Source organism: Niveispirillum sp. KHB5.9, assembly GCF_048066115.1.
Classification (GTDB): Bacteria; Pseudomonadota; Alphaproteobacteria; order Azospirillales; family Azospirillaceae; genus Niveispirillum.
Genome location: NZ_JBLTYX010000007.1, coordinates 112,005 through 225,060 on the forward strand (window position 1 = coordinate 112,005; position 113,056 = coordinate 225,060).

Genomic DNA, 113,056 nt, shown 5'->3' on the forward strand with positions numbered 1-113,056 from the left:
CAGAAGGTGCCGGCGGAGATGTCGGGGATGCGGCCGGCGGCCACCTCCTCCTCCGTCACCACGGGGATGGCGGGGGTCAGGGCGCGGAGCGCTGCCAGGATGATAGCATCGGCATCATTGTCGGCGGCAGTCACGGGGCTGCCATCGGCCTTCTCCACCGCTTCGGCCCCGGCCTCGTAATGGCGCAGGATAGCGGCGGATGCCTTTTCAGCAGCAGCGCGGACGGCGGGCAACAGGCCCGCCAGTTCTTCCGGGGACAGTACTTCCAGGGACATGGGCGAAGGCTCTCCTGGCCAAAATTCGCCCGATCATAGGGAATGGATCACGGGGGGCCAAGCCTCCCGGTCACTCCCCATCGTCATGGTCGGCCATATAGGCACGCAGGGCCGCGTTGATCCGGGCCTGCATGGCGCGGTCGCCGCCACCATGACGGCGGAACCAATCCACCAGATCGCCATCCAATTGCAGCTTCATGGTACGGCGATCCATGCCGCGCGGCCGGCGCGGCGGCCAGATATGGGCGGATTGCACCTCTTCGGGTTCATCCAGCCGCAACAGGGCGGCGCGTTCGGCCGCGGTAATGACAACACCAGAAATATACGACATGCGCGTTCTCCCGCCGGCCCTGACGGCCAGCCAGCTTTCATGCCCCTGTCGCCCCAACGGAGAAGTTAAACGAAGGTTCCGGTCCCGGCCTGTGACTTCACGGTGACTTTTCCTTCACGGATCATATTGGAAACACCTGTCGCCCTGACAAGGGGTCCTGTTCAACCCGCTTTCACCCCGGTACTCTGGCCGGCAGCGCAACGGGGGACGATGCAGGCATGTGCGGGCGGTTTGTGCAGAAAAGCCTGGAAGACATGGCCGCGGGCTTCGGCGCCACGCTGCGCGCCGACATGGCCCCCCGGCATCTGGTCGCCCGCTACAACATCGCGCCCACGGCGGAAATCGGGGTGATCGGGCTGGACCGGGCCGGCGCGCGGTCGATGATTGCGATGCGCTGGGGCCTGGTGCCGTCCTGGGCCAATGATGCCTCGGGGGCGGCCCGCATGATCAATGCCCGCAGCGAGAGTGCCGCGGACAAGCCGTCTTTCCGCGAATCCTGGCAGAAGCGCCGTGCCATCATTCCCGCCGACGGATTCTATGAATGGCCGCAGACCGGCGACCGCAAGCAGCCCTGGTATGTGGCCCGCGCCGATGGCGGTCCCATGGCGTTTGCCGCCCTGTGGGATGTCTGGCGCGGCGGGGGGGACGGGCCCCTGTTCACCTGCTGCATCCTGACCGCGCCCGCCAATGACGAACTGGCCCGTATCCATGAGCGCACGCCGGTGATGCTGATGGACGAGGGGGCGATCGAACGCTGGCTGTCGCCCGCCACACCGGAAATCGCGCGCCACGGCCTGATGCGGGCACCGGCGACGGGCGCGCTGACCCTGCGGCCGGTCACCCCCCTGGTCAATGCCGTGCGCCATGACGGGCCGGAGCTGCTGGATGACTACCAGCCGGAAACGGCCATACCCGCCAAGGCCGTGGGGAGCCTGCTGTGAGGGCGGGAATGGCCCTCCTGGGGCTGGCCGCCCTGCTGGGGTTTGTACCCGCCGCATTGGGCCAGGCCGGCGGGGATGCGCCCGTGAAAGGCATCGGCACCGCCAAGGAAGGCGATCTGGTCACCGTTAAGGGCCAGGAATTCCGCCTGTTCGGCATCGACGCACCCGACAAGGACCAGAAATGCCTGAATGTGCGGGGGCGCGAATATGATTGCTTCGCCATGTCCAAGCGCATCCTGGAACTGCTGATCAACAACCGGGATATCGAATGCACGCCACGTGGCAAGTCCCCCGTCACGGGACCGAAGCAGGCCATATGCCGGGCGGAAAATGGCGACGACCTGGCCTATGCCATGGTGGAACGCGGCATGGCGCTGGCTTATCGCCCGCTCAGCTTCGATTATGTGTCGATCGAGGCGCGGGCCATCTCCTTCCGCCGCGGCCTTTGGGCCGGCCGGGTGGAACCGCCCTGGCTGTGGCGGTCGCGCCAGACGGAAGAAAAGCTGAACGAGATGCGCAAGCCGAAGACGGCCGGGGCACAGTAGCAGATAATTCTCCAGGCCGGCGACCGCCGGCCCGCCGCACGTGCGGCGTGAGCCAAGGGCGCGTCCGCGCCCGCCCGGCACCTGAGGGAATAATAAAACAAAAAAGCCGCCGACATTGCTGTCGGCGGCTTTTTGGAACCGGAGGATGGTGGGCGCGGCAGGGATTGAACCTGCGACCCCCGCCGTGTGAAGGCGATGCTCTCCCGCTGAGCTACGCGCCCATCCGTCGTCGGTGGAGCGGGGTTCTAAGGGGTTGGCGGCGACCTGTCAAAGGGAAAAAGTCGGGGACCTGCGATTTTTTCCGCCAACACCGGCGAAAGCCTTGCGGGGTGCGGGGTTGAGACCCACATTGCCGTTACGTCCGATGCCATAATGATTGGGAGGCCGAACCGACATGCGTGCCCTGAGCTGCCTGCCGATCGCGTTTCTGGCCCTCGCGCCATCCCTGCCAGCCATGGCACAGGACAAGGCGGGCGATCTGGCCCTGACCTATTCGGTGCATATTGGCGGCATGCATGTGCTAGACGCCGATGCCGACATGGCACTGGGGCCCGATGGTTACCGCGCCGGCCTGCGCATGCAGACGGACGGGTTCCTGGGCCGGGTGGCGCAGTGGAAGACGGATGTGCGGGCCCAGGGCAGCCTGGCCGCCCCCCTGCCCCGCCCGCGCCGGTTCACCGCCCATGGCAGCTGGCGCGACCAGCCGCGCCTGACCACGGTGGATTATACGCCCGACGGCACCCCGACCCTGACCCTGGCCGATCCGGAACCGGAGAAGGACCGGGAACCGGTGCCCGCCGACCTGCGATTGGGCACGGTGGACCCGGTATCGGCCATCGTCGCCGTACTGGACAAGGTGGCCAAGGCCGGCGATTGCGACATCACCGTCCCCGTCTATGACGGGCGCCAGCGTTACGACCTGATCTTCGCCACCCAGGGCGAAACGGTGCTGGAGGCCAGCAGCCTGTCGGTCTATGCCGGCCCGGCCACGGCCTGCACCGTGCGCTACAAGCCGCTGGCCGGCCGCTGGAAGGAAAACCGGCAGCGCGACCGCGACCGGGAGGGGGTGAAGCCCAAGGACGTGCCCGTCACCCTCTATATCGCCCCCGCCATCGCCGGCGGCCCGCCGGTGCCGGTGCGGCTGGAGATGGACAGCGCCCTGGGGGCCGTGAAGATGCACCTGTCGGCGGTAAAGGCCGGGTAGGTCAGGCCAGCCGGGCCAGCCCGGCCGGCAGATCGGCGAACCTGTCGATGATGATGTCGGCGCCCAGATCGGCCAACGGCATGCGCGGATAGCCATAGGCGACGGCCACCGCCGGCACGCCGGCTCCACGCGCCGCCGCCACGTCATTGGCATTGTCACCGACCATGACAGCTCCGCCCGCATCCACGCCCAACCGGTCCATCACCCAGAGCAGCGGCGCCGGGTGCGGTTTCTTCTCTGCCACCGTGTCACCGCCGGCCACGGCATCGAAGAAGGCGGCCAGACCCAGTTCGCCCAGCAGGTCACGGCTGATGCCCGCCGGCTTGTTGGTGCACAGGCCCAACCGGTGACCACCCGCCTTCAGCGCCGCCAGCGTCTCCACCACGCCGGGGTAAATACAGGCGGGATCGACCGGCAGGGCACCGTAAAGGTCGAGATAGCGGGCGGTCATCGGGGCCAGCGCACCGGGCGCCAGCGCCTCGCCGGTAGCGGCGAAGGCGCGCTCCACCAGACGGGCGGCCCCATCGCCGATCATGGCATGCACATCGGTCAGTGGCAGCTCCGCCCGCCCCTCCTGCGCCAGCAGCCGGTTCAGGCCGAGCGCGATGTCGGGAGCGCTGTCGATCAGGGTGCCATCGAAATCGAAGATGATCGCGGGGAACCGTTCAAGGATGCTCATATCGTCTGCCGCTTCCGCTTGGCGTGGCCGGGGGTGTCCTGTTACATGGGCGGCTTGGATCACCAGCCGCCCGGCCCGCCACCATGACTGATCGTCCGCTCGCCTGCATCATCCTTGCCGCCGGCAAGGGTACGCGCATGAAATCCTCGCTGCCCAAGGTGCTGCACCCGCTGGGTGGGCTGCCCATGGTCAAACATGTGGTGATGGCGGCGGAAAGCCTGTCACCGCAGCGTATCGTCGTCGTGGTCGGCCCCGGCATGGACAATGTCGCCGCCGCCGTGGCCCCGCATGTCACCGTTGTGCAGGAGCGCCAGCAGGGCACGGGTGACGCGGTGAAATCGGCGATGGGTGAACTGTCGGGCTTCACCGGTGACGTGCTGGTGCTTTACGGCGATTCGCCGCTGATCACGCCGGCCACGCTGGCGGCCATGGTGGTGGCGCGGCGCGGGGCCGGTGATCCCGCCGTGGTGGTGCTGGGCATGCGGCCCGCCGATCCCGGCGCCTATGGCCGCCTGGTCCTGGGCGCCGATGGCAGCCTGGAAAAGATCGTCGAATACCTGGACGCGACGCCCGAGGAACGCGCCATCACCCTGTGCAATGCCGGCTTCATGGCGTTCGACGGGGCGCGGATGGGCGATCTGCTGGCCGGGATCGGCAATGACAACGCCAAGGGCGAATATTACCTGACCGATGCAGTTTCCGTGGCGCGGGCCAGGGGTTTCACCTGCGCCGTCGTCGAGGGGCCGAACGACGATACGGCCGGCGTAAACAGCCGGGTGGAACTGGCTTGGATCGAGAAGATCTTCCAGGACCGGCTGCGCCATGCCGCCATGATCAACGGCGCCACCCTGCTGGACCCGCGAACCGTCTATTTCGCGGCCGACACCAAACTGGGCCGTGACGTCACCGTGGGCCAGAATGTGGTGTTCGGGCCGGGCGTGACGGTGGAGGACGGGGTGGAGATCAAGCCCTTCAGCCATCTGGAAGGCGTGGTGGTCCGCAAGAATGCGATCATCGGCCCCTATGCCCGCCTGCGGCCCGGCACGGATGTCGGTGAAGGCGCGCATATCGGCAATTTCGTGGAACTGAAGAACACGCATTTCGGCGCCGGGGCCAAGGCCAACCACCTGACCTATCTGGGCGATGCCGATGTCGGCGGCGGCAGCAATATCGGTGCGGGCACCATCACCTGCAATTATGACGGCGTGCTGAAGCACCGTACCCGCATCGGGGAGAAGGTGTTCATCGGCACCCATTCCACCCTGGTGGCACCGGTCGCGGTGGGTGACGGCGCCTATACGGCGGCCGGCACGGTGGTGACGCGCGATGTGGGCGCCGACGCGCTGGCCATTTCCCGCGCCCCGCAGGAGGAAAAGCCCGGCTGGGCATCGCGCTATCGCGCGGCCAAACTGGCGCTGAAGGCGAAGCTGGGGAAGAAGTAGGTGTTTGGGCTGTACCCAACCACCCACCGTCACCCCGGCGAAAGCCGGGGCCCAGTTCAGCGGCGATAGCCGCGGCATGACTCATATCGGCGCTGACCGCGCCTTGACACTGGGCCCCGGCTTTCGCCGAGATGACGGTAGAGAGTCGGAAACGTTAGTCGCGGAAATTCACGTACTGCAGCGGTTGCTCGATCTTCAGCCCCTTCACCAAGGCGATGGCGGCCTGCAGATCATCCAGCTTCTTGCCGACCACACGCAGTTCGTCACCCTGGATGGAGGCCTGGACCTTCATCTTGCTGTCCTTGATGGCCTTGTTGATCTGCTTGGACAGGGTCTGGTCCAGGCCCTGCTTGACCTTGATGGTCTGGCGCAGGGTCCCGCCGGCGGCATTCTCCTCCTTGCCCCAGTCCAGGCAACCGGGGTCCAGCTTGCGGCGCACGAAATAGCCTTTCAGCATTTCCTGCAGCTGCGCCAGCTTCAGCGCATCCTCGGTATGGATGTGGATCTCGTTCTCCTTCTCCTTCACCTCCAGAGTCGATTTGGAACCCTTGAAGTCGAAGCGCGTCTGCACCTCGCGCACAACGCCCTGCACGGCGTTGTTGACCTCGGCGATGTCGGTCTTGGAGACGATGTCGAAGGAAGGCATCGGGGAAATTTTCCTGGTAACGGATTGAAAGGCTGATGCCAGTTTAGCACCAGCCGTCCAGCCCCGTCACCTTCCCCGCCGGAGGGTCAGCCCTTCGGCGCCGCGGCCACCTGGTTGTGCGCCATGGTTCCGCCCTCGGCATGGGCCGCCTGCTCGCCAGCGGACATCGCCGCCACCACGAACAGACCGGCCAGGACCAGGGCTTGCAGGACCATGGCGGCACGCTGCTTAAAATTCGTCGCTTCACGCATTACGGCCTCCCGAAGGCTTGATGTTGATCCTGGGCATCGCCCCGATACCCGATAGGAAGACTATATAAGCGACTTTTTAACATGCAAACGTTTAATATTGTCTCTGACAGGTTTCGGCTTGGTAACGCCTTGTTCCTGTTGCACGGATGGCACAGGGGGCCGCCATCGCCCGTCACGCTTTGACCCTTTGCGGGCCGGGATGCCGGTGCTAGATGTCAGTGACGGGCCCGATGAAGGGTCAGCGCATACGGGAATCGTAATGAGCAAGCCGTCCTTCGACCAGAACGCCGCCAACCTGCTGGACGACCTGATCGGCCGCGCCCGCCGCGCCGGGGCCGATGCGGCCGACGCGCTGCTGGTGGATGCGGCGTCGCTGTCGCTGTCCACCCGGCTGGGCCAGCCGGAGGGGCTGGAACGGGCGGAAGCCGGCGACCTGGGCCTGCGTGTCTTCGTGGGCAAGCGCATGGCCGTGGTGTCCAGCACCGACCGCAGCCCGCGCATGCTGGCGGAACTGGCCGAACGCGCCGTTTCCATGGCACGAGCCGTGCCGGAGGACCCGTTCTGCGGCATCGCCGATCCGGACCAGATCACAAGCGGCTGGACCGACCTGGACCTGCTGGACCCGGCCGAGCCGACGGCGGAAGAATTGATCGCGGGCGCCAAGGCCACGGAGGACGCGGCCCGCGCCGTGGCCGGCGTCACCAATTCCGACGGGGCGGATGCCAGCTGGAGCCGCAGTGCCGTGACGCTGGTGGCCAGCAACGGGTTTGCCGGCGGCTATGGCGTGTCGCGCCGCAGCCTGTCCGTCTCCGTCCTGGCCGGTGAAGGCACCGGCATGGAGCGGGATTACGACTATCACTCCACCGTCTATGGCAGCGACCTGGAAAGCCCGGCGGAGATCGGGGCACGGGCCGGGCACAAGGTGGTGGCCAAGCTCAACCCGCGCAAGGTGAAGAGCCAGTCCGTACCCGTGGTGTTCGACCCGCGTCTGACCGGCGGATTCGTCGGCACCCTGTGCGGCGCCATTTCCGGGGCCGCCATCGCGCGCGGTACCAGCTTCCTGAAGGACCGGCTGGGCAAGGAGGTGTTCGCGCCTGGCATCCGGATCGTGGAGGACCCGCATGTCCGCCGTGGCCTGCGGTCCAAGCCGTTCGATGCCGAAGGCCTGGCCAACCATCGCCGCAACCTGATCGAGGACGGGGTGCTGACCACCTGGCTGATGGATCTGCGCTCCTCACGTCAGCTGGGCCTGGCCCCCACCGGCCATGCCACGCGCGGCACCAGCGGGCCGCCGGCCCCCAATGCCACCAATGTCTATCTGGTTCCCGGTCCGCTGTCGCCCAAGGAACTGATGGCCGATATCCAGCAGGGCCTGTATGTGACGGAGATGATGGGCCAGGGCGTGAATGGGGTGACCGGCGATTATTCGCGTGGCGCCGCCGGCTTCTGGATCGAGAATGGCGAGATCGCCTATCCGGTCAGCGAGATCACCATCGCCGGCAACCTGAAGGACATGTTCCGCCGCCTGGTACCGGCCAGCGACCTGCACCTGCGTTACGGCATCGACGCGCCGACCATCCGCATCGACGGGATGACCGTGGCCGGGATGTAAAGAAGCTTTCGTGTGCCATCAAGCGTCGGGCGCCGCCATCCGGCGGCTTGGCTTGACAGCGACCACGCGGCCGCGGGCCGGCAGTCGCCGGCCACTAAAAAGGCCCGGCCGAATGGATCGGCCGGGCCTTTTTAAATCTCCGAGCCCGAATAGGATCAGTCCGCGCGGAAACCCGTGCGGGCCGCCAGGATGGCGATCTGGGTGCGGTTGCGCGCGCCCAACTTCTGCATCATGGCGCGGACATGCACCTTCACCGTGCCTTCCAGCACACCCAACTGCCGCGCGATCTCCTTGTTGGAGCAACCGGACAGCAGCAGGCGGAAGATATCGCGCTGACGGTTGGTCAGGCGGGCGACGGAGGCGAAATCGGCCTGATCCTCCGCCACCGGCGCCGCCACGGACGGGGTCAGCATGGCATAGGGCATCTGCACATATCCCTCACGGGTCAGCGCCAGCGATACCGCCTCCGCCAGCACGGCGCTGGGATCGCTTTTCAGCAGGCAGGCCACGGCACCGGCCGTCAGCAGGGTTCGCGTTTCCGCGGGGGTGAAGGCAGACGACATCACGATGGCCGGCACACCCTGCAACCGCGCCAGGAAATCGGCGATGGCGGTCATCCGTTCCGTACCCAGGCCGTCGGCATCCAGCAGCACCACGTCGGGCACGCTGGTCGCCTGGGCCAGCAGGGTCAGGGCCTCCGCCGGGGTTCCCGCCTGCCAGGTCTGGGACCCGTCATGCAGCGACGCCAGCGTCAGGGCCAGACCATGGCGGACCAGCGCCTGGGGGTCGATGATCAGGAAACAGCGGCGACGCACGCCGGAAAGCGCATCACCCCCGGAAGGGCGCGCATAATTTTCCGTGGTCACGACACGCAGCGGATTGCCGCCCCGGCGTACAGCGATGGTCATCACGACCTCCAACAAACGGGCATCCAGACCCCGTGTTAACCTCTCGTACATATTCATACGGATTAAGTCTTCTCGCAACCTCCTTCTGGTCATTTCGTTGAGAATCTGTTTATATTCTTCACAGGAACCGAGTTGTTATGAAATTAGATCGAATTTCGAAGCTTTTATCCTTTGTGGTTACTTCGGAATGTCGATCTATCGATTGTATTTTAACTAAACTTTCAGCGTCAGGCCCAAGGGGCTTGGAATCATGGGAAAAATTCCCGTCGGATGCGACATGCGCCTGGTTCAGCGGCGATGGGAATGGGCTGGATCGAAGGGGGTATGCGGGGATGACATCCGGGGCTGTGATGCTGGTCGACCATGATCAACTGTTCAGCGCGGCCTTGGCCGCCTTGCTGGAGGAAGAGGGGATGGCGGTGGAATCACCCCTGCCGTCGCTTCCCACCGCCGAACAGGCCCTTTCCGACGGAACGCCCCCCGCCCTGATCATCACCGACCCTTCCGGTCTGGACCGGAGCGAGGATGGCGACCCGCTGCAAAGGCTGCGCCTCCTGGCACCGGAAAGCCGGATCCTGGTACTGAGCGCCGACCTGTCGCAGACGGCGTTGAACCGCAGCCTGTCGGCCGGTGCCCACGGCCATGTCTCCAAGGGTGCCTCCTTCAACGCCGTATTGCGTGCCGTGCGGCTGATCCTGATGGGCCAGGCCGTCTATCCGGCCGCGGCCACCCAGGGGATGGGCCAGGCCCCCGCCCCCGCCGCCATGGCCGCGGAGACGGCGGGAGAGGCTGGTGGCGCCGACCTGTCGCCGCGTGAAACACAGATTCTGGCCTGCGTCATCAGCGGCCATTCCAACAAGGCCATCGCAAGGCGCCTATCGATCACGGAAAGCACCGTGAAGATGCATTTCAAGAACGCGATGCGCAAGATCAACGCCGGCAACCGTACCCAGGCCGCCATCTGGGCCATGGAACATGGCATCGCGCCAATGGCGTGAAACACCTGAACGAAATACACGGCATTAAGATAAAACTTTATCCATCCAAGTAATAGCACCGGTACCCACATCCGTGGGGCCGGCCGCGTGGCGTCAATCGCCACCCGAAACCTGGACAAAGAAAAGGGCCGCTGCATGCAGCGGCCCTTTTCCGTACCGGTCCGCCGGCCCCTGACAAGGGCCGGCGGAAATCAGGTGTTTCCGATTACGGGAACACGATGACAGCGCGGCGGTTCGACGGCTCGCGGATACCGTCGGCGGTCGGGACCAGCAGGTCCGTCTCACCCTTGGCTTCCACGGCGATCTGGTTGGACGGCAGACCCTGGCTGGCCAGATATTCGCGCACGGCTTCGGCCCGGCGCTGGGACAGCTTCTGGTTATAGTCGGTCGGACCCGACGTGTCGGCATGGCCGGCCACGTTGATCTGCACAACCTTGCCAGCCTTGGCGTCGCGGGCGACGTTCTGCAGGACCTGCTGGGCGTCGGCCGACAGGGTCGAACGATCCCAGTCGAAGAAGACGGTGAAGTTGCGGGTGATGGTCGGGGCCGGAGCGGCGACCGGGGCGGGCGCCGGAGCCGGGGGCGGCGGCGGCGGGGACACGACGGTCGTGGCCGGCACGGCCTTTTCCGGAGCGGCACCGAACACGGTACGGACGCCGATCAGCACGCTGTGCGAGCTGTAGTTCGACTTGTAGGTCGGGGTCTCGTTCTTGAACTTCAGATCATCGATACCCTGATAGCGGTAGCCGATGGTCAGGTCCAGGTCCGACGCCAGGGCATAGGCGACACCGACGCCCAGCTGATAGGCGAAATTGTCCTGCGCGGCGTTGGAATAGTACGGGGCGGTGAAGACGGGGCCGACATTGTCGGTGTCCACCCAGCCCCAGCCCAGGCCGGCGCTGACATAGGGACGGAACGCGGAGCCCGTGTCGAATTCCTTCTGCACCACGCCCATCAGGGTGAAGGTGGTGACGTCGCCGATCGGGTTGCCCAGGTTCGGGCTGATCGTGTCGACCTGATGGATGGAGAAACCACCCTCGACACCCAGGCGCAGGCCGTCACCGAACTGGTAACCGGTCTCCAGGACGGAGGCGATGGTTTCCTTGGGGTTGACCTTGGCCGTCGTGGTGGCGGTCTTCAGGTCCAGATCCTGCAGCCAGCTCACGCCGATCTGGGCACCGATATACGGCCCTTCCGGCAGGCTTTGCGCCGTGGCGGCCACGGGAAGCACGAGAGCCAGTGCGGTTCCCATCAGCAAATGGTGCAGTTTCATCTTTCATTCTCCTTATGGGCCCTTGGGGCGATCACCTTACGTCGGAACCGGTTATAGGCGATGATCCCGGCGGCGACCTGTTCTGTCACGGACGGCCGAACGAATCCCGGCGCGACCAATGTCACACCAGACTTACAGAAATTGTGCTGCCGACTCAAGGTAGCAACTTGATGGCCAAACATACTAGCCCATATGGCTAAACAATCATCTCGGAGAATTTGCGTTTGTTCTACGCCGCGCTGCGAAAGGCTTTCATGGCCTCGCGGCGTGCGGCGACACCATCGGCGAAGCGTTTGCCATGCAGGCGCTGCACGGCTGGATGGACCGCGTGAAACACGAAATCCTCCTCCCCTGACACCAGCACACCCAGCGCTTCCTCTTCAATTTCAATGATCACGCCGTTGTGCCGTTCCATTTGTCCGGACTCCAGAAGGGGGTTTCCCGGACGGGCCTCTACCCCCAATATCGTGACGGTTGCCATCACGCTTGTGTGACGTTGCCGCCGCCATGGCCAAATCCGGTCACTTATCCTATGACTTCCGAACGAACCCCGTCCGGGGCCGTTCCGGCCCACCGCCCCCGAAGGCCCCGCATGACCGTGTTAGCACCAGCAGAATCAGCACCGCAGATCAGCCAGGCCGCCCCCGGCATCTGGGGCATGCGCCTGCCCCTTCCCTTCCAGTTGAATCACATCAATGTCTGGCTGCTGGCCGACCGCATGCCGGACGGGCGCCCGGCATGGACCCTGATCGACACGGGCGTTGCCAGCAACCTGACACGAGGATTGTGGGAGAGCGTGGCGGCGGAGTTCCTGGCCGACGCGCCCATACGGCGCGTCATCGTCACCCATTTCCATCCCGACCATATCGGGCTGGCCGACTGGCTGTGCCGGCGCTTCGACGCGCCCTTGCACATGACCCGCACCGAATGGCTGCTGGCCCGCATGCTGTGCCTGGATGCATCCGACGGGATCGCCGATGCGGGACGCCGCTTCTATGGCGCCATGGGGCTGGACGCACCGGCCCTGGCGGCTCTGGCGACGCGTGGCAACGCCTATTCGCGCGGGGTACCGGTGGTCCCGGCGATATTCGAGCGGATGACCGACGGCGACATGCTGCGCATCGGTGATCGCGACTGGCGGATCATCACGTCGGGCGGGCATTCGCCCGAACATGCCTGCTTCTATAGTGCCGATGGCGGCAATGTGCTGATCGCCGGCGACATGGTGCTGCCGCGCATCAGCCCCAATGTCAGCGTCTGGCCCGCCGAACCCTTCGCCGACCCGCTGGCGGAATTCCTGAACGGCCTGGCCCGGCTGCGCGAACTGCCGGCGGACACGACCGTCCTGCCTTCCCACGGCCCCGTCTTCCACGACCTGCGCGGCCGCATCGACGAATTGCTGCACCACCACGCGGAACGGCTGGACGAGGCGGAGGCGGACTGCGCCGATGGCGGATGCACCGTGGCGGAGATCACCCGCAGCATGTTCAAGCGCCCGCTGGACACCCACCAGTTGACCTTCGCAGCCGGGGAGGCGCTGGCCCACCTGAACCATCTGGTCGCAACGGGCCGGCTGGTACGCCGGCACCGTCCGGAAGACGGTGCCTGGCTGTTCACAAAACCTTGAAATTACTGCGCCGCACTCTTCGTCTTGGTCTTGGCGCCGGCGGCGGCACCGGAGATGACCGGGGTCGGTGCGCGTGGTGGAGCGGCATTGGCCGCGGCCGCGGCGGCATCGGCCAGCAGGACGGTCGGCGCCGGCTTGTCGCAGCGCGGCGCATTGGCCATGTGGACGCCGGCGGCGTCGGGCGACAATCCCTGCTCGATCTCCGCCAGGCTGGCCGCCATGGCCTGAGCCACCAGCGGCGCGTGCGTGCCGCAGAAGACCGGCGTGGTCAGGGCGATGGCGCGCTGCGACGTCTCATTGGCCAGACGGGTGCGGAAACTGTCGAAATTACGGGTCGGGTTGCCCTTGGCCGTGCGCTTGTAATAGGCGACCAGCGCCTTTTCCCACTCCTGGATGCGGGCCTGGTGCTTCAACGTGAACTGCTTGTACTGGTTGAACAGGCTCAGTTGGCCCTTCACATCCATGTGCTGGCAGGTCAGGCCCACCACCATCAGTTCCGTATGCAGGCGGATGCCTTGTTCGGCCGCGAATTCCGGCACCGAATAGCAGGGCCCCTTGGGCGGGGCGGCCAGGGCCGGCGAAGCGGCAAGGGTGGCAGCGACGGTGAAGGCGCCGACGGCGCGGGCGACCTGACGGAAGGACGGCATGCGGACAGATCCGTTGCGACGGGAATAAGATGGTGCGGAATGTGCCGCAACCGGCTCCGCCCCGCAAGAGAAGCCACCCCTTTGACCGGAGATTTCGTTGCCTAGCCGGACCGGTCCCGGCGGCCGGCCATCGCGACATGAGCGCCATGCCCGGATTTTTTGCCGCGGCGGCGCAGTTTCTCTTTCATTTCGAAAATATTTCCCCCATATCTGAAACCACAAATCCTGGCAGACCCCTTCCGATGGCAAGCCGAGACCCACGGGTCCCTGCAAAAGCCTGCTCACGCGGCGGGATCGCCTGAGACTGTGAATCCGCTGCATGACGCATGAGCCTCTCTGGCAACCGAGTGATATCTTGAACGCCGAAACTGATGGTGATGCGGAGTCCCCGAAGCGCCGGGGTCGTATTCCGCAATCCGCTTGGCCGCGAATTCTGGAACGCTACAAGGCGGGGGCCACGCTTTCCGCCATTGCCCGGGAATTCGACTGCACGCCCAGCGCCATTTCCTACATCGTCCGCAAGGCGGAGGCCGCCGGACTGACCGGCGAGGGTGAGGAAGGCACGGAGACCGTTGCCGCCGCCCCGGCACCGGCCCCCGCCCCCGCACCGGTGGAAGCCCCTGCGCCCGTGGCCGCGGCAGCCGAGGCGCCGCGCCCACGCCGCGCGCCGCGCGCCGCGGAACCCCGGCCGGCGGAACTGCCGCTGGCCGAAGCCGCCCTGGCACCGCCCCCCGCGGCCCCGGCGCCCGTCCTGGCCGCCCCGGCACCTGCGGTGGAACCGCCGGCCGCCCCGGTGGTGACGGAAGCCCCCGGCGTGGATGCGACGCGCGAAAGCCCGTTCCAGCATGACAGTGGCCGCCATGGCGAGGTTCCCCGCCGTTTCGAGGGGCGCGACAACCGGGCTCCGCGTGACGGACGTGAGAATCGTGAAGCCCGTCCCGACCGGGGCGAGCGTTTCGGCCAGGAGGGTCGCGAGCCCCGCCCCGACCGTGAGCGCAACGAGTTCCGGGGCGAGCCGCGCCAGGATCGTGGGCAGCAGCAGGGCGACCGCCGTCCGCAGGGGGGCAATGTGCGCTTCCCGCAGGGCGGCCAGCCCGGCCCGCAGCGTGACCGGTTCGGTGACCGGCCGCAGCGCGACCGGCTGGAGGTTCGCCCGCCGCGTGACTTCGACCGTGACCGCAATATCGGCAACGAAGGCCGGGGTGGCGAGCGCGCCATGTCCGATTACCAGCCCTCGCCGTCCGAAGGTCCGGCCGACGTCGTCTATCCCTATCGCCAGCAGCAGCGCAACCCGGCCCGGCTGGAAGCGGCGGAGACGCCGACCACGCCGCCCGATGAGCGCATGGATGCGGCCGCCAAGGCCTGTGCCGAAGCCTATAAGGCCTGGAAGGGCCAGACGGGTGGTGGCGTGCAGGGGTTGACGGACGCGCTGCATGAGCTGCGCAAGGTGATCGCACGCATGGAGATCGAAATCTCCGCCAGCCGCAAGGAAGAGCAGCGCCCGATCCCCTTCCCCAGCTACCGCACCAACCTGCCCCCGCCGCAGCAGCCGCGCGGCTGAGGCTGCCGGTTGCCGCAGACGCAAAAGAGGGCCCCGTCCTGAGGACGGGGCCCTTTTTGTTTTCTGTTCCCTCAGGCGCCGGGCGCCCACATCCGTAGGCTTGGCTTACGCGACCACGTGGTCGCGGGCTGGCAGTCGCCAGCCTGCAGCGGCAAAAGCCCTTTATGAACCCGTGAACCACGTGGCGCGTCAGCCAAGGGCCCGGATGTGGGCGCCCGGCACCTGAGGGAACAGCAAAAAGAAAAAGGCCGCCCCCGGTGGGGCGGCCTTCAACTGACGGCATCGTCGGGGAAGGATCAGGCCTTCTTGACCGTGAGCTTGGACAGGATGCCCTGCAGCTCTTCGATGCTTTCCTTGACGCGCTTGGACAGCACTTCAGCGGCCTCGGTGTTGGACTTGGCAACCAGCTCCGACAGTTCCTTCAGGTTGGCCGAGGCCTTCTCAAAGGAATTCTTCACCAGGGCAGCCTGCTTGGCAACCTTGTCTTCCGGGGTGCCGGGGGTCAGCAACTCGGTCACGATGGAGGAAGTTTCTTCCAGCGACTGGCGAATGATCTCGGCCTGGCGGCGGGCGACAGCCTGGTAGCCTTCGACGGCCAGCTGGTTGGCGGCAACAATGGCCTCCACATTGCGGCGCTGAGCAGTGACCACGCCTTCGAAATCGGCGCTGGGCAGCTTGAACTCACCGAACGCCTTTTGGAAGTCGGTCAGGCGGTTCAGGTCGAAGAACTTGGACGGGTCGAAGTCCAGAAACGGATTCTTGTAGGTGGCCATATCATTCCCCAATGCTGTCTGTCGTCAGTGACGCCGGATGGCGGCAGGCGACAGGAGGCCCCTGCTGCGCCGCAACATATCCAGGTGAGATAATGCACTTTGCCGCTTTTTTCGTCAACTTCTTTGTTGCACCGCACAAAATCCCTGGCGGATCAAGCCGCTGCATGTTTCGATCCGATAGGTTCGCGTGCAAGCATGGCTGCCATCCCTGACCATGGGTGGTGCCGCTCCGGGACGGCGAAGGCGGCGAATGGGAGTCTTTATTCCCATGCCTGGGCACGATACGGTCGCGGCCATGACCCCGTCCCTCGCCCAAGGGCATCAGTCACAGATACACGGCGGACATTCCGGCCGCCCCCTGCGTAAACGAAGTCTTAACGGTCCGGGGCGGGCGGCGGTTCCCATAAACGAACGAATTAGGTCCTGAGGCTTGCGTCCATGGTCCTAGGTTTTTGCACAGGCCGACAATGTGCCGCGCTACGCGGGTGTGATCGGCGATGTCAAGCCCCCGTGTGGGCTTCATGACAATTGGATGTCTGCTTGACTTCAAAAAATATCAATAAAATCAATGGTCTGATTTTTTATGCCTAAATTTTGGGCAATTGGGTGGAACCCGCGGAGTCCCTGGCTCCAAACCATCCGCCCCGATACTTGTCCGCAGACTTATCCACAGGTTTCGTGGAAATCCGTGTCAAAGGCTTACATCCTTCATCATGCCGCCCGAAGGACAGGGTGGTATGGTAACCGGTATCCCTTCCGGGGGAAGCCTATGTCTTCCGGTGGAGACCAAGAACTATTCCAGCAGGCGATTGACCGGCGCACGGGGATGCGCCACATCCAGGGCCATGACCGACGCCACCGACCATAATCCGCCCCCTCCCCCCCGCCCCGAGGCCCAGCCGGAGGCGACGCCGGGCAAGCGCAAGCGCGCCGTGGCCGACCTGTCGCGCGGGGTGGATATCATCAAGGGCTATCTGCGCACCCTGCCCGACCGGCCGGGCGTGTACCGGATGCTGAATGACGAGGGCGATGCGCTGTATGTCGGCAAGGCCCGCAGCCTGAAGAAGCGCGTCACCAACTATACGATGCCGGTGAAGCTGCCCATCCGCCTGCAGCGGATGATCGCCGAGACCACGCAGATGGAGTTCGTCACCACCCATACCGAGGTGGAGGCGCTGCTGCTGGAATCGAACCTGATCAAGAAGCTGATGCCGCGCTATAATGTGCTGCTGCGCGACGACAAGACCTTCCCTCATATCCTGATCACCGGTGGGCAGGATTATCCGCAGCTGACCAAGCATCGCGGCACCCGCACCGAGGCCGGAAGCTATTACGGCCCCTTCGCGTCGGCCGGTGCCGTCAACCGCGTGCTGACGGCTTTGCAGCGCGCCTTCCAGCTGCGCACCTGCGCCGACACGGTGTTCAACACCCGCACCCGCCCCTGCCTGCAATACCAGATCAAGCGCTGCACGGCGCCCTGCGTGGAGAAGGTGACGGGCGCGGAATATGCCGAGCAGGTGCGGGAGGCCAAACAGTTCCTGGAAGGCCGCAGCCGCGACATCCAGGCCGATCTGGCCACCCATATGCAGGCGGCAGCCGAGGCGCTGGAGTTCGAGCGCGCGGCCAAGCTGCGCGACCGTATCCGGGCGCTGACCGCCATCCAGGCCCACCAGGACATCAATGTCGAAGGCGTGGATGATGCCGATATCATCGCCGCCTATCAGGATGGGGGCAGCACCTGCATCCAGGTGTTCTTCTTCCGCGGCGGGCGCAATTACGGCAACCGCGCCTATTTCCCCAGTCATGACAAGGTGCTGGAGGTGGAGGAGGTCCTGTCCTCCTTCATCGCACAGTTCTATGACAACAAGACCGCCCCGCGCCTGATCCTGATCAGCCACGACCTGCCCGAAGAAGCGCTGCTGCAGGAGGCGCTGAGCCTGCGCGCCGGGGTGAAGGTGGAGTTGCACGCGCCCAAGCGCGGCGACAAGAAGCGGCTACTCGATCACGCCATCAACAATGCCCGCGACGCCCATGGCAGACGGCTGGCCGAGACGGGCAGCCAAGCCAAGCTGCTGGCCGGCGTGGCGGAGGCGTTCGGGCTGGCCGAGCCGCCGGTGCGCATCGAGATCTACGATAACAGCCATATCCAGGGGGCGCATTCCATCGGCGCCATGGTGGTGGCCGGCCCCGATGGTTTCATCAAGAACGCCTATCGCAAATTCAACATCAAGGCCAAGGACGCCGCCGGCGACGATTTTGCCATGATGCGCGAGGTGTTCACCCGCCGATTCGAGCGCGCCTTGAAGGAGGACCCGGAACGGTCGGGCGAAAGCTGGCCCGATCTGGTGCTGATCGACGGTGGCGAGGGACAGCTGGGCGTGGTGATGGAGGTGATGGCCGAGTTGGGGATCGAGGATGTGCCCCTGGTCTCCATCGCCAAGGGACCGGACCGCGATGCGGGGCGGGAGCGGTTCTTCATGCCGGGCCGCCCGCCCTTCGGCATGGAGCATAAGAGCCCGGTTCTCTATTACCTCCAGCGGCTGCGCGACGAGGCGCACCGGTTTGCCATCGGCACCCACCGGGCCAAACGCGAGAAGGCGATCAGCGCCTCGCCCCTGGACGAGATCCAGGGAATCGGGCCGCGCCGTAAGAAGGCGCTGCTGCTGCATTTCGGGTCGGCCCGTGCCGTATCGCGCGCCGGCCTCACCGATCTCCAGGCTGTGGAGGGCATCAGCGATGCGGTCGCCAGAATCATCTATGATCACTTCCATGGGGAAGGATAGGATGCGCGCCGTCGACCCAAGCCCCGTTCCCAATCTGCCTTGGCGCCCATGCTGACCAGCCTGCCCAACATCCTGACCCTGTCGCGCATCGCCGTGATCCCGGTGGTCGTGGCCCTGTTCTTCTTTCCCGGCAAATGGAGCGCCTGGGCGGCGCTGGGGCTTTATTCGGCAGCCTGCATCACCGACTGGTTCGACGGCTATCTGGCCCGCATCTGGCGGGAGGAGAGCCTGATCGGCAAGTTCCTGGACCCGATCGCCGACAAGCTGCTGGTGGCGGCCGTGCTGATGATGCTGGCCGGCGTCGGCAAGATCGCCGGGCTGGCCATCATCCCCGCCATCATCATCCTGCTGCGCGAGGTGATGGTGTCGGGCCTGCGCGAGTTCCTGGCGGGATTGCGCATCTCCGTCCCGGTCAGCCGCCTTGCCAAATGGAAGACCGGTATCCAGATGGGAGCCATCGGCTGGCTGATCGTCGGCGCCGACGGGCCGGAAGGCTGGCCCGTCACCCTGATCGGTGAGATCGGGCTGTGGCTGGCCGCCGCCCTGACGCTGCTGACCGGCTGGGATTATCTGCGTGCCGGCCTGCGCCACATGCTGAACCCGGAGGGCTGATCGATGCTGAAGCTGCTCTATTTCGCCTGGCTGCGCACCAAGATCGGCATCGCGGAGGAGCGTGTGGCCCTGCCCGAGGGCGTGATGGATGTGGCCGGCCTGATCGGCTGGCTGCAAGGGCGCGGGGCCGGCTATGCCGACGCGCTGGCCAACCTGGACGTGGTCAAGGTGGCCGTGAACCAGGAATATGTGCCCTTCACCCACCCGGTCGCGGCGGGGGATGAGGTGGCGCTGTTCCCGCCGGTGACGGGCGGCTGATGACCGTCAAGGTCCAGCGCGAGGATTTCGACATCGGGGCCGAACTGGCGGCGCTGACCGATGGCGATACCGGGATCGGCGGTGTGTGCTGCTTCACCGGCCTGGTCCGCGACCTGCACCCGCAGGCAGGAGAGGCCGCCGGCACGGTGCGCGCCCTGACCCTGGAACATTATCCGGGCATGACAGAAAGACAGCTGGAAGCCATCGAGGCGGAGGCGCATGCGCGCTGGCCCCTGTCGGCCAGCCTGATCATCCATCGTTATGGAAGGTTGGAACCAGGGGAACGGATCGTGATGGTGGCCTGCGCATCGGCCCATCGCGAGGCTTCGTTCGAAGCCTGCCGCTTTCTGATGGACTGGCTGAAGACCAAGGCACCCTTCTGGAAATTGGAGGATACCGGTGCCGGCGACCGCTGGGTGGCGGCACGGGAGCAGGATGCGCAAGCCGCCGCAGGATGGGTAGCCCGGTCGGAGTAACACCTACCGCCAATTCGCATCCCCTATGCGGCAGGAGCGGCAAGGTTGCAGGCGACAAGCAAAGGGCGCTGTGCCACATATAGGTATAAGCACAACCTTATCCGCACCAACATGCATCTCAAGGACGATCCCGCCACGATCCTGGTCGTGGGCGGCGACAAATCCCGTTATCCGGCGGCCGCCACGTTGAAACGGCTGACGCAAGCCGTCGATCTGCGCTTCCTTCGTTCCGAGGATGAATTATTGGCCACCTGCCGCGCAAGGCGGCCGGGACTGCTGGTGTTCGATCTGGCCGGCGTGGGTGCCCCCTTGGGGCTGGTGGCCAATGTCCGGGCGACGGAACTGCCGGTGGAACCCACCATCATCCTGATCGGCGACGACATCCTGCCCCAGCAGCGGACCCAAGCAACGGAGCTGGGCGTATTGGAGGTGATGGAGCGGCCGGACACACTTGCCGAATTGCAGGTCCGCCTGCTGGCCCATCTGCGCCTGCGCGACCGGCTGGCGAAGGCCGAGCAGGCGGCGGAAGAACGCGGCCAGCGCCTAGCCGACGCGCTGAACCTGCTGAAGGCGGCGGAACGCAAGCTGCTGGATCAGGTGCCTCACGCGGAACGCGAAGGAAAGCGCGGCACGGAAGTGGTGACCAGTGCCGCACATGAACTGCGCACGCCCCTGCATGCCATCATCGGCTTTTCCGAACTGATCCGCGACGCCATCCACGGCCCGCACAGCGATGCGCGCTACGGTGAATATGCCGTCGATATCCACCAGGCCGCGACGCATATGCTGACGCTGGTCGATGGCACGCTGGACTTAGCGCGGGCGGAATCCGGGGCGGACCAGCTGGATATCCGCGACATCGATATCGGCCGCACCGTTCAGGACAGCGCGCGCATGCTGCGCCAGCTGGCGGAGGGCACAGGCATCACCCTGGACATCAAGATACCGGACGCGCCGCTGCGCATCCGCACCGATCCGGAGAAGGTGCGCCAGATCGTGCTGAATCTGGCATCCAACGCCATCAAGTTCACCCCGCATGGCGGGCGCGTGACAGTGGAGGTGGCGGGACTGGATGATGGTGGTGCCGTCATCCTGGTCATCCGCGATACCGGCATCGGCATCGCCAGCCAGGACCTGGCCACGGCCATGAAGCCCTTTGGCCAGGTGCGCCAGCCCGACAAGCCACATCCCAAGGGCACGGGCCTGGGCCTCCCCCTGACCCGGCGTTTCGTGGAGATGCTGGGCGGAGCGCTAGAGATTTCCTCCGTCCCCGGCCAGGGCACGGTGGTCAGCGTCCGGCTGCCGCCCAATGCGCCGGGCGCGGCGTGAAAAGGCCCACCAACATGCCCTGAAGGGGCAATACGCGCGAGACCGGGAATTATTCCATGCCACATCCTTCCGGATAGGTTGAAACCGCTCCAAGAAAGGCGAACCCTCCCGCCGTCGGCACCCCGCAGGGGGAATCTGCGCATCGGCAGGCAGGAGCGGAAAATGTTCGAGAACATATCCATCAGGACGCGCGTGATCGGCGCTTTCGGCGTTGTGTTGGCGTTGACCCTGCTGCTGGGGCTCATATCCGTGTCCCGCATCAATTCGGTTTCCGACGATGGCCTGGTCATCGGCACCAATGCCCTGCCGTCGGTGAAGGAAGTGGGAGATATCTACTCATCCGCCCTGGAAATCCGCGTCAACAGCTACCAGCACATCATCTCACCGGAAAAATCGGAGATGGATGCCCTGGAAGCGCGGATGCAGAGCGCCATCAAGGATCTCGGTGATTCCAAAAAGAATTACGAAGCCCTGATACGCTCCGATGAAGAGAGGGCGATGTACAATTCCATGATCTCCCGATGGAACGAATATCTTTCCCTGTGGGAGAAAGTGCGTGAATTGTCGCGCCAGCAGAAATCCGATGAAGCGGCAGTGATGATGCGCCAGGAACTGAGCCCGCTGTTCCTGAAGATCCAGGAAGACACCGATAAGATCATCAAGTTCAATCAGGACAATGCGGATGGCCTGGTGGCGCAGCTGCAATCGTCCGCGCATTCCTCGATGATCATCGCCTGGAGCGTCCTGGCGTTGGCCGCCATCCTGTCGGCCGCCGCCGGTTGGATGATGATCACCAGCGTTGTAAGGCCTGTTCGCGGCATGACGGACACGATGAACCGTCTGGCGCGTCATGAGCTGACCGTCGCCGTTGAGGGCGGCAACCGGGGTGACGAGATCGGCGACATGGCCCGCGCGGTGCAGGTATTCAAGGACGGTCTGATCCAGGCCGACCGCCTGGCCGAGGCGCAGAAGCAGGAGCAGGCCGCCAAGGAGGCCCGCGCCGCCCGCATCAACGACCTGATCCAGGGCTTCGACACCCAGTCTTCGGCCGTGCTGCGCACCGTCAGTTCCGCCGCCACCGAACTGGACGCCACCGCCCAGAGCATGAGCGCCATCGCCGAGGAGACCAACCGCCAGGCCGCCGCCGCCGCGGCCGCCGCCGAGCAGACCACGGCCAACGTCCAGACCGTGGCCGCCGCCGCGGAGGAGATGACCGCCAGCATCACCGAGATCAACGCCCAGGTCACACGTTCCAAGACCATATCCGACCGCGCCTATGCCGAGGTCCGCCAGACCGACGGCACCGTCGCCGGCCTGGCCGAGGCAGCCGGCCGCATCGGTGCCGTCGTCCAGCTGATCCAGGACATTGCCGGACAGACCAACCTGCTGGCGCTCAACGCCACCATCGAGGCCGCCCGCGCCGGCGAGGCCGGCAAGGGCTTCGCCGTCGTCGCCAGCGAGGTCAAGGCCCTGGCAAACCAGACCGCCAAGGCCACAGAGGAGATCGCCGCACAGGTCACCGCCGTGCAGCAGGCCACCGACAGCTCCGTCGGCGCCATCCGCTCCATCGGCACCACCATCCAGTCCGTGTCGGAGATCGGCACCTCCATCGCCGCCGCCATGGAGGAACAGGGTGCATCCACCTCCGAGATCAGCCGAAACGTCTCCCAGGCCGCCATGGGCACACAGGAGGTCAGCGCCAACGTCAACCAGGTCACCGAGGCCGCCGCACAGACCGGCGCATCCGCAACACAGGTCCTCGGCGCCGCAAGGGAACTCTCCCAGCAATCCGAACTCCTCAGGACACAGGTCGAACGCTTCCTCGCAGATATAAGGGCCGCGTAACCAGCATCCAAGTTATTGTAAAGACTGATTTACCATCCCCGCACCCCATTTGCCCAAAATTTGGGCAAATGGGGTGCGGCCGTGTATGGGCAAGGCTCGCAGGCGTTTGCCCGCATGTTGGTCACAAGCTTATCCACAGATCCTGGGGAGATCACCCGGGCGCCTGTGAGCAGCCTCACTTTCGCCACAGTGCCTTTGCCGATAGGGTTGGCCCCATCTTCGCCAACCCATCGTTGCAAGGATCACCGACGATGACCATCCAGTTCCATGCCTGGCCCACGCCGAACGGCTTCAAGGTTTCTATAGCGCTTGAGGAGATGGGCCTGCCCTATGATGTGCATGCCGTGAATATCGGCGCCGGCGACCAGTTCAAACCCGAGTTCCTGCAGATCGCCCCCAACAACCGCATGCCGGCCATCGTCGATCCCGACGGGCCGGAGGGCAAGCCGCTGAGCCTGTTCGAAAGCGGTGCCATCCTGATCTATCTGGCGGAAAAGACCGGCCAGTTCCGGCCCAAGGACCCGGCAGTCTGGTACACCCATATCCAGTGGCTGATGTGGCAGATGGGCGGCGTCGGCCCGATGTTCGGCCAAGCCGGGCATTTCATCGTCTTCGCGCCGGAAAAGATCCCCTACGGGATCGATCGGTACCGCAACGAGTCCAAGCGCCTGCTGAAGGTGGCCAATACCCGCCTGGGCGAGGCCGCCTATCTGGGCGGCGATGATTACGGCATCGCCGACATGGCGACATTCCCCTGGATCCGTAACGCGCCCAAGTACGATATCGACCTGAACGAGTATCCCAACGTCCAGCGCTGGTTCAACGCCATCGCCGCCCGCCCCGCCGTGCAGCGTGGCCTGGCCTTGCTGGCCGACAAGGTCAAGCCCGCCGGCACCCCGCTGTCCGACAAGGAACGCGAGAACCTGTACGGCAAGAAGTAAACCTGTACCCGATCCCATCGGGTGCAAGTCCGGCGGCGACTGCTGCCGCGCCGCACGTGCGGCGTAGCCAAGCTGCCGGATGGCAGCGCCGGCGACTGAGGAACAGGTATAAGCGACGTCAGGGCGATGGGGTTCCGACCGCATCGCCCGTCCGCAGGATGTCGGCCAGGACGGTTGCATTGTTCCGCATCTCGTCCTTGGCGGCATAGAGCAGCGTAACAGGCCCTTTCAGCGCCAGTTCCCGTAGCCGCTCCAGCGCTTCCCGCCCCACCCCATCGGCCAGTTCGGCCGCATAGTCCGGCGGGAACAGGTGCCAGTTGGCCGGATCGCCATGCGTGCGCTTGCGCAAGCCATGGCTGGGCGCCACCTCCTTCAGCCACAGGTCGATCATCGCCTTTTCCCGCGCGATGCCACGCGGCCACAGCGCATCGACCAGCACGCGCAGACCGTCCGCATCGTCCGGTGCCGCATAGACCCGTTTCACCCTGATATCCGCGATCATTTCGGCCCCAGCACGATCAGGGTGGAGGTGCCGTGGGCCAACACCTTGCCATCGGCCGACAGCACCCGCGCCTCCGTGGTGATGATCTGCCGTCCCTGCGACACCACCCAGGCCTCCGCCCGCACGGGTCCCGCCATCACCGGAATGGGGCGGGTGAAGTTGCCCTTGGTTTCCACCGTCGCATAGCCCAGGCCGGCGGGCAGGACGCTCTGCGCCGCACAGCCGGCGGCACTGTCGATCAGGGTCAGGGCCCAGCCGCCATGCACCATGCCGAATGGATTGGCCATATGCATGCCCGGCTCGCCCACAAAGGCGGCCCGCCCCTCCCCCACCTCCGCCAGCCAGAAATGCATGGTGCGGGCGATCGGCGGCTGCGGCAGACGCCCGTCGATGATGCGTTCCAGCACCTCCCGCCCCGTCAGGCCCACCACCTGTTCCGGCGTGGCCAGCCCATATTGCCAATTCTCAAGCGCGCCCATGGTTCCGCATTTCCTTGTATCTACAATTATTGTATATACAAGGAATGAGCCGACCTGACAAGACCACCCGCTTCACGCTGCGCACCGACGCGGCGGAAGCCTTCACCACCGACATCGCCGCCCAGGCCCGCCTGGCGGCGCGCCGGCTGACCCGGCATCTGGACCGGGCACTGGAACCACTGGGCATGGGGGCGGCGCAGTTCGGGCTGCTGTGCCTGGTGGCATCGGCCGATGACGACCATCTGTCCGCCCTGGCGCTGCGGGCCGGACTGGACCCATCCACCCTGACCCGCAACCTGGAGGGGCTGGCGCGCCGGGGCTGGGTGGAGGTCACCGACCAGGGGGCCGACCGCCGCCGCCGCGCCGCCTGGCTGACGGAAACGGGGGCGCGGGTACTGGCCACCGCCATTCCGCTCTGGCGGCAGGCACAGGGGGATTTGCCGCCGGAACTGGCGGGGCTGACGGCGGGACTGATGACGGGCACGGAGCGGCTGGCGGATTGAAAATCATCCCCAGGGTCGGGCACCGGCCGCCACCCGTACCGTCTCCAACCCGATCCCCTCCTTGCGCAGATACAGCGCGTGGGCGCCCTTGTCCGCCAGTTGCCCGGCATCGATGACCAGCGGCACGGCGCAGTCCGCCACCAGCCAGCGGGTGACCAGCGCATCGGCACCCGAAGCACAGGCTTGCGGCACGGATGTCTTGGCCAGGGCAATGGCGACACGGCTTCCGTTCAGGCTGTAAAGACAGATATCCGGGCTGGCGCAGGTCAGCCTTCCATCCCTGGTCCCCGTCTTGGGCCAACGTTGCGGCGGATCGGGCAGCCCGTCACGCTGGGCCCATTCATCACTGTCGAAGCGACCGGCCACACGGGTGGAAACGGCAAGGCCACCATCAGCCAGGCGCACGCCCACCACCTTGCCCTCCGCATTGATGCGAAGGTCGGGCCGGAATGAAAGCGGCAGGAACAGCAGTCCCGTCAGCATCCCCACCACACCCAGCAGCCGCACCCGCCCCCGCCAGAGACACAGCCAAAGGCCGGACAGGGTGAAGACCACCAGGCCCGCCGCCGGCAGCAGCGGCAGGGTGATGGCGGCCCCCGGCATGTCGGCCACCCAGTGCGCCGTCCACAGGATCGCCTCCGCCCCCCAGCCCATGGCCGTCAGCGCCCAGCCGTCCCAGCCCAGCGGCATCAGCAGATAGACGACCAGCCCCCAGGGCATGACCCAGAAGCTGGTGACCGGCACGGCGATCATGTTGGCCAGCAGGCCGTAATTCGACATCTGCTGGAAATGGTGCAGGCCGAACGGGATGCTGGCCAGCCCCGCCACCAGGGAGGTCAGCGACAGGCTGCCCACATAGGTCAGGCCACGGCCGACCAATCCCTGCCCGCCTTCCCGCCGCCGCGCCGCCATCCAGGGCGTCACCAGTTCGAACGCCGCGATCAGGGCGATGACGGCGGCGAACGACATCTGGAAGCTGGGGCCCACCATGCTTTCCGGCTGCACCAGGATCACCGCCAGGGCGGCCAGCGCCACGACACGCATGGAAAACGGATTGCGATCCACCAGCACCGCCAGCAGCATCACCCCCGTCATCAGCACCGACCGCTGCGTCGGCACGGGCGATCCCACCATCAGCATGTAGAAGACCGACACGGCCAGCGCCGCCACCGCCGCATATTTCTTGATCGGGTGGCGCAGCGCGAAAGCGGGCCACAGCGCCATGCCACCGCGCAGCAGGAAGAACACCAGCCCGGCCACCAGCGCGATATGCAGGCCGGAAATGGAGAGCAGGTGTTGCAGCCCCGATTGCCGCATCGCCACCATATCCTCTTCCGGAATGGCGCCGGGCTGGCCGTTCAGCAGGGCCGCCACCATGCTGGCCACAGCGGGGTCGGGCAGCCGTGCCGCCGCGCGCTCCGCGATCACCTGCCGCCAATGTTCCAGGGAGAGATCATCCTCCGGCGCCAGGGCCAGACGCTTTGCCGGCCCCAGCACGAAGCCGGTGCCGCCGATCCCTTGGAAATAAAGATGACGGCGCAGGTCGAAGGCACCGGGTTCGGCCGGCTCACCCGCCGGCCCCACACGGGCGAACAGTCGCACCCGCTCGCCGATGGCGGGCGCCACCTGCACGTTACGTAGCGAAGCGCGTATCCGTTCCGGCGTGTCGGCAGGGGGCAATCCACGGATCGACAGGTCGATCAGGATGAGGCGCAACCCGCTTTCCAGCCGGTCGATCCGCTCCACCCGACCCGTCACCACCGTCGGCCCCAGGTCCGCCCGCATCACGGGTGCGGCCACCAGGGTGGTGCGCCCTTGTGCGGCAGTGAAGCCCAACGGCAGGGCCAGCAACAATATCCAGGCCGCCAGCCCCCATTCCGGGCGCCGCACCTGCACCAGGACAGCCATCAGCAGGGCAATGCCCAACGCCACCGGCCCGACCCAGATCGCCGGTTCCCGATCCAATCCGAAATAAAGGCCGATGCCGACCCCGGCCAGCACGGGAAACCACAGGATCCAGCGGCCGCTTTCCGCCAGCAGGCCGTCGGCCAGCCAGGACAATCCCGTCCAACGCGTCAGCCCCGCCCGCATGCCGCCGTTACCCCCACACCCACCACCTACAAGTAGATGAAAACCGACATGGTTTCACGCAATTGTTTCTGTCGGCCCGACACACCCCCTCGCAACATGTCGCGCCGCCCCCGGCACCCACGACTTTTCGCGGGGGGAGCCACCCCGGCCCCGCGCTGTTCAGGGCTGGCGGCGCTGTGCTACACCACCCCGCAAACAATCATTCTGCCCTTATGGGGCTATTAAGAGTTCTGCGATGACCGTTACCCGCTTCGCCCCCTCGCCCACCGGTTTCCTGCATATCGGCGGCGGCCGCACGGCCCTGTTCAACTGGCTGTTCGCCAAGCATCACCAGGGCAAGTTCCTGCTGCGCATCGAGGATACGGACCGTGCCCGGTCCACCGATGCCGCCGTGGACGCCATCCTGGAAGGGTTGAAGTGGCTGGGTCTGGAATGGGATGGCGAGGCGGTGAGCCAGTTCGCCCGCAAGGACCGCCATACCGAAGTGGTATCCCAGATGCTGGCCAACGGCACCGCCTATCGCTGCTACTGCACCCCGGAAGAGCTGGATGCGATGCGCGAGGCGCAGAAGGCCGCCGGCCAGCAGCCGCGCTATGACGGCCGCTGGCGCGACCGCGACCCGTCCGAGGCTCCCGCCGGCGTGGCCCCCGCCATCCGCCTGAAGGCCCCGCGTGAGGGGGAGACGGTGGTGAAGGACCATGTGCAGGGCGAGGTGCGGGTGCAGAACAGCCAGTTGGACGACCTGATCCTGCTGCGTTCCGACGGCACGCCCACCTACCTGCTGGCCGTGGTGGTCGACGATCATGACATGGACGTGACCCATGTCGTGCGCGGTGATGACCACCTGACCAACACGTTCCGTCAGCTGCAGATCTATAACGCCATGGGCTGGGCAGCGCCGGAATTCGCCCATATCCCGCTGATCCATGGGCCGGACGGGGCCAAGCTGTCCAAGCGCCATGGCGCCTTGGGCATCGAGGCCTATCGCGACATGGGCTTCCTGCCGGAGACCATGCGCAATTACCTGCTGCGCCTGGGCTGGGGCCATGGCGATGCGGAGATCATCTCCACCGCGCAGGCCATCGAATGGTTCACGCTGGAAGGCATCGGCCGGTCGCCCTCGCGCCTGGATTTCGCCAAGATGGAGAACCTGAACGCGCATTATATCCGCGAGGCGGACGATGCGCGGCTGGTCACGCTCACCGCCCCGTTCATCGAGGCCAAGATCGGCCGGCCCTTGAGCGATGTGGAGAAGGACCGGTTCCAGCGTTCCATCCCCGGCTTCAAGCCGCGGGTGAAGACGCTGATCGAACTGGCCGACGGCGCCATGTACCTGTTCGCCACCCGCCCGCTGGTGCCGGACGAGAAGGCGGCCGCCTTGCTGACGCCGGACGTGCGCGGTCAGGTCGCGGCCCTGGCCGGGCTGTTCGCGGGTGCGGCAGAATGGAACGCCGCCACCCTGGAAGGTATCGTTCGCGACTTCGCCGAAACCAACGGCCTGAAGCTGGGCAAGGTGGCGCAGCCGCTGCGCGCCGCCCTGACCGGAACCACGGTTTCCCCGCCGATTTTCGAGGTCGCCGAAATTCTCGGACGTGATGAGAGTTTGTCGCGTTTAGAAGATGTCAAAAACAATGGTTAAACAGATGCTGTTGCGTTGCACTCGCTGCGGCGCGGCACTAAACTCCGCCCCGCATTCAAAGACGGGGCGGTAACCCCTAACGAAAACCCTTGAGGACGTGCCGACATGAGCCAGACAACCCAGACGGCGGGCGATGGAACCGCCGAGACGGTGACCCTGATCGACAACCGGACCGGTAAGAAGATCGACTTGCCTATCCTTAAGGGCTCGACGGGGCCGGATGTCATCGACATCCGAAAGCTCTACGGCGCCACCGGGTGCTTCACCTACGATCCCGGCTTCACCTCGACGGCATCGTGCGACTCGGCCATCACCTATATCGATGGCGACGAGGGTATCCTGCTGCATCGCGGCTACCCGATCGACCAGCTGGCCGAGAGCTCCGATTTCATGGAGACCTGCTATCTGCTGCTGCATGGCGAGCTGCCCACCGCCGCGCAGAAGACGGAGTTCGAGGCCACCATCACCCGTCACACGATGGTACATGAGCAGCTGACGCAGTTCTTCCGCGGCTTCCGCCGCGATGCGCACCCGATGGCCGTGATGTGCGGCGTCGTGGGTGCCCTGTCGGCCTTCTATCATGACAGCACCGACATCAACGATCCCAAGCAGCGTATGATCGCCTCGCATCGTCTGATCGCGAAGATGCCGACCATCGCCGCCATGGCTTACAAGTATTCCGTCGGCCAGCCCTTCATGTATCCGCGCAACGACCTGGGCTATGCGGAGAACTTCCTGTACATGACGTTCGGCGTGCCGTGCGAGCCGTACAAGGTGAACCCGGTCATCGCCAAGGCGATGGACAAGATCTTCATCCTGCACGCCGATCACGAGCAGAACGCGTCGACCTCCACCGTGCGTCTGGCCGGCTCCTCGGGTGCCAACCCGTTCGCCTGTATCGCCGCCGGTATCGCCAGCCTGTGGGGCCCCGCCCATGGCGGTGCGAACGAGGCCGTGCTGAAGATGCTGGAAGAGATCAAGACCGTTGATCGCATTCCGGAATTCATCGCGCGGGCCAAGGACAAGAACAGCGGCTTCCGCCTGATGGGCTTCGGCCACCGGGTCTACAAGAACTACGACCCGCGCGCCAAGGTCATGCAGCAGACCTGCAAGGAAGTGCTGGCCGACCTGGGCATCAAGGACGATCCGCTGCTGGACATCGCGGTGGAGCTGGAGCGGATCGCCCTGTCCGACCCGTACTTCATCGAGAAGAAGCTGTACCCGAATGTCGACTTCTATTCGGGCATCATCCTGAAGGCCATCGGCTTCCCGACCAGCATGTTCACCGTGCTGTTCGCCCTGGCCCGCACCGTCGGCTGGATCAGCCAGTGGAAGGAAATGATCGAGGATCCCGGTCAGAAGATCGGCCGTCCGCGTCAGCTCTACAAGGGCGACGTGGCCCGCGACTATGTCCCGGTCGAGAAGCGTGGCTGAGCGCAAGCATAGCCAGCAGCGTAAAGCGGGCGGTCCCCTTGGGGCCGCCCGTGACGCTTCCGGCTTTTCCAGCTTTACACCGTTCCTGTGGCGGCGCCCCTCGCCCGCCAACGACAATCCCGCCCCGCTGGCCAAGCGCCTGCGCCGGACGTTCAACCTGCTGCTGCTGGGCAGTGTGGTCGGCGGCCTCGTCTGGTCCGCCATTGTGTTTCGGTAAGACTTACCCGCCCACGGGCGGATCGGCGGCCAGCCTTGCCAGTGGGACCAGATCGGTCCAGCCATAGGCCACTTCCGTCAGCTTGGCACCGGCGAAGCTGATTGGCTGTTCGGCCAGCAGATCGCCGCCCAGTCTTTCATAGAAATAGCGCGACGGGTTGTCCCGCAGCACCCAGACCACGGCCGACTGTGTGTCCCCGGCCAGAAGATGCTGTGCCATGGCGGCCAGGAAGCGCCGGCCCAGCCCCTGGCCCTGCGCCTGATCCAGCAGATAGAGCGCATAGAATTCCCCGCCGAAGCCGGGCAGTCCCGTGCGCTGCGGCCCGCAGGACGCGAAACCCAGGATGCGCCCGCCGGGCCCCTGCGCAACGAAGGTGCGCCGGCCGCGCGGCGGGGCGGAACCGGACAGCAACCCGCGCCAGCGCCGTTCATGCGTGGCCGTGGACAGGCCCACCAGATAGCGGTCGGGCAACATGCCGGGGTAGGTTGACCGCCAGCTTTCCACATGCACATTGGCAATGCCCGCCGCATCGGCGGCGGTCGCGGGACGGATCAGGCTGGCAGCAAGCATGGCCCCCTCCGGATGGACGGCATCCATCCCCATGCTGCCCCAGAAAAGCGCCATTGGCGAGCGACATTGACAAGTGCCGCCACCTTGGGCTGGATAGCGGCAATGAAAGCGAGACATTCATGACAAATCCGATGGATGACCGGCGCGCCGTCAGCGTCACCGTCACCGGGCGGGTACAAGGCGTCTGGTACCGCGGCTGGACCGTGGAACAGGCACGCGCACGCCAGCTGGATGGCTGGGTCCGCAACCGCGAGGATGGCAGCGTCGAAGCCCTGTTCGCCGGCCATGGATCGGACGTGGACGCCATGCTGGACGCCTGCTGGCAGGGCCCGGCCAACGCCATCGTCATCAATGTGAAAGTGTCCGAGGCCGCCGATCCGGGCCTCAGCGGATTCGATCAGCGGCCGACGGTTTAAGCTCTTTGTTCCCTCAGGCGCCGGGCGCCCGCATCCGCGGGCTTGGCTTACGGCGCACGTGCGCCGGGCCGGCGGTCGCCGGCCTTCAACGGTCATGGACAATGACCGTTGTTATCTCACCTTCGGGAAAGCCGGCAGCGCCGACGGCTCCGTCTGCTTATAGGCGAAGCTGTGGCCCGGCGCCCATTTACCCTCACTGAGATATTCGGCGTTCGATGACATGGCGTCGCCGATGACCACCATGGTGGAGCGCACACGGCTGATCTTGGGGTGGCCCTTCACCTCCTCTTCCGCGATCAGGCGGCCGGGACCATCGGCCCGCATCACCCCCTGGGTGTGGAAGCCGGCGGTGGTGAAATAGTGATAGATCAGGGTCTTGGACGGCGCGTCCCAGAAGATCATCGTCTCACCGCCATAGGATGCGTCGGCCATGGAATGGGTGACGCGGATGGCCTTACCGCCCAGCGCCCATTCCCAGCGGGCAATGTCGGTCACCGGCTTGCCGTCAGGCCCCTTGCCCTCCCCCTTCCAGGTCTTGCCCACGAAGCCGGACAGGTCGGCGAACGGATCGGTCTCCGCAGCCCGGAGCGGGGCGAAGGACAGCAGCAACAGGCCCGCCAGGGCCAGCATGGTTCCCACCAGACGACGCATGACTCACCCTCCCGCTCATGGATTGTTGATCAAAGCCTAACACGGAATACGTTGCCCCACGTCACCGTTTCCCCTACATTCAAACAAACGTTTGATAAGCGGCATACGTGACCGCAGCCTATGTTCGGGAGGGAATGATCATGGTGGGACGCCTGCAGGACAAGATCGTCCTGATCACCGGGGGTGCGTCGGGTATCGGCTTGGCCACGGCGCGCGCGGCGCAACGTGAAGGCGCCAAGGTGGTCATCACCGACCGTAACGTGAAGGGCGGTGAGGAAGCCGTGGCCGAATTGGGCGGCAGCGTCGAATTCCTGGCCCAGGACGTGACCAGGGAAGAGCGCTGGGTCGAGGTCATCGCCCATATCGTGGGCAAGCATGGCCGCCTGGACGGGCTGGTCAACAATGCCGGCTGCGGGTCCTTGCACAATATCGAGGATGAGACGCTGGAAGGCTGGCGCTTCGTCCATGCTGTCAATGTCGAGTCCACCTTCCTGGGCTGCAAATACGCCATCAAGGCAATGAAGCAGACGGGCGGCGGGTCCATCGTCAATGTCTCCTCCGTCGCCGGTCTGTCCGGCGCTGCCGATTTGGCCGCCTATTGCTCCGCCAAGGGGGCCGTGCGCCTGCTGACAAAGTCGGTGGCCATGTGGTGCGCGCAGCAGAAATACGAGATCCGCTGCAATTCCATCCATCCCTCCTTCCTCTACACGCCCATGGTCCAGCAGATGATCGATGTGGCACCGGATGCGGAGAAGATGCGCCGCCGGCTGGAGCGCACCGCACCCCTGGGTCGCATGGGCACGCCGGAGGATGCCGCCAACATGGTGCTGTTCCTGCTGTCGGACGAAAGCCCGTTCGTGACGGGTGCGGAATTCGCCGTCGATGGCGGGACTACAGCGCAGTAATTTCTTTGTCCCTAAGGCGCCGGGCGCCGCCATCCGACGGCTCGGGCTTACGGCGCATGTGCGCCGGGCCGGCAGTCGCCGGCCTCCAGCGGTCCAACGACCGCTGGTCAGGCCCCTAAACCATAAGGAAGAATGCACATGACCACGCATCCCCTGTTCGACCTGTCCGGCAAGGTGGCGCTGATCACCGGTTCCTCGCGCGGGATCGGCCGGTCCATTGCCCATGAATATGCCCGGGCCGGGGCCAAGGTCGTCATCTCCTCGCGCAAGATCGACGCCTGCCTGACCGTGCGGGACGAGATCATCGCCGCCGGCGGGCAGGCCATCGCGGTCGCCTGCAATATCGGCCGCAAGGAGGAATTGCAGGCCCTGGTCGATGCCACCGTGGCCGAATGGGGCCGCATCGACATCCTGGTGGCCAATGCCGCGATCAACCCGGTCTATGGCCCGCTGTCCAGCGTCAGCGAGGAGGCCTGGGACAAGATCATGGGCACCAACCTGCGCAGCACCTGGCAGCTGTGCAACATGGTGGTGCCCGGCATGACCAAGCGCAAGGACGGGGTGATCATCATCCTGTCCTCCATCGCGGGCCTGCGCGGCAACCCGGTCATCGGCGCCTATGGCGTGTCGAAGGCGGCGGAAGCCGCCCTGGTGCGCAACCTGGCCGTCGAACATGGCCGCGCCAATATCCGCGTCAACGGCATCGCGCCCGGGATCGTGGAGACGGATTTCGCCAAGGCCCTCACCGACAATCCCGACATCGCCAAGGCCGTGATGCGCCGCGCGCCCCTGGGCCGTTTCGGCAAGCCGGAGGAGATCGCGGGCGTGGCCATGATGCTGGCGGCTCCCGCCGGCGCGTTCGTCACCGGCCAGCTGCTGGTGGCCGATGGCGGCGCCACCATCGCCGATCCCACGATCCTGTAAGGAATATCAGCATGAGCGAGGGCAAGGGTGCCGCCGTCCTGATCGACGTGCTGGCGCAGCACCGGTTCGATGAGGCGGCGCTGGGAACCTATCTGTCGGCCAATCTGGACGGGTTCCAGGGGCCGGCGACGGTGCAGCAATTCCAGGGTGGGCAGTCCAACCCGACCTTCCTGGTCACCGACAATGCCGGTGCCCGCTTCGTGCTGCGCAAGAAGCCGCCCGGCAAGCTGCTGCCCAGCGCCCATATGATCGAACGGGAATTCCGCGCCATGCAGGCCCTGGCCGGCACGGCGGCCCCGGTGCCCAATGCTCGCCTGCTGTGCGAGGATGCGGGCATCATCGGCACGCCCTTCTATGTCATGGACCATATCGATGGGCGCATCCTGTCGGATGTGGCGCTGGACGGGTTCAGCAATGAAGACCGTACCGCCATCTATGACAGCATGAATGAAACCCTGGCCGCCTTGCACAAGGTGGATTGGAAGGAAGGCCTGGCCGATTTCGGCCGGCCGGAGCAGTATATCCTGCGCCAGGTGGAACGCTGGTCGAAGCAGTTCGTGGCCACCAAGGGCGAGAGCGACATCCCGGCCATGGACAGGCTGATGGAATGGCTGCCCCGTGCCGTGCCGGTCGGCGACGAGACCACCATCGCCCACGGAGATTTCCGCCTGGGCAACCTGATGCTGCACAAAACGGAACCGCGCGTCGTCGCGATCCTGGATTGGGAACTGGCCACACTGGGTCATCCGCTCTCCGACCTGGCCTATAATTGCATGGCCTACCACCTGCCGGCCGGGATCAAGCAGTTCCCCGGCCTGAAGGGCGTGGAACTGGCGGGCCTGGGCATCCCGTCGGAAGCGGATTATGTCGCCGCCTATTGCCGGCGCACGGGCCGGGCGGGCATTCCCGACTGGCCCTATTATCTGGCCTTCGCCTTCTTCCGCATCGCCGCCATCTGCCAGGGCGTCTATGCCCGGGCGCTTGCCGGCAACGCCGCCGACCGCAAGGCCCTGGCCTATGGCGATGTGGCTCGCGCCGCGGCAGAGACGGGCTGGCGGTTCGTGTCGGATCGCGCATAGCCATATGGGGCGGATTACCATGGCGTAATCCGCCCCATCCCCTCCCCCTTCTCCACCTTCGCGGACCCGAACGGATTCCGCTTGTTTGCTACGGCCCACAATGCTACAGACTGTAGCACTATGGATGATAGCACTACACAAGATCACAATCCGTCGGACCTGGGCGATCTTGAGAGAGAGATCATGGACCTGGTCTGGCGGCGTGGACCCGTCAATGCCGATGCGGTGCGAGAGATGCTCAGCCGCCCATTGAAGGAGTCCACGGTCCGCACCGTCCTGAAGCGCCTGGAGGAGAAGGGATATCTCACCCATGACGTGGAGGGGCGGACCTTCATCTACCGGGCGGCGGAGGGGCGTGATCGTGTCGCGGCCCGCGCCGTGAAGCGCATCGTCGATTGGTTCTGTGGCGGATCGGTGGAGGATGTCGTGGTCGGCATGGTCGAAACCGACATGCTGTCGCCCGAACAGCTGCAGGCTTTGGCCGAGAAGATCGAGAAGGCTCGCAAGAAAGGGACATGATGCTGACGCTGCTGCTGGAGGCGGCCCTGCGCTCGGCCGCCCTGATGGGACTTGCCTGGCTGGCGCTGCGCCTGCTGCGGGTCACCAATCCCTTCACCCAGATGGCCGTCTGGGTCGGGGTACTGGGTTTCTCGCTGATCATGCCGCTGCTGATGCGCCTGGCCCCGACCGATACCATGGCCGTGCCGCTGGACGGTATCCGCCTCTGGCTGCGGCCCGCCGCGGAACTGGTGGCGGCCGCACCGACCACCGCGGGGGAAGCGGCACCGGGGACGGTCTCCGCCTGGGCCTGGGTGGACTGGCGGATCGCGGCAATGACGCTCTATCTGCTAGTGGCGGGTGTGATGCTGCTGCGTCTGGCGGCGGGCATGCTGGCCAGCCTGCGGCTGCGGTCATCCGCCCTGCCCCAGTCAGCCCCCTGGACGGGAACGCACGATGTGCGGGTCTCCACCCGCATCAATGTTCCCCTGACCATTGCCGGCAGCATCCTGCTGCCCCCCGATCATGTCCGCTGGACGGATGTGAAGCGCCGGGCCGTCCTGGCGCACGAAGCCTCGCATATCCAGCGGGGCGACTATTACACGCTGCTTCTGGCCGCCATCCACCGGGCCCTGTTCTGGTTCAGCCCGGTCGCATGGTGGCTCAACAATCATCTCGCTGAGCTTGCCGAGGCCAACAGCGATACCGACGCTCTTGAACAGATGGAGGATCGCTTGAATTACGCTGAAATCCTGGTGGAGATGGCCCACAAGGCAAGCCGCCTGCCCGCCGGTCTGGCCATGGCACGTCCCGCCACCGTTGCCGCCCGTGTCGACCGTATCCTGGCCGGCGGCACCCTGCCGCTCCGGATGAACGCCGCCCGCTGGGTGCTGGTGCTGGCGTTGCTGGCCCCGGCCGCCATCGCCACCGCCGGTACCAATGGGGTGGACAAGACCGACCCGGTTGTCGCCGCCCGCATGGTGGAGCAGCAGAAGCCGCGTACCGCCGTTGCTATGGACCCGGCCACCTATGACAAGTTCGCCGGCTATTACGAGATGCCCTTCACCGCGTCCCGGCCGCTGAAGGTCTATCGTGACGGCACCCGTCTGATGGCGCATGTCATCGGGCAGACGCCGATGGAATTCTTCCCCGAAAGCCAGACCAAGTTCTTCTCCAAGGAAGCACCCGTCCAGGGCACGTTCCAGTTGGACACCACCGGCAAGGTGACGAGCGTGGTGCTGCACCAGAATGGCCACGAACTGCCCACACCGCGTATCGACGACGCCAAGGGCAAGGCGCTGGAACAGGCACTGGCCGCCCGCGTCGCCTCCAACAAGCCCCTGCCCGGCAGCGAGGCGGCCCTGCGTGCCCATATCGCCCAGATCAAGGCGGGCAAGATCGACCGCGACGGCCTGCTGCCCGATCGGGCCGACGGCGTGATCGCGGTGCTGCCCAAGATCCAGGCGGAGATGCTGCCGCTGGGTGAGTTGAAGAAACTGGAGTTCCGGCGCGTGGATGAGGGCGGCATGGACGTCTATCGCGCCACCTACGACAAGGGCGTACGCGACTGGTGGGTGCTGGTCACCCCCGACGGCAAGCTTGACAGCATGTGGTTCGGCCCAGCCGCTTGACCTTCGATCCCCATCGACGCGAAACGGCTGCACCTGGGGCGCCCCAAAACGGGCGCCCCTTTTTTCTTGGCGCGACAAGCCGACGCTGGATGGTTGCCCCCCGCCCCCCATTCCTGGCACCCTGGCCGGCAAAGCCCAGGGGGAAAGCCAAATGGAAAGAACAGCCGCAGCCAAGCGTATCGGCATCCTGACCAGCGGCGGCGACTGTGCCGGCCTGAACGCCGTCATCCGTGCCGCCGTGCACCGCGCCGCCCATTATGGCTGGGAGGTGGTGGGGATCGAGGACGGGACCCAGGGCCTGCTGGCCCGGCCCGTGCGCTATGTGAACCTGGATGTGAACCGCGTCGACGGCGCCGTGATGCGCCAGGGCGGCACCATCCTGGGCACCACCAACAAGGGCGATCCGTTTGCCTATCCCATGGCCGACGGGTCGAAGAAGGACCGCAGCCAGGAGATCATCGGGGGCCTGCGCGAACTGGGCGTGGACAGCCTGATCGGCATCGGCGGCGACGGGTCCATGGCCATCCTGCGCCAGCTGGCCCATATCGGCGGCATCAAGCTGATCGGCATTCCCAAGACCATCGACAATGACCTGGGCATCACCGAAATGTCGGTGGGCTTCGACACCGCCGTGGCGGTGGCGACGGAGGCGCTGGACCGGTTGCAGCCCACCGCCGCCAGCCATGAACGCGTCATGGTGCTGGAGGTGATGGGCCGCGATGCCGGCCATATCGCCCTGTCGGCCGGCATCGCCGGCGGAGCCGATGTCATCCTGCTGCCGGAACTGGTCTGGTCGGTGGCCGGCGTGGCGGCAAAAATCCATCGCGTACGCGATGGCGGCCGCAACTTCGCCCTGGTCGTCGTGTCCGAAGCGGTGAAGACCATGGAAGGCAATGCCGCCAAGCAGGAATTCACCGACGGGCAGAGGCGCTATGGCGGCATCGGCAATTATATCGGCCACCTGATCGCCGAGGCGACGGGGGCGGAGACGCGGGTCACCGTGCTCGGCCATGTACAGCGCGGTTGCCCGCCGGGCCATAATGACCGTGTCCTGGCCTCGGCCTTCGGGGTGGCGGCGGTGGATTTGCTGGCGGAGGGCAAGTCCGACCGGCTGGTCGCCTGGTCCAACCGCCGGGTGATCGACATCCCCATCACCGACGCCATCGCCACCTACGCCGCCGTGGATACCGACGGCACGCTGGTGACGACGGCGCGGGGCCTTGGGATTTATGTGGGGGATGTGTGAGGCCGCTTAAAAGCGTGTTCACGCAAAAGTCTGGGCCGTAAGGTTTCAGTCAACATCTACCGTCACCCCGGCCTTCGCCAGGGCGACGCTAGAAAGGGTGGCAACGAAAGTGCCCATCAGATGCCCCAAGATTTCTGGTCCTTCTCCCTCTCCCTCTATGCCACCCCCGGCGTCGCCCATGCCTGCCTGCTGGCCCAGGACAGCCACGGCGCCGACGTCAACCTGCTGCTCTGGGCCGTCTGGTTGGCAGCCCAGGGCCATGATCTGACACCGGCGGAACTGGCCGACGCGCAGGCCGCCACCACGCCCTGGCGGGACGAGATCGTCCGCCCGCTGCGCGCCATCCGCCGCCAGCTGAAATCCGGCCCTGCCCCCGCCCCGGATACGGCCACGGAGTCGCTGCGCACCCAGGTCAAGGCGGCGGAGCTGGAGGCCGAGCGCATCCAGCAATCGGTCCTGCAAACCCTGCCCAAGGCCCGCCGGACGGGGGGCACTGTTGCCGATCTGCTGCGGGCCAACCTGTCGCTGTTGCCCGGCGGCGACGTTCTTGTGCCTGTAACAATGCCGTTACATGCCGACCTTCGCGGCGGCCCGGACGCGGTGCTAGGGTCCCCCGCATAACAGACCGCCTTCAAGCGCGGCACCTTACACATCAATCGTCCATATGACGGGGGAACCACATGGCAAGCAAAGGCTTGTGGCTGACGGTATCGCTGGTGGCCGTGGCGGCCATCGGTGCGGGCAGCTATCAGATACTGAAGACCCAGCAGCAGGAAAAGGCAGCGGCGGAAGCCGCGAAGATGAAGCTCGTCCTCGATCAGGAGGTCAATCCCTGCGACGACTTCTTCCTTCATGCCTGCGGACCGTGGATCAAGGCCAATCCCATACCGGCCGACCGGTCGCGCTGGGGCACCTTCGACGAGCTTCAGCAGCGCAACCAGGACCTGCTGCATACGATCCTGGAAAAGGCCGCCAAGGGCGACGAGCCGGGCACGGCCAAGATCGGTGCCTTCTATGCCGCCTGCATGGATGAGGCCGCCGCCGATGCCGCCGGTGTGGCGCCGGTGAAGCCACTGCTGGATCAGATCGCCGCCGTGACGGACAAGCGCGCGCTGGGCACGTTGCTGGCCACGCTGCACAATGCCGGCGTCAATGCCCTGTTCGGCTTCGGCGCACAGCAGAGCTTCGCCAAGGCCGAGGACACGATCGCCGCCTTCGACCAGGGTGGTTTGGGCCTGCCCGACCGCGACTATTACTTCAAGGATGACGAGCGCTCCACCAAGCTGCGCGACGCCTATGTGAAGCATGTCGCCGCCATCTTCGTGCTGGCCGGCGACAGCGTCGATCTGGCGGACAAGAAGGCCGCCGCGGTGATGGCACTGGAGACCAGGCTGGCCACCGGCACCATGAGCAAGGTGGACCGTCGCGATACCGAAAAGCTGAACAATCCCGGTACCTTCGCCGCCTTCAGCGACAACGTGAAGGGCGTGGATTTCGCCACATATGTGAAGGATGTCGGCGCCCCCGCCTTCACCGACATGAATGTCAATGATCCGGGTTTCTTCGCCAACCTGGACAAGGTGCTGGCCGAGACCAGCCTGGACGACATCAAGATTTACCTGTCCTGGCAGACGCTACGCGCCACGGCCCCCTGGCTGTCCAAGGGCTTCGTGGATGAGAATTTCGGCTTCTACGGCAAGACCCTGTCCGGTGCCGCCGAAATCCGCCCGCGCTGGAAGCGCTGCACGACGGCCGCCGATACCGCGCTGGGCGAGGATCTGGGCAAGCATTTCATCGAGGCCGCCTTCGGGCCGGAACATAAGAAGCGCATGCTGGTCATGCTGGACGACCTGCGCGCGGCTTACGCCGAGGACATCAAGGGTCTCGACTGGATGAGCGACGAGACCAAGGTCAAGGCGCAGGAAAAGCTGGCCGCCATGGCCCAGAAGATCGGCTATCCGGAAAAGTGGCGCGAGTATGCGGCGCTGGACGTGGAGAAGGGCGATCTGATCGGCAACCAGCTGCGTTCGGCCAAGTTCGAGAATGCCTATCAGCTGGCCAAGATCGGCAAGAAGGTGGACAAGAACGAATGGTTCATGACCCCGCCGACCGTGAACGCCTATTACGATCCCAGCCAGAACAACATCAACTTCCCGGCCGGCATCCTCCAGCCGCCCTTCTTCGACTTCCAGGCCGATGACGGCCTGAACTATGGCGCCATCGGTGCCGTCATCGGCCATGAGATGACCCATGGCTTCGATGACGAAGGCCGGGCCTTCGACGCCGTCGGCAATCTGAAGGACTGGTGGACCGAAGAGGATGGCCACAAGTTCGAGGCCAAGGCTCAGTGCCTTGTCGACCAGTACGGCTCCTATCAGGTTGCCGGCGACACCAACCAGAATGGCAAGCTGACCCTGGGTGAGAACACGGCCGACAATGGCGGCCTGCGTCTGGCCCTGATGGGTCTGAAGGCCCGCCTGGGTGGCGATGCGGCGCTGACCAAAAAGGATGCCAATGGCGTGACCGCGGAACAGAAGCTGTTCTATGGCTGGGCCAGCGTCTGGTGCTCCTCCTCCAAGCCGGAGAACGAGCGGCTGCGCGCCCAGACCGATCCGCATTCGGCCCCGCGCCACCGCGTGAACGGCACGGTCGCCAACATGCCGGAATTCGCCAAGGCCTTTAACTGCAAGCCGACGGACAAGATGGTCCGCGGCGACAAGGCCTGCAAGGTCTGGTAACCCACCGGCATCAAGCCATGTAGGCATGGAAGGGGCGGCCCCGCGGGACCGCCCCTTTTTTCATGGCGCAACGAAGCGGCAACAGGCTTTTACCGAACGGTTACAAAGCCGGGTCGCCGCCTGCCCATCCTGCATGGTAATTTTCCGCCACAATCAAAAGGCCGGGAACGGCCTGATCCTGCACATGAACCATAAGAAACAGAGGCGTTGAGATGAAACGGATCGGGATGGGTGCCAGCAGCCTGCTGGCGCTGGGACTTTCTGTTATGCTGGCCAATAGTGCACTGGCCGAGACCAAGGCCGGCAAGCCGCCGGCACCGGGCCTGCCCGTGCTGGACGAAGCGGTGTCGCCTTGCGAGAATTTCTTCCTGCATGCCTGTGGCACCTGGCAGAAGGAAAACCCCATCCCCAACGATCAGGCGCGCTGGGGCAATTTCAACGCGCTGGCCGACCGCAATCTGGACCTGCTGCACAATATCCTGGACGAGGCGGTGGCCAAGCCGCAGGCCAAGACCGCGCGTATCGCCAATTTCTATGCCTCCTGCATGGACGAGTCCGGCGTGAATGCCGCCGGTCTGGCCCCGCTGGCCCCAGCCCTGGACCGCATCAAGGCGCTGTCGGACAAGAAGCAGCTGGGCGGGCTGGTCGGCTATCTGCATGACCAGGGGGTGAACACCCTGTTCGGCTTCGGCCGCATGCAGAAATTCAGCGACGCGGTGCAGACCATCGCGGCGGCCGGCCAGGGTGGCCTGGGCCTGCCCGACCGCGACTTCTATTTCAAGGATGACGCGAAGTCCAAGGAACAGCGCGCCGCCTATGTCGCGCACATCGCGAAGATATTCGAACTGGCCGGCACCCCGGGCGAGGCCGCCAAGGCCAAGGCCGACAGCGTCATGGCGTTCGAAACGGCGCTGGCCGAAGCGTCGATGACCCGCCTGGAACGCCGCGATCCGCAGAAGCAGAACAACCCCACGACCCTGGCCGATTTCGCCAAAGCCTATCCGGCAATCGACTGGAACGCCTATCTGGCCGTCGTCGGCGCCCCGTCCTTCAGCGAAATGAATGTCGGCCAGCCGAAATTCTTCGAAGCACTGAACGCCAGGCTGAACCAGGCCTCGCTGGACGAGATCAAGACCTACCTGACCTGGCACACGCTGCGCGCCAATGCCCAATGGCTGCCCACCGCCTTCAGCGAGGAGGCGTTCAATTTCTATGGCCGCACCCTGAACGGCACCAAGGAACAGCGCCCGCGCTGGAAGCGCTGCGTCGCCGCCACCGACGATGCGCTGGGCGAGGATCTGGGCCAGTATTTCGTGGAGAAGGCTTTCGGGCCTGAGCACAAACAGCGCATGCTGACCATGGTCGGTGACGTACAGGCGGCACTGAAGGACCGGATCAGCAACCTGCCCTGGATGAGTGATGAGACCAAGACCAAGGCCCATGACAAGCTGGCCAACATGCCCAACAAGATCGGCTATCCCGACAAGTGGCGCGACTATGGCAAGCTGACCGTGGTGAAGGGTGAGTTGCTGGGCAATGTCATGCGTGCCAATGCGTTCGAACAGCGCCGCGTGCTGTCGCGCATCGGCCAGCCGCGTGACAGCACCGAATGGGGCATGACGCCACCGACGGTGAACGCCTATTACTCGCCGCAGCAGAACAATATCAACTTCCCGGCCGGCATCCTGCGCCCGCCCTTCTTCGATTTCACCGCCGACGACGCCTATAATTACGGCGCCATCGGCGGCGTGATCGGGCATGAGATCATCCACGGCTTCGACGATCAGGGCCGCAAGTTCGCCGGCGACGGCAACCTGAAGGACTGGTGGACCGAAGCCGATGCCAAGGGTTTCACCGAACGCGCGCAATGCCTGATCGATCAGTATAGCGGCTTCCAGGCGGTGGAAGGCGTCAACCTGAACGGCAAGCAGACGCTGGGCGAGAACACGGCCGACAATGGCGGCCTGCCCGTCGCCTTGGATGCGCTGAAACGCCGGCTGGGTGAGGCCGGGATGGCCAAGAAGATCGGCGGCCTGTCGGCCGAACAGCGTTTCTTCTATGGCTGGGCCAATGTCTGGTGTGCGCATGAACGCCCGGAATTCCGCCGCCTGCAGGCCCAGACGGGCGTGCATTCCCTGCCCGAATACCGCGTGAACGGCACCCTGTCGAACATGCCGGAATTCGCCAAGGCCTTTAACTGCCAGCCGACGGACAAAATGGTCCGGGGTGAAAAGGCCTGCAAGGTCTGGTAAGCGCAGGATTTTTTCGTCACCATGGGGGCCGGTTCCATTCGGGACCGGCCCTTTTTCTTGGCTCCCACACGGACCTTCCCGATGCTGCCCGCCGATATCCGCCTGTCCAGTCCGGATGAGATCGCCGCCATCCACCACGTCTGGCGCGCATCGGTGGATGCCACGCATGGCTTCGTGGCCCCGGAGGACATCGCGCTTTATGAAAAGCTGCTGCTGACACTGTATCTACCGCAGAAGCCGCAATGGCTGGCCCTGACGCCGGACGGCGCCACCGTGCAGGGCTTCATCGGCCTGTCGGGCCCCAAGATCGACGCGCTGTTCGTGCATCCGGACTGGCATCGCAAGGGTGTGGGAAGGCGGCTGATCGACAAGGCCGTCAGCCTGAACCCGCATCTGCTGGTCGATGTGAACAGCCAGAATCCGGGGGCCGTGGAATTCTATGCGGCGCTGGGCTTCATCGAAGTGGGCCGTTCGCCCGTCGATCACGCTGGAAAACCCTATCCGCTGATCCATATGGCACGGGTGTAAAGCTTGCCAAGGTCGGCGATCGTCATTATTCCCATTAAGATATAACGATGCCGGGAAGCCCACCATGAACCGTCGCAAACGCACGGCCATCGCGCTACGTCATGTCGCCTTCGAGGATCTGGGGCTGCTGGCCCCCATCCTGGACCGCGAGGGCTGGCACGTCGCCTATGCCGACGCGGCGATTGAGGATCTAGGCGACAATGCTATCCGCAAAGCCGACCTGCTGATCGTGCTGGGCGGGCCCATCGGGGTTTACCAGACCGATGCCTATCCGTTCCTGCGCCGCGAGATCAACCTGATCGAACGGCGGCTGTCGGCCGGACTGCCCACCTTGGGCATCTGCCTGGGCAGCCAGTTGATGGCCCGCGCCCTGGGGGCGAATGTCTATCCGGGGCCGGTGAAGGAGATCGGCTGGGGCCCCGTCACCCTGACGCCGGAGGGGACCGCGTCCAGCCTGGCACCACTGGGCGAGGAAGGGGCGGCCGTCCTGCACTGGCATGGTGATACGTTCGACCTGCCGGCCGGTGCCGTGCGGCTGGCCGGCAATCGCAATTACGAAAACCAGGCCTTTGCCCTTGGCGACAAGGGTCTGGCACTCCAATTCCATCTGGAAGCCGGGGCACGGCAGCTGGAGGAATGGTATATCGGACATGCCGCTGAGTTGTCCGCTGCCGACCTGTCGGTCCCGGCCCTGCGCCGGGAGACCAAGGCCCATGCCGACGCGGCCGCCGGCCGTGCCGAACAGGTGTTCGGCACCTGGCTGCAACGGATCGGGCAAGAAGGATCGTGACGAAATGACAGAGACTTTCCCCATCACCCGCAGCGACGATGAATGGCGCGCCCTGTTGAGCCCGGAACAGTACCGGATCATGCGCACCCATGGCACGGAACGGCCGGGTTCATGCAGCCTGCTGCGGGAGAAGCGCCAGGGCAGCTTCTGTTGTGCCGGCTGTGCCCAGACCCTGTTTCAGTCGGGCGGCAAGTTCGAAAGCGGCACGGGCTGGCCCAGCTTCAACGATCCCGTACCGGGATCGGTGGGCACGAACGTCGACCGCTCGCACGGCATGGTCCGGGTGGAGGTGCATTGTTCCCAATGCGGTTCCCATCTGGGCCATGTGTTCGAGGATGGGCCGCCGCCCACCTATCTGCGCTACTGCATCAACGGCGTGGCACTGGATTTCGTGCCGGATTGAGGAAAGGCGTAGGCCAGGTCGAGCCGAAGGCGAGCCCTGACAGGAAAGGCTTGAAGCATGCCCTGTCAGGGCTCGGGCTAACGCCCTCGACCCGACCTACATCGCCTCGCGGATCAAATCCGCCGCATCGATCAGGCCGCGGTCGCGGGCATTCTGTTCCGCGGTCAGGCCTTCATTCATCATCGCCCGCGGATCGGCCCCCTGGGCCAGCAGGAATTCCGCCATGGCGGCGGCTTCCTCCTCCCCCTCCGGCAGGGCGAACAAAGGCAGGGTGCCGAATTTCGGGTGCGGGGCGTTGACCAGCCCCGGCTCCTGGGCAAACAGTTCCGTCAACCGATCGACAAAGCCCATATAGACCAGCTCGGATACATCGCGGCTGAGCGGCGCCAGGAAAGCGGCGATGTCGCGCCGGCCGAAATGGGAGGCATAGCCCATGGCGCCACCGCCATATGGCGTGGTCGTCGGCCGGTCGATCTCGCTGCCACGCGCCACCAGCAGCTTCACCACATCAAGCGCATTGCCCATGGCGGCAAACTGGATGGCCCGCTGGTCGCCATGATCGCCCAGATCGACCGGCATGCTCAGATCCAGCAGCAGTTCGACCACATCCGCCCGCCCCTGCCGTGCGGCATTGTGCAGGGGTGACGGATCGTTCAGGCATTCCGGATGCGCCGCCGACAGGGCACGCGCCTTGTCCGCCTCCAATGCCATGACCGCCGCCTGAAACGCCGCGACACCGACCAGCGGCACCGCCGCCGCACCATGGCGCACCAGCAGATCGGCCATGGCAACATGTCCATCGGCCAATGCCGTCTGCCATAGGTTCTTGCCGGAATAGGCATGCACCCCGCCGGCATCCGCCCCATGCAACAGCAGCCATTCGGTCCGGCGCAGGTGGTTGTAGGCCACGGCATTGCCCAGCAGGTAATCGATCACCGGCAGCGGGATGCGCCCCCCGATCCGGGGTTTTTCCAGCCGCTCCAGCCAGGCCCCGGTCAAGCCGCGCGCGGCACACGCCGACCACAGGAAATCCAGCCAATCGGTCTCGTCCCGGCAGATGGAGGTATTGTAGAGCGCCTGGGCATCGAATGCGTCGGCACCACGCTCGACCAGCAAACTGGCGATCGCCACCGCCTCGGGATGTGCCGGCCGGTCCCCCTCCCCCTGACCGATCACACCGGTCAGCACGGTGAAGGCATTGCCCCAGCCATCATCGAAACGGGCATCGGGGTTCGCCCCATGGTCCAGCAGCAGTTTCGCCATCTCCACCCCCGCCCCACGGGGCAGGCGGGCATAGGCAAGATAGAGCAGCGGTTCCCAGTTCAGCGGCCCGGCCTTCCGGTTGGCAAGCCCCGGATCGGCCGCCAGCCGCCGGGCCACGGGGCCGGTTTGGCCGCGCAGCATGTCCATCAGGAAGTCCCCCGCCCCGATATCGGGCCAGCGGGCCAGGATGCGGGACGCCGCCGCCCGGTCACCCCCGTCCCAGGCGGCGCGCAAGATGGTTTCCACATGGGCCGCGTGTGATTGCCGCGCCAGTTCCATATCGGCCAGCGCCTGCTTCAATGCCGTCCAGCCGGGCAGCCCATATTCGCGGGCCAGCGCCAATTGCACATCACGCAGGCCGGGTGCCGCCGGCGCATCCGTCAGGATGGCGTGCAGGCGGGTGCGGGCGACCCCATCGCCGCCGCGCACGGCCTTCAGCCAGCGCTTGGCCTCCAAGCGCAAATTGTCGAGGGTGCTATTGGTGGTCAGTGTGCGGGACATGGTTCTTCCTTCCCATGGCGCCCTTGTCCGCTGAAACGGGCGGGAGGAAGCGGGTCGACATCTCGAACCACTCTCACATGGGTGGAAGCCGGCTTCCTTGCCGCGGACAGGAGGCGCCCCAGCGCGCACTTCTGTCAGGATCGGCGAAAACACAGGGCGCCGTCAATCACGACGACGCCCTGTTTATACTTACTTCGTGCGCAGGACGGAGCTGTTTGGCTCCGGCAGCACATCCACCCACTGACCATAGGTCGGGTTCGGGATGACGATCCAGCGGGTGTTCCACAATGCCTCATGCTCCGCCGCGATGCGGGCGCGGGCGGCGCTGTCATCCTTGCGGGTCACGCTCATCATGTCGCTGAACTGGTCGCCGAAGGACATGATGATACGGTGGGTCTTGATCACCTCAAGCCGCCGCGGGGCCTTGTCGCTGGGCCAGCCATTCTGGCCCTTCAGCATCAAATCTTCCGGCACCACCGGACCCAAGCCGACCTTGTTCAGGTTGGCCAGGGTTTCGGCATGCTGCGGGCACGGATCGCCAGGGTTGGCGGTGCGCGGGCGGCATTCGCGGTTGGTGATATAGACCACGCGCACCTTGTTGCGGCGCAGTTCCTTCACGAAATCCACGGCCCCGGCCATGGGCGTGGCGGCGGCTTCCGACACCCACTGGTCCCACTGGGCCAGATCGAAATTGCGCGTGCCGGACAGGATGGCGCGGGCCTGGTGCGGGCTGTTGTCCAGCACCGTTTCATCCACGTCGAAAATGGCGGCCGGCGGCTTGCCCTTGCCGCCATCGGTCTGTTCCAGGGCCGACGATCCCGGCTGCTTCAGTGCGGCCGGCAGGCGTAGCGACGCCAGCGCATAGGCCTGCTTCGACAAGCGGCGCAGTTCTTCGGACTGCTGCATGTAGAGCGTGGCCAGCAGGCGCGGGTCATCCTCCGGCCCCGGCTTGGCCACAACCGGCGGCGGCGGCACGGTGGCCGGGGGCGGCGGCGCCTTGTCGGCGCGGTCGCCGATATTGACGGAACAGGCGGACAGGGCGACGGCAGTGGCCGCCAGCAGCAGGACGCGGATGGATCGCATGTTCATTGCACTTTTATGACAGTCGACAAGCCCCGGACAATGCCGCGCCCCGGCCCCCCTGTCCAGGGCCAGTGGACGCGTCAGATCGCCTTGCTGTGCCGCCCACCCTCGGGGTCCAGATGCCGGTCGAACAGGGCGGCGACGGATCGGACCAGGGGCCGTGCTTCCTCCGGGATGGTCAGGCGGGTGCCCGACAGGTGCGCCACCCCGTCGCCCGACAGGTCGGCCAAGGCACGGGCATCGGGCATCAGATCGTCCAACGGGCGGTCAAAGGCAGATGCTACCTTGGCCAGATCGACATCGAAACGACACATCAGCGCCTCGATCACCGCTGCGCGCAACTTGTCATCCTGGCTCATCCGATAGCCCCGCGCCGTGGCCAGCCCATCTTCCTCAATGGCCTTCAGATAGGCGGGCAGGCCCAGGACATTGGCGACGTACCCTCGCGGCACCCGGCCGATGGCCGATGCCCCGAAAGCCAGCAGCATATCGGCCGCATCGGTCGTATAGCCCTGGAAATTGCGGCGCAGCGTACCCCCGGCGGCAGCCTGGGCAATGGGATCGTCGGGCCGGGCGAAATGATCCATGCCGATGCGGACATAGCCAGAGGCCAGAACCGCCGTCTCCATCGCCCGCAATTGCGCCACCCGTTCATCGGCATCCGGCAATGTTTCGGTATCGATACGGCTTTGATGAGCCTTGAAGCCCGGCATATGGGCATAGCCGAAGATCGACAGCCGGTCGGGGTTCAGGGTGACAGCCTGACGCACCGTGTCGACACAGGACGCCACCGTCTGGCGCGGCAGGCCATAGATCAGGTCCAGATTGATGCCCTGGATGCCGGCGGCGCGCAGGCCCTGCACGGCGGTGGCCGTCATGCCGAACGGCTGGATACGGTTGATCGCGGCCTGCACATCGGCATCGAAACTCTGCACCCCCAGCGATGCGCGGGTGACACCGACATCGCCCAAGGCCTCCGTCATCTCCGCCGTCAGGGTGCGGGGGTCGATCTCGATCGCGATCTCCGCGTCGGGTGCGATGGTGTACCGGCTGCGCAGTTCCGCCATCAGGGCGCGGAAGCCGGACACGGGCAGCAATGTGGGCGTGCCGCCGCCGAAATGGATATGCCGCACCACCGGCCCCTCGGGCAGCAGGCCGGCCACGGTGCGCAGTTCTGTGGACAGGGCCGCCAGATAGGACCAGATCGGATCCTCATGCCGCACGACATTGGTGTGGCAGCCGCAATACCAGCACATGGATTTGCAAAACGGCAGATGCAGGTAGAGCGACAGGGTCGATGCCGGATCCGCCTCCGCCAGCCATCCCCGGTAGGTTTCCGCCGTCACCGCGTCGGTGAAATGCGGGGAGGCCGGGTACGAGGTGTAACGGGGTACGCGCTGATGGCGGTATTTGGCGACGAGTTCGGGACGCATGGCTGGCCTCGGCGGCTGCGGTCGATCATGGGACAGGGCGAACATTGCGCCCGCCACACCGATCCGGCCTTGATCCAGCGCAATCCTGTGCATGATTGGCGGCATGCCGGCCTTGCGCGAAAGGCCGGCTTTTGCCACACCATCCCCATGCCTGATCTTTCACACGAAATCCGCCTGGGCCATGGGCCCGACTTCCCCGTCTGCGGCGTGGACGAGGCCGGCCGCGGTCCGCTGGCCGGGCCCGTCGTGGCCGGTGCCGTGCTGCTGCCCCACGATGCCATTCCCGCCTGGTGCGAAGGCATCAATGACAGCAAGCAGGTGAAGCAGGCACAGCGCGAGGCGATGTTCGAGCGCATCACCGCCAACGCCCCCTTCGGCGTCGGCATCGCGTCGGTCGAGGAGATCGACGCGGTCAACATCCTGCAAGCGACATTCCTGGCCATGGCCCGCGCCGTGGACGAACTGGCCCTCAAGCTGGGCCACATGCCGTCCCTGGCCATGATCGACGGCAACCGCCCCCCCAAACTTCGTTGCCGAACGGAAACCCTGGTGGAAGGCGATGCGCTATCGCTGTCCATCGCCGCCGCGTCGATCGTGGCCAAGGTCACGCGGGACAAGATCATGGGGCAGTTGGCGCTTGCACACCCCGGATATGGTTGGGAGACCAACCAGGGCTATGGCACCGCCGCCCATCGCGCTGCCATCAAAAGCCTGGGCGCCACCCCCCACCATCGTCGCTCTTTTGCACCAGTTTCCGAACAACTCCTTCTAACTCTCTGACTCCACAGACTCTTCCAAAATTTTTCTGTTGACGGCGACTCGGGCCCGAATCATTGTCGGAAAAAATCCACTCCCGATTCGGCGGCCAGAAACATGCGCGACAAGCTTGCGACCAACCGGATTCTCGTTGGTGATTGCGTCCAGTTGATGCGGGACATGCCGGCCGGTTCGGTCGATACCGTCTTCGCCGACCCGCCCTATAATCTCCAGCTGAACGGCGACCTGCTGCGCCCCAACCATACCCGCGTCGATGGGGTGGATGAGGATTGGGACCGTTTCCAGGATTTCCAAACCTATGACCGCTTCACCCGCGACTGGCTGGATGCCGCGCGCCACACGCTGAAGGATGACGGCACGCTGTGGGTGATCGGCAGCTACCACAACATCTTCCGCGTCGGCGCCATCCTGCAGGATCTGGGCTTCTGGGTGTTGAACGACATCATCTGGCGCAAGTCCAACCCGATGCCCAATTTCAAGGGCCGCCGGTTTGCCAATGCACATGAGACGCTGATCTGGGCGTCCAAGTCCAAGGACAGCAAATATTACTTCGCCTATGAGGCGATGAAGGCGCTGAACGAGGATCTGCAGATGCGGTCGGACTGGACCCTGCCGCTGTGCACCGGCGGGGAGCGACTGCGCGACGAGACGGGACAGAAGGCCCATCCCACGCAGAAACCGGAGAGCCTGCTGTACCGCGTGATCATGTCATCCACCAAGGTCGGCGATACCGTGCTGGACCCGTTCTTCGGCACCGGCACCACGGGCGCCGTGGCCAAGCGCCTGGGCCGCCGCTGGATCGGGATCGAGCGCGAGCATGAATATGCCCGCCTGGCCAATGACCGCATCGCCAAGGTCGAGGAAGTGGCGGAGCCGGATCTGCTGGAAGTCACCAACAAGCGTAGCCAGCCGCGCGTACCGTTCGGCAATCTGGTCGAACGCGGTTACTTGAGCGCCGGCACCATGTTGTTCGACAATCGCCGCCGCCATATCGCCAAGGTCCGCGCCGACGGCACCCTGGTGGCACAGAACCATCTGGGCGAGCACAAGGGCTCCATCCATCAGGTCGGCGCCGCCATGCAGGGTCTGCCGGCCTGCAATGGCTGGACCTTCTGGCACTTCCAGCGCGAAGGGGCGCTGGCCCCCATCGATGTGCTGCGCCAGCAGGTGATCAGCGAGAAACATTAAGCGGGCGGGCGGCTTCGCCCTTCCGTACCGATATTTTCATCAAATCATCGTTGCTTCCCCGCCCCCGCCGGTTTTCCGGCGGGGGTTTTTGCTTTAAATGCATAGCTGATCCGCGATGTGATGCAAATCACGCATGTCAAGCCTAAATGAGAGTTAATTCGTCCGGAAGTGAACAGCCGGACCCTTGGCGCTGTCCGCAATCGGACAGTCCTCTGCCACGGCCCGGTCGCCAACTTGACCAGTTTTTGCCAACCTCGCCACTTTGTGGCCATACACCGCATATCGACGCCCGGGTATTTTCCAGAATGTGCCAAAACAGCACTTGGCACACCCTTTGCTGATACAGGGTCATCGAAACAAAGCGACCAACGGAGATGAAAATGAGCGACCTGACGAACAACAACAGCAGCGAAGACAGCCTGATCGGCAGTTTCTTGGCCTCCCTGCCCACGGTGGCGGACATGATCGAAGCCACGACGGCCCTGGCTGTCGGCGCCCTGCTGACGATCAGCCTGCACCTGATGCTCTGATCACCAACCCGACCCAAACACCCTTCCAGATAACGGAGAAGACGATGTCCGCCTATATCAACGCCGCCGCCCATGACGCCAACGAAGTGCTGTCCGGCTTCCGCGCCTCGCTGCCCACGATCATCGATATCATCGAAGCCGCCGTTCTGGCCGCCGTCGCCGGCTTCGTGATCGTCAGCCTGAACGTCCTGTTCTGATCCCCACACCCGACCGATAAGGAGAAGCCCCATGTCCGCCCTGATCCATGCCGCCGCCAACGATGCCGATGAAATCCTTTCCGGGTTCCGCAGCACCATCAAGGACAGTATCGGCGCCATCGAGGCCGCGACCGTCTTGTCCGTCGCCGCCTTCCTGACCGCCACCTTGAACGCCCTGATCTGACCCCTTCCCTCCCCCGCCGCATCGACGGGCGGGGGAAGGAGGGTGGCCGGGATTGCACCCGGCACCCTGGGCCGACGGGAGCCGTCCGCCCCATCCGCCACCAAGGCGGCCGCGCCATGACGGCGCCCAGCATCACCGACAATCACGACAGACAGCCGGCTTCGCGGCGCCCGAGCAGGGCCGACGCATCGCCCGCCCCCAAGCCATCGCACCCGCCGGCCCACCGGCGGGTTTTTGCCTTTCGCGCATGGCTGCCGCGCGGGGTGACCCAGATCATCCGCACCGGCCGGGAACGATGGCGTAATCGTCCGGAAGCGGACAGGAGAGCGAGCATTACTGTCCATCTTCGGACAATCACTGCCATGGCGCGGTCGCCATTCCGGCCAGTTTTCGCCGAATTCGCCACTTTCTGGCCACTCAACCTATGAATGACCCTTTTATTTTCCAGAATGCGGCCAAATCCCACTTGGCACGCCCCTTGCTGATACAGGGTCATCGAAACAAAACGAACCTGAAGGAGATGAAAATGACGAACCTGACGAACCACATCGCCGCCGATGACGACAACCTGATCGGCAGCTTCCTGGCCTCCCTGCCGACCATCGCCGACATGCTGGAAGCCACGGCCGTGCTGAGCGTCGGCGCCCTGCTGACGGCCTGTCTGAACCTGATGCTCTGATCACCCACCCGACCCGAACAGCCCCGATATACGGAGAGAAAAATGTCCGCCTTCATCCATGCCGCCGCCGACGACGCCAACGACATCCTGTCCGGCTTCCGCAGCACCATCAAGGACAGCATCGGTGCCGTCGAGGCCGCAACGGTCCTGTCCGTCGCCGCCCTCCTGACCGCCACGCTGAATGCCTTGATCTGATTAAACTTCCAATCCCCGAACCGCCTCAGACGGCGGGGGGAAGGAAACCGGCCGGCGCATGGACCGGCCCCTCGCGCGGGATGCGCAACGTGGCCACCGTCCCCTGGCCCTGCACGCTGTCGATACTGATGGACCCGTTCAGACGCTGCGTGACCTGATTGAACGCGACATGCAGCCCCAGACCCATGCTGCCCGCGGCGCGGCGGGTGGTGAAGAATGGGTCGAAGACCTTGGGCAGGATGTCCGCCGGAATGCCGACCCCCTGATCGACCACCGCGATCTCCACCATATAGGCGTCCAGCGACCGCCCGCGCAGGATGATACGCCCCGGCCGTTCCGGCGCATAGGCATGGTCGGCGATGTTGGACACCAGATTGGTGATCACCTGCGCCAGGGCACCGGGATAGGTGTCCATCTGCACCTGCGCCACATCGATCTCGATCTTGTTGCCATTCCCGGCCACACGGGCGCGGATCAGCGACATGATCTCCGACAAATAATCGCCCAGTTCGAACACGCGACGCTCGTCGCTGCCATGATCGACCGCCACCCCCTTGAAGGTGCGGATCATGTCGGCGGCCCGCGTCACGTTGCGCTGGGCCAGGGCCGCCAGTTCCTGGCCGTTGTCCAACGCCTCGGTCAGGGTTGATCGGGTCAGGCTGCCCTTTTCCACCTGGGCACGTAGCTGGCGGATCGTGTCGTTCAATTGCGACACGGCCGACAGGGTGACGCCCAGCGGCGTGTTCACCTCATGCGCCACGCCGGCCACCAGCTGGCCCAGGGCCGCCATCTTCTCCTGCTGCACCAGACGCTTCAACGCCTCGCGCGTCTCCCCGACGGCGCGGTCCAGCTGCTGATACGCCTCGGCATTGGCCATGGCGATGGCGCCATAGGCGCAGATGGTGCGGAAGATCAGCAGTTCGCGCGGGCCATAGGCCTCGGGCTGGTCGCTCTGCACCGACACGACACCCAGCACCCGGTCACCCAGCGCCAGCGGCCGGAACAGCACGGTGCGCATATGGCGGGTTCCGGGCACGCTGTTGGGGTTGCTGCGTTCCCCCCAGGCGACCAGGATCTCCTCATTATCGCGCACGCAGCGGGCCGACAGATTGTCGGATGCCAGCGGCACCTGGCGCGGCGGCAGACGGTGCCCATCCTCCATCCGGTAGCGGATATCGATGACCTGGTTGGCATCGTCCTTCAGCCCCACGAACAGGGTACTGGCATGCATCAGATCATGGATATGGCGCGACAGCGTGGTGAACACCGCCTCGCTGTCCAGCCGCGCCGTGATCTCCTGCCCGATGACCCCCAGCCGCTCCAGCGTCTGGTTGGCCCGGTCCAACTCGGCCGCGCGGCTGGCCTCGGCCTCCGCCAGCTTGCGATGGTGCTCGGCCTCCGCCTTGGCGCGGGCCGTGTCGAAGCGGACCTGCAGCGCCTGGATGCGGGCGCCGTTCTGGCGGTCGAAATTGCGTTGCCAGCTGTCACGGCTGCGCCGCTCGTAATGCAACGCCTTGGCATGATCGCCCAGGGATTCGTAGTTCACGGCCAACGCACCGAACAATTCGGAACGGACGACGAAACGATCCATTGTGTTGGCAATGGTCACCGCCTCTTCCAGCGTGGCGATGGCGCGGCCTGGATTGCCCTGATCCTGTATCTTCTGAACTTCGGCCAACGCCTGCAGCGCCTGCACCTCATGATAGGGGTACTGGTGCTCCACCGACAGCCGGCGGGATCGTTCAGCTGCTTCCAGCGCCCGCACCAAATCACCCTGCCTTGCCAGCGCCACCGCGGCACCGGCCAAACTTGGCGCCTCGATGTCCGGCTGATCGAGTGCCATCGCCAACATCCGCCCCCGGTCGAACAGCGACAGCGCGTTGGCAGGTTCCTTAAGCTCCAGTAACAGGTTGCCATAGGCGTTGAACAGGATCACATGCCGCCGGGTATTGGCATTGTCACCGATATAAGTCAGCGCCTCCTCGAATAATTCGCGGGCACGGACATGGTTCTGGAGCGTGACCGTCGTTTCCGCCATGGAGGCCAGGGTCATGCCGACGCTGAATGGCCAGCGCGTGCCCTTGGCAAGATCGTAAGCCCGTTCCTTCCACTCCATCGCCGTCGGCAAATCATAGAGATTGGCGAAGGAGGAACCGATCATGATGGCGAGCTGAACCGCGAGCGATGTGACACCGGCGGCCAGCGCCGCCTCGTACCCGTCGGTCCAACGCCGGATTGCATCCGGGAACTGCCCGAACTGGAAGCAGATGGCCCCACGATAGGCCTGGACATAGGCCTGCGTTGCCGGGTGAGCAACGACGGCTTGGGCGAAATGGTCATCCCAACGCCGCTGTGCCTCGATAGGACGTTCATACTGCTGCTGAAAGGCCAGGGCGCCTTCCGCCATCAACCGGCGCGTGTCATCCCCAGCAATCACATATTGCACAATTGCATCCGACAGATGGGCCTGCGCCTCCGGTGGCCGGCCCCTGGCCAAGCTGAGTTCAGCCGACAGGCAAGACCAGTCACCCCGCAGAACCGCATCACCCTCATCACCCGCACGATTCAAATGCTCCGCCGCCTGTTCAAGGACGGCTTGTGCTGCTGGCAAATCCCCATGGAGCCGCGATAGCTCCGCCTTGGTCAACAGCAGTCGCAAGCTCCAGTCGATGCCGACGAGATCACCCGCCCCCACTTCTTCGGCCACGGACAGAAGATCATCGGCCAGACGGCTATCCCGTTGCCGCAGATACCATGCGTGACGAACCAGATCAGGAAAGGAACGTGAAGACTTGTGCGTCTCTATCAACTGCCCATCGAGCCAAACAGCGCCGTCGATACCGCTGAAATATTCAGGATGGATATCTGATGCGAAGCTGGGCATTGGCCATCGACCGCTGTTCCCCGTCAACACAGGACCGCGTAAGGACCCGAAGGGGAGATGCACTTGAAGTACCACGCTTTTCAGGTTCCTGAAAGAGTCACGGAGAAGCATCAAGCCTCTCCGTGACCTTACTACCGCTTCAGGCGAATAACGACTGGATATTACTTCTCCGACGCGTCGTGATTCTCAGTGGCGTCGTGGTTCTCCAGAGCGTCGTGATTCTCAGCGGCGTCATGGTTCTCCAGAGCGTCGTGATTCTCAGCGGCGTCATGGTTCTCCAGAGCGTCGTGATTTTCAGCGGCGTCGTGGTTCTCCAGAGCGTCGTGATTTTCAGCGGCGTCATGGTTCTCCAGAGCGTCGTGATTTTCAGCGGCGTCATGGTTCTCCAGAGCGTCGTGATTTTCAGCGGCGTCATGGTTCTCCAGAGCGTCGTGATTTTCAGCAGCGTCGTGGTTCTCCGATGCGTCGTTCTGTTCCGTCGCGTCGTTCTGCTCCGTTGCGTCGTTCTGCTCCGTTGCGTCGTTCTGTTCGGTTGCGTCGTTCTGTTCGGTTGCGTCGGCCTTGACCACGATCACCGGCGCATCCTTGACGACGGGCGGCACCGAGCCATAGACGACCTGCAAGGACACGCCATGCAAGGCGGCGGCACTGCAGGTGGAGAGCGCGGCCTTCTCATCCTGCGTCAGGCCGGAGAACAGGCTGACATAGCCGGACGGGTCGGCACGGAAGGCTTCAGTGGCATGCGGGCTGGTGGCCAGCTGCGACAGGATCCGGTAGAGCGCCTTGTTGGTACGGCGCTCACGGCCCGTCGGCGGCTCGCGGTCGATACGGGCCACGGCGTCCATCTCGAACGGACCATAGTCGGATTGTCCGGACGGCAGGCGATCGCCCGTCGGCTTCACCTGAGTGCCCGGCGGATGCATGCCCAGGCGTTCCGCCATGTCGGGATCGACGGGCAGGATATCCTTGGGCGGCAGATACAGGCTGCTGGCCGAATGGATCGAGGCGCGGACGGCCGGGTCGCGATAGGCCTTCAGCGGGCGGCGGATGACCTGGCTTTCCAGGCCCGGGAAGGTGGCGCCAAGGTAATAATAGCAGGGGTGGTTCTCGCCATAGATCTCGATCAGGCGGCCGAACAGCACGTCGCGCTTGTTGTTGACGAAGCCCTTGGACGAATAGGCCACGTCGCCGACCGAGCCGATCTGCAACAGCACCACATGGCTGGAGGTGACAACCGGGCGGTTGCGCAGCAGCATGTCGCTGGCTTCCAGAATCTGGCAGCCATTGACCGCCGGATCGATGCGCAGGTCGGCGAACAGATAGTCGGTGGAGGAAATGCCCGGCAGCATCTCTGTCCGATGGCCTTCCTTACGGGCGATATTCAAGGCGCGGCGGGCCGGGGAGACGAAGAAACCGGGATGGCCGTAGAAGACGGTGGTGACGCGCTTGCCCTCGCGCACGGCGCGCAGGATCAGTTCCGCCATCTGGACATAAGTCACCTGGCGGCGCTTGCCTTCGCCATATTGCAGCGACAGGTTGACCGCGCTGGGGTTCAGATCACGGATAAAGGAGGCGGTCACGCCATCGGGGACGGAATAGAAAACCGCGTCGGCGTCGCGGATATGGCCAATGGCTTCCTGCGTGAAATGCGAGATCGAACGAATACCGGTGCCAACCACGGTCAGGCTGCCGTGGGTCTGGCCGGCAACAAGCGGCTTGGACACATCAATGGAATTGGGCATCGTCCTTGTTCCCCCTGGGTGCGAAGATCAAGCTGAGTATGATTTTCCAAACGGGCTACGCCGAAAGGTGCCATGACCCTAACGCATTCGAGGCATGAATGCATTCCGTAAAATTAGAGGGAATGGAATCGCCCTACATCTCAAGTTTGTTACAAGTCATGGTTCTCAACACCATGAATATATGTGTCATGACAGGGAACGCGCGATGACGGGTAGCAGCGGACAGATGCCGGTGGCCGTGCTGCTGGCCGGCGGTTGGGCCAGCCGCATGGGTGGCGGCGACAAGGGACTGCGCGAAATCGGGGGCGTGCCGGTGCTGCGCCGCGTGCTGGATCGGGCACGCGGCTGGACGGACCGGGTGCTGCTGTCGGCCAATGATGATCCGGAACGGTTCGCGGGGCTGGACTGGCTGGCGGGCGTGCCCGTGCTGGCCGACGGCGTGCCGGGGCGGCCGGGGCCGCTGGCCGGCATCCTGGCCGCCATGGACTGGGCGGCGGACAACATGCCGGAACGTTCCCATATCCTGTCCCTGCCCTGCGACACGCCGTTCCTGCCGGCCGGTCTGTGGCCCGCGCTGGCGGTTCAGGGTCGGGGCGTGGCCATGGCCGTGGGTCCGGACGGCAACCGGCAGCCCACGGTGGCGCTGTGGCCGATCACCCTGCGCCATGATCTGCGCCGGGCGCTGGCGGAGGAAGGGCTGCGCAAGGTCGGGGCCTTTGCCGCCCGGCACGGGCTGGTCGAGGTGACCTTCCCCTTGGCACCGGGCGGCATCGATCCGTTCTTCAACATCAACAGCCCGGCAGACTTAGCCGAGGCCGAGACGCTCATTCATAACGCAGGGCCTTAACCGGCTTTTCAACCGCGACGCGGGCGGCGTGGCCGGCCACGGTGACCCAGGCGATCATCAGGGCACCGGCGCCCGCCGCCAGGAAGACCAGCGGGTTCAGGTCCACCCGATAGGCGAAACCCTCCAGCCAGCGCGACAGCCCGTACCAGGCGGCCGGCCAGGCGATCAGGTTGGCCACAAGCACGGGGCGGGAGAATTGCCAGACCAGCAGGCGGATCAGGTCCGGCACGCTGGCGCCCAGCACCTTGCGGATGCCGATCTCCTTGGTGCGGCGCTCCGCGGTGAAGCTGGCCAGGCCGAACAGACCCAGGCAGGCGATGATCACGGCCAGACCGGCGAAGGCGGCGAACAGCTTGCCCTGGCGGATATCGTCGGCATAGAGCCGTTCCACCCCTTCATCCAGGAAATGCCGGCGCAGTGGCACGTCGGGCACCATCTCCCGCCACAGGCTGTCGATACGGTTCAGCGTGGCCGACATGTCGCCCGGCCGGAGACGGACCATCAGCACGCGCACCTGATCGGGAAGTGCCTGATAGATGGTGGCCACCGTGCTGGTACGCGCCGACTTGTATTGCAGGTCGGCGACGACGCCGATGACCTGCAGGGTCACATCGCCCTCATCCTCCGGGTAATTGATGGTGCGGCCGATGGCCTCGGCCGGGCTGCCCCAGCCGAATTGCTGCACGGCGGTGGCGGAGATGATGGTGGCGGCGGTGCGCCCCTCCACCCGCGTGCCCTCCGGCACCAGCTTCAGCTCATCCGTGCCGCGCGTCCTGTCGAAACTACGGCCGGCCACCATCTTGGCGTCCAGCGTTTCGAAATAGCCGAAATCGACGGGCTCGGTACGGATGGTCATCGTCTCGTTCCGCCCGCCGGTGAGGATGCCGTAGGTGGAGGTGCGTTCCGACGGATCGGCCGGGGCCCAGGGGGCGCCCGCCACCGACGCCACCGCCGGATCGGCCAGCAGCCGCTGCTTGAACGTCTCCAGCTTTTCGCGGGCGGCGGCATATTCGAAGCCGCGCAGCAGGACGACATTCTCCTTGTCGAAGCCCAATTCCTGGCTGCTGGCATAACGGGTCTGTTCCAGCACGACCAGGGTGCCCACCGACAGGCCGATGGCCACGGCGAACTGCGCCACCACCAGGGCCGCGCGCAGCCTTCCGCCACCGACGCCGGCCGACTTGTTGGAACGCAGCACCTGTGCCGGACGGAAGCCCGACAGGACGAAGGCCGGATAGAGTCCGCCCAGCAGGCCCAGCAGCACCGACAGGCCCAGCGTCATCCCCCCCATCAGCGCGGCCCCATGGAAGGCGGCATCCAGCTTGATGCCCAGCGCGGTCTGGAACGGCTCCAGCCCCACCTCCACCACCGCCATGGCCAGGAAACCGGCCAGCAGGGTCAGCAGCAGGCTTTCGCCCAGAAACTGCACAATGATCAGGCGGCGCGGCGCGCCCAGCGTCTTGCGCAGGGCCACTTCCCGCGCCCGCATGGTGGCACGCGCCGTGGCCAGGTTGACGAAATTGATGGCGGCGATGGCCATGATCAGCGCGGCCAGCGCGATCAGGCCGGAGATCACCGCCATGCTGGTCCCCGCCCCGCCTGGCAGCGGATGGGTGCGGATATCCAGCAGCGGCTGCAGGCTGAGTTCGGCACGGTAGCCGCCATCGGATTCCGGCGTCACGCTGGGGCGGGTCCGGGCCAGGAAGCCCTTCAGGTCAGCCTCCAGCCCGGCCATATCGGTGCCGGGCGCCAGCTGGATATAGATGGAAAGCCAGTTGCTGCCCCAATTCTCCCGCTGGCGTTCCAGGAAGGGCAGCGGCGTGGCGATGGAGACCAGGGCCTCGATCTCATCCGTCACATTCGACGGCGGGTTCTTCATGACGCCGGTCACCGTCAGCACCCGGCCTTCGACCAGGGTCAAGGTGCGGCCCAAAGCCTCCTGCTCCCCGAAAATCTTCAGGGCCACGGCCTTGGTCAGGACCACGCTGTTGGGCTGTGACAGGGCGGTTTGCGGATCGCCGGCCAGGAAGGGCCAGTCGAACACCCGCAGATAGTCGGTATCGACGGCATGGAAGCTGACATACAGGCTCTCATCCCCACGCTTCACGATCTCCCGCGTGCGGCCGGACCGGACGATGGTCTCGATCTGGGGGAATGCCTGCTTCAGCGCCGCCGCCGTGGGCATGGACTGGGCGGCATAGGTGGACGGCGGCCGGCCGGGCAAATGCTCCGTCCGCACCATGCGCCAGGTCTTCCCGGCATCGGTGAACAGGCTATTATAGGACAGCTCATGCCGCACGAAGATCGTGATCAGCAGCGCCGCCGCCAGCCCGGCCGCCAGGCCCAGCACATTGATGGCGGTATAGAGCTTGTGACGCAGCAGGTTGCGCAGCGCCACCATGAACCAATTGCGAAGCATCCCCGTTCTCCCCCTATTCGTACCGCAAGGCCCGGACCGGCTTTTCCGCCGCGACCCGTGCCGCATGGCCCGCCACAGTGACCCAGGCGATGATCAGCGCCACGGCGCCGACAGCCAGGAACAGCAGCGGATTGATGTCGATCCTGTGCGCGAACCCGTCCAACCAGCTGCGCACCCCGTACCAGGCCACGGGCCAAGCGATCAGGTTGGCCACCAGCACGGGCCGCGAAAATTGCCAGACCAGCAGCCGCACGATATCGGCCACGCTGGCACCCAGCACCTTGCGGATGCCGATCTCCTTGGTTCGCCGTTCCGCCGTGAAGCTGGCCAGGCCATAAAGGCCCAGGCAGGCGATGATCACCGCCAAGCCAGCGAAGGTAGCGATCACCGTGCCCTGCCGTGCCTCGGCCGCGTACAGCCGGTCGATATTCTCATCCAGGAAGGCCCGGCGGATCGGCCCGGTGGCATCATGGTCACGCCGGATATCGTCGATGGCTGCCAGCATCGCCCGCTGGTCACCCGGCGCCAGCCGCACCAGCATCGTGCCGCGCTGCGACAGGTCCACCGTGAAGATCGTGGCGTCCAGTCCGCCCCGGGCGCTGCCAAACCGGATATCCTCCACCACGCCGACAATGGTCAGGACCTGCCGGCTGGTCTGGCCTTCCACGATGGGGCGACGGATAGCCAAGCCGATCGCTTCCTCCGGGCGGGACACGCCCAGGAGCGGCAGGGCGGCGCGGGAGACCAGGACGTTGGCGTCCGGCCGCTCCTCCTCCCCCACTCCGGCCCGCAGAATGTCGGCGGCATGGGCTGGGTCGAAACCGCGACCCGCCAGCAGCGGTACGCCCAAGGTCGCCATATAACCGAAATCCACCGGTTCCACCCGCAAGGTGGCAGGGGCGTCGCGGCCGGGAACGGTATAGACGGATGTCGATCGCGATCCGTCCGCCGGCGCCCAGGCAGACATGCCCACCGACAGGACACCCGGCAGCCGGGCGATGGCGTCCCCCATCGCATCGGCCGCCGATTCCGTGCGGTTGCCCAGCGCCCCGCGCACCACCAGCACATTCTCCCGGTCGAAACCCAGACGGTCGGTCGCGGCGAAACGGGTTTGGGCCAGCACGAACAGGGCGCCGATGGACAGGATGATGGCGATGGCGAACTGCATCACTACCAGGGCCGCCCGCAGCTTACCCCCGGCCCCCATCGCCCCGCGCAACCCCTCTGCTGCTGCCACCCGCGACAGGACAAGGGCGGGATAAAGCCCCGCCACTAGCCCCAGCAGCGGCGGCAACAGCAGCAGGACCGCCACCAGGACCGGATCGGCAAACGGATCGACGAACCCCGTGACCTGCAAAGTGACCAGCACGAAGGGCAGCAGCAATTCGGTGGCCGCCAGCGCCAGGATGCCGGCGGCCAGGCTCAGTATCACCGATTCCAGCAGGAACTGCGCCACCAGCCCACTACGCCGCGCCCCCAGCGTCTTACGGATCCCGATCTCCCGCAGGCGCAGGCTGGCCCGCGCCGTGGTCATGTTCACGAAATTGATCCCGGCGATCAGCAGCACCAGCAACCCGATCAGGGCTAGGCCGCGCACCACCTCGATCGGCGTGCCCGCCTCCCCGCCCACGGGATTGGTGCGGATATCGGTCAGGGGCTGCAGCGACAGGGTGAAGCTGTGGCGGCCCTTGGTATCACCAGGGGGAACGTAATCCGGCACCACGGCCGACAGCACCTCCTCCAGCCGCGCCTCCACCGCCGCCCGGTCGGTGCCGGGTCGCAGCAGCAGATAGGTAGAGAGCCAGGAATTGTTCCAGGAGAACTCCCGCTGCCGGAAATCGCGATCCCCGGCATCACTGACGCTGGTGGCAATGTTGACCAGCAGGCGCGCCTGGAAGGCAGTATTGACCGGTGGATCCTCCATGACTGCGGTCACGCGCAGGATGCGGCCGCTGTCCAGCGTCAGGGTCCCTCCCAGCGGCTCGCCATCGCCGAAGAACTTGGTGGCGGTGCTTCTGGAAATGACCGCGTCACCCGGCTGCGCCAGGGCCAGCGACGGGTCGCCCTTCAGGAAGGTCACATCGAAGATGCGTGGGTAGGATGGGTCGACACGCAGCATCCCCTCCTGGAACCCCTGTCCGTCGCGCATGACCGTGACCAGGGATGGAATGGCGCGCACCGTTGCCTCCACCTCCGGCAGGGTGGCCAGGGCCGCCGCCACGGGAAGACCCGTGATGCTGCTGAGCCAGCGCGGCATGTCGGCGAACTGCTCGGTGCGGTTGACGCGCACGATGCGGGCCGCCTTGGCGTGGAACGTGTCGAAGCCGGTTTCGAACCGCACTTGCACCGCGATCATCATGCAGGCCGACAGCCCGATGGCCAGGCCCAGCACATTGATGGCGGTATAGAGCCTGTGCCGCCAGAGATGGCGCAGGGCGATCAGGAACCAGTTCCGCAGCATGCGCGCCCCCTCCCCCTTACTCGTGCCGCAGCGCCTTGATGGGCGGGGCCATGGCGGTGACCGCGGCATGGCCCGCCACCGTGATCCAGGCGATGACCAGCGCCACCAGGCCGGCCGCCACGAAATAGGCCGGCGACAGCGCAACCCTCTGTTCGAACCCGTCCAGCCAGCCGCGCAGCAGCCACCAGGCCACGGGCCAGGCGACAATGTTGGCGATCATCACGGGACGGGAGAATTGCCAGACCAGCAGCGCCACGATCTGCGCCACGGTGGCGCCGAACACCTTGCGCAGGCCGATCTCCTTGGTCCGACGCCGGGCCGCGAAGCCCGACAGGCCGTAGAGCCCCAGGCAGGCCACCAGGATAGCGAGACCCGAGAAGGTGGCGAAGACGGTGGCCTGCACCCGCTCCTCATTATACTGGGCGGCGATCATGTCCTCGACGAAGGCGGCGCTGAACGGCCGGTCGCTGATCATCCGGGCCCAGATCGCCTGGACCTGGGACAGCAGGGCTGACGGGTCGCGCCCGTCGAAGCGGATGGACAGTGTGTCGTACAGGCTGTCGCGCTGGAACATCACCGTCGGTTGGATGCCGTATTTCAGGGAGCGGAAGCGGATGTCCGGGATGATGCCGACGATGGTCAGGTCGAACGGGATCTCACCCATGAAGCGGGCCTTCAGGACGCGCCCCACCGCATCGGCGGGATTGGCGAAGCCCAGCAGGCGGGCCGCCGCCTCGTTCACCACCGTCGATGCACGGCCCGTCTCCCCATCCGCCGGCCTGTGGATCAGGTCGGCGCCGAAGGACGGATCGAACAGGCGGCCGGCCACGGGGGCGACCTTGTACAGGTCGAAGAATCCATCACCCAGGCTCTGGTAATTGATGACCTGCGGTTTCTCCCCGGACCCTTCCAGCAGGAAGCCCATGTTGTTTTCCGAATTGTCGGTGGGCACATCGGAAGACAGCGCCACCTGCGTCACGCCGGGCAGGCGCCGCACCTCCTCCATCACCGCCTCACGCGTGCCCTGAAAGGCGCTGCCACCCAGGCCGCGGAGCGCCAGCACATGCTGACGATCGAAGCCCAGCTCGGCCGTGCTGGCGAACAGGGTCTGGCGATAGACGACTAGGGTGATGATCGACAGGCCGATGGCGACCGAGAATTGCAGCACCACCAGCAGCCCGCGCAGCCGCGCCCCACCGCCATCGGCCGCATTCTCCCCCTTCAGGATACGGGCCGGCTTGAAGCCGGATAGATAGAGGGCCGGATAGGCGCCGCCCAGGATGGTGACCAGCAAGGTCAGACCGCCAAGGGCCGCCAGGAAGGCCGGGTCCAGCAGCGGGATGGACAGGGTCTTGCCCGTGATGCCGTTGAAGGCGGGCAGCGCCACCTCCATCAGGCCCAGCGCCACCAGGACGGAGATGAACACCATCACCGACCCTTCGGTCAGGAACTGCGCCACCAGCGACCGGCGCCGCGCCCCCAGCACCTTGCGCACGGCCACTTCCCGTCCGCGCAAGGATGACCGGGCCACGGCCATGTTGGTGAAATTCACGCAGCCCAGGGCCAGGATCAGCAATGCCACCAGCGACAGTGCCGCCACCAGCCCGGCATCGCCACCCGGCTTCATATCGCCGATATCACCGGCCTGGGCGCGGGCATGCAGGCGGATATCGCGGATGGGCATGAATTTCTGGCTGGCGGTGGTCGATGCCTTCGACCCGTCGGCGCGGTTGGGGATCATCCGGTCGATGAAGGACGGGTTATCCGCCCGCAGCCGGTCGATATCATCCACCCGCCGCAGCTTCAGATAGGTGAAGACATTGACCGAGGTCCAGGTGTCCAGGATGTTGGGCTGCCCGGCCAAGCGCGCCGGCACCAGCGGCGCCAGCATCTCCACCTTCAAGTGGCTGGCACGCGGCAGGTCGGCGATGACCGCCGTGACCCGGTGGTCATACCGGTCGGGTCCGATGCAGCACAGCGTCAGGGTACGGCCGATCGGATCGGCATCGCCGAAATATTTACGCGCCGCACTTTGCGTCAGGATCAGCGAAGACGGATCGGACAGGGCATTGGCCGCATCGCCCGCCACGAAGGACAGGCCGAAGATGACCAACGCCGCGGGATCGACATAGGTGACGGTCTGGGCAATGGCCTGGCCATCCCTCAGGATCGACTGGTCATAGGGGACCATGCGCGTCGCCGCCTCCACCTCCTCCGGGTACGACGTCGCAAACGCCTCCATCATCCGTCCGGCGGAACGCACGGTGCGGAACGGCGCGCGGCCGGGGATCTCATAGCTGCTATGGACGCGCACGATGCGCTCGGCATCCGGCACCCAGGCGTCATAGGACAGCTCGTCCCGGACATGCAGCATGATCAGCAGGCAGCTGGCCAGACCCACGGCCAGGCCCAGGACATTGATCGCCGTATAGAGCTTGTGCCGCAGCAGGTTGCGCAGTGCGACCAGGACCCAGTTCTTCAGCATGATCCCTCTCCCCTCTCTTCCACGCTTATTCGTACCGCAGGGCGCGTACCGGCCGCGCCTTGGCCACCCGTGCCGCATGCAGCCCCACCGTCACCCAGGCGATGGCCAGGGCCACGGCCCCCGCCGCCACGAACAGCAGCGGGTTCAGGTCGATGCGGTAGGTGAAATCCGACAGCCAGCGGTCCATGCAGAACCAGGCCACGGGCCAGGCGATCAGGTTGGCCACCAGCACGGGCTTGCTGAACTGCCAGACCAGCAGGCGCACGATGTCCGGCACCGATGCGCCCAGCACCTTGCGCAGCCCGATCTCCTTGGTCCGCCGCTCCGCCGTGAAGCTGGCCAGACCGTAGAGCCCCAGGCAGGAGATGAAGATGGCCAGGCCCGCGAAGGTGGCGAACATCTGCGAAATCTTCTGCTCGCGCTGATACTGGTTGGCGATGTTGACATCGAAGAAGCTGCGCTGGATGGGCCGGTCGGGCACCAGTTCCGCCCAGATACGGTCGACCTCGGCGATCACGTCGCTGAACCGCCCGGCCTTGGACCGGACCGCCATCGCGTGGTGGTTGCCATTATCGAAGATGTAGAAGGCCGCCCGTATCGGCTCATGCACCGACTTGAAGTGGAAATCCTCCACGACGCCGACGATGGTCCCGCGCAGGGTGCTCTGCGGTGAGTCGAATGACAGGACCTGTTCACCGACCGCCGCTTCCGGGCTGGCAAATCCAAGCGCCTGGGTGGCGCTGCGGTTCAGGATGATGCCGCCCGTCACCTCGATCGTGCCCGTGCCCTCGGGTGCCGGCTTGCCGTCCTGCATCCATTGCGGACGCTTGATGGCGTCGGTGCCACGGTCCCGATCGAACGTGCGGCCGGCAACCATGCGCATGCCCAGGGCCTCGAAGAAGCCATCACCGATCGTGTCCTGGCGCATCACCAGATCGGTGCCGACAGCCGCACTCGGGCGACGGATCAGGGTATTGTTCTCGCCCCCGTCACCGGGGATCGATCCGGCCATACCCGCCGCCTGCACGGCCCCGCTCTCGCGGATCATGTCCAGGAAGGTCTCGCGCTTCTCCTTCACGCCATCGGTGGTGAAATAGCCGATGATGACGACATTCTCCGTGTTGTAGCCCAGATCCTTGTGCTGGGCGTAGAGCAGTTGGCCATAGACCACGGCAGTGGCGACCATCAGCGCGATGGAGATGGCGAACTGCACGATGACCAGGGCCGTGCGCAGGCGCCCGGAACCACCGCCGACACCGGCACTGGCCCCCTTCATCACCTGGGCGGGGTTGAAGGAGGTGAGGAAGAAGGCCGGATAGGCGCCGGCCCCTACCCCCACCACCAGGATCAAGCCCAGGACGAGAGCACCCAGCAGCGGATCGGCGGCGACGTCCAGTGACAGTTCCTTGCCCAGGAAGGCGTTGAACCCCGGCAGTGCCAGTTCCACCAGCGCCAGGGCCAGGATCATGGCCATGATGGTCATGAACAGGCTTTCGCCCACGAACTGCGCCACCAGCTGCCCGCGCCGGGCGCCCACCACCTTTCGCACGCTGACCTCCCGCGCCCGCTGGGTGGCCCGCGCCGTGGCCAGATTGGTGAAATTGATGCAGGCGATCAGCAGGATCAGGAAGGCGATGGCGGTGAATGTCGCCACCTCGGTCCGGCTGATCCCCGGGACGATATCGCCGGCCATCGGGTCCAGATGCGCGCCCAGCAGCGGGCGCAGCGACGGAAAGGCCACCTCCGTCAGCTCGATCGGACCCTGCGGCGTCTGCAAGGGCAGGAAGGTGCGCTTCACCCAGTCGCGCATGCCGGCCAGCAGCGGTTCCACCCTGGCTCCCGGCTTCAGACGCAGGAAGGTCTGGTTGTTGGTGTTGCCCCAGTTGGCCTCCCAGTTGCGCATATGGGCAGCACTGGGTGAGGAATAGGGCAGCAGCACGTCGAACCGGATGCTGGTGTTGGTGGGCAGCTTGGCCACCACGGCGGTGACCTTGACCTCATACTTGTTGTCCAGGGTCAGCAAGCGGCCCAGGGCCGGTTCGTCACCGAAATATTTGCGCGCCACCGCCTCGGTCAGGACAATGGAGGACGGGTCCGTCAGCGCTGTGTGCGCATTGCCCGCCAGCAGGGGGAAGCCGAACATCTCCAGGAAATTGGCATCGACCACCGTCGTGTCTTCATAGAATTTGCGGTCGGCGGTGCGCAGGATCTGGCTGCCCCCGGTCATCCGGGTGAAGGCCTCCACCTCCGGATGCGCCTGGGTGAAAGCCTCGCCGAACCTGTGCTGGACATAGGCTCCCCGTTCCGGCTTGCGGCCCGGCAGGCGCCATTCCATGGTCGCCTGATAGATGCGGTCCGCATCCTTGACCATGTGGTCATAGCCGGTCTCGTTGCGCACATAGAGCAGGATCAGCAGGCAGGCGGCCAGGCCCACGGCCAGGCCCGACAGGTTCAGGACGGCGTGCAGGCGGTGACGCAGCAGGTTGCGCAGCGCCACCATCACCCAATTGCGAAGCATGTTCCCCCCCTCTTGGCAACCCCGTCCCTGAACAACGGAACCCTTGGCAGACCCGGTCCCCACCGGGTCTGCCAAGGGCGCTCACTCACTCGTACCGAAGTGCCGTCACCGGCTTGGCCTGGGCCACGCGGGCGGCGTGCAGGCCGACCGTCAGCCAGGCGATGGCCAGGGCCACCGCACCCGCCGCCACGAACAGCAGCGGGTTCAGGTCGATGCGGAAGGTGAAGCCGTTCAGCCAGTCATTCATGAAGTACCAGGCCACCGGCCAGGCGATCAGGTTGGCGACCAGCACGGGCTTGCTGAACTGCCAGACCAGCAGGCGGACAATGTCCGTGACGCTGGCGCCCAGCACCTTGCGCAGCCCGATCTCCTTCGTCCGGCGTTCGGCCGTGAAGCTGGCCAGACCGAACAGGCCCAGACAGGCGATCAGGATGGCCAGACCGGAGAAGGTGGCGAACATCTGCGAGGTCTTGGCTTCCCGCACATAGAGGTTCTGGATGCGGGTATCCAGGAACTCCCGCTGCACGGGCCGGGTCGGGTACATTTCCCGCCAGACGCGTTCCACGGCGGCCAGCGTCTTCTGGGTGTCGCCCGCCTTGATGCGGACCAGCACGTCGGTGAAGCTGCCATTATCGACATAGAACATGCCGGGCGCGATCGGGTCATGGACGGAGCGGAAGTGGAAATCCGCGATGACGCCGATGATGGTCAGCTTCAGCGTGCTGTTGCCGCCACCCGCCTCGAACTCCTTGCCCAGCGCATCCTCGTTGCTGGTGAAGCCCAGACGCTTCACGGCGGCCTCGTTCAGGATGACGGACGCGGCATAGGTCGGGCGTTCACCATTGTTGGCTGCCGGGGCGGCGCCGGGGGCCGGCGGCGGCGGCAGGACCAGCTGATCGGCCGGACGGTTGCGATCGAAATCGCGGCCGGCGACAAGCTGAAGGCCCAGGGTCTTCACATAATCCCAATCCACCGTGGCCTGGCGCAGAACCAGCAGCTGGTTGGGATCGGCACCGGGCATGCGCACATTGGTATTGTTCTCGTTGCCGTCACCCGGCGTCACGTCGGTACCGGCCGCATGGGAGACGCCGTCCAGCTTGGCCATGGTGTTGACCATGGTCTGCTGACGCTCCCGGTCGGCACCACGGGGGAAGCCGGTCAGGATGACGGTGTTTTCCTTGTCAAAGCCCAGATTCTTGTTCTGGGCATAGAGCAGCTGGCCATAGACCACGGTGGTGGCCACCATCAGCGAGATGGAGATGGCGAACTGCACCACCACCAGCGCCATGCGCAGCCGCCCCGATCCGCCGCCCACACCCGACGACGCACCCTTCAGCACGCGCGCCGGGTTGAAGCTGGACAGGAAGAAGGCCGGATAGGCACCACCGGCGATACCGACCACCAGCGCCAGACCCAGCAGGGCCGGCCCCAGCAGCGGATCGGTGAACAGGTTGAAGGTCAGTTCCTTGTCCAGGAAGGCGGAATATGCGGGCAGGGTCAGTTCCACCAGAGCGATGGACAGCAGCAGGCCGATCAGGGTCAGCAACAGGCTCTCCCCGATGAACTGCATGATGATCTGGCCGCGGCTGGCGCCCACCACCTTGCGCACACTGACCTCCCGGGCGCGCTGGGTGGCCCGCGCCGTCGCCAGGTTCATGAAGTTGATCGACGCGATGGCCAGCACCAGCACCGCCACCGCCGCGAAGGTCAGAATCTCGGCATAGGAGGTGGAGGGGCGCATGGAGGACTGCACCGGATCGGTGTGGATGTCCTTCACGTTGCGGATGCGCGGCGTGAATATCTCACCCAGGTTCACGCTGCCCTGGGGGGAATTCAACGTAGGCGCGGCCGTCTTGATCCAGGCCGGCAGGCGGGCGTTGATGGCGGCCGCGTCCGCCCCCGGCTTCAGCAGCAGATAGGTTTCACAGCAGATGCCACCCCAGTTGTTTTCCAACCCGCGCAGGGCGGTGCCCACGGCGGCATAGGGACGGATGATCTCCAGGTCGAAATGCGTGTCGGACGGCATGTCCGGGATCACGCCCGTTACCTTGGCCGGTTCCCCCCCGTCGATCTCCAGCGTCTGGCCCAGGGGATCGCTGTCCTTGAAATACTTCTTCGCCATGCTCTGCGTCAGGACGATGCCGTTGGGCTGGTCCAGCGCCGTCATCCGGTCGCCGCGCAGGAACGTGAAATCGAACATGCGGAAGAAGTCGGGATCGACCAGCCGCACCTGTTCGGAAAAGCTCTCGTCCCCGCGCTTGAACACGGTCGGGCTCTGCACGACACGGGCCGTCTTTTCGATTTCCGGGAAGCTTTCCTTCAGCGCAGCGGCTAGCGGCAGCATGGTGGAGGCGACATTGTCGGCCTGACGGCCCGGCAGCTGCGCCCGGATCACCACCTGGTACAGCCGGTCGGCATCGGTGAAGAAACGGTCATGCGTCGTCTCGTTGCGCACGAACAGCAGGATCAGCACACAGGTGGCCAGACCCACAGCCAGACCGGAAATGTTAATCGCCGAATAAAGCTTGTGTTTCAACAGGTTGCGGAACGCAACCATCAGGTAGTTCTTCAACATGGCGATACGCCCCCAACCCCGGGTGATTACGCTGCGCGCAGGTTCTCGGCCACGACCTGTCCGTCGAACAGGTTGATGATGCGCGTCGCGTACTGGGCGTGCGGCATGGAGTGGGTGACCATGACGATGGTCGTGCCCTCGGCGTTCAGGTCGGTCAGCATACGCATGACCTCGTCGCCATTGGCGCTGTCCAGGTTACCGGTCGGTTCGTCCGCCAGCAGCATCTTGGGCTTGGCGACCACGGCGCGAGCGATTGCCACACGCTGCTGCTGACCGCCGGAAAGCTGCTGCGGCAGGTGGCTTTCGCGGTGACCGATATTCACCTTCTCCAGGGCGGCCTTCACCCGCTCCTTGCGCTCGCGCGCCGGGATGTCGTGATAGAGCAGCGCCAGCTCGACATTCTCGAACACGGTCAACTCGTCGATCAGGTTGAAGCTCTGGAAGATGAAGCCGATATTCTTCTTGCGGATGTCGGCCAGCTTGCGCTCCCCGTACTTCGACACCTCTTCCCCGTTGAACCAGTACTGGCCGCCCGACGGCGTATCCAGCATGCCGATGATGTTCAACAGAGAGGACTTGCCGCAGCCCGACGGACCCATGATGGCGACGAATTCGCCATCGCGGACATGGATGTTCACGGAATTCAGCGCCGTGGTTTCCACTTCCTCGGTGCGGTAGGCCTTGATCAGATCAACCAGCTTCAACATCTCTTTCGTTCCTTCCTGCTGCTGCGTTTCGTAACGATTTATCGTTTCAATTCAGTTGGATGCGATCCATGCGGATCATGTCGCCATAGGCCGACGTGACCACCCGCTCACCCTTGTCCAGGCCGCTCTTGACCTCGATCACCTGGGCGTTGCGGCGGCCCAGCTGCACATTGCGCTTGGTGGCGTACTGGCCGTCGGAACCGACGACGAACAGCCAGGCGCCACCCGTGTCCTGATAGAAGGCGCCATTGGGGATCAGCAGCGCCGTGGTCGTGTCACCCAGCTTCAGGCGGAGCTGCAGGCTCTGGCCGGGGCGGATGTCCTTGGGCGCTTCGCTGGCGAATTCCAGTTCCACCCGGAACTGGCCGTCACGGACCTGCGGGAAAATCTTGGCGACGCGCAGGACGTAGTTGCCCGACCCGATCGCCACTTCCGCCGTCTGGCCCGTGGTCAGGCGTGGCAGGTAGAATTCATCGACCTGGGCCACAACCTTGAACCCGTCCATGCGGTCGATGCGGCCCAGCCGCTCGCCACGGGTCTTGTTCTGGCCGACCTCGGCTTCCAGCGAGGTCAGCTGGCCGTCGACCGGTGCCTTGACGATCAGATTGTCCAGGTTGCGGCGGGCGAATTCCAGGTTCTCCTGAAGCTTGCCCGTGCTCTCCTTCAGCTTGCCGAACTGTTCATCGCGCAGCCGGTCGGTGACGGTCTGCGTCTCCTTCAGCACGTCACGGCGGCGCTGGAGATAGGTGTATTCGTCCTGGGCCTCGTCATACTGCGCCTGGCTGATGGCCTTGCTCTTGATCAGCTCTGCCCGACGGTCCAGCGTGCGCTTCAGCTGCACCAGCTTGTATTCCACCTCCACCAGGTTCTGGCGGTTGTTCAGGCGGGTGACCTCAAGGTTCAGTTCGACTGTGCGCAGCTGGTTCAGCTGCTCGATCACCTGGGCCTCACGGCTGATCACTTCCAGCTGCAAATCGGTATTGGTCAGTTCCAGCAGGGGCTGGCCGGCCTTCACGAACTGACCGGCCTCGGCGAAGCGGCGCTCCACGCGGCCACCTTCGACACTGTCCAGGAAGATGCTGGTCAAGGGTTCGACCGAACCGCGCACCGGGATGAAATCCTCGAACTGGCCCTGGTTGACGGTGGAAACGATCAGGCGGTCTTCCGCCACACGCACCGTCTGTCCACCTGTGCCGCCCAGCGCCAGATAAAGGCCGCCGGCACCCACCAGCAGGGCAACGGCGGCAACGGCGATGGCCTTCTTATGCTTCTGCAAACCCGTCTTTTCGATCCGGCGATCCATCGCCATGATGCCACTCCCTACCCTGAAATCCGTTCGTGCGTCAGGCCAGCCAGTTGATGGCCAGAACCAGAGCCAGGGCCCCCAGCCACAGGTCGGGATGGACGCTCAGCACCGCATCCTCCACCCGGTCCAGAAGCACCGCTTCATCGCCCATCGTTTCCATCTGGCGCATGATCTTCGCATCCCGTTGCCGCCGGTCTCGTTCCCGGCATTCCACCCCGGTAATGGCAACCGGCGTGCCAACCATCATTGCATTGATATTGAACGGAAAAGTTCGCCGCGCCCGTTGTCCGGAAATGAACAGTGTCCGTTTTCGGACAGGTGCGGAAATCAAAGACGGACACTGGACGTTTCATCGCTTTTTAGGTAAATCTATATGGTTAAAGTTGGCAGGAAGAATTCCTGGGGCTTTGATGTCGGTTTCAGCGATGGGGCCGGCCCCGTAACGTCAGCCTAAAGGGCGGCACAGGTATGGTGGACATGTCGGTCAATTTGCCGGCATCTCTGCGCAGCACGACCATGATGCTGCGAACCCTGACGGCTGACCAGAATTCGGCGCTGAAGCGGCTGGCCAGCGGGCAAAAGATCAACAGCGCCATCGAAGGCCCCCAGCAATTCTTCAAGGCCCGCGACCTGAACCAGAAGGCGGGCGACCTGGACAAGCTGAAATCCGGGATCGCGCAGGCCATCTCCACCTTGCAGGCCGCCAGCAAGGGTGTTGAATCGGTGAAGGCCATGATGGATCAGGCGCGCGGCCTGACCTCCGTCGCGCTGTCGACGCTGGACAACACGCCGGGCGCCATCGCCGCCCGCAAGAGCCTGGCCGAACAGTTCAACACCATCCTGGAGAAGGTCGACGAAATCGTCGGCGACAGTTCCTATGGCGGCAAGAACCTGCTGCGCGCCCAGCCGGCCACATATTCCGCCACCGATGAAAGCCTGCGCGAGGCGGCGGAGATCACCGGCATCACCAAGGTCGAGATGACCGGTGTCATCCGCAATGATGATTACCGGATAGAGGTGCTGGGCGGCGGCGACATCACCGGCGAGGCCGCCGATATCGTGGCGACGCAGGATGCCATGGGCCTGGCGCAGCTGACGGTGGGCGGCGTCAACAGCCTGACCGCCGGCCGCATGGACAATATCAAGTTCGAACTGCACGGCACACCGGGCCGCGATGCCCGTCTGGTTGTGCTGGACGGGGATGAGAGCTGGACGACATCGCTGACCCAGGAACAGCTGATCGCCGCCGCCGATAGCGGCAACAAGATCCAGCTGACGCACGAATTCCGGTCCGGCGCGCAGATCAACATGCTGGTCGATGGCAACAGCATGCGGAACGCGCTCCAGCCCGCCGGCGTGGTGAAGGCGGAGGTCCGGCGGGACATCGACCTAAGCATCAGCGTCACCAACAACAAGGGTGTCACCATCACCCGCGACGCCTCCACCCAGGATTCGTCATCACGCCTGCGCGAGGGGGAGAACAGCTTCCGTTTCGACGAAGGCACGGTGCGCCTGTCCATCGACCCGGCGCGCATCCAGGATGCCGCCATCGTCACGGGGGGCATCTATGGCAATCTGGGCGTGCTGAAGAACGCGCTCACCCGGGGGCCGGCGGTCACGCGCGACCTGGAAGACAATACCGTGCGGCTGGAGGTGGAGAAATACGGGTTCGGCGCCAATGCCGTGGCCCTGAACCAGTATGTGAAGCCCGGTGGGCAGGGCGCCACCACCTGGTCCTACAGCGATACGACAAGCGGTACCGTCATCATCGGCGGGAACGATCCGCTGGCCAGCACGGCGGCGGCGGGCATCCAGCCCGGGTCCCTGGCGGGCGTCACCAGCAGCGCCACCTTCGTCGTCAACCGCAATCCGGGCCAAGGTGGGCTGTCCACGGTGGCCGATGGCGACTGGGACGATGGTGAACTGACCAATCCCTATGTCCGCGGCTGGCAGCGCAGCGTGGAACTGAACGTGGTCTACGGCGAGACCATCAATGGAAAGCGCACCGTTTCCGTCACCGACGGCCTGGGGGGCAAGTTCAACGGCACGGTGGAGGACAAGGGTGACGGTCAGCCCAGCGTCATCCGCCTGTCCGGCGGCGTCAACAATGGCGCGACCATCGGCCTGTTCCACAAGGATGCCACGGCCGGCTCCCGTACCATCGAGATCTATACCGGCCAGGATTCATGGGTCACGGCCAGCGATGCCGCCTCCATGCAGCAGGTGAATTTCGACGACATCCCCGATTGGACCGGCTTCCGCGTGGATACGGCCCTCAACATCTCCGTGGGCGGGCCGGACAGCGCCGGTGTCGGGTCCCGCAACATCATCATCACCCAGACGTCGATCGATACCGGCGAGGTCGGGACGGAGATCATCCCGATCGGCAATGCCGGCTTCACCGACCTGATCCATACGCTGACCACCGGCCCCAATGCCGGGGCCAAGATCCATTTCGACGTGCCGGGCAATGGCGTCGACCTGAACTATCGCGTCGCCGCCATGCGGACCACGCCGTTCCAGGCCACCACGCTGGTGGTGCGCAGTGCTGCGGACGGGGAGACGGCCACCGTTTCCACCCGGCAGAACAGCGTGGCGACGCCGGAGAACGACCTGACCGTCAATTTCAACGCCGATGGCAGCAGCGCGCTGGACATCAAGGCCGTGCGGGTCGATAGCGGTCCGCTGGGCCTTGGCGTCGACCGGTCGGCCAATGGCTGGCGGGACCGCAGCGACGTCTATGTCGCCATGCAGGACCTGACGCGGGCCGATGCAAGGCTGGAAACGGCCACGCGCAGTCTGCAGGTCAACATGGACATCCTGGGTGCGCGCGATACCTTCTCGTCGGAATTCTCCACCGTGCTGCGCAGCGGTGCGCGCAACCTGATCGCCACCGACGAGCATGCGGAAAGCGCCCAGGTCCTGACCGCCAATGTCCGCAGCCAGCTGGCCACCACCATGGTCAGCCTGATGGTCCAGCAGCAGCAGCGGATCCTGGGGCTGTTCTAAGAATATCAGTCCAGATCGTGTTCGGGCCGGCGCGCAGCGGGCCAGGCCTCACCCTGGTCGGCGATGCGGCATTCGATCCCTGCTCCCTCCAGCCTGATGTCCGCCCCGCCCGACAGGCGCAGCAGCACCGCCCCTGCCGCCGCCTCCAGTGCCAGCAGCGACAGGAAATGGCCGCGCCGACGCAGGTCGATTCCCCGGCGGCGTACGGAAGTGACACCGGTGAAACGCACGGCGCACTGGATGCGCGTCGCCCCCTCCCCGCCCTCGTCCGGCGTGGGGCCGCCATCGGGCGCCGGGCCTTCCCACTGGAATCGGCTGGCCATCATCACGAACAGCTGGTCGTCCGGCAGATAGGCGATGTCGGCGATGGGGATGATCGCGTCCTGCAACAGGGCGGAAACCACCCGGAGATCATCCGCATCCACCGCCCGAAGCCGCATCGCCGCAACCATGTCCATTCTCCGTTCCGCCCCGGGGGTCAAATTACGGGCCGCGCGCCCGCTTGCCAAGGGCAAGCCCTTGAAGCGGCGGCCCGGTTTTGTCAGAATCCCCGCCGCCGGCCACCCATGCGCGCGGACGATATCGCCCGCGCTGGCGACGGGGGCGGGATATTGATAGTTTCCCGGCACGCCCGGGCGCCGTCCGGGCACCCGATCCCGCGTCCGGGCACCTGCCCGGATACCCAGACCCAGCCCGTCAGGACCCGATCCCATGAAGTTCTTCGTCGATACCGCCGATCTCGCCGAAATCCGCGACCTGGCCGACACCGGCCTGCTGGACGGCGTGACCACCAATCCCTCCCTGATCGCCAAGGCCGGCCGCAACTTCGTCGAACTGATCGGCGAGATCTGCGATGTGGTCGAAGGCCCGGTCAGCGCCGAGGTGGCCGCCACCGATTTCGACACGATGCTGAAGGAAGGCCGCCATCTGGCCAAGATCGCGTCGAACGTGGCCGTGAAGGTGCCGCTGACGCCGGCCGGCCTGAAGGTCTGCCGCACGCTGGCCAATGAAGGCACCATGGTCAACGTGACACTGTGCTTCTCCGCCGCCCAGGCCATCCTGGCCGCCAAGGCCGGCGCCGCCTTCATCTCCCCGTTCGTCGGGCGCCTGGATGATATCGGCCAGAACGGCCTGGGCCTGATCCAGGAGATCGTGGAGATTTATTCCAACTATTCCGCCTTCACGACGGAAGTCCTGGTCGCCTCGGTCCGCAACCCGATCCATGTGGTGGAATCGGCCCGCATGGGCGCGCATGTCGCCACCATGCCGCCCAATGTCATCCGCCAGCTGGCCGGCCATGTCCTGACCGACAAGGGCCTGGCGCAGTTCGTGTCCGACTGGGCCAAGACCGGCCAGACCATCCTGGACCAGCCCCTGCCCAAGCGCGGCTGATCACAGTTTGTAGATTGACAATAATAAGGAAAGGCCGCCCATGAGCACCGGACCCGGACAGATCGCCACCAACCCGATGGATGAACTGACGGCCGATGACGTGGCGGCCTTTCTGCTGGAACATCCCGACTTCCTGGCGCGGCGGCCGGAGCTGCTGCGCCATCTGCTGTCGCCCGCCGCCCCGGAGCGGGGCCAGGGTATCGTCGATATCCGCGAACGCATCCTGGAAAAGCTGCGGGGAGAGGTCGGACGCCTGTCCGACCAGCAGCAATTGCTGGTCGACACCACCCGCGCCAACATGATGAACCTGCGGCGTGTCCATGCCGCCGTCCTGCATCTGCTGTCCTGTCGCGGGCTGGAGGCGATGGTGCAGGCCATCACCGGCGATCTGGCCGTGCTGCTGGACCTGGACGCCGCCAATCTGGTGGTGGAACAACCCGCCGGCCCCGTTGCGACGATCGGTCCGGCCGGCCTGGGCATGGCCCATCACGGAACCATCAACCGCGTCATGGGCCGCGCTGACGTGGCGCTGCAATCCGATATCCTGGGCTCCATCGAGGTCTGGGGGCACCAGGCCGGGCTGATCCGCAGCCAGGCGCTGGTCCGTCTGCGCCTGGGCGATGGGGAAGAGGCCGGCCCCGCCCTGCTGGCCTTCGGGTCGGCTGATCCCGACATGTTCCATCCCGGACAGGCCACCGACCTGCTGCTGTTCCTGTCGGGGGTGGTGGAACGGGTCATCGCCGCCTATCTGGACCCGGCCTGGTGACCGCCAGCCTGGGATTTGCGGCGCAGGCCGACCTTCTGGACGCCATCGACAAATGGCAGCGCTGGCTGGCGACGGAGAAGGGGGCCGCCGCCGCCACCATCCGCGCCTATAATATCGACCTCGCCGGCTTCCTTTCCTTCATGGCGCAGTATCGCGAACGCAAGCCTGGTCTGAACGACCTTGGGTCGCTGTCCCTGGCCGAACTGCGGGCCTGGCTGTCCGACCGCGCCATGGATGGGGCCGGGGCCGCCACCCGTGCCCGGTCCATCGCCGGGGTGCGCAACCTGTTCCGCTGGCTGGACCGCAACGGCATCGTCCACAATCCGCATGTCGGTGCCCTGAAAGCACCCAAGCTGAAGGCGTCCCTGCCCCGGCCTCTGACGGCACCCGACGCCGCCACCTTGCTGGACGAAGCGGCGGGCCTGCCCGATGCCCCCTGGGTGGGCCTGCGCGACCGTGCACTGTTCACCCTGCTCTATGGCTGCGGCCTGCGAATCTCCGAAGCGCTGAACCTGAACCGTGACGACCTGCCACCCGGGTCGGGCAGCGTGCGCGTGCTGGGCAAGGGGTCTAAGCAGCGGCAGGTACCGGTGCTGCCGGCCGTGCATCAGGCGGTCGCCCATTATCTGGCAGCCTGCCCCGTGCCAGCACCCGATGATGGCGCCCTGTTCCTGGGCAGCCGCGGGGAACGGTTGAACGCGTCGGTGGCGCGCCGGCAGATGCAAGCCTTGCGCGGTCAGTTGGGCCTGCCCGACAGTGCCACGCCCCATGCGCTCCGCCACAGCTTCGCCACCCACCTGCTGGGCAGCGGGGCGGACCTGCGGGCGATCCAGGACCTGCTGGGCCATGCCAGCCTGTCCACCACCCAGCGCTATACCGATGTCGATACCGAGAAGTTGCTGGCCGTCTATGACCAGGCGCATCCACGCGCACGCGGATAGGATACCGGTTCAAGCGGCATGGCGCCGCACCACAGCAAAGGATGGGAGCATCAGTTCCCGCTGATCTCCGGGTCAGCAGCAAGTGACCGCCATGGGAACGCTTCGCGCTCTGCTTGCGAATACTTGTCCACCGGACAGTCCTCACCCTCAGCCTCTTCAGGCACCGACAAAATCCATTCGCAGCCCCGGATCGGCATGCGCGACCCGCATAACAGACTATGCCGCACCCTTCCCGTTTCTCGCTCCGAATTATCGGCGCCGACAGCCAAGAACGCGGATAACAAATTGTTTTTATTAAGCATTATATACCAAACCATCGTAGAGGGCCGATCAGTATATCACATCATCGATTAAAAATTAGGCAATCCCCGGAAGCCCGCAGCCTGCCATGCGCAGGCACATTTACCGGCGCATTAGCCACAGACTTATCCACAGATTCTGGGGAGATCGTGGATACGCCTAGGGTTGAGGCAAGTTACCGGGGCGTTCGCCTTCCATCGCGTAAAATGGCTATCCCGCAGCATAGATTGTTGGTGCATTGCACGCAGGCGTATGGAATCGGGATCACCCCCACACAAAGCCATACGGTGACTTCCATGCTGAAGAATCTCACAATCAGGACCCGGGTCATCGCTGCTTTCGCGGGGGTGCTGTTTTTGACCCTTGCGCTCGGAATATTCTCTTTGACGAGGCTCAATGCCGTCGCGGAAGATTCCAGAGTATTGAGCGCCGATGCCATGCCATCGATCAAGGCACTAGCCTTGCTCAATTCAGAAGCCCTGCGGACACGCAGCCTTCAACTCCAGCATGTCATTTCTCTCGATGACAAGGACATGCAGGTGGTGGAAAGCCAGATAGATGAACGGACCAAGCAACGCGACCTGGCTGTCACCGCCTATGAGAAGCTGATTTCCCTGCCTGAGGAACGGCCGCATTTCGCCAAGCTCCAGGAACAGTTGGCGACCTGCAACGCCATTTGGGCGAAGCTTGTGGTTCTGTCGCGTGCCAACCAGCAGACCCAGGCGATAGTCATGGTCCGGGATGAAATGGCCCCGATATACGTGGCCATGGTGAACACAATGAATGCGCTGGTCGATGTGAATCAGAAGAATGCAGCCAACGCCGCAGCCACGATCGAGAGTTCCGTTTCGTTCGGTCAGATCAGTGTCGGCATTGTGCTGGCCATTGCCATCGCCGCATCGGTCGGCGCTGGCTGGTCTTTGGTCACGGGTGTAGTGAAGCCGGTTAACGGCATGACGGACACAATGAACCGTCTGGCCAGGCATGAATTGACCGTCGCCGTCGAGGGCGGCAACCGGGGTGACGAGATCGGCGACATGGCCCGCGCGGTGCAGGTGTTCAAGGACGGCCTGATCCAGGCCGACCAGCTGGCCGAAGCGCAGAAGCAGGAGCAGGCCGCCAAGGAGGCCCGCGCCGCCCGCATCAACGACCTGATCCAGGGCTTCGACACCCAGTCTTCGGCCGTGCTGCGCACCGTCAGTTCCGCCGCCACCGAACTGGACGCCACCGCCCAGAGCATGAGCGCCATCGCCGAGGAGACCAACCGCCAGGCCGCCGCCGCCGCGGCCGCCGCCGAGCAGACCACGGCCAACGTCCAGACCGTGGCCGCCGCCGCGGAGGAGATGACCGCCAGCATCACCGAGATCAACGCCCAGGTCACACGTTCCAAGACCATATCCGACCGCGCCTATGCCGAGGTCCGCCAGACCGACGGCACCGTCGCCGGCCTGGCCGAGGCAGCCGGCCGCATCGGTGCCGTCGTCCAGCTGATCCAGGACATTGCCGGACAGACCAACCTGCTGGCGCTCAACGCCACCATCGAGGCCGCCCGCGCCGGCGAGGCCGGCAAGGGCTTCGCCGTCGTCGCCAGCGAGGTCAAGGCCCTGGCAAACCAGACCGCCAAGGCCACAGAGGAGATCGCCGCACAGGTCACCGCCGTGCAGCAGGCAACCGACAGCTCCGTCGGCGCCATCCGCTCCATCGGCACCACCATCCAGTCCGTCTCGGAGATCGGCACCTCCATCGCCGCCGCCATGGAGGAACAGGGTGCATCCACCTCCGAGATCAGCCGGAACGTCTCCCAGGCCGCCATGGGAACCCAGGAGGTCAGCGCCAACGTCAACCAGGTCACCGAGGCCGCCGCACAGACCGGCGCATCCGCAACACAGGTCCTTGGCGCCGCAAGGGAACTCTCCCAGCAATCCGAACTCCTCAGGACACAGGTCGAACGCTTCCTCGCCGATATCAGGGCCGCGTAGCCAAACTGCCGGACGGCAGCGCCGGCGATCGAGGGGCGTCAAGCATCAGGCCGCCATCGCCCAATCGGCGATGGCGGCCGCGTGCAGCCCGGTAGTGTCGAACAGGGGCAGGTCCATGTCCTGCGGCCGGACCAGCATCGTGATCTCCGTACAGCCCAGGATCACCGCCTGGGCACCCTTGTCCCGCAGCCCCCGGATAATGCCGGCATAGAGGACGCGGCTGTCATCGCGCACCAGGCCGCGGCACAGTTCCTCATAGATGATCCGATGGATTTCCGCCCGTTCCGCCGCTTCAGGTATCAGGACGGACAGGCCGGCCGCGGCCAGCCGGTCGCGATAGAAATCCTGTTCCATGGTGAAACGGGTGGCCAGCAGGGCCACGCGCGACAGGCCGGCGGCACGGATGGCCTGCGCCGTCGGATCAGCGATATGGATCAGCGGCAGGCCGGTGGCGACCGTCACCGCATCCGCCATCTTGTGCATGGTGTTGGTAGCGATCGCCAGTGCCTGCACGCCCGCCGCTTTCAGGTCACACCCGGCTTCCACCATCATGGATGTCAGCCCGTCCCAGTCGCCGGCCGCCTGCATCGCCGCCACCGGTGCGAAATCCACCGAGTGGATCAGCAATGGCGCCGATGACAGGCCGCCCTTCGCCGCGCGCACCCGTTCATTGACCAGCCGGTAGTAGAGCTGGGTCGATTCCCAGCTCATGCCGCCGATGATGCCGATGCGCCGCATGAGAAACCTGCCTGACGATGGAGAGGTTCTTCCCTTCGCCCAGGCGGGGCTTTGCCGCAACGGGGAACTTGTCCTCCCCACATCAATCCAGCTCCAGTTCCAGGGTCAGGGGCTTGTCCGCCACCTCCACCCTGGCATCGATGAAGACGGGCGGACCCATGAAACCCTTGGCGCCGCGGCTGACGGCCCAGGGTTCCGACGGCGCGCCGAACGTGCCGCGATCCAGCTTGGTATTGTCGTTCAAATCCTGGAAGGCCGTGGCGGCATAGGCACCGGGCGGCACATCCTTGAAACTGATGGTGAGCGTGTCCTTATGGGCCGCCGCCTTTTCACGCAAGGTACAGCGTTTCAGGAACTCCGCTTCGGTGCAGAGCTGGGCAAAGACGGTCCGGCCATCGGGCTCGGCGTCGCTGATGACCAGGATGACATCGGCCGCCCGGCTGCTGAAGAGGGGAGCGGCAACGGCCAGGGCGAGCATGGTGAAAGCGGCGGGGCGCATGGGATGAGGCGTCCATGAAGGTTGCGGATGCCGCCTGCATCACCCTTACAGCCTCTCCGGTAAACAGCCCCTTCGCACAACTGAACGGCCGCTTCGCGAAACCGGTTTCGCGAAGCGTGAAACGGTCAGGCGGCGCGCGGCAGGGATGCAGGTTCCAGCATCATGGTCAGCGCCGTGCCACCCTGGTCCATGGCTTCCAGCGCCAGGGAGAAGGCGTCGGCCGGGGCCAGCTTGAAATCGCAATGCACCTCGCCCCCGTCGAAGCGGGTCAGCGCCTCCAGGCGGCCGGCGATGCGCAGCATGCGGTGATTGTCACCCAGGCAGTAAAGCTCGATGCCCTTCATGCCCCGATTGCGGGCCATGGTGAAGGCACGGCGGACCAGCATGCCGCCCAGACCCTGGTTCTGCCAGCCCGCCTCGATGGAAATCGCCAGCTCGGCACGGCCGCCGCCGAAGCGCAGTTCCACGGCACCCCGCACCTCCCCTTCGACGATCGCGGCCAGAACGATGGCACGGCTCCAGTCGATACGGTCCACATGTGCGGTTACGGCCGCATCGCACAACCCGCCCATGAAACGGGCACGGCGGTCGGATGCCGGTAGGCGCAGGAGATGGACGGCGTAGCGGCCGGCTTCGGACGGCAGCAGGGGACGGAACACGGTCATCGAAACAACCCTCGGCGGAACCAGAAGATGGACGCATCCCCTTCGGTGTCCCCTCCCCGAGGCATTCCCGGCTTTGCGCGGGATCGTTCTTGTGCGCTGCAATATAGGCGTGGGATGCCGGTCTGTGAAGCTTTGGGCAGCCATGCCGAAATGGCGGTCCTTACCAAATACCTACCATCATCATTGCATCGCAATCCCTACCCGCTATCTTGGCGCGGGTCGAAGCGGACAGGCAGTCAATCATGAGCATCTGGGGCAAGGTCATCGGCGGGGCGGCGGGTTTCGCCATGGGCGGGCCGCTGGGTGCCCTGCTGGGTGCATTGGCGGGCCATGCCGTCGATGAATATCGCGCCACCGAGCAGGTGCCGCGCGGCACGGATGAACAGGGCCGTCCCGACCAGACGCAGACCATCGCCTTCACCGTCGGCGTCATCGTGCTGTCGGCCAAGATGGCCAAGGCCGACGGCGTCGTCCACCGGGTGGAAATCGACGCTTTCAAGCGCGTCTTCCATGTGCCCGACAACGAGATCCGCAATGTCGGCCGCCTGTTCGACGCCGCCAAGCGCGACAGCGCCGGGTTCGAAACCTATGCCAGGCAGCTGGCCCAGATGTTCCAGGACCGGCCGGAGGTGCTGGAGGAATTGCTGGCCGGCCTGTTCCATATCGCCGTGGCCGACGACATCGTGCATTTGGCCGAACTGGCCTTCCTGCGCCGTGTGGCGGAAATCTTCGGCTTCCCGCCCGACGAATTCGAACAGGTCTGGCGCCAGCATGGCACGCGGATCGAAGGCGGCAGCGCGCCGGAGGACGATCCCCACGCCATCCTGGGCGTGCCCCGCGACGCGAATTTCGCCACGGTGAAGGCCGCCTATCGCAAGCTGGTGCGCGAGAACCATCCCGACGCCCTGATCGCCAAGGGCCTGCCGCAGGAATTCATCGATCTGGCGCAGGAAAAGATGGCCGCCCTGAACGCCGCCTATGAGCGGATCGAACGGCAGCAGAAGAAATAAAATAAGGCCGCCATCCAGTGGAGATGGCAGCCTTTTTTTACTGATCGGGCGATCAGCCCTCGGCAGACGTTTCCGCCAGCGGCTCGGCGGCCGGGGCCGCCTTGGCGATCTCCTCCAGCCGCGCATAAAGCTGCGGGACGATGGGGCTGTCCGGATGGGTCTGGCGATAGGTGTCGGCCACACCCTGCGCCTTGGCCAGATCGTAACCGGCGATAGAGACGATCAGACCGGCCAGCTGCACATGGGCGACCTGAACCTGCGGGGCGATGCGGGTGGCGGCCAGATAGGCCTCCACGGCGGTGTCGTGATTGCCCGCTTCCTCATGCACCCGGCCCAGGGCATAGACGGCTTCAGGCATGTTGGGCCGGCGGGCCAGACAGCCCTGGAAGGCGGCAGCCGCATCACCCATCTGGCCCAGGCGGAACAGGGCATTGCCCAGGTTGAACAGCGGCTCGATGGCGTTGGGATCAGCCTGCACCGCCCGCTGCCAGCATTCGGCGGCCAGCGGGATTTCCCCCGTCTGTTCACGCACCAGGGCCAGACCGGCCCAGGCGTCGCGGAAATTCGGATCCAGTTCCACGGCACGGGTCAGGCTCTCGATCGCCTCGTCCAGCTTGCCCTGCTGGGCCAGCGCCATGCCCAGATTGTGGTGCGGGGGCGGATGATCGGGCTTCAGCGCGCGGGCCTTCTTCAGGGCGGCGATGGCATCGTCCACCTTGCCCAGCCCCTGAAGGGTGGCGCCCAGGTTGGACCAGGCGACGCGGACATCCGGATGCTCGGCATAGACCTTGGTGATCTTGCGCAGCGTATCGGCCGCTTCCTTCAACCGACCCTGGCGATGCAGCTCCGTCGCCGCCCGCATGTCGGACGGGAAGCTGTTATACATCGCGTCCGACTTGGTCAGGTCGGAAAGCTGACGGCGGCGATCTTGGCGATTCATCAAAATTACCCGGATGCTTGGTGGAACTCCCTGCCGGCCTTGATAGCAAGCCGGCGGACAAAACGGAACGGGGGAAGCGTTCCCGCGCTTAGGTTATCCACATGAAACAGGGCCGGCCCCGTTAAGGGAACCGGCCCTGCCTTCCATGATTGCGCATGGACGATCCGCTTTGGCGGTGGAACCGCTCACGGACCTTTTCCGATCAGCCGGAGATGCCCCGGATGCCGGAGAGATCCGCGCGGGTCCGCAAAGTGGAACGAGACATCGGATCACCTCCTTTCAGTAAGTTGCGTCGACAAGCAGAAGGATGGGGATGATCAGCGATGTCGTCAAGAGTGATTCATCCGATGTCGGAAGGATTTTGATGGAGGATCGTATGTGCTATGATCACCATTGCCCAAACACAGGAAGGCACCCCATGCCGGAAGGCACAACGCTCACCGTGCGCCTGAAGCCAGAGGTTGAAGCTCAGCTCTCCGATCTGGCTCATCGCACCCACCGCAGCCAAGATACATTGGTCGCAGAGGCGATCGAAGCTTTCCTGTCGCAGGAGGGTGAGGACGTGGCGCGTATCGAAGCCGCATTGATCGAAATGGAAACAGCCGATCTCATCCCGCATGAACGGGCCATGGATGAACTGGAAGCCGCAATAGAGGAAGTCATCGCGGCGCGGGGTACGCGTTGACGCGCCCGGTGCTGTGGCTGCCCACCGCGTTGGAGGAAATCAAAGCTGTCGGCCGCCGTATAGCCGCCGACAATCCTGCTGCCGCCCGCAGGGTAGTCGCAGAAATCAGACGCACGGGACAAACCATGGGTGAGCGCTCACTGGGCCGTCCCGGCCGGGTAAACGGCACATTCGAAAAGCTTGTGACGAGCCTGCCCTATATCCTGGCCTATGCGATCCACATCCGGAAGGATGGTGTTGAGCAGATCACCATCCTGCGCGTCATCCATGACTTCCCGAAACTGGCGATCCGGCGAGTGGCCGCCGCCATAAAGACGGCGGCCATTCCCCTCAATGCGCGTGCCCCTCATGCCCGCCCGCAGCAGCCTCACCCGCCGGCTTCCATTCATACCGGGCCGGCAGCGCGCCCTTGCCGGCCAGGGTCACTGTGGTGGTGATGCGGGTGCCGGCGGGAACCGCACGGTCCAGCTTGCCGGACAGGCTGTTGGCACCGCCGGGCGCCAACGCCACCTGCACCGGCGTACCGTCGAGCAGCAGGGTGACGGTCCCCGTCGCCCCAACCGTCTCCACCGGCTGGTCGTCGGTATTGTTCAGATAGATCGTCACGGCGCCATCCTTGATCACCAGTTCCTGGTGCAGGGGGCCGGCATGGGTCTGCATGCCGCCATGCACGCCCGTGGACGGGGCATGGCCGAAGGCGGCGACAGGGGCGAGCGTCAGCAGGGCGGCCAGCGCCAGGGTGGAAATGGACTTCATGATGCGTCTCCTCAGAAGGCCTCGGCCGTCTGGCCGGGGGCGGATGGGGTGGATTGGGCGAGCAGCCGTTCGACGGACGGGCCGCCATAGCGGGCGAACAGCAAGGGTGTCAGCACCGTGTCCAGGATGGTGGCGCTGATCAGTCCGCCGAAGATGGTGACGGCGACGGGATGCAGGATCTCCTTGCCCGGCGCATCGGCCCCCACCAGCAGCGGCACCAGCGCCAGACCGGCGGACAGGGCCGTCATCAGCACGGGCACAAGGCGTTCCCGGCTGCCACGCCGGATCATGGCGGGGCCGAACGCCTCCCCCTCGATCCGGCAGAGATTGATGTAGTGACTGATCTTCAGGATGCCGTTGCGGGTGGCGATCCCGGCCAGCGTGATGAAGCCCACCATGCTGGCCACCGACAGCGGCAGCCCCGCCAGCCACAGGCCCGCCACCGACCCGACCAGGGCCATGGGCACCGTGCCCATGATGATCAGCACCGGCACGGCGGAACGGTAGCGGCTGTACAGCACCAGGAAGATCAGGGCGAAGGACACGGCCGACAGGGCGGCGATGGTGCGCGCCGCCTGTTCCTGCGCCTGGAAGGTGCCTTCCAGGCTGGCGTGGGTGCCGGGCGGCATGGGCGTGGCAGCCAGCACGGCGCGGATATCGGCGACGATGGCCGCCATGTCGCGCTTGCCGTCGCCATTGCCCAGGATGGCCAGACGGCGGCGGCCATTCTCGCGCAGCACCTCGTTGGGACCATCGCCCTCCCCCACCTCCGCCAGGTTGGACAGTGGCACGGGACCCAGGGCCGTGTCGATCAGCACCTGGCCCAGCGTCGCCGGGTCGCGGTCGCTGTCCAGCAGACGCAGGACCAGATCATGGCGGCGGTCACCATCGATGATCTCCGTCACCACCTCCCCATTGCTGAGTGCCTGAACGGCGACCAGCACGGCCGACGGGGCGATGCCATGGGCGCGGGCCTTGTCGGCGTCCACCTCCACCCGCAGCTGCGGGATCAGCACCTGCTTTTCGATCTGCAGATCGACCAGCCCTTCGATGCCCGACAATTTCTGCTGCAACCCGCCAGCTAGCGCGCGCAGCGAGACCATGTCGTCGCCATAGAGCTTGACCGCCAGCTGTGCCCGCACGCCGGACAGCATATGGTCCAGACGGTGGGAAATGGGCTGGCCTAGATTGACGCTGGCCGGCAGGACCGACAGGCGGGCGCGCAGGTCGGCCAGGATTTCCGCCTTGGACCGGCCGGACGGCTTCAGATGCGCCTCCATCTCCGACATGTGGACACCCATGGCATGTTCGTCCAGTTCGGCCCGGCCCGTACGCCGTGCGATGCTGGTCACCTCCGGCACCTGACGGGCCAGGGTTTCCGCCATCCGCCCTAATGAGGCCGACTGGTCCAGCGAGATGCCGGGGTTAAGCGCCAGGGTGATGGTCGCCGTGCCTTCGTTGAAGTCGGGCAGGAAGGCGCGCGGCAGAAAGGGGACAGCCACCAGGGCCGCCAGCACAGCACCTGCCACCGACATGATCACCGCCGACCGGTGGGCGAAGGCCCAGTCCAGCAGCCGGTCATTGCCCGCCTTCAGCCGGCGGACCAAGCCATTGTCATGCTCAGCCGCCGTCGCCAGCTTGGGCAGCAGGTAATAGCAAAGCACCGGCGTGACCGTGACCGCCGTGGCCAGGCTGGCCAGGATCGACACGATATAGGCCACCCCCAGCGGCGCGAACAGCCGCCCCTCGATCCCCGACAGGGCGAACAAAGGCACGAAGACCAGCACGATGATGGCCGTGGCATAGACGATGCCCGACCGCACCTCCGTGCTGGCCGACAGCACGATGGACAGGGTGGGCAGCGGCTCCGGCCGGGCGGCATTCTCGCGCAGGCGACGGAAGATATTCTCCACATCCACCACGGCGTCATCCACCAGCTCACCGATGGCGATGGCCAGCCCGCCCAGGGTCATGGTGTTGATGGTCAGGCCCAGCGCCTTGAACACCAGCACCGTGACCAGCAGCGAGATGGGAATGGCCGTCAGGCTGATGATGGTGGTGCGGACATTGCCCAGGAACAGGAACAGGATGACGGCCACCACGATGCCGGCCTCCACCAGCACGCGTTCAACATTGTTGACGCTGTTCTGGATGAAATCGGCCTGGCGGAAGACGACATGCGGGGCCGCCACCCCTTCCGGCAGGCCGACGGACAGTTCGGCCAAGGCCTGTTCCACGGCACGGGTGACGGTCAGCGTGTCGGCATCGGGCTGCTTCTGCACCGACACCAGCACGGCCATGGCGGCATCCAGCCCGGCATCACCCCGGCGCGGGCGGGCGGCATGGTCCACCAACGCCACATCGGCCAGGGTGACCACGGCGCCATCACGGGCCGCGACGGGCAGCTTGCGCAGATCGTCCAGCCGATTGGTACGGCCAATACCACGGACCAGCAGTTCCTCCCCCTGCCGATCGACGATACCGCCGCCGACATTGCCGCCATAATCGGCCAGCGCCGTCCGCAGCTCTTCCAGCGTCACGCCCAGCAGCGCCATGCGGCCGGTGTCGGGGGCGACGCGGAACTGCCGCACCTCCCCCCCCATGGGGATGACCTGCGACACGCCGGGAATGGACAGCAGGCGCGGACGCAGGGTCCAGTCGCCCAGTTCGCGCAGACGCATCGGGTCGATGCTGGCACCCGGTGCCGGGGTCAGGGCCACCATCATGATCTCCCCCATGATGGAGGAGATGGGGCCCATCTGCGGGATCGCACCGGGCGGCAGCTGCCCGGTCAGCAGCGACAGCCGTTCCGTCACCTGCTGGCGGTTGCGATAGATCTCCGTGCCCCAGCCGAATTCCACCGTCACCACCGACAGACCGGCGGAAGAGGTGGAGCGTACCCGTTCCACCCCCGGCATGCCGTTCATGGCGGTTTCGATGGGGAAGCTGACCAGCCTTTCCACCTCTTCCGGCGCCATGCCGGGGCTTTCGGTCATCAAGGTGATGGTGGGGCGGTTCAGGTCGGGGAACACGTCCACCGACAGATGCCCCAGGGTGAAGGCGCCATAAAGCGTCAGCAGCAGCGATGCCACCAGCACCATCAGGCGGTTGCGCAACGCGGTGGAGACGATGGTGTTGAACATGCCCGCCCCCTATCGGATCTGGGCCAGCAGGGAGGCACCCCGCACCACGATGCGGGACCCCGCCTCCACCCCCGCCAGCAGGCGGACGGAACCGGCACCGGCCGGCTCCACCCGCACCGTGCGCGGCACGAAACGCTGCGCCCCCTCATGCACCAGCACGGCCGGCAATCCATCGGCACCACGCACCAGCGCGTCGCGGGGCAGCAGCAGCCCCTCCACCGCCGCACCGGCCGGCAGGGACAGGTTCAGCAGGGTGCCCAGGGCCGGCACCCGCTCGCCAAAGGCACCGGGAAGGGGGCGCAGCAGCAGGCGGGTGGAACCCGGTGCGACACCAACCCCCTGCCCGACCAGCGACAGCGGGATGGCGTTGCCATGCAGGCTGGCGGTGACCTTGGCACCCACCGGCGGCGGTTCCCCAAAGCCTATCGCCTCGACCAGCACCGCCCCCGGTTCCGTGATCTCGAACACCAGTGTGACGTCGCGATCCTCGATCATCAGGCCGGTGACGGCGTTGCTGGTGGTGATCACCCCGTCGATGGGGGCGGTCAGGGGCGCACGTTTGGCGATGGCACGCGACAGGGCCTCGCGCTGGCGGGTCAATCCGTCCAGCGTGGCGCGGGCATCATCGATCTCCGCCTGGGCGACAGCACCCTTCAGGTTGGACAGGCGGTTCCATTGCTGCTGGGCCAAACGGATATCCTTGTCCAGACCGGCCAGCTGTTCATTGATGCCGCTGCCATCCTCGGCCCGCAGCACCAGTTCGACATAGGCCAGCACGTCGCTGGCCTTCACCCGCGTGCCGGGCAGCGGGAAGCCGCCATCGGGCGGCATCAGACGGCCGGATTGCGGGGCCTGCACACGCCCCGACCGGTTGGGATCGGCGATGACCCGGCCCGTCAGGCCGGCCACCGGCGTCACCGAACCGGGCGCCAGTGCCGTGGTGCGGATGGACAGCAGACGCTGCGTCGCCTTGGGCACGAACAGGCTGCCATCGGCCAGGCGCTTGGGGCTGTTGCCGGCCACCGGTTCCGGGGCGGGCGTGCCATGATCATGCCCCTCATGCGCCAGCACACGGGTCGCAGGCACCGCCAGAAAGGCCAGCAACAGCACGGCCAGGCCCGCCCGGCGCGACCGCCAGGCCAGCAGCCCTGCCCCCAGGACCAGCCCGGCCAGGAAAGCGCCGGCGGCCAGGGCCAGCGACACCCCGCCGGCGGATGACACCAGCGTCGCGGCAGGTGTCGGCACGGTCAGCGTGCCGACCAGCAGGTCGGCCACACCATCACCGGTGACGGTCAGGTTCAACGCATGATCGCCCGGCGTGGCCCAGGGGGCGGCGGCGCGATAGGTGCCGTCCGGGGACGGCGTCGCCGTGACCGGCTTGCCGCCATCGGCGGACAGGGTCACCTCGGCCCTGGTCACCGGGCTGTTGTCGGACAGGCGGTCGATATAGAGGGTCAGGTTGCCGCTCTGGAGCAAGGCGACAAGCTGCACATCGCCGCCATCGGCCTCCAGCGTCGGCACAGCGGTGGGCGCCGGGGCGATTTCGGGAGCGCCATGGTCATGCCCCTCATGGGCGGCGGCCGGCAGGACCGGGGCCAGGAACAGGATCGCCGCCAGGGACAGGCGCGACAGGATTTTCATGGGATGATTCCATCTGACGAAGCAGCAGAGGCACCGGTGGCCAGGGGCACACGGGCGCTGTGTCGGTTCGGATCAGATGGAAAGCGGTGGGCGCGGATCGGGTGGTGTCGTCAGGCCGGCAGGATCGATGGCCCGGCCCGGCAACAGCGGTGCTGCCGGTACCGGCAGCACCACGGCCATGATACCCGACAGGCCGATATGCAGATGGGCCGTACAGGTCATCGCACAGCCGCAGGCACAGATATCCTTGCAGCAATCACCGCCCGCCCCGTCCCCTTGGGCGGGATGGGCATGATCGGCCGATGCGGACAGGTGCTGGTGGCAGCCGGTAGCGGCGACGAGGACGGATGGCGCCGGGTCGGCATGGTGCGTGGCCACGGTCACGCCGTTGCGATGATCCGTTTGCATATCATGGGCGGATGCGGTGGCGAAGCCGAACAGGGCCAGAACCAGCGCCAGCGCGCCAGCCTTAAGCAAACCTGTCCAGATCGACGCGATGCGCGACATCGTTGCCCCTCAGTGCGACCGGCTGAGCGTGGACCCGGCCGGCAGCAGGCGCAAGGCACAATCACGGGGTATAACGGCGCTTTATGCCGTCAAAAGAAAAGGGCGGGCACCGCCATCGCGATGCCCGCCCTCGTTCAGCGTCTGTACCGCCCGCTTATCCGCGGCGCGGCGGCCGGTTCGCCCCTTCGGCGATTTCGGCCTTCAGGGCGCGGATGCGCTCCGCCATGGTTTCCTTCAGGCCCGGCGTCGGCTTGGGACCCAGGGCGGCATAGGCGGCTTCCAGCTGCAACAGGGCGCGACGCTTTTCGTCGTCGTTGCGCTTCAGGGGCCGGTTGTCGCTGCGCTGTCCATCCATCGAACGCATGATCAATCCCTTGAGTTGATAAAACAATGCAATGTCGGCAACGAAAAAGCCCCGGCCTTTCGGCGCGGGGCTTTTTCCGTATCCGCCAAATGGTGCTCAAGTCATCCATCCGGCACCGCCACCGGAACCCAAGAATTCGTCTCTTGGAAGGTGGCGTCCCCAACGGGATTCGAACCCGTGTTACCAACGTGAAAGGCTGGTGTCCTAGGCCTCTAGACGATGGGGACGTCTTCGGTGGGCGGTTAATTAGCCGGACCGGCCGGGCCGTTCAAGCACTTTTTTTCAAGAAAGTGCATAACGCCCATGCCGCCCGGAACCGCGATCAATTCTTGTAGCGATCCAGCGTGCGTTCGACACGATATTCCAGGTCGCGGATGATGTTCAGCGACGGCAGGCCCTTCAGCACCTTCTGCACGCTACGCAGATGGGCCAGGGCCACGGCATGCTTGGGCCGGGCACGCAGATATTCGACGCGGAAATTGATCCCGATCTCCAGCCGCTGCTCCAGGTCCGCCTCCTTGGACCGCATCAGCCGGTCCTGGCCTTCCTGTTCCATCAGCTTCTTCACGGCGGTGAACAGCACGGTGGCGGCCTGGGCGATGCCGTCCTCCTCCTCCGTGGAGATATGGGCCATGTCGGGTTCCAGCCGGACCTCTGATCCCTTCTTCTCCTGCAACTGCTTCACCGGCAGGACCAGTGCGACGTCCTGCAGCGCCGCCAGCAGGAACCCGTCGACGGCCTGCATGACGCGGCTCCGTGCCTCCGTCAGCAGCTTCTGCCATTCCGGATTCGGTTCCACTTGAACCTCTTCCGACAGACCCTTGATCATCAACTGTGCGTCGGACACCAGCCGGGCGCAGGTCAACAGCCAGACACGCCGCGCCATGACGGGCCCGCCGGCGGCCCGCCCGATCTCCGACAGGGTGCGGGTCAGGTCGGAGAACAGCTTGGCGGGAATCAGTTTAGCCGGATGGTTGCCCGACACATGGCTCATGTCCTGCGACAGCATGCGGACCAGACGCAGGGCCTGGAACGGCTGCACCAGCATGGTCATCAGCCCGAAGAAGAAATACTCGACCAGATCGGCGCCGCGGTCATGGACGTTCAGATAGGCCGTCCGCGCCGCCACCACCGCGGCCGGGGTGAAGTCATAGATGCGGCCCCCGCCTTCCACCCCCGCCACACGGCGCACGCGGTCCAGCGCCGGCGTCAGTTGGGCATGGAGTGCCAGCAGCACCCCCATCTCCTTCATGTCCTCCAGCGCGCGGTCGCTGCCCAGGATGGAAGCAAGTTCCCCGCGCCGTCCGTAGGATTTCTGCGCCTCGTCCAGCAGGATGTTTGTGGCCTGGGCCGCCGCCCACACCCCCTGGTCGGCAATGGTGACCAGATCGGTCCAGCGCTGTTCCCGCACCGCCTTGCCATACTCGGCCTCCAGGGCCGCCAGCGGTCCGCGATGGGGCGATCCCATCAGCACCCGCCACCAGGGGTTCAGCACCAGGCGCGCCAGCGACGCCTTGCGCTTTTCCTCATGCAGGTCGCCGTCATAGAGGAATATCTCCACTGCCACGCAGACGGAACGCTGGAAGGTGGGCACGCGGTTCGGGCGCAGGTTGCGCAGGCGCGGGCGCAGCGTTTCCAGGATCTGTTCATCGGTCGGGTCCCGGCGCTCGGCGGCGCGGGCCAATTCCACCGCACGGGCCACTCGCAGCAGCGATGCCTCGTCCAGTTGCTCGAAATGCGCCTGCAGCTTGGCGACGGCGGAGGTCGGCTCGGGCGGTGCTACCGCCGTTTCCTTGCCTTTCCCCGCTTCCGGCCTTTCAGCCGGCGCACCCGCCACGCGCACATTCATGACACCGATCGCCCCGCTTAAAGCCCAACGCGACCGCCCTGCCCCGGCAGTGATCATGCAAGCGGCAAACGGGCGATACAGGACTATAAGATATGCACGGGTGACTGTCTTTAATGATTTGGTAATAATTTATGAAAGACGGGTGTCGGACGTATGAATTGTCACGGCCTGTTTCTTTATCCGGCGTTGCCGGAAATGGCCGCGTCATCAATCAACAACTGTACCCCGTCATTGCCGTTCCAGCGGTCGGGCCGCAGGGTGCCGGCCAGATGCATGGGCCGCCCCCCGCTTTGCAGCAAGGCCGGGCCCAGGTCGCTGTCCATGGCACGAAAGGCGATGGATTTCAGGCGACTACCGTCGGCACCGGTCAGGATGCAGCGCACATGCTTGCCCTCCCCCCCCACCACATCGGCCTTGACGATGCGGGCGTCGGAAACGGCGAAGCGCGGTTCGGCATTGCCGGTGCCATAGGGTGCGAGCTTTTCCAGATGCCGCATCAGGTCGGCATTCACCGCCCGCACGGAAATCGCCCCGTCCAGCGACAGGGACGGCACCAGCGGGCCAATATCTTCCAGCTGCCGGGCGATACGCTCGCGCAGGAAGGCGCGCAGATCGTCGATCTTCTCGCGCTCCACAGTGAAGCCCGCCGCCATGGCGTGCCCGCCGCCGGCCACCAGCAGACCCGCCTGACGCGCGGCGATGATGGCCGAACCCAGATCGACCCCGCGCACCGACCGGCCCGACGCCTTGCCCACCATTCCGTCCAGCGCCACGACACAGGCCGGGCGGTTGTACCGGTCCTTCAGGCGCGAGGCGACGATGCCGATGACACCGGGATGCCAGCCCTCACCCACCGCCAGCACCAGTTCCGGGCTCTCATCGACGATGGTTTCCATGAGAGAGACAGCTTCCTCCAACACCGATGCCTCGATGGCACGGCGTTCGGCGTTGAAGGCGTGCAGTTCCTTGGCCAGATCGGCGGCTTCGGCCACCGACTCCGTGGCCAGCAGCCTTGTCCCCAGATCGGCCCGCCCCACCCGCCCGCCGGCATTGACCCGCGGTCCGATGATATAGCCGGCATGATAGGCATCCATCGCCTCGTTCACGCCCGCCACATCGGCCAGGGCGGAGATGCCGATATTGGCCCGCTTGCCCATGATGCGCAGACCCTGGGCCACGAAGGCGCGGTTCAGGCCGACCAGCGGCACCACATCGCAGACCGTGCCCAGCGCCACGATATCCAGCCAGGACATCAGGTCGGGCTCATTCCGCCCATTACTGTAGAAACCGCCGGTGCGCAGCAGCCGGTTCACCGCCACGATCAACAGGAAGGTGACACCCACCGCCGCCAGGTTGGACAAGGGTCCCCCCGCCGGCTCGTCCATGCGGTTGGGATTGACGATGGCGGTGACCTCCGGCAGGCGTGGTTCGGCCTTGTGATGGTCGACCACCACCACCTCCAAACCTGCGGCCACGGCGCCATGCAGCGGGTCGAAGCTGGTCACACCGCAATCGACGGTGACCACCAGCCCGATCCCCTCTTCCTTCAGCTTCAGCAGCGCCGGCAGGTTGGGGCCGTACCCTTCCTCGATCCGGTCGGGAATATAGACACGCAGGTTCCGCCCCAGCGCCCGGAAGAACCGGTTCAACAGCGCGGTGGAGGTGGCGCCATCCACGTCGTAATCGCCGAAGACCGCCACATTCTCCCCGTCGCGGATGGCGCGGGCCACGCGGTCGGCGGCCTTGTCCATGTCGCGCAGCACCGACGGGTCGGGCATGAAGGCGCGCAGGGTGGGCGCCAGGAACCGCTCCGCCTCCTCTACCGACACACCCCGGCCCGCCAGCAGGCGGCCCACCAGTTCGGGCAATCCGTGCGCCTGCGACAAGGCCAGCGCCAGCCGGTCATCGCTATTGCGGGCCTTCCAGCGGCGACCGGTCAGGGAGCTTTCAACGCCGAGGAAGGCGGGGATGGTCATGGGGAGTGGCCGTATCTGAAGCGATGAAACGATATAGCCATAAAACGTCATCCCGGCGAAAGCCGGGACCCAGGGGCCAGAGGATCAAACCTGTCAGCAGCGTCGGTGGACGCGGCGTAGAGGTGATTTCCTGTGGCCCCTGGGTCCCGGCTTTCGCCGGGATGACGATAAATTACAGCCAGCGAAGAAAGCGGAATTACCGCTTGGCTTCCGGGATGATGCTGGTCTTGGTGCGGAAATTATGGTGCGCCTCGACATAGCGCACCGTGCCGGACTTGGAGCGCATCACCACGGAATGGGTGATGGCGCCGCCGGGGAAGCGACGCACGCCGCCCAGCATGGGACCGGTGGTCACGCCGGTGGCGCAGAACATCACGTCGCCCTTGGCCAGATCGTACAGGCTGTACTTCTTGTCCAGGTCGGTGACGCCCCAGCGCTTGGCGCGCTCACGCTCGGCATCGTTGCGGAAGATCAGGCGGCCCTGGAACTGCCCGCCGATGCAGCGCAGGGCGGCAGCGGCCAGCACACCCTCCGGCGCACCGCCAGAACCCATGTACAGGTCGATACCGGCGGCCGGCTGGGCCGTGGCGATCACGCCCGACACGTCACCATCGCCGATCAGCATGATGCGCGCACCGGCCTCACGCACGCGGGCGATCAGTTCGGCATGGCGCGGGCGGTCCAGGATGCAGACCACCAGTTCCGACACGTCCGCACCCTTGGCCAGGGCCAGGTTGCGCAGGTTGGTCTCGACCTTCTCATCCAGGTCGACGACGCCGCCCGGCAGGCCACCGCCCACGGCGATCTTGTCCATATAGACGTCCGGCGCGTTCAGGAAACCGCCGGCTTCGGCCATCGCGATGACGGCCAGGGCGTTGGGGCCACCCTTGGCGCAGATCGTCGTGCCTTCCAGCGGGTCCAGGGCGATGTCGATCTTGGGGCCATGGCCGGTGCCGACCTTTTCCCCGATATAGAGCATCGGGGCTTCGTCGCGCTCTCCCTCGCCGATAACGACGGTGCCGTCGATGGACAGGCTGTTCAAGGCCTTGCGCATCGCGTCCACGGCGGCCTGATCGGCGGCCTTCTCGTCGCCACGGCCCATCAGCAGGGAAGCCGAAAGGGCGGCAGCTTCCGTGACGCGGACAACCTCCAGCGCCAGGTTGCGGTCCATAACCAGGGAGAAATCGCCCTTCGGATTGCTCTTGTCACTCATATCGTTCCCCTATTGCTGAGATCGGCGTCTTTTTCCGCGCCGTTCCTGGGTTGAGTGTGTATCAGAAATCCTCGATGCGGATCATGCGCGGCGGCTCCATAACGCTGTCCAGGGACGCGATGGAGGCGAGCGCCTGCTGCATGGCCGCCTCGTCCGTGTCGTGCGTCGTCCAGACCACGGGCACCGCCTCGCCCGGCGCACGGCCGCGCTGCAGAAAAGCTTCCATGGAGACGTTCTGGTCACGCAAGGTCGCGGCGATGTCGGCGATCACGCCCGGACGGTCCACGACCATCAGGCGCACATAGTAACGGCCACGACGGTTGCTGATCGGCGAGGCCTTGGCCGGCTCCAGTTCACCCGCCGGCACGCCAAAGGTCGGCGTGGAACGGCCGCGCGCAATGTCCAGCAGGTCGGCGACGACGGCGGATGCCGTCGGCCCGGCCCCCGCGCCACGGCCGACCAGCACCACCTTGTCCACGAAATCGCCATCGGCAACCACGGCGTTGAACACGCCGTCGGTAGCGCCGATCGGGCTGTTGATCGGCACCATGCAGGGATGCACGCGCTGTTCGATCCCGGCATCCGTCTTGCGGGCGATACCCAGCAGGCGGATGCGGTAACCCAGTTCCTGGGCATAGTTGATGTCGAGGGCCGAAACGTGGCGGATGCCCTCGATATGCACCGACTTGAAATCGACATGCGCGCCGAAGGCCACGGCGGTCAGCACCGCCAGCTTGTGCGCCGCGTCCACCCCGTCCACGTCGAAGGACGGGTCGGCCTCGGCATAGCCCAGGCGCTGGGCATCGGCCAGCACATCGGCGAAGTCGCGGCCCGTGGTCCGCATCTCCGTCAGGATGTAATTGCAGGTGCCGTTCAGGATGCCGTGGATCTCACGGATATTGTTGGCGGCCAAACCCTCGCGCAGGCCCTTGATGGCGGGAATGCCGCCGGCCACCGCCGCCTCGAACGCCAGGGTCAACCCGGCATTCTCGGCCTTGGCGGCCAGGGCGGCACCATGATGGGCCAGCAGCGCCTTGTTGGCGGTGACCACATGCTTGCCGGCGGCCAGGGCTGCTTCCACCGCCTGCTTGGCGATGCCGTCGGACCCGCCGATCAGTTCGACAAACACGTCGACATCGTCGTCCACGGCCAGATCGGCGGCATTCTCGTACCAGCGCACGCCGGAAAGGTCGACGCCACGGTCACGGGTACGGTCGCGGGCGGAAACGGCCACCACCTGGATGGGGCGGCCGGCCCGCTTGGCCAGCAGTTCGGCATTGGCCGAAACCACCTTCAGGACCCCGCCGCCGACCGTTCCAAGGCCGGCGACGCCGATGCGCAAGGGTTTGCCATCAACCATTAGTCTGGATCCTCACTCAGCAACAGCGGGTTCGGACGTGATGGGCGCGTTGACCTTGCGCGCCTTGTCCAGGAAGATCTTGATATTGTTGGTGGCCTGACGGATGCGCTGGGTGTTTTCCACCAGACCGAAGCGCACATGGCTGTCGCCATATTCGCCAAAGCCGATGCCGGGGCTGACGGCCACCTTGGCCTCCTGCATCATCACCTTGGCGAATTCCAGGCTGCCCAGATGCTTGAACGGCTCCGGAATTTCCGCCCAGACGAACATCGACGCGTTGGGGCTGGGCACCATCCAGCCGGCCGCATGCAGGCCCTTGATCAGCACGTCGCGGCGCTGCTTGTACATCTCGCGGATTTCCAGCACGCAATCCTGCGGGCCGTTCAGGGCGGCGGTGGCCGCCACCTGGATCGGCGTGAAGGCGCCGTAATCCACATAGGATTTGAACTTGGCCAGCGCGCCGACCAGCTTCTTCGACCCCACGCCGAAACCCACACGCCAGCCCGGCATATTGTAGGTCTTGGACAGGCTGTTGAATTCCACCGTGATGTCGCGCGCCTCGGGGATCTGCAGCACCGACGGCGGCGGATTGCCGTCGAAATAGATCTCGGCATAGGCGATGTCGGACAGGATGTAGATGCCGTGCTTCAGGCACAGATCCACGATCGGCCGGTAGAAATCCAACGTCACCGTCTGCCCGGTCGGGTTGGCGGGGAAGCTGACGATCAGGGCGGTGGGCTTGGGCACCGAATGCTTGATCGCCCGTTCCAGGGCCGGCACGAAATCGTCCAGGCCGTTATTCACGGGGATATGGCGCAGGGCGGCACCGGCCAGCATGAAGCCGAACGGATGGATCGGATAGCTGGGATTGGGCACCAGGATCACGTCGCCAGGGCTGGTGATGGCTTGGGCCAGATTGGCCAGGCCTTCCTTGGAACCGATGGTGACGATCGCCTCGGTCTCCGGGTCGATATCGACATCGAAGCGGCGCTTGTAATAGGCGCTGATCGCCTTGCGCAGGCCGGGGATGCCGCGGCTCTGGCTATAGCGGTGCGTCTTGGGGTTCTGCACCGCCTCGATCATCTTCGCGACGATGTGCGGCGGCGTCGGCTGGTCCGGATTGCCCATGCCGAGGTCGATGATATCCTCCGCGGCGGCCCTAGCTCGCGCCTTCATCGCATTCACTTCAGCGAAGACATAGGGCGGAAGCCGCTTGATGCGGTGGAATTCAGTGTCGCTCATGGACCTGGGCACCGGGTTGAAAATGAAAGGGGCGAAATATGTAGCGCACCGCAACAGCCCCCCGCGACATGAATTTGCGCGAAGCGTTCGCCATTCAGCCATGAGCGATAGGGATGGCGGGGGACATCACCCCGTCATCTTGGGCATGCGTGCCTAATTCCCCTCGGGCCGCGGCAGGGCCTGCGGCACTTCCGGCGGGGCTTCCGGCACGTCGGGAATGTCTTCCGCCCGGCCGCGCGGGTCGGTGGGGCGGTTGCGCAGCGCGTCGCCTTCCGCCTGACCGCTGTCGCGATCGCCCTGCAACCGGTCCATCAGGGCCTGCCGCTCGATCGGGCTGGAGAATTGTTCCGGCCGGGGCGGCACGGTCCCCAGGTTGGCCTTGCCCTTCAGTGTGGGATCGGCGCGGCGGATGGGCCGGGCGCCGGTCAGGGCGTTGACGGGATCGGCGTCGGTGATCTCCGACGGTTTGGCCGGTGCCGGACCATCATCGAACACGATGTCGGGCACGGGAACCTGGGCGCAACCCGACAGTCCCAGCAGGGCCAGAACGGCCAGTGCGGCGAAGTGTCGGGGCGATACGTATGCAGCGGTGAAAATCATGGGCGGATCGTGTATGAAAAAAAGCGGGACGGCAACCCGCCCGCGATACCGCCATCGGACAGGCTGGCATGCGGGTACCGACCTGGACAACAGCCGACGCCTCCTCCCCGGACGGCACAGAATCGGCATGTCCCTCGCGCCTTAGGAAACGAGTTTCAAGGAAATCAGCATGGCCGAGCCGCAAGCCCCCGAGATCAAGATCCCCGATCCGGTTGAGATGTCCCGCAACATGGCGCGCATCGCCGAACAGAGCCAGCGGCTGGTGTCGGATTTCCTGCAACGGCAGAATGGCGGCGGCGATGCCGGCGCCTCCCAGGGCATGATGCATATCGGCGCCGCCTTCATGGAGATGACGGCCCGGATGATGGCCGACCCGGCCAAGCTGATGCAGGCGCAGATGTCGCTGTGGCAGGATTACATGTCCCTGTGGCAGCGTACGACCCAGCGCCTGCTGGGCCAGGAGGCCGCCCCCGTGGTCGCCCCGGCGCGCGAGGACAAGCGCTTCAAGGACAGCGCCTGGGATGAGAACGCCCTGTTCGACTATATCAAGCAGTCCTACCTGCTGACGGCCCGCTGGCTGCAATCCACCGTGCACGAGGTGGAGGGCATGGATGCCAAGACCGCCAAGAAGGTGGATTTCTATACCCGCCAGTTCGTGGACGCGATGGCACCCAGCAACTTCGTGATGACCAATCCGGAGGTGCTGCGCGCCACGATGGAATCGGGCGGCGAGAATCTGGTGAAGGGGCTGGAGAACCTGCTGGGCGACCTGGAGCGCGGCAAGGGCCAGCTCGCCATTTCCATGACCGATTACAAGAAGTTCGAGGTGGGCACCAACATCGCGGCCACGCCGGGCCAGGTGATCTACCAGAACGAGCTGATGCAGCTGATCCAGTACAATCCGACGACGGAACAGCAGAACAAGCGCCCGCTGCTGATCGTGCCGCCCTGGATCAACAAGTTTTATATCCTGGATCTGCGCCCGGCCAATTCGCTGGTGAAATGGCTGTGCGACCAGGGACACACGGTCTTCATCATCTCCTGGGTCAATCCGGATGAACAGCTGTCCACCAAGACCTGGGAAGATTACATGACGCTGGGGCCGCTTGCCGCCATCGACGCCATCGAACAGGCGACGGGGGAGAAAGAGGTCAATCTGGTTGGCTATTGCATCGGCGGCACGCTGACTGCCTCCACGCTCGCCTATATGGCCGAGACGGGCGACGATCGGGTGAAGAGCGTCATGTATCTGGTGACGCTGACCGACTTCACCGAGCCGGGCGAACTTTCCGTCTTCATTGACGAGGAACAGCTGGCGGCATTGGAAGAGAAGATGAACAGCCAGGGCTACCTGAACGGGCAGTCCATGGCGACCACCTTCAACATGCTGCGCGCCAACGACCTGATCTGGTCGTTCGTGGTCAATAACTACCTGCTGGGCAAGGACCCGTTCCCGTTCGACCTGCTCTACTGGAACTCCGATGCCACCCGCATGCCGGCGGCGATGCACAGCTTCTATCTGCGCAACATGTATCAGCGGAATCTGCTGGTGCAGCCTTGCGCCCTGACACTGAAAGGCGCGGAGATCGACCTGGGCAAGATCAAGGTCCCGACCTTCATGCTGTCGACGCGTGAGGACCATATCACGCCGTGGAAATCCACCTATGCCGCCACCCAGCTCTATGGCGGGCCGGTGAAGTTCGTGCTGGCGGCATCGGGCCATATCGCCGGCGTGGTCAATCCGCCGTCGGCCAACAAATACAGCCATTTCCTGAACACCAAGCTGCCCAAGGACCCCGAGCAGTGGCTGGCCGGTGCCAAGCAGGTGGAAGGCAGCTGGTGGCCGGAATACAGCAAGTGGGTGCAGAAATATACCGGCCCCAAGGTCCCGGCCCGCACGCCCGGCGAGGGCAAGCTGAAGGCCATCGAGCCGGCGCCGGGTTCTTACGTGAAGGTGCGCGTGGTGGAGTGATCCACCACCGTCATTTTCCCGGCCGCCATTCGAACAGGGTCAGCAACGTCCGCTGGATGATCGGTTTGAAATTGTTATCGGCAACCAGATAGATGGTGACCCCGCCCCCAGCCAGGGGGCGGGCGTCGATCCCTTCGTAATTCTCCGTCGCCATCGGTGCCGCCAGCCGGGCGATCTCCTGCCCCACCATCACCCCGCCCGGCACCAGCGCCTTGGCCAGGTCGGCGGCGGGCACATGCAGGATGCGGCTGCCCCAGCCGCCCATCAGCCCGACCCGACGCTCTAGCACCAGGATGCCACCATCGGGCAGGCGGGCCGCATCCACCGGCAGGAAGGGCGGCAGGGCCTGATAGGCGAATTCCGTCCAGGCATCGGGACCGCCCACCCAGGCGCGGTGGCGCCCGTCCTTTTCCTCCCCTTCCGCAATGGCCAGCAGGCGGCCGTCGGGCAGCGACAGCAGCGTTTCGATGCCTGAATTGAAGGGCAGATCGGCGAAGCCGGCCGGCACGTCCAGCATCGTGGCCGCCGACCCGGCCAAGGCCGGCGGGTAGCGCAGGATGGAATGGCGGCGTTCCATCGACACGGCCCAGCCATCGCCGGGCCACTGCCCGATCAGGGCCAGCCCCTCCGTATCGTTGAACAGGGTGGGCAGCGGCCTGCCCTCGTCATTCAGCAGCTGATTGACACTGTACCCCCCGGCCCCGGCCAGGTTGCCGTCGCGATCATAGGACAGGCGGCCGGCGATACGCTTGCCCCGGTCGCTGATGGCGACGAACTGGCTGCCATCCGGGCTGACACGCAGGCTGGACAGGCCGCCGAAATCCGGGTTCGCATCGCGCAGATGCAGCGTGCCGCGCCAGACCAGCTCCCCCGCCCGCACCGGCGCCTTCGCTTCCTCCAGCAACGGAACCGGCGTGCTGGGCGGCCCGTCCTGGCCGATGGCGCAGCCGGAAACGGCCAGCGCCAGGGCAAGGGCGGCCGGCAGGCGGCGAAGTGTGTGGTTGATCAAGGGCTACTCCCTTCAGTCAGAAGCGGCACGAATGGCCTATCTCGCTCGGATGGGGTGGCGCGCCGCCCCTTCCTATCGCGGTTGCGAAACGTTTATCTTGGCCGCCGGTATGGCAACAATATGCACAATGACAGGCGGCTGGCGCGATGAGTGACGAAATCCTGACCCCGCAACCCGACCCCACGGTGGAAACCTCCCGCCTGGACCGTATCGAAGCGCGCCTGGCGGCACTGGAGGATCGCATCGCCGGTGCCGGCGCCGCTCTGCCCCCGCCGCGGGAGACGGAACCGGCTGCTGCGGCTGCCGGTCCAGCGGATGCTTCCCCGATCGTGGGACCAGCCGTGCTGGGTCAGTTGAATGATTTCGTGCGCAACAACCCGGTGCTGACGCTGATCGGCGTCATCGTCGTGCTTGTCGTGCTGTCGCACCTGTTTGATTGAGGGCCCGACATATGAGCAGCTACAGCTTTGAAACCACGATGAAGTTCAAGAATCGTGGCGACATGGAAAAGGCGGAAGACTGGATCAACGCCAACATCAAGGGTTTGTGGGCCCTGGAATTCCTGGGCATGCAGGAAGAGATGAGCGTGGATACCGGCATGCGGGCCAATGTCCTGAAGGTCCTGTTCAAGTTCGGCCGCAAGGAGGATTTCGAACGGTTCCGCACCGAATATATCCAGGGCAAGACCTATGCGGCCGCCAAGGTCGTCACCAAGGTTCCCCCCAAGCCCAAGGGCTTCTTCGCGCGCCTGTTCAGTTAATTTTGTTCCCTCAGTCGCCGGGCGCCGCCATCCGGCGGCTTGGCTTACGCCGCACGTGCGGCGGGCCGGCGGTCGCCGACCTCCAACGGCCATATGGATGGCCGTTGGCTTGGTGGGTGCCGTACACCTTCCAGGCAACAATCCTCCCACCGATCTGTTATGATGGACTTGGTACCGGGTGATCCAAGTCAATGACCCGGTGCGCGTGTGGCGTGATCCTGGGTCAGGCATTCCTGGCGGCGATGGCCGCGGAACGGCAGAAGGGGGACCGGTCATGGCTTTCCGCAAGATCACCTGTTTCGTCACGGGCGGCCCGCGCGACGCGGCAGCCCTGGCATCGGCGCTGCTGCTGGCGGCACCGGCCAAGGGCAATGTTTCCGCCCTCTATCTGCGCGCCGATCCACGCGACGTCATGCCGATGGTGGGCGAAGGCCTGTCCGGCGCCCTGATCCAGGATCTGCTGAAATCGCTGGAGCAGGAGAACAAGGCCCATGCCGACAAGGCCCGCACGCATCTGGACGCGGCCCTGCTGGCGGCCGGCGGCATCTATTGCGACCGTCCGCCGGGCAGCGACCGGGTCAGCGGCTGTTTCGCCGAAGCGGCCGGCGTGACGGAAGACATCATGGCTACCACCGCCCGCCTGTCCGACGTCACCGTCTTCCCGTCGGTGGCGAAAGAGGATCGGACGGCCGTGCTGGTCGGGCTGGAGGCATCGCTGCTGGAGGGTGGACGGCCGCTGCTGGTCGCGCCGGAGGCCCCGCCGGCCATGCTGGGCCGCACGGTGGCCATCGCCTGGAACGGCCGCACGCAAAGTGCGCGCGCGCTGGCCCTGTCCATGCCGCTGCTGACCAAGGCCGATGCCGTGCACGTGCTGGGTGTGGACACGCTGCGCACCGACGCGGACGAAGCGGCACCCGTCGTCGATTATCTGGCCTGGCACGGCATTCCCGCCCGCTATCACAAGCTGTCGGGCCCCGGCGGCGTGGCGGTGCAGCTTCAGGAAAGCTGCGCGGAGTTGGGGGCCGATCTGCTGGTCATGGGCGGCTATGGCCATTCGCGGCTGCGCGAACTGATCCTGGGTGGCGTGACCCGCGCCATGCTGAACCAGACCACGCTACCACTGCTGCTGGCGCATTGAGGGGAAAGCCGTAGGTCGGGTCGAGCGGAGCGAGCCCTGACTGATAAGGCTTAAAGCAATCCTGTCAGGGCTCGCTCCGCTCGACCTGACCTACGCATGTGTCTTCACCAACCCCTTCGCCTGCGCCCGCACCCCGTCCAGGATGCTCTCCGACAAGGCCGGATCGCTGGCCGCCAGGGCACGGGCCAGCGACAGGCCGCCGACCAGGATGGAGACCAGGGCCGATGCCCTGCCCTCCGCCAGCTTGTCATCTTCCGGCATGAAGGCCCGCAGCGCCGCCACATAGCGCGCCACGCCCGCGGAGAAATGTGCGCGTACCGGCCCGCTCAACCGTGACACGTCGGTGCCCAGCGCCACCATCGGGCACGGCCCCTCGCGGTCGCGATGCTCGGTGGAGGCGTAATAGTCGATATAATCCTCCAGGCTGGCCGATGCCTGCACCCGGCGCACGGCATTGCCGAAACTGAGGTCGCACACCTCCGCCGCCAAAGCCTCCTTCGACGCGAAATGGCCGTAGAAGCCGCCATGGGTCAGGCCGGCGGCCTGCGTCACCTCCGCCACCCCCACCTTGTCGAACCCGCGCGCGCGGAACAGCCGGGACGCCGCCACCAGAATGGCATCGCGATGTTCCCCCACCTTCTGCTTCGACACACGCACAACCCACCTCCCCCAAAAACGCCACCAATCCCGCTTGACGGTTTTGATGATACTCATCATGAATAACTTATCATTATGCTCATCATGAAAGCCAGCCCCTTGCGGCCGGCGAAGGGGGCGGGGTTGACGATTTCCGATCGTTTGGCGGCCAGGCTGGCCGCACGTGGCATTCATTATGGCTGGGTGGTGGTGGCCACCAGTTTCCTGACCAGCCTGACCGTGGCCGGCGCGCTGGGTGCACCCGGCGTGCTGATTCTGCCCTTGCAGCAGGAATTCGGCTGGACCGCGTCGGAGATTTCGGCGGCGCTGGCTGTGCGGCTGGTGCTGTTCGGCCTGATGGGGCCGTTCGCGGCAGCGTTGATCAACCGGTTCGGGGTGCGGCGCATGGCGCTGACCTCGCTCACCGTCATCAATGTCGGCATGATCCTGTCGCTGGCCATGAGCCAGCTCTGGCAGCTGATGCTGCTCTGGGGCGTGGTCATCGGCATCGGCACGGGCATGACCGCCCTGGTCATGGGGGCGACCATCGCCACCCGCTGGTTCACCCATCGGCGCGGGCTGGTCATCGGCCTGCTGACCGCCAGCACCGCCACCGGCCAGTTGATCTTCATCCCGCTGATGGCGTGGCTGGCGCAGGAGATCGGCTGGCGTACGGCGCTGGGCATGATCTGTGTGCTGATCACCGTGGCCGCCACCGGCATGCTGCTGCTGATGCGCGACCGGCCGGGCGATATCGGCCTGCGGGCATATGGAGAGGAACCGGGGGCACCGGAACCGGCCCCACCGCCACCCGCCGGTTCCGTCGCTTTCGCCGCCATCGACACGCTGCGCGAGGCGGCGAAGACCCGCGTGTTCTGGATCCTGTTCGCCACCTTCTTCGTCTGTGGGGCCAGCACCAACGGCCTGATCCAGGTGCATATGATCCCGCTCTGCGTGGATTTCGGCATCCCCGCGGTACAGGCGGCCGGCATGCTGGCGGTGATCGGCATCTTCGATTTCATCGGCACCATCCTGTCGGGCTGGCTGTCCGACCGGTACGATAACCGCTGGCTCTTGTTCTGGTATTACGGCTTGCGCGGCCTGTCACTGCTCTACCTGCCCTATTCGGACTTCACCTTCTACGGCCTGTCGATCTTCGCCATCTTCTATGGCCTGGACTGGGTAGCCACCGTGCCGCCCACCGTCAAGCTGACGGCGGAGCGGTTCGGGCGGGAAAAGGCCGGCATGGTGTTCGGCTGGGTTTTCGCCGGCCACCAGCTGGGTGCCGCCTGCGCCGCCTTCGGCGGTGGCTGGTCGCGCACCGCACTCGACAGCTACCTGCCGGCCTTCTATGTGGCGGGCCTGCTGTGCCTGGGCGCCGCCCTGCTGTGCCCGACCATGGGCAAGAAGGCGGCGGCGCAGACCGCAGCAGCTTGACTACAGAAGCCGCAGGAACGCCCCGACCCTTGCGGCAACCTGCTGACGGTGGGTGAAGATAGCGGCATGGCCGCCGCCTTCCACCGTCAACAGCTCCGCCCCCGCGATACGCCGGGCCAGTTCCGCCCCGTGCCGTTCATAGGGCAGCAACGGATCGCGCGTGCCATGCACCACCAGCGTGGGCACGGCGATCTCCGCCAGGGCGAAGCGCCGCACCCTGGTCACGCCGATATCGTTCTCCGTCCCCGGCAGCCGTTCCGCCAGACCAGCGAACATCCCGGCCCGCAGTTCGCGATAAAGCGGCATGGCCAGCGGATCGGACAGCAGCGCCTGCCGCTGCCCCGCGTCGGGGATGGACCGGGTGGAGATACGATCCGGGTTCTTCAACGCCCGCCGCCGCATCCAGCCCACGAAGGCAGGCCACCGGGCCAGCATGCACATCAGCCGGAAACCCGGCGGAATCGGCATCGGTTCCGGCCCCGCACAGGTGGAGACCAGCACCAGCGCCCGGCACCGCCCCGGATGGCGCAGCGCGAACATCAGGGCCGAGGCACCGCCGCCCGACACGGCGATGACTGCCACCCGGTCCAGCCCCAGATGGTCCAGCAGGGCGGCATAGAGATCGGCCTGTGCCTCCGGCGTGGTGCCGGACGCCAGCGGCGTGCCGGGATAGCCCGGCCGGGCGGGTGCGATGATACGACCGGCATCGGCCCCGGTGACACGGGCCAGGATCATCCCCTGGTCCACCCCGCCCATGGCCCCGTGCAGGGACAGGACAGCCGGGCCTTCGCCCGCATCGGCATAATGGATAAGGCCGCGCGCGGTGGCGACCGTGTGTTCAGCAATCGACATGGACATGGCTGTTCCCTCTGTCGTGCCGATCCTTTTGAGGGATGTCGGTGGTCGCCGGCTTCCGACCTGGCACGGCTTTCGGAAAAGCGGTCGGTCGATGGAAGGGAAAACGGGTAAGGATCGTGAATGGTGATTCGCGATGGCAGGTTTAGCTTTCCCGGATGGGAACGGCGACGCCTGGGGAACTGCCGACCAGCCGGGAAGATAGCCCGTCACGCCTTTGCACGCAACGGTTCCCGCCCGGCGGTCGCCCACTCCCCTCAGCCGATCCGCATGGAAAGCTCCACGTCTCCGGCAAACGCCACGGACATGTAGCCGCCATCAGGCGAACGGACACGGCCCAGATAGTCCGGACTGTAATCGGCATTATCGGCGACGATCAGGGCACCGGGCCGCAGCCGCGGCGCCACCAGATCCAGGATATCGGGATAGAGCGCCTTTGCCCCGTCCAGCAGCAGCAGATCAACCGTCTCCGGCAGATCGGTGCTCAAGGTGGTCAGCGCGTCACCCTCGCGGATGTCGACCAGATCGATCAGGCCGCCCTCCGTCAGGTTGCGGCGGGCACCGGCGACCTTTGTCGGCTCGAACTCGCTGGTGATCAGCCGGCCGCCGCCATTGTCGCGCAGTGCCGCCGCCAGATGCAGGGTGGAAATGCCGAAGGAGGTGCCGAACTCCACGATGGTGCGCGCCCGCATGGACCGGGCCAGCAGGTACAGCAGCACCCCCGTCTCCCGCGATACCGGCAACCACAGATCCTTCAGGCGGCCGTAAAGGTCGAGATATTCGGTCTTGCTGCGCATCAGGCGCTCCCGCTCCTCACGGGAGACCCCTTCGAATGCGGGGCTTGTCGCCGCTTCCGCCTCCTGGAACAGACGGTCCAGAAGGGTCGCCAGCGGCGTTGCGGTCAGGCTGTTCATAAGTGTCTCCGGTACAGAACCGACGCGTCTTGCGCCGGGCTTAAAAATACGAATACTTCGTCGCGTTTCCTAATCGCATTGCCGGAGTCTGTAATGGCCAACCCGCCAAGTGCCCGGATTTCCTCACGAAAGCAGCCCAAGCAGGCCCGGTCGGCGGACCTTGTCGCCGCCATTCTGGAAGCCGCTGTTCAGGTTCTTGCCAAGGAGGGGGCGCAGCGTTTCACCACCGCACGGGTGGCGGAAAAGGCCGGGGTCAGTGTCGGCTCGCTCTACCAGTATTTCCCCAACAAGGCGGCGATCCTGTTCCGGCTTCAGACCAACGAATGGCGCCAGACGACGGGGATGCTGCGCGGCATCCTGGGCGACCGGAACAGGCCGCCACTCGACCGGCTGCGCGCCCTGGTCCATGCCTTCATCCGATCGGAATGTGACGAGGCCGCGGTGCGGGTGGCGCTGAACGATACCGCGCCGCTTTATCGCACCGCCCCCGAAGCGCGGGAGGTGCGCGCCGGCAGCGATGTGGCCATGGAAACTTTCCTGAAGGAGGCCCTACCCGAGGCCCCGCAAGCCATCACCGAGACGGTGTGTGATCTGATCAACGGCACGATGAGTGCCCTGGGAAAGCAATTCTCCCAGTCACCGCGCAGTGCGGAGGAGATCGCGGCCTATGCCGACGCGATGGCCGACATGTTCTGTGCCTATATCCGGTTCCATGGACAGGGGACGGGGAAACAGGCGTGAAGCCCCCCGGTGGAATGCAAAAAGGCCGGCAACCCGAAGGTTACCGGCCTTTTGGATGCTGGCGGAGGGGATGGGATTCGAACCCACGATACCAGTTTCCCGGTATGACGGTTTAGCAAACCGTTGCCTTCAGCCGCTCGGCCACCCCTCCGAACCGTTCGCGACGACCGGTTTTGCCGGGGTCGCTTCGGTGAGAGGGGTGTTTAGTGGCACGGAGCGGGCTTGTCAACGGCGCTGCGACATACCATTCTTAAAAAGTGATCCCGGCCTCTGTCCGGGACATGCCGGAACGGGGGCGGTCCGGCGATCCGCCGCAAGAACGCGGTTCCGCACGGGGGGGAGACTTCCACCCGCGCCCTGTCTTATGGAGTTCGACAACATGTTCGGACATGGAAAGTCCATTGCACTCGCTGAATCGCCCGCGATCCAGGCGGAGGGCATGGGGTTCAAGGCCGGCCTGCTGGCCGGCATCGTCGGCCTGTCCCTGATGGTTCTGGCCGCCGGCACTGCCGGTGCCGGCGAAAGCGCCTGGGACGGCATCCCCTCCAAGAAGGCCCCGCCGCTCCCGACCGAGGGCCTGACGGAGCAGGACCATGCCAATCTCGACAAGGTATTCGTGAAGCCGGGCGTCAACCTCGCCAGCTACGGCAAGGTGATCCTGGCCCCCATGGATACCGCCATCGAGCGCCGCTTCGATGAGGTGCTGGTGTCGGTGCGCGAGCGCGACCATGCGTTCGAATATATGGAAAAGCAGCTGAAGGACACGCTGGGGTCGGCACTGGTGACGGCGCCGGGTCCGGGCGTGCTGAAGCTTTCCATCACCTTCACCGATTATGTGCCCAACCGGTCCTTCCATGCGGAGAAGGCGCGCGGCGGCGGCACCGTCGACCGCGTCTATGCCGTGGGCCGCGCCGCCTTCCAGGCGACGCTGACCGACAGCCAGACGGGCCAGATCGTCGCCGTCATCGCCGATGCCGACATGGGCCTGCCGTTTCCCGACAATATCAACGCCTACACGATCTATGGCGACGCGGACCGGTTCAGCCGCCGCTGGGCCAAGCAGATCGCCAAGCTGGTGACGGGCGACGCCGCCAGCTGATTACGGTCCAAACAGGGGCCGATGGGATTGGGGCGCCGGGGGCAATCTCCGGCGCCTTTCTTTTGCGCGCAGGGCAAGGCACACCGGTGGAATGAGGGGGTGCCCTGCACGCACAGGCGACGGGCATACTGCCCCCCTGCCCCCCATGGAAGACCCGTCCCATGAAGCAATTCTTCAGCGCCGTGATCGACCCGTTCCTGATGGCCCTGCTGGCCACGGTGGGGCTGGCGGCCCTGTTTCCGGCTCAGGGGCCGGTGGCGCATTGGGTCGATATCGTCGCCGACGTGGCCATCGCGCTGCTGTTCTTCTTCCATGGCGCCAAGCTGTCGCGCGAGGCCATCCTGGCCGGCATGGGCCATTGGCGGCTGCACCTGAGCGTGCTGGCCTGCACCTTCGTGCTGTTCCCGCTGCTGGGGCTGGCCACGGGCCTGCTGTCACCGGGGCTGATCTCCCCCGTCATCGCCGCGGGCATCCTTTATCTCTGCCTGCTGCCATCGACGGTGCAAAGCTCCATCGCGTTTGTCTCCATCTCCGGCGGCAATGTGCCGGCGGCGATCTGTTCAGCCTCGGCATCCAACCTGCTGGGCATCTTCGTCACCCCGCTGCTGGTCGGGCTGCTGATGCAGACAGATGGTCAGGCCGGCGTGTCGCTGGGGGCGCTGGAGGCGATCATCCTGCAATTGCTGGTGCCCTTCGTGGCGGGGCATCTGGCCCGGCCACTGATCGGGCGCTTCGTGCAGAAGCATAAGCAGACCATCTCCTACACCGACCGGGGATCGATCCTGCTGGTGGTCTATTCGGCCTTCAGCGCCGCGGTGGTGGAGGGGCTGTGGCACAAGGTCGATCTGCGCGACCTGATCGCCATCATCGTGGTCAGTGCCGTGCTGCTGGGCATCGTGATGTATGTGACGATGCTGGCCGGAAAACTGCTGGGTTTCAGCCGCGAGGACCGGATCGTCCTGGTCTTCTGCGGATCGAAGAAAAGCCTGGTGTCGGGCGTGCCCATGGCCAGCGTGCTGTTCCCCGTGGCGCAGGTGGGCCTGATCATCCTGCCCATCATGATCTTCCACCAGATCCAGCTGCTGGTCTGCACCTGGCTGGCGGCACGGTATCGGCAACGAACGCAATAAAAAAGGCCGCCGGGTCGCCCCGACGGCCTTTTCATCACAAACCCCAACCGGTTCAGCCCTTCAGCTTGACCGCCAGGATGTCGTTCACCATGGCCGGGTTGGCCTTGCCCTGGCTGGCCTTCATCACCTGCCCCACAAAGAAGCCGAATAGCTTGTCCTTGCCGGACCGGTATTCGGCCACCTTGTCGGGGTTGGCTTCCATCACCTGGGCGATGACGGCGTCGATGGCGCCGGTATCGGTGACCTGACGCAGGCCCTTCTCATCGACGATGGCGATGGCCGACTTGCCCGTCTCCAGCATCAGCGCGAACACATCCTTGGCCAGACGGCCGGAGATGGTGTTGTCGGCCACCAGATCCAGCA

General features: G+C 65.4%; 105 protein-coding genes and 3 tRNA genes (2 of these 108 only partly in view). 56 read left to right on the forward strand and 52 right to left on the reverse strand.

The features are described 5' to 3' along the window. Positions 1-275 carry the beginning of a 3'(2'),5'-bisphosphate nucleotidase CysQ gene (cysQ, locus tag ACM9HJ_RS14010; protein ID WP_416572357.1) on the reverse strand. It extends 520 nt beyond the left edge of the window, so only the first 275 of its 795 coding nucleotides appear in the window; the start codon lies at positions 273-275; its stop codon lies beyond the left edge, outside the window. 70 nt (positions 276-345) lie between these two features. Continuing rightward, positions 346-606, reverse strand: a complete 261-nt coding sequence (locus ACM9HJ_RS14015; protein ID WP_416572358.1) for a BrnA antitoxin family protein — start codon at positions 604-606, stop codon at positions 346-348. Positions 607-824: 218 nt separating this feature from the next. Here ACM9HJ_RS14015 and ACM9HJ_RS14020 point away from each other — a divergent pair, with 218 nt between their 5' ends. Then, complete coding sequence (locus tag ACM9HJ_RS14020; protein WP_416572359.1) at positions 825-1,547, forward strand: SOS response-associated peptidase; 723 nt, start codon at positions 825-827, stop codon at positions 1,545-1,547. An 8-nt stretch (positions 1,548-1,555) separates the two neighbouring features. After that, positions 1,556-2,092 carry a thermonuclease family protein gene (locus ACM9HJ_RS14025; protein WP_416572360.1) on the forward strand — a complete coding sequence of 179 codons (537 nt, stop codon included), beginning with the start codon at positions 1,556-1,558 and terminating at the stop codon, positions 2,090-2,092. Between the two features lie 146 nt (positions 2,093-2,238). Here ACM9HJ_RS14025 and ACM9HJ_RS14030 read toward each other — a convergent pair. Then, positions 2,239-2,313: transfer RNA gene (locus ACM9HJ_RS14030), tRNA-Val, on the reverse strand. A 173-nt stretch (positions 2,314-2,486) separates the two neighbouring features. Between ACM9HJ_RS14030 and ACM9HJ_RS14035 the strand changes: the two genes are divergently transcribed. Next, entirely contained in the window at positions 2,487-3,296 is an 810-nt protein-coding gene (locus ACM9HJ_RS14035; protein ID WP_416572361.1) for a DUF3108 domain-containing protein, read from the forward strand. A 1-nt stretch (position 3,297) separates the two neighbouring features. On the opposite strand, the gene gph is transcribed toward ACM9HJ_RS14035, so the two are convergent. Continuing rightward, positions 3,298-3,975: a phosphoglycolate phosphatase gene (gene gph / locus ACM9HJ_RS14040; RefSeq protein WP_416572362.1), complete on the reverse strand. Its 678-nt coding sequence runs from the start codon at positions 3,973-3,975 to the stop codon at positions 3,298-3,300. 83 nt (positions 3,976-4,058) lie between these two features. Between gph and glmU the strand changes: the two genes are divergently transcribed. Next, a complete protein-coding gene (glmU, locus tag ACM9HJ_RS14045) occupies positions 4,059-5,417 on the forward strand; it encodes a bifunctional UDP-N-acetylglucosamine diphosphorylase/glucosamine-1-phosphate N-acetyltransferase GlmU (RefSeq protein ID WP_416572363.1) in 1,359 nt (452 codons plus the stop codon). A 154-nt stretch (positions 5,418-5,571) separates the two neighbouring features. On the opposite strand, the gene ACM9HJ_RS14050 is transcribed toward glmU, so the two are convergent. Both ACM9HJ_RS14050 and ACM9HJ_RS14055 read right to left on the reverse strand, forming a co-directional pair. After that, complete coding sequence (locus tag ACM9HJ_RS14050; RefSeq protein ID WP_416572364.1) at positions 5,572-6,063, reverse strand: YajQ family cyclic di-GMP-binding protein; 492 nt, start codon at positions 6,061-6,063, stop codon at positions 5,572-5,574. A gap of 86 nt (positions 6,064-6,149) precedes the next feature. Beyond that, the gene (locus ACM9HJ_RS14055) at positions 6,150-6,314 is read right to left on the reverse strand and encodes a hypothetical protein (protein ID WP_416572365.1); all 165 of its coding nucleotides are present in this window, start codon (positions 6,312-6,314) and stop codon (positions 6,150-6,152) included. 259 nt (positions 6,315-6,573) lie between these two features. On the opposite strand from ACM9HJ_RS14055, the gene ACM9HJ_RS14060 reads away from it, so the two are divergent. Beyond that, entirely contained in the window at positions 6,574-7,926 is a 1,353-nt protein-coding gene (locus tag ACM9HJ_RS14060) for a TldD/PmbA family protein (protein ID WP_416572366.1), read from the forward strand. Positions 7,927-8,081: 155 nt separating this feature from the next. Here the strand turns inward: ACM9HJ_RS14060 and ACM9HJ_RS14065 are convergent, their stop codons facing one another. Further along, a complete protein-coding gene (locus tag ACM9HJ_RS14065) occupies positions 8,082-8,834 on the reverse strand; it encodes a response regulator transcription factor (RefSeq protein WP_416572367.1) in 753 nt (250 codons plus the stop codon). 332 nt (positions 8,835-9,166) lie between these two features. On the opposite strand from ACM9HJ_RS14065, the gene ACM9HJ_RS14070 reads away from it, so the two are divergent. Continuing rightward, positions 9,167-9,832, forward strand: coding sequence for a LuxR C-terminal-related transcriptional regulator (locus ACM9HJ_RS14070; protein ID WP_416572368.1), 666 nt, complete (start codon positions 9,167-9,169; stop codon positions 9,830-9,832). Between the two features lie 205 nt (positions 9,833-10,037). Here ACM9HJ_RS14070 and ACM9HJ_RS14075 read toward each other — a convergent pair whose 3' ends face one another. Further along, entirely contained in the window at positions 10,038-11,105 is a 1,068-nt protein-coding gene (locus ACM9HJ_RS14075; protein WP_416572369.1) for an OmpA family protein, read from the reverse strand. A gap of 229 nt (positions 11,106-11,334) precedes the next feature. Next, positions 11,335-11,520, reverse strand: coding sequence for a hypothetical protein (locus tag ACM9HJ_RS14080; protein ID WP_416572370.1), 186 nt, complete (start codon positions 11,518-11,520; stop codon positions 11,335-11,337). Between the two features lie 177 nt (positions 11,521-11,697). Between ACM9HJ_RS14080 and ACM9HJ_RS14085 the strand changes: the two genes are divergently transcribed. After that, the gene (locus tag ACM9HJ_RS14085; RefSeq protein ID WP_416572371.1) at positions 11,698-12,732 is read left to right on the forward strand and encodes an MBL fold metallo-hydrolase; all 1,035 of its coding nucleotides are present in this window, start codon (positions 11,698-11,700) and stop codon (positions 12,730-12,732) included. A 2-nt stretch (positions 12,733-12,734) separates the two neighbouring features. Here ACM9HJ_RS14085 and ACM9HJ_RS14090 read toward each other — a convergent pair whose 3' ends face one another. Beyond that, the gene (locus tag ACM9HJ_RS14090; RefSeq protein WP_416572372.1) at positions 12,735-13,379 is read right to left on the reverse strand and encodes a hypothetical protein; all 645 of its coding nucleotides are present in this window, start codon (positions 13,377-13,379) and stop codon (positions 12,735-12,737) included. A gap of 355 nt (positions 13,380-13,734) precedes the next feature. Here ACM9HJ_RS14090 and ACM9HJ_RS14095 point away from each other — a divergent pair, with 355 nt between their 5' ends. Then, a complete protein-coding gene (locus ACM9HJ_RS14095; RefSeq protein WP_416572373.1) occupies positions 13,735-14,940 on the forward strand; it encodes a hypothetical protein in 1,206 nt (401 codons plus the stop codon). A gap of 296 nt (positions 14,941-15,236) precedes the next feature. Here ACM9HJ_RS14095 and ACM9HJ_RS14100 read toward each other — a convergent pair whose 3' ends face one another. Next, positions 15,237-15,713 (reverse strand): phasin family protein, encoded by a 477-nt coding sequence (locus ACM9HJ_RS14100; protein WP_416572374.1) that lies wholly within the window; start codon positions 15,711-15,713, stop codon positions 15,237-15,239. Between the two features lie 845 nt (positions 15,714-16,558). On the opposite strand from ACM9HJ_RS14100, the gene uvrC reads away from it, so the two are divergent. The 7 genes from uvrC to ACM9HJ_RS14135 all read left to right on the forward strand — a co-directional run bounded on the left by uvrC (position 16,559) and on the right by ACM9HJ_RS14135 (position 23,957). Then, entirely contained in the window at positions 16,559-18,496 is a 1,938-nt protein-coding gene (uvrC, locus tag ACM9HJ_RS14105; protein ID WP_416572375.1) for an excinuclease ABC subunit UvrC, read from the forward strand. Between the two features lie 48 nt (positions 18,497-18,544). Further along, positions 18,545-19,108, forward strand: coding sequence for a CDP-diacylglycerol--glycerol-3-phosphate 3-phosphatidyltransferase (gene pgsA, locus ACM9HJ_RS14110; RefSeq protein WP_416572376.1), 564 nt, complete (start codon positions 18,545-18,547; stop codon positions 19,106-19,108). Positions 19,109-19,114: 6 nt separating this feature from the next. Continuing rightward, positions 19,115-19,366 (forward strand): molybdopterin converting factor subunit 1, encoded by a 252-nt coding sequence (gene moaD, locus ACM9HJ_RS14115; RefSeq protein ID WP_416572504.1) that lies wholly within the window; start codon positions 19,115-19,117, stop codon positions 19,364-19,366. Next, the gene (locus tag ACM9HJ_RS14120; protein WP_416572377.1) at positions 19,366-19,842 is read left to right on the forward strand and encodes a molybdenum cofactor biosynthesis protein MoaE; all 477 of its coding nucleotides are present in this window, start codon (positions 19,366-19,368) and stop codon (positions 19,840-19,842) included. Before moaD ends, ACM9HJ_RS14120 begins: the two co-directional genes overlap by 1 nt. 111 nt (positions 19,843-19,953) lie before the next feature. After that, positions 19,954-21,171: a sensor histidine kinase gene (locus tag ACM9HJ_RS14125; protein ID WP_416572378.1), complete on the forward strand. Its 1,218-nt coding sequence runs from the start codon at positions 19,954-19,956 to the stop codon at positions 21,169-21,171. 162 nt (positions 21,172-21,333) lie between these two features. Then, positions 21,334-23,016, forward strand: coding sequence for a methyl-accepting chemotaxis protein (locus ACM9HJ_RS14130; RefSeq protein WP_416572379.1), 1,683 nt, complete (start codon positions 21,334-21,336; stop codon positions 23,014-23,016). A gap of 251 nt (positions 23,017-23,267) precedes the next feature. Beyond that, positions 23,268-23,957: a glutathione binding-like protein gene (locus ACM9HJ_RS14135; protein WP_416572380.1), complete on the forward strand. Its 690-nt coding sequence runs from the start codon at positions 23,268-23,270 to the stop codon at positions 23,955-23,957. Between the two features lie 118 nt (positions 23,958-24,075). Here ACM9HJ_RS14135 and ACM9HJ_RS14140 read toward each other — a convergent pair whose 3' ends face one another. Both ACM9HJ_RS14140 and ACM9HJ_RS14145 read right to left on the reverse strand, forming a co-directional pair. Then, positions 24,076-24,459: a DUF488 domain-containing protein gene (locus ACM9HJ_RS14140; RefSeq protein WP_416572381.1), complete on the reverse strand. Its 384-nt coding sequence runs from the start codon at positions 24,457-24,459 to the stop codon at positions 24,076-24,078. Continuing rightward, positions 24,456-24,938, reverse strand: coding sequence for a PaaI family thioesterase (locus tag ACM9HJ_RS14145; RefSeq protein ID WP_416572382.1), 483 nt, complete (start codon positions 24,936-24,938; stop codon positions 24,456-24,458). The genes ACM9HJ_RS14140 and ACM9HJ_RS14145 overlap by 4 nt, the downstream gene beginning before the upstream one ends. A gap of 44 nt (positions 24,939-24,982) precedes the next feature. Here ACM9HJ_RS14145 and ACM9HJ_RS14150 point away from each other — a divergent pair, with 44 nt between their 5' ends. Continuing rightward, positions 24,983-25,441 carry a MarR family winged helix-turn-helix transcriptional regulator gene (locus ACM9HJ_RS14150; RefSeq protein ID WP_416572383.1) on the forward strand — a complete coding sequence of 153 codons (459 nt, stop codon included), beginning with the start codon at positions 24,983-24,985 and terminating at the stop codon, positions 25,439-25,441. Positions 25,442-25,444: 3 nt separating this feature from the next. Here the strand turns inward: ACM9HJ_RS14150 and ACM9HJ_RS14155 are convergent, their stop codons facing one another. Then, entirely contained in the window at positions 25,445-27,532 is a 2,088-nt protein-coding gene (locus ACM9HJ_RS14155; RefSeq protein ID WP_416572384.1) for a ComEC/Rec2 family competence protein, read from the reverse strand. Between the two features lie 235 nt (positions 27,533-27,767). Here ACM9HJ_RS14155 and gltX point away from each other — a divergent pair, with 235 nt between their 5' ends. The 3 genes from gltX to ACM9HJ_RS14170 all read left to right on the forward strand — a co-directional run bounded on the left by gltX (position 27,768) and on the right by ACM9HJ_RS14170 (position 30,822). Continuing rightward, positions 27,768-29,171 carry a glutamate--tRNA ligase gene (gltX, locus tag ACM9HJ_RS14160; RefSeq protein ID WP_416572385.1) on the forward strand — a complete coding sequence of 468 codons (1,404 nt, stop codon included), beginning with the start codon at positions 27,768-27,770 and terminating at the stop codon, positions 29,169-29,171. Between the two features lie 105 nt (positions 29,172-29,276). Then, positions 29,277-30,605 (forward strand): citrate synthase, encoded by a 1,329-nt coding sequence (gene gltA / locus ACM9HJ_RS14165; RefSeq protein WP_416572386.1) that lies wholly within the window; start codon positions 29,277-29,279, stop codon positions 30,603-30,605. Continuing rightward, positions 30,598-30,822: a hypothetical protein gene (locus ACM9HJ_RS14170; RefSeq protein ID WP_416572387.1), complete on the forward strand. Its 225-nt coding sequence runs from the start codon at positions 30,598-30,600 to the stop codon at positions 30,820-30,822. Before gltA ends, ACM9HJ_RS14170 begins: the two co-directional genes overlap by 8 nt. 3 nt (positions 30,823-30,825) lie before the next feature. Here ACM9HJ_RS14170 and ACM9HJ_RS14175 read toward each other — a convergent pair whose 3' ends face one another. After that, positions 30,826-31,392 carry a GNAT family N-acetyltransferase gene (locus ACM9HJ_RS14175; RefSeq protein ID WP_416572388.1) on the reverse strand — a complete coding sequence of 189 codons (567 nt, stop codon included), beginning with the start codon at positions 31,390-31,392 and terminating at the stop codon, positions 30,826-30,828. Between the two features lie 119 nt (positions 31,393-31,511). Between ACM9HJ_RS14175 and ACM9HJ_RS14180 the strand changes: the two genes are divergently transcribed. Next, on the forward strand, positions 31,512-31,808 hold the full coding sequence (locus ACM9HJ_RS14180) for an acylphosphatase (protein WP_416572389.1): 297 nt from the start codon (positions 31,512-31,514) through the stop codon (positions 31,806-31,808). A 111-nt stretch (positions 31,809-31,919) separates the two neighbouring features. Here the strand turns inward: ACM9HJ_RS14180 and ACM9HJ_RS14185 are convergent, their stop codons facing one another. Beyond that, positions 31,920-32,459 (reverse strand): hypothetical protein, encoded by a 540-nt coding sequence (locus ACM9HJ_RS14185; RefSeq protein ID WP_416572390.1) that lies wholly within the window; start codon positions 32,457-32,459, stop codon positions 31,920-31,922. Positions 32,460-32,599: 140 nt separating this feature from the next. Between ACM9HJ_RS14185 and ACM9HJ_RS14190 the strand changes: the two genes are divergently transcribed. From ACM9HJ_RS14190 to msrB, 12 genes are all read left to right on the forward strand, one after another. Beyond that, positions 32,600-33,364 carry a glucose 1-dehydrogenase gene (locus ACM9HJ_RS14190; protein ID WP_416572391.1) on the forward strand — a complete coding sequence of 255 codons (765 nt, stop codon included), beginning with the start codon at positions 32,600-32,602 and terminating at the stop codon, positions 33,362-33,364. Positions 33,365-33,502: 138 nt separating this feature from the next. After that, positions 33,503-34,288, forward strand: a complete 786-nt coding sequence (locus ACM9HJ_RS14195; protein WP_416572392.1) for an SDR family NAD(P)-dependent oxidoreductase — start codon at positions 33,503-33,505, stop codon at positions 34,286-34,288. 11 nt (positions 34,289-34,299) lie between these two features. Continuing rightward, entirely contained in the window at positions 34,300-35,367 is a 1,068-nt protein-coding gene (locus tag ACM9HJ_RS14200) for a phosphotransferase (protein WP_416572393.1), read from the forward strand. 120 nt (positions 35,368-35,487) lie between these two features. Further along, positions 35,488-35,886 (forward strand): BlaI/MecI/CopY family transcriptional regulator, encoded by a 399-nt coding sequence (locus ACM9HJ_RS14205; RefSeq protein ID WP_416572394.1) that lies wholly within the window; start codon positions 35,488-35,490, stop codon positions 35,884-35,886. Further along, positions 35,883-37,496, forward strand: coding sequence for a M56 family metallopeptidase (locus ACM9HJ_RS14210; protein WP_416572395.1), 1,614 nt, complete (start codon positions 35,883-35,885; stop codon positions 37,494-37,496). The genes ACM9HJ_RS14205 and ACM9HJ_RS14210 overlap by 4 nt, the downstream gene beginning before the upstream one ends. Before the next feature lie 151 nt (positions 37,497-37,647). Beyond that, positions 37,648-38,742: an ATP-dependent 6-phosphofructokinase gene (locus ACM9HJ_RS14215; protein WP_416572396.1), complete on the forward strand. Its 1,095-nt coding sequence runs from the start codon at positions 37,648-37,650 to the stop codon at positions 38,740-38,742. Positions 38,743-38,862: 120 nt separating this feature from the next. After that, positions 38,863-39,363 (forward strand): TIGR02444 family protein, encoded by a 501-nt coding sequence (locus ACM9HJ_RS14220; RefSeq protein WP_416572397.1) that lies wholly within the window; start codon positions 38,863-38,865, stop codon positions 39,361-39,363. Between the two features lie 59 nt (positions 39,364-39,422). Then, positions 39,423-41,480 (forward strand): M13 family metallopeptidase, encoded by a 2,058-nt coding sequence (locus ACM9HJ_RS14225; RefSeq protein ID WP_416572398.1) that lies wholly within the window; start codon positions 39,423-39,425, stop codon positions 41,478-41,480. Between the two features lie 212 nt (positions 41,481-41,692). Beyond that, on the forward strand, positions 41,693-43,732 hold the full coding sequence (locus tag ACM9HJ_RS14230; protein ID WP_416572399.1) for a M13 family metallopeptidase: 2,040 nt from the start codon (positions 41,693-41,695) through the stop codon (positions 43,730-43,732). Positions 43,733-43,813: 81 nt separating this feature from the next. Then, complete coding sequence (locus tag ACM9HJ_RS14235) at positions 43,814-44,260, forward strand: acetyltransferase (RefSeq protein WP_416572400.1); 447 nt, start codon at positions 43,814-43,816, stop codon at positions 44,258-44,260. Between the two features lie 64 nt (positions 44,261-44,324). After that, entirely contained in the window at positions 44,325-45,050 is a 726-nt protein-coding gene (locus ACM9HJ_RS14240) for a glutamine amidotransferase (RefSeq protein WP_416572401.1), read from the forward strand. A gap of 4 nt (positions 45,051-45,054) precedes the next feature. After that, positions 45,055-45,453, forward strand: a complete 399-nt coding sequence (gene msrB / locus ACM9HJ_RS14245; RefSeq protein WP_416572402.1) for a peptide-methionine (R)-S-oxide reductase MsrB — start codon at positions 45,055-45,057, stop codon at positions 45,451-45,453. Between the two features lie 96 nt (positions 45,454-45,549). Here msrB and ACM9HJ_RS14250 read toward each other — a convergent pair whose 3' ends face one another. From ACM9HJ_RS14250 to hemN, 3 genes are all read right to left on the reverse strand, one after another. After that, positions 45,550-47,217 (reverse strand): ankyrin repeat domain-containing protein, encoded by a 1,668-nt coding sequence (locus ACM9HJ_RS14250; RefSeq protein ID WP_416572403.1) that lies wholly within the window; start codon positions 47,215-47,217, stop codon positions 45,550-45,552. Between the two features lie 189 nt (positions 47,218-47,406). Then, positions 47,407-48,306: a 5'-nucleotidase, lipoprotein e(P4) family gene (locus ACM9HJ_RS14255; RefSeq protein WP_416572404.1), complete on the reverse strand. Its 900-nt coding sequence runs from the start codon at positions 48,304-48,306 to the stop codon at positions 47,407-47,409. A 74-nt stretch (positions 48,307-48,380) separates the two neighbouring features. Continuing rightward, positions 48,381-49,733 carry an oxygen-independent coproporphyrinogen III oxidase gene (gene hemN / locus ACM9HJ_RS14260; protein WP_416572405.1) on the reverse strand — a complete coding sequence of 451 codons (1,353 nt, stop codon included), beginning with the start codon at positions 49,731-49,733 and terminating at the stop codon, positions 48,381-48,383. 147 nt (positions 49,734-49,880) lie between these two features. Between hemN and ACM9HJ_RS14265 the strand changes: the two genes are divergently transcribed. From ACM9HJ_RS14265 to ACM9HJ_RS14295, 7 genes are all read left to right on the forward strand, one after another. Then, the gene (locus ACM9HJ_RS14265; protein ID WP_416572505.1) at positions 49,881-50,513 is read left to right on the forward strand and encodes a ribonuclease HII; all 633 of its coding nucleotides are present in this window, start codon (positions 49,881-49,883) and stop codon (positions 50,511-50,513) included. A gap of 93 nt (positions 50,514-50,606) precedes the next feature. Beyond that, the gene (locus ACM9HJ_RS14270; RefSeq protein WP_416572406.1) at positions 50,607-51,698 is read left to right on the forward strand and encodes a site-specific DNA-methyltransferase; all 1,092 of its coding nucleotides are present in this window, start codon (positions 50,607-50,609) and stop codon (positions 51,696-51,698) included. Positions 51,699-52,078: 380 nt separating this feature from the next. Further along, on the forward strand, positions 52,079-52,228 hold the full coding sequence (locus tag ACM9HJ_RS14275) for a hypothetical protein (RefSeq protein WP_416572407.1): 150 nt from the start codon (positions 52,079-52,081) through the stop codon (positions 52,226-52,228). A gap of 44 nt (positions 52,229-52,272) precedes the next feature. Continuing rightward, entirely contained in the window at positions 52,273-52,425 is a 153-nt protein-coding gene (locus ACM9HJ_RS14280; protein WP_416572408.1) for a hypothetical protein, read from the forward strand. Between the two features lie 31 nt (positions 52,426-52,456). Beyond that, positions 52,457-52,609 carry a hypothetical protein gene (locus ACM9HJ_RS14285; protein WP_416572409.1) on the forward strand — a complete coding sequence of 51 codons (153 nt, stop codon included), beginning with the start codon at positions 52,457-52,459 and terminating at the stop codon, positions 52,607-52,609. A gap of 526 nt (positions 52,610-53,135) precedes the next feature. Next, the gene (locus ACM9HJ_RS14290; protein ID WP_416572410.1) at positions 53,136-53,288 is read left to right on the forward strand and encodes a hypothetical protein; all 153 of its coding nucleotides are present in this window, start codon (positions 53,136-53,138) and stop codon (positions 53,286-53,288) included. A 42-nt stretch (positions 53,289-53,330) separates the two neighbouring features. Next, entirely contained in the window at positions 53,331-53,483 is a 153-nt protein-coding gene (locus ACM9HJ_RS14295) for a hypothetical protein (RefSeq protein ID WP_416572411.1), read from the forward strand. Between the two features lie 25 nt (positions 53,484-53,508). Here ACM9HJ_RS14295 and ACM9HJ_RS14300 read toward each other — a convergent pair whose 3' ends face one another. Next, positions 53,509-56,190: an ATP-binding protein gene (locus ACM9HJ_RS14300; RefSeq protein ID WP_416572412.1), complete on the reverse strand. Its 2,682-nt coding sequence runs from the start codon at positions 56,188-56,190 to the stop codon at positions 53,509-53,511. Between the two features lie 338 nt (positions 56,191-56,528). After that, positions 56,529-58,109, reverse strand: a complete 1,581-nt coding sequence (locus ACM9HJ_RS14305; RefSeq protein ID WP_416572413.1) for an SAM-dependent methyltransferase — start codon at positions 58,107-58,109, stop codon at positions 56,529-56,531. Positions 58,110-58,314: 205 nt separating this feature from the next. On the opposite strand from ACM9HJ_RS14305, the gene mobA reads away from it, so the two are divergent. Next, positions 58,315-58,956, forward strand: coding sequence for a molybdenum cofactor guanylyltransferase MobA (gene mobA / locus ACM9HJ_RS14310; RefSeq protein ID WP_416572414.1), 642 nt, complete (start codon positions 58,315-58,317; stop codon positions 58,954-58,956). Here mobA and ACM9HJ_RS14315 read toward each other — a convergent pair. From ACM9HJ_RS14315 to ACM9HJ_RS14350, 8 genes are all read right to left on the reverse strand, one after another. Beyond that, positions 58,934-61,375, reverse strand: a complete 2,442-nt coding sequence (locus tag ACM9HJ_RS14315; RefSeq protein ID WP_416572415.1) for an ABC transporter permease — start codon at positions 61,373-61,375, stop codon at positions 58,934-58,936. The two genes, mobA and ACM9HJ_RS14315, sit on opposite strands and share 23 nt — an antisense overlap. A gap of 13 nt (positions 61,376-61,388) precedes the next feature. Further along, entirely contained in the window at positions 61,389-63,836 is a 2,448-nt protein-coding gene (locus ACM9HJ_RS14320) for an ABC transporter permease (protein ID WP_416572416.1), read from the reverse strand. A 16-nt stretch (positions 63,837-63,852) separates the two neighbouring features. Further along, positions 63,853-66,321 carry an ABC transporter permease gene (locus ACM9HJ_RS14325; RefSeq protein ID WP_416572417.1) on the reverse strand — a complete coding sequence of 823 codons (2,469 nt, stop codon included), beginning with the start codon at positions 66,319-66,321 and terminating at the stop codon, positions 63,853-63,855. Between the two features lie 25 nt (positions 66,322-66,346). Continuing rightward, positions 66,347-68,839: an ABC transporter permease gene (locus tag ACM9HJ_RS14330; protein ID WP_416572418.1), complete on the reverse strand. Its 2,493-nt coding sequence runs from the start codon at positions 68,837-68,839 to the stop codon at positions 66,347-66,349. 85 nt (positions 68,840-68,924) lie between these two features. After that, complete coding sequence (locus ACM9HJ_RS14335; RefSeq protein ID WP_416572419.1) at positions 68,925-71,414, reverse strand: ABC transporter permease; 2,490 nt, start codon at positions 71,412-71,414, stop codon at positions 68,925-68,927. Between the two features lie 26 nt (positions 71,415-71,440). Beyond that, a complete protein-coding gene (locus tag ACM9HJ_RS14340; protein ID WP_416572420.1) occupies positions 71,441-72,121 on the reverse strand; it encodes an ABC transporter ATP-binding protein in 681 nt (226 codons plus the stop codon). A 46-nt stretch (positions 72,122-72,167) separates the two neighbouring features. Continuing rightward, the gene (locus tag ACM9HJ_RS14345) at positions 72,168-73,430 is read right to left on the reverse strand and encodes an efflux RND transporter periplasmic adaptor subunit (RefSeq protein WP_416572421.1); all 1,263 of its coding nucleotides are present in this window, start codon (positions 73,428-73,430) and stop codon (positions 72,168-72,170) included. Positions 73,431-73,464: 34 nt separating this feature from the next. Continuing rightward, entirely contained in the window at positions 73,465-73,596 is a 132-nt protein-coding gene (locus tag ACM9HJ_RS14350; RefSeq protein WP_416572422.1) for a hypothetical protein, read from the reverse strand. 308 nt (positions 73,597-73,904) lie between these two features. Here ACM9HJ_RS14350 and ACM9HJ_RS14355 point away from each other — a divergent pair, with 308 nt between their 5' ends. Next, complete coding sequence (locus ACM9HJ_RS14355; protein WP_416572423.1) at positions 73,905-76,436, forward strand: flagellin; 2,532 nt, start codon at positions 73,905-73,907, stop codon at positions 76,434-76,436. Between the two features lie 5 nt (positions 76,437-76,441). Here the strand turns inward: ACM9HJ_RS14355 and ACM9HJ_RS14360 are convergent, their stop codons facing one another. Beyond that, positions 76,442-76,894, reverse strand: a complete 453-nt coding sequence (locus ACM9HJ_RS14360; protein ID WP_416572424.1) for a DUF2948 family protein — start codon at positions 76,892-76,894, stop codon at positions 76,442-76,444. Positions 76,895-77,147: 253 nt separating this feature from the next. Between ACM9HJ_RS14360 and fsa the strand changes: the two genes are divergently transcribed. The 4 genes from fsa to ACM9HJ_RS14380 all read left to right on the forward strand — a co-directional run bounded on the left by fsa (position 77,148) and on the right by ACM9HJ_RS14380 (position 81,814). Next, a complete protein-coding gene (fsa, locus tag ACM9HJ_RS14365; protein ID WP_416572425.1) occupies positions 77,148-77,828 on the forward strand; it encodes a fructose-6-phosphate aldolase in 681 nt (226 codons plus the stop codon). A gap of 40 nt (positions 77,829-77,868) precedes the next feature. Then, positions 77,869-78,594, forward strand: coding sequence for a DUF484 family protein (locus ACM9HJ_RS14370; RefSeq protein ID WP_416572426.1), 726 nt, complete (start codon positions 77,869-77,871; stop codon positions 78,592-78,594). Beyond that, positions 78,591-79,535 carry a tyrosine recombinase XerC gene (locus ACM9HJ_RS14375; protein ID WP_416572427.1) on the forward strand — a complete coding sequence of 315 codons (945 nt, stop codon included), beginning with the start codon at positions 78,591-78,593 and terminating at the stop codon, positions 79,533-79,535. Before ACM9HJ_RS14370 ends, ACM9HJ_RS14375 begins: the two co-directional genes overlap by 4 nt. 596 nt (positions 79,536-80,131) lie before the next feature. Further along, complete coding sequence (locus ACM9HJ_RS14380; protein ID WP_416572428.1) at positions 80,132-81,814, forward strand: methyl-accepting chemotaxis protein; 1,683 nt, start codon at positions 80,132-80,134, stop codon at positions 81,812-81,814. A gap of 45 nt (positions 81,815-81,859) precedes the next feature. Here ACM9HJ_RS14380 and ACM9HJ_RS14385 read toward each other — a convergent pair whose 3' ends face one another. The 3 genes from ACM9HJ_RS14385 to ACM9HJ_RS14395 form a co-directional block, all read right to left on the reverse strand. After that, positions 81,860-82,552: an aspartate/glutamate racemase family protein gene (locus ACM9HJ_RS14385; RefSeq protein WP_416572429.1), complete on the reverse strand. Its 693-nt coding sequence runs from the start codon at positions 82,550-82,552 to the stop codon at positions 81,860-81,862. Between the two features lie 82 nt (positions 82,553-82,634). After that, positions 82,635-83,051, reverse strand: coding sequence for a DUF2141 domain-containing protein (locus ACM9HJ_RS14390; RefSeq protein ID WP_416572430.1), 417 nt, complete (start codon positions 83,049-83,051; stop codon positions 82,635-82,637). A gap of 125 nt (positions 83,052-83,176) precedes the next feature. Next, a complete protein-coding gene (locus ACM9HJ_RS14395; protein ID WP_416572431.1) occupies positions 83,177-83,716 on the reverse strand; it encodes a GNAT family N-acetyltransferase in 540 nt (179 codons plus the stop codon). A 242-nt stretch (positions 83,717-83,958) separates the two neighbouring features. Here ACM9HJ_RS14395 and ACM9HJ_RS14400 point away from each other — a divergent pair, with 242 nt between their 5' ends. Continuing rightward, positions 83,959-84,726, forward strand: a complete 768-nt coding sequence (locus ACM9HJ_RS14400) for a TerB family tellurite resistance protein (protein ID WP_416572432.1) — start codon at positions 83,959-83,961, stop codon at positions 84,724-84,726. A 52-nt stretch (positions 84,727-84,778) separates the two neighbouring features. Here ACM9HJ_RS14400 and ACM9HJ_RS14405 read toward each other — a convergent pair whose 3' ends face one another. Further along, positions 84,779-85,666: a tetratricopeptide repeat protein gene (locus ACM9HJ_RS14405; protein WP_416572433.1), complete on the reverse strand. Its 888-nt coding sequence runs from the start codon at positions 85,664-85,666 to the stop codon at positions 84,779-84,781. Between the two features lie 313 nt (positions 85,667-85,979). Between ACM9HJ_RS14405 and ACM9HJ_RS14410 the strand changes: the two genes are divergently transcribed. Continuing rightward, positions 85,980-86,351 carry a CopG family ribbon-helix-helix protein gene (locus ACM9HJ_RS14410; RefSeq protein ID WP_416572434.1) on the forward strand — a complete coding sequence of 124 codons (372 nt, stop codon included), beginning with the start codon at positions 85,980-85,982 and terminating at the stop codon, positions 86,349-86,351. 8 nt (positions 86,352-86,359) lie between these two features. Continuing rightward, on the forward strand, positions 86,360-86,788 hold the full coding sequence (locus ACM9HJ_RS14415) for a type II toxin-antitoxin system RelE/ParE family toxin (protein WP_416572506.1): 429 nt from the start codon (positions 86,360-86,362) through the stop codon (positions 86,786-86,788). On the opposite strand, the gene ACM9HJ_RS14420 is transcribed toward ACM9HJ_RS14415, so the two are convergent. The 12 genes from ACM9HJ_RS14420 to ACM9HJ_RS14475 form a co-directional block, all read right to left on the reverse strand. After that, positions 86,682-87,107: a hypothetical protein gene (locus ACM9HJ_RS14420; protein WP_416572435.1), complete on the reverse strand. Its 426-nt coding sequence runs from the start codon at positions 87,105-87,107 to the stop codon at positions 86,682-86,684. The two genes, ACM9HJ_RS14415 and ACM9HJ_RS14420, sit on opposite strands and share 107 nt — an antisense overlap. An 11-nt stretch (positions 87,108-87,118) precedes the next feature. Further along, the gene (locus ACM9HJ_RS14425) at positions 87,119-90,250 is read right to left on the reverse strand and encodes an efflux RND transporter permease subunit (RefSeq protein ID WP_416572436.1); all 3,132 of its coding nucleotides are present in this window, start codon (positions 90,248-90,250) and stop codon (positions 87,119-87,121) included. A 9-nt stretch (positions 90,251-90,259) separates the two neighbouring features. After that, the gene (locus tag ACM9HJ_RS14430; RefSeq protein WP_416572437.1) at positions 90,260-91,891 is read right to left on the reverse strand and encodes an efflux RND transporter periplasmic adaptor subunit; all 1,632 of its coding nucleotides are present in this window, start codon (positions 91,889-91,891) and stop codon (positions 90,260-90,262) included. 72 nt (positions 91,892-91,963) lie between these two features. Continuing rightward, entirely contained in the window at positions 91,964-92,398 is a 435-nt protein-coding gene (locus ACM9HJ_RS14435; RefSeq protein ID WP_416572438.1) for a hypothetical protein, read from the reverse strand. Positions 92,399-92,552: 154 nt separating this feature from the next. Continuing rightward, positions 92,553-92,762 carry a hypothetical protein gene (locus ACM9HJ_RS14440; RefSeq protein WP_416572439.1) on the reverse strand — a complete coding sequence of 70 codons (210 nt, stop codon included), beginning with the start codon at positions 92,760-92,762 and terminating at the stop codon, positions 92,553-92,555. 151 nt (positions 92,763-92,913) lie between these two features. Beyond that, a tRNA-Glu gene (locus ACM9HJ_RS14445) sits at positions 92,914-92,989 on the reverse strand. Between the two features lie 95 nt (positions 92,990-93,084). Then, a complete protein-coding gene (locus ACM9HJ_RS14450; protein ID WP_416572440.1) occupies positions 93,085-94,611 on the reverse strand; it encodes a hypothetical protein in 1,527 nt (508 codons plus the stop codon). A gap of 176 nt (positions 94,612-94,787) precedes the next feature. Then, the gene (recJ, locus tag ACM9HJ_RS14455) at positions 94,788-96,587 is read right to left on the reverse strand and encodes a single-stranded-DNA-specific exonuclease RecJ (protein WP_416572441.1); all 1,800 of its coding nucleotides are present in this window, start codon (positions 96,585-96,587) and stop codon (positions 94,788-94,790) included. A 196-nt stretch (positions 96,588-96,783) separates the two neighbouring features. Beyond that, complete coding sequence (gene glpX / locus ACM9HJ_RS14460; RefSeq protein WP_416572507.1) at positions 96,784-97,758, reverse strand: class II fructose-bisphosphatase; 975 nt, start codon at positions 97,756-97,758, stop codon at positions 96,784-96,786. 103 nt (positions 97,759-97,861) lie between these two features. Further along, entirely contained in the window at positions 97,862-99,160 is a 1,299-nt protein-coding gene (locus ACM9HJ_RS14465; protein WP_416572442.1) for a homoserine dehydrogenase, read from the reverse strand. Between the two features lie 12 nt (positions 99,161-99,172). Continuing rightward, on the reverse strand, positions 99,173-100,402 hold the full coding sequence (locus ACM9HJ_RS14470) for an LL-diaminopimelate aminotransferase (RefSeq protein ID WP_416572443.1): 1,230 nt from the start codon (positions 100,400-100,402) through the stop codon (positions 99,173-99,175). 153 nt (positions 100,403-100,555) lie between these two features. Further along, the gene (locus ACM9HJ_RS14475; protein WP_416572444.1) at positions 100,556-101,002 is read right to left on the reverse strand and encodes a hypothetical protein; all 447 of its coding nucleotides are present in this window, start codon (positions 101,000-101,002) and stop codon (positions 100,556-100,558) included. A gap of 169 nt (positions 101,003-101,171) precedes the next feature. Here ACM9HJ_RS14475 and ACM9HJ_RS14480 point away from each other — a divergent pair, with 169 nt between their 5' ends. After that, on the forward strand, positions 101,172-102,974 hold the full coding sequence (locus tag ACM9HJ_RS14480; protein ID WP_416572445.1) for a PHA/PHB synthase family protein: 1,803 nt from the start codon (positions 101,172-101,174) through the stop codon (positions 102,972-102,974). 10 nt (positions 102,975-102,984) lie between these two features. Here ACM9HJ_RS14480 and ACM9HJ_RS14485 read toward each other — a convergent pair whose 3' ends face one another. Next, positions 102,985-103,983 (reverse strand): esterase-like activity of phytase family protein, encoded by a 999-nt coding sequence (locus ACM9HJ_RS14485; protein WP_416572446.1) that lies wholly within the window; start codon positions 103,981-103,983, stop codon positions 102,985-102,987. 146 nt (positions 103,984-104,129) lie between these two features. Between ACM9HJ_RS14485 and ACM9HJ_RS14490 the strand changes: the two genes are divergently transcribed. From ACM9HJ_RS14490 to ACM9HJ_RS14500, 3 genes are all read left to right on the forward strand, one after another. Continuing rightward, entirely contained in the window at positions 104,130-104,423 is a 294-nt protein-coding gene (locus tag ACM9HJ_RS14490) for a hypothetical protein (RefSeq protein ID WP_416572447.1), read from the forward strand. Positions 104,424-104,461: 38 nt separating this feature from the next. Further along, positions 104,462-104,743: a hypothetical protein gene (locus ACM9HJ_RS14495; protein WP_416572448.1), complete on the forward strand. Its 282-nt coding sequence runs from the start codon at positions 104,462-104,464 to the stop codon at positions 104,741-104,743. A gap of 274 nt (positions 104,744-105,017) precedes the next feature. Next, positions 105,018-105,881 (forward strand): universal stress protein, encoded by an 864-nt coding sequence (locus tag ACM9HJ_RS14500; protein ID WP_416572449.1) that lies wholly within the window; start codon positions 105,018-105,020, stop codon positions 105,879-105,881. Between the two features lie 90 nt (positions 105,882-105,971). On the opposite strand, the gene ACM9HJ_RS14505 is transcribed toward ACM9HJ_RS14500, so the two are convergent. Next, entirely contained in the window at positions 105,972-106,538 is a 567-nt protein-coding gene (locus tag ACM9HJ_RS14505) for a TetR/AcrR family transcriptional regulator (protein ID WP_416572450.1), read from the reverse strand. Between the two features lie 123 nt (positions 106,539-106,661). On the opposite strand from ACM9HJ_RS14505, the gene ACM9HJ_RS14510 reads away from it, so the two are divergent. Continuing rightward, positions 106,662-107,954, forward strand: coding sequence for an MFS transporter (locus tag ACM9HJ_RS14510; protein ID WP_416572451.1), 1,293 nt, complete (start codon positions 106,662-106,664; stop codon positions 107,952-107,954). Here ACM9HJ_RS14510 and ACM9HJ_RS14515 read toward each other — a convergent pair whose 3' ends face one another. Both ACM9HJ_RS14515 and ACM9HJ_RS14520 read right to left on the reverse strand, forming a co-directional pair. Continuing rightward, the gene (locus ACM9HJ_RS14515) at positions 107,955-108,806 is read right to left on the reverse strand and encodes an alpha/beta fold hydrolase (protein ID WP_416572452.1); all 852 of its coding nucleotides are present in this window, start codon (positions 108,804-108,806) and stop codon (positions 107,955-107,957) included. Between the two features lie 260 nt (positions 108,807-109,066). After that, on the reverse strand, positions 109,067-109,723 hold the full coding sequence (locus ACM9HJ_RS14520; protein ID WP_416572453.1) for an O-methyltransferase: 657 nt from the start codon (positions 109,721-109,723) through the stop codon (positions 109,067-109,069). Between the two features lie 93 nt (positions 109,724-109,816). Between ACM9HJ_RS14520 and ACM9HJ_RS14525 the strand changes: the two genes are divergently transcribed. Then, positions 109,817-110,464 (forward strand): TetR family transcriptional regulator, encoded by a 648-nt coding sequence (locus ACM9HJ_RS14525; RefSeq protein ID WP_416572454.1) that lies wholly within the window; start codon positions 109,817-109,819, stop codon positions 110,462-110,464. Positions 110,465-110,523: 59 nt separating this feature from the next. Here the strand turns inward: ACM9HJ_RS14525 and ACM9HJ_RS14530 are convergent. Then, positions 110,524-110,615: transfer RNA gene (locus tag ACM9HJ_RS14530), tRNA-Ser, on the reverse strand. 228 nt (positions 110,616-110,843) lie between these two features. On the opposite strand from ACM9HJ_RS14530, the gene ACM9HJ_RS14535 reads away from it, so the two are divergent. Next, complete coding sequence (locus ACM9HJ_RS14535) at positions 110,844-111,563, forward strand: DUF3313 family protein (protein ID WP_416572455.1); 720 nt, start codon at positions 110,844-110,846, stop codon at positions 111,561-111,563. A 161-nt stretch (positions 111,564-111,724) separates the two neighbouring features. Continuing rightward, positions 111,725-112,693, forward strand: a complete 969-nt coding sequence (locus ACM9HJ_RS14540) for a bile acid:sodium symporter family protein (protein WP_416572456.1) — start codon at positions 111,725-111,727, stop codon at positions 112,691-112,693. 52 nt (positions 112,694-112,745) lie between these two features. On the opposite strand, the gene gatB is transcribed toward ACM9HJ_RS14540, so the two are convergent. After that, positions 112,746-113,056 carry the 3' end of an Asp-tRNA(Asn)/Glu-tRNA(Gln) amidotransferase subunit GatB gene (gatB, locus tag ACM9HJ_RS14545; RefSeq protein WP_416572457.1) on the reverse strand. The gene runs 1,144 nt beyond the window's last position, so 311 of the gene's 1,455 nt are visible here — the last part of the coding sequence; the start codon falls outside the window, past its right edge; it ends in the stop codon at positions 112,746-112,748.

Coding starts and splice junctions, on each gene's coding strand:
- ACM9HJ_RS14015 (WP_416572358.1), bottom strand. CDS start 606: ATGTCGTATATTTCTGGTGTTGTCATTACCGCGGCCGAACGCGCCGCC.
- ACM9HJ_RS14020 (WP_416572359.1), top strand. CDS start 825: ATGTGCGGGCGGTTTGTGCAGAAAAGCCTGGAAGACATGGCCGCGGGC.
- ACM9HJ_RS14025 (WP_416572360.1), top strand. CDS start 1,556: ATGGCCCTCCTGGGGCTGGCCGCCCTGCTGGGGTTTGTACCCGCCGCA.
- ACM9HJ_RS14035 (WP_416572361.1), top strand. CDS start 2,487: ATGCGTGCCCTGAGCTGCCTGCCGATCGCGTTTCTGGCCCTCGCGCCA.
- gph (WP_416572362.1), bottom strand. CDS start 3,975: ATGAGCATCCTTGAACGGTTCCCCGCGATCATCTTCGATTTCGATGGC.
- glmU (WP_416572363.1), top strand. CDS start 4,059: ATGACTGATCGTCCGCTCGCCTGCATCATCCTTGCCGCCGGCAAGGGT.
- ACM9HJ_RS14050 (WP_416572364.1), bottom strand. CDS start 6,063: ATGCCTTCCTTCGACATCGTCTCCAAGACCGACATCGCCGAGGTCAAC.
- ACM9HJ_RS14055 (WP_416572365.1), bottom strand. CDS start 6,314: ATGCGTGAAGCGACGAATTTTAAGCAGCGTGCCGCCATGGTCCTGCAA.
- ACM9HJ_RS14060 (WP_416572366.1), top strand. CDS start 6,574: ATGAGCAAGCCGTCCTTCGACCAGAACGCCGCCAACCTGCTGGACGAC.
- ACM9HJ_RS14065 (WP_416572367.1), bottom strand. CDS start 8,834: ATGACCATCGCTGTACGCCGGGGCGGCAATCCGCTGCGTGTCGTGACC.
- ACM9HJ_RS14070 (WP_416572368.1), top strand. CDS start 9,167: ATGACATCCGGGGCTGTGATGCTGGTCGACCATGATCAACTGTTCAGC.
- ACM9HJ_RS14075 (WP_416572369.1), bottom strand. CDS start 11,105: ATGAAACTGCACCATTTGCTGATGGGAACCGCACTGGCTCTCGTGCTT.
- ACM9HJ_RS14080 (WP_416572370.1), bottom strand. CDS start 11,520: ATGGAACGGCACAACGGCGTGATCATTGAAATTGAAGAGGAAGCGCTG.
- ACM9HJ_RS14085 (WP_416572371.1), top strand. CDS start 11,698: ATGACCGTGTTAGCACCAGCAGAATCAGCACCGCAGATCAGCCAGGCC.
- ACM9HJ_RS14090 (WP_416572372.1), bottom strand. CDS start 13,379: ATGCCGTCCTTCCGTCAGGTCGCCCGCGCCGTCGGCGCCTTCACCGTC.
- ACM9HJ_RS14100 (WP_416572374.1), bottom strand. CDS start 15,713: ATGGCCACCTACAAGAATCCGTTTCTGGACTTCGACCCGTCCAAGTTC.
- uvrC (WP_416572375.1), top strand. CDS start 16,559: ATGACCGACGCCACCGACCATAATCCGCCCCCTCCCCCCCGCCCCGAG.
- pgsA (WP_416572376.1), top strand. CDS start 18,545: ATGCTGACCAGCCTGCCCAACATCCTGACCCTGTCGCGCATCGCCGTG.
- ACM9HJ_RS14120 (WP_416572377.1), top strand. CDS start 19,366: ATGACCGTCAAGGTCCAGCGCGAGGATTTCGACATCGGGGCCGAACTG.
- ACM9HJ_RS14125 (WP_416572378.1), top strand. CDS start 19,954: ATGCATCTCAAGGACGATCCCGCCACGATCCTGGTCGTGGGCGGCGAC.
- ACM9HJ_RS14130 (WP_416572379.1), top strand. CDS start 21,334: ATGTTCGAGAACATATCCATCAGGACGCGCGTGATCGGCGCTTTCGGC.
- ACM9HJ_RS14135 (WP_416572380.1), top strand. CDS start 23,268: ATGACCATCCAGTTCCATGCCTGGCCCACGCCGAACGGCTTCAAGGTT.
- ACM9HJ_RS14140 (WP_416572381.1), bottom strand. CDS start 24,459: ATGATCGCGGATATCAGGGTGAAACGGGTCTATGCGGCACCGGACGAT.
- ACM9HJ_RS14145 (WP_416572382.1), bottom strand. CDS start 24,938: ATGGGCGCGCTTGAGAATTGGCAATATGGGCTGGCCACGCCGGAACAG.
- ACM9HJ_RS14150 (WP_416572383.1), top strand. CDS start 24,983: ATGAGCCGACCTGACAAGACCACCCGCTTCACGCTGCGCACCGACGCG.
- ACM9HJ_RS14155 (WP_416572384.1), bottom strand. CDS start 27,532: ATGCGGGCGGGGCTGACGCGTTGGACGGGATTGTCCTGGCTGGCCGAC.
- gltX (WP_416572385.1), top strand. CDS start 27,768: ATGACCGTTACCCGCTTCGCCCCCTCGCCCACCGGTTTCCTGCATATC.
- gltA (WP_416572386.1), top strand. CDS start 29,277: ATGAGCCAGACAACCCAGACGGCGGGCGATGGAACCGCCGAGACGGTG.
- ACM9HJ_RS14175 (WP_416572388.1), bottom strand. CDS start 31,392: ATGCTTGCTGCCAGCCTGATCCGTCCCGCGACCGCCGCCGATGCGGCG.
- ACM9HJ_RS14180 (WP_416572389.1), top strand. CDS start 31,512: ATGACAAATCCGATGGATGACCGGCGCGCCGTCAGCGTCACCGTCACC.
- ACM9HJ_RS14185 (WP_416572390.1), bottom strand. CDS start 32,459: ATGCGTCGTCTGGTGGGAACCATGCTGGCCCTGGCGGGCCTGTTGCTG.
- ACM9HJ_RS14190 (WP_416572391.1), top strand. CDS start 32,600: ATGGTGGGACGCCTGCAGGACAAGATCGTCCTGATCACCGGGGGTGCG.
- ACM9HJ_RS14195 (WP_416572392.1), top strand. CDS start 33,503: ATGACCACGCATCCCCTGTTCGACCTGTCCGGCAAGGTGGCGCTGATC.
- ACM9HJ_RS14200 (WP_416572393.1), top strand. CDS start 34,300: ATGAGCGAGGGCAAGGGTGCCGCCGTCCTGATCGACGTGCTGGCGCAG.
- ACM9HJ_RS14205 (WP_416572394.1), top strand. CDS start 35,488: ATGGATGATAGCACTACACAAGATCACAATCCGTCGGACCTGGGCGAT.
- ACM9HJ_RS14210 (WP_416572395.1), top strand. CDS start 35,883: ATGATGCTGACGCTGCTGCTGGAGGCGGCCCTGCGCTCGGCCGCCCTG.
- ACM9HJ_RS14215 (WP_416572396.1), top strand. CDS start 37,648: ATGGAAAGAACAGCCGCAGCCAAGCGTATCGGCATCCTGACCAGCGGC.
- ACM9HJ_RS14220 (WP_416572397.1), top strand. CDS start 38,863: ATGCCCCAAGATTTCTGGTCCTTCTCCCTCTCCCTCTATGCCACCCCC.
- ACM9HJ_RS14225 (WP_416572398.1), top strand. CDS start 39,423: ATGGCAAGCAAAGGCTTGTGGCTGACGGTATCGCTGGTGGCCGTGGCG.
- ACM9HJ_RS14230 (WP_416572399.1), top strand. CDS start 41,693: ATGAAACGGATCGGGATGGGTGCCAGCAGCCTGCTGGCGCTGGGACTT.
- ACM9HJ_RS14235 (WP_416572400.1), top strand. CDS start 43,814: ATGCTGCCCGCCGATATCCGCCTGTCCAGTCCGGATGAGATCGCCGCC.
- ACM9HJ_RS14240 (WP_416572401.1), top strand. CDS start 44,325: ATGAACCGTCGCAAACGCACGGCCATCGCGCTACGTCATGTCGCCTTC.
- msrB (WP_416572402.1), top strand. CDS start 45,055: ATGACAGAGACTTTCCCCATCACCCGCAGCGACGATGAATGGCGCGCC.
- ACM9HJ_RS14250 (WP_416572403.1), bottom strand. CDS start 47,217: ATGTCCCGCACACTGACCACCAATAGCACCCTCGACAATTTGCGCTTG.
- ACM9HJ_RS14255 (WP_416572404.1), bottom strand. CDS start 48,306: ATGAACATGCGATCCATCCGCGTCCTGCTGCTGGCGGCCACTGCCGTC.
- hemN (WP_416572405.1), bottom strand. CDS start 49,733: ATGCGTCCCGAACTCGTCGCCAAATACCGCCATCAGCGCGTACCCCGT.
- ACM9HJ_RS14265 (WP_416572505.1), top strand. CDS start 49,881: ATGCCTGATCTTTCACACGAAATCCGCCTGGGCCATGGGCCCGACTTC.
- ACM9HJ_RS14270 (WP_416572406.1), top strand. CDS start 50,607: ATGCGCGACAAGCTTGCGACCAACCGGATTCTCGTTGGTGATTGCGTC.
- ACM9HJ_RS14275 (WP_416572407.1), top strand. CDS start 52,079: ATGAGCGACCTGACGAACAACAACAGCAGCGAAGACAGCCTGATCGGC.
- ACM9HJ_RS14280 (WP_416572408.1), top strand. CDS start 52,273: ATGTCCGCCTATATCAACGCCGCCGCCCATGACGCCAACGAAGTGCTG.
- ACM9HJ_RS14285 (WP_416572409.1), top strand. CDS start 52,457: ATGTCCGCCCTGATCCATGCCGCCGCCAACGATGCCGATGAAATCCTT.
- ACM9HJ_RS14290 (WP_416572410.1), top strand. CDS start 53,136: ATGACGAACCTGACGAACCACATCGCCGCCGATGACGACAACCTGATC.
- ACM9HJ_RS14295 (WP_416572411.1), top strand. CDS start 53,331: ATGTCCGCCTTCATCCATGCCGCCGCCGACGACGCCAACGACATCCTG.
- ACM9HJ_RS14305 (WP_416572413.1), bottom strand. CDS start 58,109: ATGCCCAATTCCATTGATGTGTCCAAGCCGCTTGTTGCCGGCCAGACC.
- mobA (WP_416572414.1), top strand. CDS start 58,315: ATGACGGGTAGCAGCGGACAGATGCCGGTGGCCGTGCTGCTGGCCGGC.
- ACM9HJ_RS14315 (WP_416572415.1), bottom strand. CDS start 61,375: ATGCTTCGCAATTGGTTCATGGTGGCGCTGCGCAACCTGCTGCGTCAC.
- ACM9HJ_RS14320 (WP_416572416.1), bottom strand. CDS start 63,836: ATGCTGCGGAACTGGTTCCTGATCGCCCTGCGCCATCTCTGGCGGCAC.
- ACM9HJ_RS14325 (WP_416572417.1), bottom strand. CDS start 66,321: ATGCTGAAGAACTGGGTCCTGGTCGCACTGCGCAACCTGCTGCGGCAC.
- ACM9HJ_RS14330 (WP_416572418.1), bottom strand. CDS start 68,839: ATGCTTCGCAATTGGGTGATGGTGGCGCTGCGCAACCTGCTGCGTCAC.
- ACM9HJ_RS14335 (WP_416572419.1), bottom strand. CDS start 71,414: ATGTTGAAGAACTACCTGATGGTTGCGTTCCGCAACCTGTTGAAACAC.
- ACM9HJ_RS14340 (WP_416572420.1), bottom strand. CDS start 72,121: ATGTTGAAGCTGGTTGATCTGATCAAGGCCTACCGCACCGAGGAAGTG.
- ACM9HJ_RS14345 (WP_416572421.1), bottom strand. CDS start 73,430: ATGGCGATGGATCGCCGGATCGAAAAGACGGGTTTGCAGAAGCATAAG.
- ACM9HJ_RS14350 (WP_416572422.1), bottom strand. CDS start 73,596: ATGCGCCAGATGGAAACGATGGGCGATGAAGCGGTGCTTCTGGACCGG.
- ACM9HJ_RS14355 (WP_416572423.1), top strand. CDS start 73,905: ATGTCGGTCAATTTGCCGGCATCTCTGCGCAGCACGACCATGATGCTG.
- ACM9HJ_RS14360 (WP_416572424.1), bottom strand. CDS start 76,894: ATGGACATGGTTGCGGCGATGCGGCTTCGGGCGGTGGATGCGGATGAT.
- fsa (WP_416572425.1), top strand. CDS start 77,148: ATGAAGTTCTTCGTCGATACCGCCGATCTCGCCGAAATCCGCGACCTG.
- ACM9HJ_RS14370 (WP_416572426.1), top strand. CDS start 77,869: ATGAGCACCGGACCCGGACAGATCGCCACCAACCCGATGGATGAACTG.
- ACM9HJ_RS14380 (WP_416572428.1), top strand. CDS start 80,132: ATGCTGAAGAATCTCACAATCAGGACCCGGGTCATCGCTGCTTTCGCG.
- ACM9HJ_RS14385 (WP_416572429.1), bottom strand. CDS start 82,552: ATGCGGCGCATCGGCATCATCGGCGGCATGAGCTGGGAATCGACCCAG.
- ACM9HJ_RS14390 (WP_416572430.1), bottom strand. CDS start 83,051: ATGCGCCCCGCCGCTTTCACCATGCTCGCCCTGGCCGTTGCCGCTCCC.
- ACM9HJ_RS14395 (WP_416572431.1), bottom strand. CDS start 83,716: ATGACCGTGTTCCGTCCCCTGCTGCCGTCCGAAGCCGGCCGCTACGCC.
- ACM9HJ_RS14400 (WP_416572432.1), top strand. CDS start 83,959: ATGAGCATCTGGGGCAAGGTCATCGGCGGGGCGGCGGGTTTCGCCATG.
- ACM9HJ_RS14405 (WP_416572433.1), bottom strand. CDS start 85,666: ATGAATCGCCAAGATCGCCGCCGTCAGCTTTCCGACCTGACCAAGTCG.
- ACM9HJ_RS14410 (WP_416572434.1), top strand. CDS start 85,980: ATGATCAGCGATGTCGTCAAGAGTGATTCATCCGATGTCGGAAGGATT.
- ACM9HJ_RS14420 (WP_416572435.1), bottom strand. CDS start 87,107: ATGAAGTCCATTTCCACCCTGGCGCTGGCCGCCCTGCTGACGCTCGCC.
- ACM9HJ_RS14425 (WP_416572436.1), bottom strand. CDS start 90,250: ATGTTCAACACCATCGTCTCCACCGCGTTGCGCAACCGCCTGATGGTG.
- ACM9HJ_RS14430 (WP_416572437.1), bottom strand. CDS start 91,891: ATGAAAATCCTGTCGCGCCTGTCCCTGGCGGCGATCCTGTTCCTGGCC.
- ACM9HJ_RS14435 (WP_416572438.1), bottom strand. CDS start 92,398: ATGTCGCGCATCGCGTCGATCTGGACAGGTTTGCTTAAGGCTGGCGCG.
- ACM9HJ_RS14440 (WP_416572439.1), bottom strand. CDS start 92,762: ATGCGTTCGATGGATGGACAGCGCAGCGACAACCGGCCCCTGAAGCGC.
- ACM9HJ_RS14450 (WP_416572440.1), bottom strand. CDS start 94,611: ATGAATGTGCGCGTGGCGGGTGCGCCGGCTGAAAGGCCGGAAGCGGGG.
- recJ (WP_416572441.1), bottom strand. CDS start 96,587: ATGACCATCCCCGCCTTCCTCGGCGTTGAAAGCTCCCTGACCGGTCGC.
- glpX (WP_416572507.1), bottom strand. CDS start 97,758: ATGGACCGCAACCTGGCGCTGGAGGTTGTCCGCGTCACGGAAGCTGCC.
- ACM9HJ_RS14465 (WP_416572442.1), bottom strand. CDS start 99,160: ATGGTTGATGGCAAACCCTTGCGCATCGGCGTCGCCGGCCTTGGAACG.
- ACM9HJ_RS14470 (WP_416572443.1), bottom strand. CDS start 100,402: ATGAGCGACACTGAATTCCACCGCATCAAGCGGCTTCCGCCCTATGTC.
- ACM9HJ_RS14475 (WP_416572444.1), bottom strand. CDS start 101,002: ATGATTTTCACCGCTGCATACGTATCGCCCCGACACTTCGCCGCACTG.
- ACM9HJ_RS14480 (WP_416572445.1), top strand. CDS start 101,172: ATGGCCGAGCCGCAAGCCCCCGAGATCAAGATCCCCGATCCGGTTGAG.
- ACM9HJ_RS14490 (WP_416572447.1), top strand. CDS start 104,130: ATGAGTGACGAAATCCTGACCCCGCAACCCGACCCCACGGTGGAAACC.
- ACM9HJ_RS14495 (WP_416572448.1), top strand. CDS start 104,462: ATGAAGTTCAAGAATCGTGGCGACATGGAAAAGGCGGAAGACTGGATC.
- ACM9HJ_RS14500 (WP_416572449.1), top strand. CDS start 105,018: ATGGCTTTCCGCAAGATCACCTGTTTCGTCACGGGCGGCCCGCGCGAC.
- ACM9HJ_RS14515 (WP_416572452.1), bottom strand. CDS start 108,806: ATGTCGATTGCTGAACACACGGTCGCCACCGCGCGCGGCCTTATCCAT.
- ACM9HJ_RS14520 (WP_416572453.1), bottom strand. CDS start 109,723: ATGAACAGCCTGACCGCAACGCCGCTGGCGACCCTTCTGGACCGTCTG.
- ACM9HJ_RS14525 (WP_416572454.1), top strand. CDS start 109,817: ATGGCCAACCCGCCAAGTGCCCGGATTTCCTCACGAAAGCAGCCCAAG.
- ACM9HJ_RS14535 (WP_416572455.1), top strand. CDS start 110,844: ATGTTCGGACATGGAAAGTCCATTGCACTCGCTGAATCGCCCGCGATC.
- ACM9HJ_RS14540 (WP_416572456.1), top strand. CDS start 111,725: ATGAAGCAATTCTTCAGCGCCGTGATCGACCCGTTCCTGATGGCCCTG.